The following is an 81,383-nucleotide window of genomic DNA, read 5'->3' as shown; positions in this document are numbered from 1 at the left end:
GGCACCGTGGCCAACACCCTCGCCCACAGCACCATGGGCGAGGTGGTGGTGGGCAACTACGACCTGGCCGGCCAGCCCGGCTCGGGCAACGGCTTCATCTACAATGTGAGGACGGGGGCCTTCCAGGTGCTGGACCTGGGTCCCCTGGCCACCCTGTACGGCATCTGGCAGAACGGCGGCCCCGGCTCCACCGCCTACACCCTGGCCGGCGGCTTCAAGGACGGTGACGGCATCAACGCCGGCCTGCTGGCGGACTACGACGCCGCCACGGGCGCCGTCACCCGCGTCACGGCGCTGAGCTATGACAACAAGCCCGGCATCGTCACCCATTTCGAGGGCATCACCGGCGTCCCCGGCGGCTACGCCCTGGCGGCCACCACCGATGCCGGTGCCGCCTTCGTCCATATCGACCGCCTGGCCGACGGCGGCTTCGGCCCGGCGCGCTGGCTGGCGGCCACCAACCCGGCCGCCGTCGGCCTGTGCACCGCCAATTCCATCCTGGACAACAACCTGGTGGGCATCTACCACCCCGCCGCCGCCGGGGTGCAGAGCTACGTCGCCACGCTGAACCGGTAACACCAGCGCCCGGTTACCCGTGTAATTGACAGCCCCGCCGGCCCATGCAACCCTGGCTACCGCTGATTGAGCGCGGTTTCACCGGGCCGGCGGCATTTCACAAGAACGCATGCGCAAAGCAGAGCGAAAACGGGCGGTTAGTTAAATAAAATCAATGGGATGGACCGGTATCCGGCCTTGGCCCCCGCCTGCGCGCGTGGGATCATCCGGGTGCGGCCCGCCACCCCATGTGGAACAGGGAACCGGCGCCATGACGCCGGGGCAAGACAAACGGGGGAGACTCGCCGCTTCACGCAGGGATACGGAGGCGGAACGGGCATGATTTCTTCGGGTATGAACAGGCGTGACCTGCTGACCCTGGTCGGCACCATGGCGGGCAGTGCCGCCATGTATCAGGCGGCCACCAGTCTGGGCCTGGCGGCGGAGACGACCTACAAGGGCCCCATCAAGCTGGACGGCGACCCCAAGGGCGCCTCCATCCTCATCCTGGGCGCCGGCGTCGCGGGCCTGGTCGCGGCCATTGAGCTGCGCAAGGCCGGCTACAAGGTGCAGGTGCTGGAATATCGGGAAAAGGCCGGCGGGCGCAGCTGGTCGCTGCGCGGCGGCGACAGCTATACCGAACTGGGCGGGTTCAAGCAGACGGTGGGCTTCGACAAGGGGCTGTACATCAACCCCGGCCCCTGGCGCATCCCCTACCATCACCGCGCCGTGCTGGACTATTGCCACCGCTACGGCGTGGCGCTGGAGCCGTTCAACCAAGTCAACTACAACGCCTATCTGCACTCCACCAAATCCTACGGCGGCAAGCCGCAGCGCTTCCGCGAGATCCAGGCCGACTATCACGGCCATGTGGCGGAACTGCTGGCCAAGCTGACCGGCCAGAAGGCCCTGGGCGACACCGTCACCAAGGAAGACCAGGAAAAGCTGCTGGAGTCGCTGCGCGCCTGGGGCGGGCTGGACAAGAACTACGCCTATACCGCCAGCACGGAGGCCAGCAACGTCCGGGGGTATGAGAAGGCGCCCGGCGGCGGCATCGACGGCGCCCCCGTCCCCTCCACCCCCGCCCAGCTCAGCGACGTTTTGCAGGGCGGCCTGTGGCGCTTCCTGGGCATGGGCCTGCGCGATGAGTTCCAGTCCACCATCTTCCAGCCGGTGGGCGGCATGGACCAGTTCCCCACCGCGCTCGCCCGCGAGGTGAAGGACCTGATCCGCTTCGACACCAAGGTGACGGAGATCCACCAGGACGACCACGGCGTCACCGTCACCTATACCGACACCGTCAAGGGCGGCGCCCCGCAGACCGCCAAGGCTGACTGGTGCCTGTGCACCATCCCGCTGTCGGTGCTGAGCCAGATCAAGCTGAACGTGGGCCCGAAGATGGCCAACGCCATCAGCGCCGTGCCCTATGAGGCAGCGGCCAAGGTGGGCTTGCAGTTCAAGCGCCGCTTCTGGGAACAGGATGAGGCGATCTACGGCGGCGTCAGCTTCACCGACATGCCCATCGCCATGATCGGCTATCCCAACACCGGCTACGGCGCACCGGGCAAGGGCGTGCTGCTGGGCACCTACGTCTTCGGCGCCTATGCGTTCGAGTTCACGGCCATGACACCGGAGGAGCGGGTGAAGACCGCCCTGGCCTATGGCGCCCGGATCCATCCCCAATATGGACATGAGTTCGACAACGGCGCCTCGGTCGGCTGGCACCGCGTGCCCTGGACCCTGGGCTGCCACGCCGCCTGGACGGAGGAGAGCCGCGCCGCCCACTACCAGGACCTGTGCGCGGTGGACGGGCGCATCGCGCTCGCCGGCGAGCACGCCAGCTATATCACCGGCTGGCAGGAGGGGGCGGTGCTGTCCTCACTGGATGCCATCACCCGGCTGCACAAGCGCGTGGTCGCGGCCTGATCCGGCCGCCTCCCTTCCCTGATTCTGCGCCCCGATTCCGTGAGAGACGCCATGAGCCCATCGAAGAGTTTCGCGTTGAAGGCCACCGCCTTCGCCGGCGCACTGACCGCCCTGTACGTAACCGTCGGCGCCCTGCCCCACACCGCCCGCGCCCAGTCGTCGGACGCGGCCTCCGCCGCCTTCGCCGACCCCCACCATTTCGGCCAGAAGGATGGCGCCGCCCTGTACCAGGCCATCTGCCAAGGCTGCCACATGCCGGACGCCAAGGGCGCCACCGGTGCCGGCACCTATCCCGCCTTGGCCGGCAACCCCAACCTGGAGGCGGCGGGATATCCCGTGATGATGGTGCTGCACGGCCAGAAGGCCATGCCGCCCATCGGCGAGTTCCTGAGCGATGACCAGGTGGCCGCCGTGGTCAACTACGTCCGCACCCACTTCGGCAACCACTACACCGACGCGGTCACGGTCGAGGACGTGAAGGCGGCGCGTTAAGGCCTGACGAGCACACTCCCCAGAGGTCGCTGGGGAGCGCGTAGCGACAAGGACGCGACTGCGTCCGCCGGAGCCTTTCGGGGAGCGGCAGCGGACTGAAAGGCGAGGATAGCCCAGCCGACGGATGTCGGCGCCCGGCGCCTGAGGGAACGCCTAAACCCCCAGCCTCCGGTCCAGCTCGGCCAGGCAGGCGTCGTGGTCGGGGTGGAAGTCGTGGGCGATCCACCAGCCTTCCACCTCGGCCATCAGGCGCCCTACCTCCGGCCCCGCCGGCACGCCGCGTTGCAGGATGTCCTGACCGCGCAAAGGGAAGGGTATCTCATGCCAGGCCGACGCCTCGGCCAGGGGTTCCAGCAATTCGAAGGCCGGCGTGCCCATGGAGGCCGCGGCCAGCATCAGCACCGCCCGGTAGATCTCCGGCCCCAGGCGGTACAGCGCCACGCGGCGCGACTTCTGTGCCAGGCCGGAATGCACGTCCACCGAGGGCGAGGCGATGGCCAAGAGGCGGTCGCGCTGGAAGTTGGACAGGCGCAGCCGTTCCGTCACCACCCGCACCGCCTCGATGGCCAGGGGCCCCGCCGGCAGCAGGGCCGCCAGGCGGGCCATGGGCTCCGCCTCCCCCACCATCCATTCCAGGCGGTCCAGGGCGGCCAGGCGGTCCACGCTCACCGCCTGGGGCAGGACATGGTCCACGATGCCCCGGTCCACCATGATGCGCCACACATCGGCCGCCCGGTCGGTGGCCAGCAGCTTCAGCACCTCATCCCGTACCCGTTCGCCCGACAGGCCACCGACCAGCGGCGCCAGGCGGACACAGGCGTCCAGCGCCGAAGCGTCCGGATCGCCCCGGCCCAGGCGCGCGTAGAAGCGGAAGAAGCGCAGCAGGCGCAGCACGTCCTCGCGGATGCGGCTTTCGGCATCGCCGATGAACCGCACCCGACCGGCCATCAAATCCGGCACGCCGTTGAAGGGATCGTACAGGTCGCCATCCACCGTCAGCGACAGGGCGTTGAAGGTGAAGTCGCGGCGGGCGGCATCGGCCAGCCAATCGTCGGTGAAGGCCACCCGCGCGCTGCGCCCGAAGGTCTCCACGTCCTGGCGCAGGGTGGTGATCTCGAACGTCTCGCCCTCGATGACGGCGGTGACGGTGCCGTGCTTCAGCCCGGTGGGGATGACACGGATGTCGTCGGCCTTCAGCCGGCGCATCACCTCTTCCGGCGGCAGGGGGGTGGCGATATCGATATCGGCCGCCGGCACCTCCAGCACCGCGTCGCGCACGCAGCCGCCGACGAACCGCGCCTCCTGCCCCGTCCGCATCAGGGCTTGCAGGACGCGGCGGGCGGCGACGGAGGCCAGGGCCCCCGTGGGCACCAAGGTACGAACGGCGCTCATGGCGTTTCCGAACTGAAAGGGGCCTGAATTGAATGGTGCCCTGGCCTTGTAACAAGTCGGCCGACCGGGGGCAACGGCCGCCCGTCGCGCGACATATCGCCTCACCGAATGCCCCGCAAACCCAGGCAAACCGCCGACGATCACGGAAATGCATGGACGGTTAGCGTTATATCTATTTGAACATAACGAAAAACGCCGCAAAGACTGGAGGATACTAAAAAAACGAAGGGTTCCTCCAATGAAATCAATGGTATATCGCTATACTGCTATATTGAAACCAGGGCGTGCGCGCGCCGCCGTTTCCGCCCTGGCGCTGACCGCCGCCTCGCTGGCACCGGCCGCCGCCTGGGCGCAGGCCCAGCAGGCCGACGCGTCCAAGCCGGTGGACCAGGTGCTGATCACCGCCAACGCCAACGCGGTCGCCCCAGCCTACGCCCCCACCGACCCCGACCTGGGGCCCCTGGGCCGCCGGTCGCTGCTGGACACGCCCCTGTCGGTCACCACCGTGCCGGCCGAGCTGATCACCAACCTGATGGCGCGCACGGTCAACGACACCCTGCGCTATCTGCCCTCGGTCGAGATCCGTGACCAGCAAGGCATGGAAGTGTCGCGGCCGCAGTCGCGCGGCTTCCAGGGCGGCATCGTGCAGGACACCCGCCTGGACGGCCTGAACGTCATCGGCACCACCGCCATCGCGGCGGAGAACCTGGCCGGCATCCAGGTGCTGAACGGCCTGGCGGGCGCGCTCTATGGCCCACAGCCGCCGGCCGGCGTGTTCGACTATCAGCTGAAGCGCCCGACCGACACGCCCATGGCGCGCCTGACCACCAGCTTTGAATCCGACGGCATCTTCACCCAGGCCGGCGACTTCAGCGGCCAGGTCGGCCCCGTGGGCTATCGCCTGAACCTGGTGCACGGTGCCGGCGAGGGCTACGTCGCCGGCAGCCATAATGAGCGCAACCTGGTCAGCGGCGATTTCGACATCCATGTCGATGAGGCGACGGTGCTGGAGGTCGACCTCAGCCACTACCGCACCGACGCCACCGGCCTGCCGGGCAGCATCGTCTATTTCAGCGGCAAGAGCACCGTGCTGCCTTCCGCCCCCAACCCGACGCAGACCGGCCTGGGCCAGCCGGGTGCCGGTACCGACCTGATGACCAATACCGCCCTGGCCAAGCTGAAGCATGATTTCGGCGACGGCTGGACGTTCGAGGTCGGCGGCCTGTACCAGAACGCCCACCGCAACCTGTTCGGCATCACCGACACGATGACCAACGACGCAGGCGCCTACACCGTCACCAAGAATTTCACCGCCGTCCCCCACTTCAACATCACCAGCAATACGGCCTCATTGAACGGCCATGTCGATGTGGCGGGGTTCGAGAACGACGTCACCATCGCCACCAATGGCTTCGACAACGGCCAGTACAGCTACCGCAACTCCATCGCGGTCAACCTGGGCACCGGCAACCTGGCCAACCCCACCATCCTGCCGACCAAAGCCACGCCGGACAACGGCGGCCAGTACAAGTCGGGCGAGGTGCGGGAACAGAGCGTCATCTTCGGCGACACCCTGCACCTGACGCAGCAGTTCGCCGTCCAGGCCACGGTCAGCACCAGCTTCCTCAACTCGCAAAGCTGGTCGAAGACGGGGGCCGTCACCAGCAGCGATGATGAGAACGGCGTGGCCAGCCCCACCGTCAGCCTGATCTACAAGCCGCGCGAAGATCTGACGCTGTACGCGACATACGCCAACAGCATCGAACAGGGCGACACCGCCCCGGCCGGCACCGCCAACGCCAACGTCATCCTCAGCCCCTACCGCGACCAGTCGTACGAGGCCGGGGTGAAGTACGCCATCACGCCGAAGCTGATGGTGACGGCGGCGGGCTTCCGCATGACGCGGCCGTCCGCCCAGACCGATGCCACCACCAACGTCTTCGGCGTGGTCGGGACCCAGCGCAACTGGGGTGGCGAACTGTTCGTGCAGGGCGAGGTCACCCCCGACCTCAGCCTGTTCGGCGGCCTGACCTACATCGATGCCCGCCTGCTGAATTCCGGCGTGGCCGCGACGGATGACAAGCGCATCGTCGGCGTGCCGGAGTTCAAGGGCGACATGACGGCGGACTATCATCCGCAGTACCTCAACCGCTTCGGCCTGGGGGGCCTGGGCTTCACCGGCACGGTGCATTACGAAAGCGACCGCGCCGCCACCAACACCAACAACAGCTACGCCCCCAGCTACGCCACGGTGGATCTGGGCGTGCGTTACGCCTCGGCCCTATGGGGCAAGACGGGCATCGCGCGGCTGCAGGTCATCAACGTCGGCGACGTGCACTACTACTCGTCCATCGCCGACGGCAACATCGTCGGCAGCGCCGGCGCCAACACCGCCTACCTGGGTGCGCCCCGCACTCTGCTGGCCAGTTTGGAAATTGATTTGTAAGTAAATCACGTGCCGGGGGTTGGCGTTGGCCAATCCCCGGTCCTCTTCTCTATCTTTTTTCTAGGCCGCGACTGCGGCCGCCGGAGGTTTCCGGGAAGCGTCAGCGGACTGGAAACCGAGGATAAGGCAAGCGGCCGGATGGCCGCGCCCGCCGCTTGAGGGAACACTAAACCCCCAGCACATCACACAGGTTCACCAGCATGCCGGCGGTGGCGCCCCAGATGTAGCGCTCGGCATAGGGGAAGACCCAGAAGTGGCGCTGGGCGCCCTTGAACTCGCGGGACTGCCGCTGGCGGCTGGCGGGGTCCAGGATGAAAGACAGCGGCACCTCGAACACCTCCTGCACCTCGCGCGGGTCGGGTTGCAGGAAGAAGGGCGGGTTGACCAGCCCGACCACCGGCACGACACGGAAACCGGTGCGGGTGTAATAGGTGTCCAGGCGCCCCACCACCTCCACCTGGGTGGCGGACAAGCCCACCTCCTCCGTCGTCTCACGCAGGGCGGTGGCCACCGCGTCGGTGTCCTCAGGCTCCACCCTGCCGCCGGGGAAACTGATCTGACCGCCATGGGCCGCCAGATGGGCGGTGCGTTGGGTCAGCAGCACGGTGATGCCGTCCGGCCGATTGACCAGGGGAACCAGCACGGCGGCGTCACGCACCGCCGACGGCATCTCAAACCCCTGGTTGCCGTCCTGGTCGCCCCGGGCGGCGATGCCGGGCCCGGTGGGGCTGAACGCCGCCGCGGCGCGGTCGGCATGCCGGTCGGTGAACGCGCGGCGAATCGCCGCCGCGGTCGTCATGCCCCCTCCCCCACAAATTCCCCCAGAGGAAAGAACAGGCCATCGCTCCACACGCCGGGCACGCCGTCACCGGCATCCAGCGCCATCTCCGCCAACTCATAAAAGACGGAACGGTTGATGCGCGCCTCCAGCCCCAGGCCGATGGATCCCCGCACATGGACATAGGGGCTGGGCTCCCCCGTTTCGGGGTCGATGGACACCCGAATCGGATGCTCCGCCCCGGCGACCACCCACTGGTCCAGATTGGTGCGGAAGGACAGGCGCTGGCGGGGGCCGTCGCCCTCACGCCGCATTTCCACCGCCACGAACGGCGCGTCGTCCACCGTGATGCGGCCCCGCTCCGCCGGGGTGATCAGCCAGAAATCACCGGCATCATCGCGCCGCAGGACGGTGGAGAACAGCTTCACCAGGGGCAGGCGGCCGATGGGGCTGCCGTGATAGAACCACGTGCCGTCGCGGGCGATGCGGATGTCGTAGCCCTCATCCGGGCGCGAGTCCGCGCCGGGGGACCGCAGGGCACCCCCTAGCGCGCCCCCTAGCGCGTCCAAGTCAGCCGGCGCACCGGCGTTGTCGGAGGGGTCTCGGCCCTTTGTAGGACCCGCATCAGGCTTGCTTTCCTGCATGGCGCAATCAACCATCACCGCGAAAGGCCCACCCCCGGCACCCCATGCGCCGGACCTGGACCGGAAAATTTTCCGATTTCGGCCACAAAGCTAGCATAAAGGAGGCTGGCATAAAGGGCCGGAGCCGTCGTTTTCGGCATTGCTGGTGAACCATTGCACCTTTGGGAGACTTGGCGTTGAGCATCACCGACCTGCCCCGTGACCATGTCTACCCCGACGCAGGGCTGGCGCTGGACATCGAAAACACGGGCCTGAAGCTGGCCGCCGTCCGCGCCATGATCGGCCAGGCCATCTTCGGGCAGGAAGAGGCGATCGACCTCAGCCTGGTCACCCTGCTGGCCGGCGGCCACCTGCTGCTGGTGGGCGTGCCCGGCCTGGCCAAGACCCGCCTGGTGGAAACGCTGGGCATCGTCCTGGGCCTGGACGAACGCCGGGTGCAGTGCACGCCCGACCTGATGCCGGCCGACATCCTGGGCTCCGAAGTGTTGGAGGAGGGGGAGCAGGGGCGCCGCGCCTTCCGCTTCATCCCCGGCCCGGTGTTCGCCCAGCTGCTGATGGCGGACGAGATCAACCGCGCCAGCCCGCGCACCCAGTCGGCGCTGCTGCAGGCCATGCAGGAAGGCCGCGTGTCGGTGGCCGGCCATTACCATCCCCTGCCCCGCCCCTTCCACGTGCTGGCGACCCAGAACCCGCTGGAGCAGGAGGGGACCTATCCCCTGCCCGAGGCGCAGCTGGACCGTTTCCTGCTGCAGGTGGACGTGACATATCCGGAGCGCGACGCCGAACGGCAGATGATGATCGCCACCACCGGCGCCACCGCCGCCACCGTCCGCCCCGTGCTGACGGCGGTGGAATTGCAGGCGGCCCAGGAACTGGTGCGCCGCGTGCCGGTGGGCGACAGCGTGGTGGACGGCATCCTGGACCTGGTGCGCCGGGGCCGGCCGGAAATGACCGACGTGGCCGATGTGCGCCGCCACGTGGCCTGGGGCCCCGGCCCCCGTGCCGCCCAGGCGCTGATGCTGGCCAGCCGGGCGCGGGCGCTGATGGACGGGCGCTACACCCCGTCGCTGGATGACGTGGTGGCCCTGGCCAAGCCGGTGCTGCGCCACCGCATGGCGCTGAACTTCAGCGCGCGCGCCGAAGGCATCACCCTGGATACCGTCATCGACGGCCTGTGCGCGCCGCTGGCCTGATGTCCCCGTCCGACGCCCGCCCCCATCCCCCATCGGCGCAAAGGCAGGCGGCCTCCCGCCTGCGCGACCGCGCCGATGTCCTGGCCCAGCGCCTGCCGCCCCTGCTGGTGGCGGCGGAGCGGGTGGCATCCACCGTGGCGCCCGGCCTGCACGGCCGCCGGCGCGTGGGCACGGGCGAGGCCTTCTGGCAGTTCCGCCGCTATCAGCAGGGCGACGACACCGACCAGATCGACTGGCGCCAGTCGGCCAAGGGCGACCACGTCTTCGTCCGCGAGAATGAGTGGGAGGCGGCGCAGAGCGTCTGGCTGTGGCGCGACGCGACGCCGGCCATGGACTGGCGTTCCGGTCCGGAATTGCCGCTGAAGCGGGAACGCGCCGACCTGCTGGCCCTGGCGCTGGCCTGCCTTCTAGTACGGGGCGGCGAACGGGTCGGTTTGGTGGGCGGCCCCCGGCCGCAGCCCGGCCGCACGGCGCTGGAGCCGCTGGCCATGGCGCTGTCGCGGGCTGATGCCGCCCCCCTGGCGGTGCCGCCGGCCCTGCCCCTGACCCGCCACGCCCGGCTGGTGGTGATGGGCGATTTGCTGGCGCCGCTGGACCGGATCCAGGCCGCCGTCGCCTTCCATGCCGGTGCGGGCTTGCGCGGCCACCTGCTGCAGATCCTGGACCCGGCGGAAGAGACCCTGCCCTATGAAGGCCGGGTGGAGTTCCGCGCCGTGGCCGGCGACGACCGCCTGCTGGTGCCCCGGGTGGACAGCCTGCGCGACAGCTATCGCGAGCGGCTGGCCGCCCACCGCGCCGGCCTGGCGCAGATCGCCCGCGCCAATGGCTGGACCTTCGGTCTGCACCATACCGACCAGCCGCCCCAGGCCGCCCTGCTGGGCCTATGGGGCGCCCTGGGCCAGGAAAGCGTCCGCGCAGCCGCCGCCCATGCCGGTGTCGCCCATTCCATGGAAGGGGGCGCCTGATGGCCTTCGCCAGCCCGTGGGTGCTGTGGGCCCTGGTCCTGCTGCCGGGCCTGTGGTGGCTGCTGCGCCTGACGCCGCCCGCCCCCAAGCGCATCACCTTCCCCGCCCTGCGCCTGCTGCTGGGCCTGACCGCGAAGGAGGAGACGCCCGCACGCACGCCCTGGTGGCTGCTGGTGCTGCGCCTGGTCCTGTCGGCCCTGCTGATCGTGGGCTTGGCGCGGCCGCTGCTGCATCCCGACGCCGCCGTCGCCGTGGGGGGCGGCCCCATGTTGCTGGTGGTTGATACCGGCTGGGCCGCCGGTCGCGACTGGCCGGACCGCCAGCAGGCCTTGGACCGGCTGGTGACCCAGGCCGAGCGGCAGGACCGCCCCGTCATGCTGCTGGCCACCGCTACCGGCGCATCGGGCGAAGCGCCACAGATACAGGGCCCCCTGAACGCCACCGCCGCGCGCCACCTGGTGCAGGCCCTGGCGCCGCAGCCCTGGCCGACCGACCGGACCGCCGCCCTGGCGGCCCTGGACACGGCGCAGAAGACCGGCCCCCTGGCCGGCATCACCGCCGAAACCTATTGGATCGCCGACGGCCTGAACGACAGCGCCGTGGGCCCGCTGGGCGACCGCCTGCGGGCGCTGGGCCGCGTCACGGTGCTGAGCGCCGGATCGGACCACGGCCCCCTGCTGCTGCGCGCGCCCAACAGCGATGGTGGCACCCTGAACGTGCCGGTGGAGCGGGCGGACGGCGCCCAGGCCCAGCCGGTGGCGGTGGAGGCGATGGGGGAGGACGGCCGGTCCCTGGGCCGGGTCGACGGCACCTTCGCCGCCGGCCAGCGCCAGCTGACCCTGCCCCTGACCCTGCCGGGCGAACTGCGCAACGCCGCCGTCCGCCTGCATATCGAGGATCGCGCGGGCGTGGGTGCGGCCCTGCTGCTGGACGACCGCTGGCGCCGCCGGCCGGTGGGCCTGGCCACGGCGGGACCCGCCGGCGACAACCAGCCGCTGCTGTCCAGCCTCTATTACCTGGACCGCGCCTTGGCGCCCTATGCCGAGGTGCGGCGCGGCACGGTCCAGGCCCTGCTATCCGGCGGCGTCGCCGTGCTGGTCCTGCCCGACAGCGGCCCCTTGAGCGATGCCGACACCGCCGCCTTGTCCCGTTGGATCGACCAGGGTGGCGTCTTGGTGCGTTTCGGCGGCACCCGGCTGGCGCATGAGGATGCGGGTGCTGGGACCGCACCGGGGGCGGAACCGCTGCTGCCGGTGCAACTGCGCGGCGGCGACCGCTCGCTGGGCGGCGCCCTGTCCTGGACCACGCCCGCCCATCTGGCGCCCTTTGATGACAAGAGCCCCTTCGCCGGGCTGGACGCACCGGCCGACGTGACCGTCAGCCGCCAGGTGCTGGCCGAGCCCGGCCCCGACCTGGGCGACAAGGTCTGGGCCCGGCTGGAGGACGGCACGCCGCTGGTGACGGGTGAGCGACGGGGCAAGGGCTGGCTGGCCCTGGTGCACACCAGCGCCGACCCGGCCTGGTCCAACCTGGCGCTCTCGGGCCTGTACGTCGACATGCTGCGCCGGCTGGTGGGCCTCAGCGACGGCCTGCCGGGCGGCATCGGCGGCACGGCCGGCGGCGCCCTGCCGCCCCTGTCGCTGCTGGACGGCCAGGGCCGCCTGGGCGCGCCCTCGGCCCTGGCGCAACCGCTGGAGCCGCAACAGAAGGCGGATGGTGAAGAGACCCTGGTGGGGCCGCTGCATCCGCCGGGATATTACGGCGTGGGCGACCGGCGCCGCGCCCTGAACCTGGCCGGCAGTGTGTCGCCCCTGGCCCCGATGGAGGCGCTGGCCGGTGTCAGCTACCAGGGCTTCGCTGGCGCCAGCGAGACCGATCTGCGCCCCTGGTTCCTGGGCCTGGCGGCATGCCTGTGGGTGGCCGACCTGTTCCTGTCGCTGATGGTGCGCGGGCTGTTCTCGATGCGCTTGGCCTCGCGACGCGGTGCCGTGGCCGGCCTGGCGCTGGCGGCCCTGCTGGCGGCCGGTCCCAAGGCCCATGCCGCCACCCCGGATGATGAGATCGTGAAGGCCACCACCGGCAACTGGCTGGCCTATGTCCAGACCGGCGACCGCGCCGCCGACGCCACCACCAAAGCGGGGTTGCTGGGTTTGGGGGAGCAGTTGAACCGCCGTACGGCGGTGGACGTGGCCGGCGCCATGGGCGTGGACGTGGAGAAGGACGATTTGGCCCTGTTCCCCCTGCTGTACTGGGTGGTGACGCCGGCGCAGGGCAAGCTGTCGGACGCGGCGGTGGCCAAGGTGAACCAGTACCTGCACAACGGTGGCATGATCCTGTTCGATACCCGCGACCAGGGGGCGGCCGATCCCACCGTGCAGGGCCAGTTGCGCGAACTGACCCACGGGCTGGACATCCCGCCGCTGGCGCCGGTGACCGCCGACCACGTGCTGGGCCGCACCTTCTTCCTGCTGCAGGACTTCCCCGGCCGCCAGGCGGGCGGCCAGCTGTGGGCGGAGGCGGCGGAGGGCCACGTCAACGACGGCGTGTCGCCGGTGCTGGTGGGCGGCAACGACTGGGCCGGGGCCTGGGCCACGGACGGCCAGGGCCGGCCGTTGAACGCCGTGGTGCCGGGTGGCGAGCGCCAGCGTGAGATGGCCTATCGCTTCGGCATCAACCTGGTGATGTACGCCCTGACCGGCAACTACAAGGCCGACCAGGTGCATGTGCCCGCGATCCTGGAGCGGCTGGGGCAATGATGGATGTGTTCTCCGGCCTGAGCGTCAGTTTTGAGCCGCTGCTGCCCACCTGGCTGCTGGTCCTGCTGCTGGTGCTGTCGCTGGCGGGGCTGGGGCTCATGGCCCTGCGGCGGGCGCGCGGCCTGACCTGGCGGGCCGTGACCCTGGCGGCACTGGCCCTGCTGCTGCTGGACCCCGCGCTGATCCGCGAGGACCGGCGGCCGCTGAAGGACGTGGCGGTGGTGGTGGTCGACACCTCCGCCAGCCAGAACGTGGGCCAGCGCAAGGCGCGCACCGACGCCGCCCTGGCGTCCCTGAAGGACAAGCTGGGCCGCGTGCCCGACCTGGACCTGCGGGTGGTGGAGACCGGCACCTCCACCGCCGGCGGCAAGGGGGAGGAGACGCGGGCCATCGACGCCCTGACCCAGGCCGTGGCCGACGTGCCCCGCCGCCGCCTGGCCGGCGCCATCCTGCTGACCGACGGCCAGGTGCACGACGTGCCGGAAAAGCCGGAAAGCCTGGCCGACCTGGGCCCCGTCCACACCCTGCTGACCGGTGAGCATGGCGAGGGCGACCGCCGCCTGGTGCTGGTGCGCGGCCCCAGCTATGGCATCGTCGGCAAGACCGTGACCGCCACCGTGCGGGTGGAGGATCTGCCTGCCGCCAAGGCATCCGCCGCCGGCGCCCTGCTGACCATCCGCCAGGATGGCGAGCCCGACCGCCAGGTGCCGGTGCCGGTGGGCGAGGACGTGCCCCTGACCATCACCGTGGACCATGGCGGACCCAACCTGCTGGAACTGTCGGTGGATGCCGGGCCTGCCGAACTGTCCATGGCCAACAACCGCACCGCCTTCATCGTCAACGGCGTGCGCGACCGCCTGCGCGTGCTGCTGGTGTCAGGCGAGCCGCACGCGGGTGAGCGCACCTGGCGCGACCTGCTGAAGGCCGATCCCGCCGTGGATCTGGTGCACTTCACCATCCTGCGCTCGCAGGAGAAGTCCGACAGCACGCCCATTCGTGAGCTGTCGCTGATCCAGTTCCCCATCCGTGAACTGTTCGAAGTGAAGTTGCACGACTTCGACCTCGTCATCTTCGACCGCTATCGCCAGCGCAACATCCTGCCCATGGGGTATCTCGCCAACATCGCCGACTATGTGCGCAACGGCGGCGCCTTCCTGGAGGCCAGCGGCCCCGCTTACGCCACGCCCTTGTCGCTCTACCGCACGCCGCTGGGCGAGATCCTGCCGGGGGAACCCACGGGCCAGGTGATGGAACAGCCCTTCGTCCCCACCCTGACCGACGCCGGCCGACGCCACCCGGTGACCGCCGGCCTGGACGGCGACGTCGATGGCGGCAAGGCCGGTGGCAAGGCGCCCTGGGGCCGCTGGTTCCGGCAGATCGACATCACGCCGCGCCAGGGCACGGTGGTGATGACCGGCGCCAACGACCGGCCGCTGGTGGTGCTGGACCGCGTGGGCAAAGGCCGCGTCGCCCAGATCGCTTCCGACCACATGTGGCTGTGGTCGCGCGGGTTCGAGGGCGGCGGCCCGGCGGCGGAACTGCTGCGCCGCCTGGCCCATTGGCTGATGAAGGAACCGGCGCTGGAGGAACAGGATCTGAAGGCGCACGTGGACGGCGACCGCCTGGTGGTGGAACGCCGGTCGCTGCAGCCCGATTCCGATCCGGTGGAGGTGCGGTCGCCCAGCGACGCCGTCACCACCCTGCCCCTGGCCGACAGCCCGGACGGGGTGGCGCGCGGCAGCCTGCCCGCGACCGAGCCCGGCCTGTGGCGGGTGAAGGACGGCGAGCGCACCGCCCTGGCCGTGGTGGGCGCCCTGAACCCGCCGGAACTGGCCGACATGCGCACCACCCCCGACCGCCTGGCCCCCCTGGCCAAGGCCACGGGCGGCGGCGTGTTCTGGCTGGTGGATGGGGGTGGGGCCGGCCTGCCCGACCTGCGCCGGGTCAACCCCGGGCAGAGCGCCGCCGGCAGCGGCTGGCTGGGCCTGCGCGCCAACGGCGACTACACCGTCACCGGCGTCGCCCGTGTGCCCCTGGTGCCGGCCTGGCTGGGCCTGCTGGTGCTGGCCACGCTGCTGGTACTGGCCTGGCGGCGTGAGGGGCGGTAAGCTGGGAACGGTTTATCAGCGCGATAACTGACATTTATCAGCGTGATATCGACGTTTTAAATGACATTGGGCCCCGTAGCGACCACGATGGGGGGCCATGTACCAGCCCACTTTCACCATTACGCCGGCCATCACCAAGGCGCTCATGACCATCGAGGCGGCCCGCCAAAGCATCTTGGCGTTGCCCATCGATGTGGACATGCTGGCATCCCTGCGCGAAACGGCCCGACTGATCGCCACCCACTATTCCACCCAGATCGAAGGCAACCGCCTGACCCAGGCTGAGGTGGAACAGGTGCTGTCCGGTGCCCACATCCCGGGGCGGGAGCGCGACCAGACGGAAGTCCGCAATTATTATCGCGCACTGGAGGAGGTTGAGCGTCTGTCCGGCCAGACCCGGCACGTGGAAGAAAGCGATATCCAACGCCTTCATGGGCTGGTGCTGCACGGCAAAATAAAGCCCGCCCCTTACCGGGATGGGCAGAATGTCATCCGCGCAGCGGGATCGGGCCTGATCATCTACATGCCGCCCGAAGCGGCGAACGTCCCCGACCTGATGGCTGATCTGATCGACTGGATCAGCGCCCAGACGGATCGCGACGAACTGCCGGCACCGCTGATCGCCGCGGTGGCGCATTACCAGTTCGCGACCGTCCATCCCTATTACGATGGCAACGGCCGCACCGCGCGGCTGCTGGCGACATTGCTTTTGCACAAGGCTGGCTACGGCCTCAAGGGCATCTATAGCCTGGACGAATATTACGCCCGAAACCTGCAGGGTTATTACCAGGCCCTGACCGTCGGCCCCTCACATAACTACTATATGGGCCGTGCCGATTCCGACATTACCGGTTTCATCGCCTATTTTTGCGCCGGCATGGCAGAAGCGTTTACGGCTGTGAAGGCCCAAGCCGACAAGGCGGCGTCACGGGGTGCCATTGACCAGAGCGGCATTCTGCGCCGCCTTGATCCACGGCAGCGGCGCCTTTGGGAACTGCTGCGCCGACAGGGGACAGCCACCAGCGGCGACATCGCGACCCACCTGGGCCTCAGTCCCCGCACCGTGGTGTCCTTGTGCCGGCAATGGGTGGATGACGGTTTCCTGGAGGTGCATGACCCGTCGCGGAAAAACCGCGCCTATAGGCTGGCGGGCGGTTTCGACAGAGATTGAGAATTGGGCAGTGACCGTCAGCCGCCGCGCTGCCAGACCTTGGTCACCAGGAAGTTCTGGGCCAGGAACTGGTAGGTCTTCTTCAGGCGCCCCTCCAGTTCGGGGCCGCGCTCCGCGGCATCGCCTTCCCAGGCGGTGATCAGATCGTCCCACAGCATGAGGCGGGTGTGCAGTTCGTCGCGCATGCGGCGGATGAAGGCGATCTGGCTTTCATAGGATTTCAGCACGGCCATGATCTCGCCCGTCTGGGCGTCCAGCTGGCTGAACATGTCCTCGAAATCCAGGATGGGCTGCTTCACCAGGGCCATCATGCGCGACAGGTCGGCCTGGATTTGCCGGTCGGTCTTGTAGATGCGGCCGGCCTGGGCCAGGCCGGTGATGATGCGCTGCACCTGGGCATAGCGGTCGCGCAGCGCCTCGATATAGGACAGCTCGCGCGCCACGGTGTCGACCTTGTCGACGATCTCCTGCTTGCGCTCTTCCGGGATGCCGAAGCGCTTGGCCAGTTCGGTGAAGGCCTGCTGCGCCCGCTGCTTGGTCTGTGGATCCTCCACCAGCTGCTCCAGCTGGGCGCGGTCGGTGACCAGCGTTTCCTTGCCGGTGATCCAGGACACCAGTTGCACGGTGATGCGGCCGCGCGCAATCGCCAGGTGGTGGTCTTCCACCCGCCATGAGGCGGTGCCGTCCAGCAGTTCGCGGGGGATGCTATCGCCCGGGCGGATGATCTTGACGAACTTCAGGCTGCGCTCGACCACGCCCAGCAGTCCGGCGTCCGGACTGTCCTCCGCGATGCCGAACGCCTCACGCAGGGTACGGAAGGGGATCTTGCCCCACATGTCGCCCAGTTCGACGTTGTAGACGGCCTCATTGCTGTCGCGGGCGAAGGAGAAGTGGGCGCCCGCGACCGAGAACACCTTGTTCTCAAACATGAAATGCGTGCTGCGGCTGGCCTCGCCCTGGGCGGCGGGCTTGCTGTTGGTCGTGGCGGCCGCGGGGGCAGTGGCCGCAAGGCCGGCATCGCCCGTACGCCCACCGCCGTCATCGTCGGCAGTCTGCACCGCTTGTTCCCGTCCCAACATAGTCTCCGGCAACCCCGCCCTGGATGTCATCCATAGCGGCCGTGGAATGATCGCTCATTCCCGACCATCGGCCGCCGGATGACCCCTGGCAGAAAGTGACACAGAATTGTCGGTCCGGCGATAACCTACTTTTAATGGGGGATTACTTACCCCCAGGTTAAACCGCCGCGGCCGAAGCCCTGTCCATTGGGATGGGGAATAGTTGTGAGAACGGCTTATGGCCAATCCCTTTGATCGGAACCGATCAAGGGGCCTCAGTCGTCGTTCATGACCTGCGCGGTCTTCAGGGCGTCGCGGACCAGCACGCTCTTGCGCAGGATGTTGTCGATCACCCGGCCCTGGACCAGGCTGATGCCCATCTTCTCCGCCCAGATCAGGCCCGCCACCGTGCCACAGCGCGCCAGGATGAAGCGGCAGTTTTCCTGCTGGCGGATCTTTTCCCGCAGGGCGTCTTCCTCCCCCTCGCTCATGCTTTCCATGTCGGGGGACCAGATGATCTTGGCGTAGTCGCAGGCCATGTATTCCAGGTCCATGTGCGTGACCCAGAAATCGTTCATGCCGTCGATGCAGAGTTTATAGCCGCGGGTGGCGGCGAAATCGACGACCTCCTTGTACATCGAGACGTTCTCGATCAGGTCGGTCTTGTTGATCTCCAGCACCACGTTGCCGCGCAGTTCCGCGGTCAGCCGTTCATCGAACTTCACGAAGCTGGCCGACAGGACGGTGGCCAGGTTCAGGTTCAGGCCCAGCCGCTTGCCGCGCAGGAAATCCACGCCGTAATTCAGCGCGCGCAGCACCGACAGGTCCAGCTGCGAGGTGAAATAGCTGAACAGCCAGCGGTTGGCCGTGATGTCGTAGTCGGGGGACAGCCGCTCTTCCAACGCCTTGATGGCGATGTACAGCTCAAAATACTCGAACTCATTCTCGGTGGCGTTCTGGATGTTCACCACCGGCTGGTTCAGCATGAAGGGCGACAGGTCGAACATCTGCACGGCGCGTTCGATTTTGCCCAGTTCCTCCAGCGTGATCGGGGGTTTGGTCTTCTGTTCCGCGACCTCTCCGCCCTCGCCCTTCTGCAGGCCTTCGATGAAGCGGATGACGTTCACGAAGTTGAGTGACAACTCCATGATCGAATAGAGACTGTCTTCGCGGTACGGGTTCGGCCGCGTCATCACCGTGCGCGACAGCAGCAGCTTCTCGATCTTGGAACAGACATCGCTGATCAGGGAGAACTTGATGCCCTTGTATAGGACGATGACATCGTCGTTGGACAGGTTGAAGGCCTGTAGATAAGACGAGTTGTCCGCCGTCTCCTGCATCGCCCGCTTGATGGACAGCAGGTCAAGGTTGCTCTTGTCCTTCAGCAAGGACAGATGAAGATGAATGAGACGCAGGCCCTGGAGTTCGCGCTTGGCGGACTGCAACAGGGTCAACAGTTTCTGATCGTCGTGTTCAGGCTTTTCCGGCACCGCAGCCGGACGTTCGCCGGGCTTCACCCGGACCCAATCCCGCTTAGGCGCGTTCTGGCGATTCATTTCATCTCCGCAACCGGGAATCGGTTCTTAAACCCCGGCCAACAAGCGCAACATCACGTATTTCCACCCGGGACAAGGCCACGATAGACCAAGTCCCCTCCCGGAACGCCAACGGCGGCGCCCGCGCCGGCAACGCCAACCGGCCGCACCTTAACCGCCATCAGGATACCATGTCCGGCGAGCCGGCCAATTCAATATCCCGTCATCCCTCGGGAGGGGTTTTACCGTCGGCAAAACCTATCCTTGCGGCAATAATACTTTGGATGAAGCCGGGGCGATATCTAAAATTTGACAAATCCTGACATTTTGATCGCCAGGATGCCCCGATGGACTGCAAAAGCTGCATGAAAAGGCTGGGAAACCGGGGCCGGCATGCGCAGGTCGCCCTGCCCCTGGCCGGACTCGGGACAGGACGGCGACTATTCAACTGGTTTACCCCATAATCGCGGACGCGCCTCAAGGCGCGAACATGGGGCAGGATTTGAAAGGAAAAGGTTGGCTGGGGCGGGAGGGATCGAACCTCCGCATGGCGGAATCAAAATCCGCTGCCTTACCGCTTGGCGACGCCCCAATACCGGTCTCCCCTCGGCGGGGAGGGCGGCACCATAATCAGAAAGCCCGGCCGACGCAACGGCCCAAATCGCCGACTCCGGATCGCCGGCCCCATCGCCAGACGATGGGGGCTTCCCCGATGACACGCCCATGGCACTATGGCGGCCCCTTCTTCGCCGCCGGGCCCTTGATGCCGCTGCCTCCCTCGCTACGCCTCGCCACCCTGGGCCTTGCCGTCCTGGTCCTGCTGGGCACGCCGGCCCTGGCCGCCGATGCCGGGCCGCCGGCGCCACCAGCCAACGCCGATGACTCCTTGCGCGCGCTGGACGCACGGGCGCGGGCGGGCGACACCCAGGCCCAGCTGGATCTGGCCGAAGCCTACGGCGACGTGCCGTTCGACCGCGCGGCCGACATGGCGCGCGCTGGCGCCTGGTACAAGGCCGCCGCCGCCGATGGCGACGCGGGCATCCGCCGGCGCGCCTGCTCGGCCTTGGCAGGGCTGGAGGCCGGCGGCATGGGGTGGCCGGAGAACGTGACGGCGGCCTTGCCCTGGTACCGTTGCGCCGCCGATCTCGGCGACGTCCAGGCGCAGTTCAACCTGGGCCTGCTGTATGACGAGGGGGTGGATGTCCCGGCCGACGCAGCCCAGGCCGCCGCGTGGTATCGCCGCGCCGCCGAGGGCGGCCTGGCCCTGGCGCAGGAGCGGCTGAGCGCCCTGCATGGGCGTGGCGCCGGCGGTCCGTCGCCGGACATGGCGGGCATCGCGCTGGCGGTGCAGACCCAGGATCCGGCCACGGCCAAGCCACCGCCCCAACCCGCGCCGGGCCAGCCGCGCACGCCGCCGCCGGCGGTGGACGCCGATGGCGTGCGCCTGATCCAGCAGCACCTGCGGAATTTGGGATATCTGAAAGGACCGGTGGATGGCCGGCCGGGCGCCCGCACCGCCAACGCCATCCTGGCCTATCAGGCGGCACACCCGACGCCCTGGGACGGGACGGTGCCGGACGGCTGGCCCAGCCGGGACCTGGCGGCCCGGCTGGCACGGGAACACTGACGGTACCCGGCCCCGGCTTATGCCGTGTGATTGGCCGGTGACCGCCGGCCCGGACCGGTCAGGTCCGTGAGCCCAAGCCAGCGGATGCTGGCGCCCGGCGCCTGAGGGGGGCTTTGATCGGTCAAGATCAAAGCCTACGGCATCAAGCCTCCACAACCTCGGCCGCCGGCACCTCCGGCAGCAGGGCGGTGGCCTTGACCCACCAGGTGGGGCGCACGCGGCTGATCAGCGCCGCCGCCGATGCCGCTGTTTCCACGTCGGCATACAGGCCAATGCAGGTGGCACCACTGCCCGACATGCGCGCCAGCAGGCAGCCAGGGGTGGCGTCCAGCGCCGCCAGCACGGCGCTGATGGCGGGCGACAGGCTTTCCGCGGCAGGCCCCAGATCATTGCCCCGGGCGCGCAGCAACTGCGCGAAATCGGCCACGTCGACCGGATCACGCTCCAGCCGGCCGGCGGCCGACCAGGCACCCGTGCGGGCGGCGAAGACGTCCTTGGTCGGCATGTGCACGCCGGGATTGACCAGCAGCAGGGCCGCCGGCGGCAATTCCGGGCCCGCCACCACCTGTTCCCCCGCCCCGCCGAAATAGGCGGTGCGGCCGAACAGGCAGACGGGCACGTCGGCCCCCAGGGTGGGCGCGATTTCCACCAGCCGGGCATCGTCCTGCGCCACGCCCCACAGGTGGGCCAGCGCCTTCAGCGTGGCGGCGGCGTCGGCCGACCCGCCACCGATACCGGATGCCACCGGCAGGTTCTTGGTCAGACGGATGGCGACGTGCGGGTCGCGGTCCAGCGCGTCGGCCAGGGCATGGGCGGCGCGGGACACCAGGTTGCGCCCGGTCCCTTCCGCCACCAGGGTGCTGCCGAAGGGGCCGTCGATGGTCAGGCTGTAGCCCGGCGCCTCGGTCACGGTGATCAGATCATGGGCGGTGGCGAACACCACCAGGCTGTCCAGTTCATGATAGCCGTCGGGCCGCTTGCCCAGGGCATGGAGGTACAGGTTCAGCTTGGCGGCGGCAGCGGCGCTTACCGTGGTCACGAGGGTCGTTCCTTGGGATTAAAAGCGGGTATTCCAGACACTCATATCATTGCGCGGCGGCCGGGTCGCGTTTCAGCTTTTCCTCCAGCGACGCCTTCAGGGTGTCATCCGGATTGTCGCGGGTGGCGCGCACCCACTGATAGTGCGCCTCCAGCCGGCGGCCGTTGGCCCAATAGGCGTCGCCCAGGTGGTCGTTGATGGAGGGGTCGCGGGACTTCAGTTCCACCGCGCGCTCCAGCAGGCTGACAGCGCCCGGAACGTCGCCGGAGCGGAACAGCGCCCAGCCCAGGCTGTCGATGATGGCGCCGTCGTTGGGGCGCAGCTTCACCGCCTGTTCCAGCAGCTGGCGGGCCTGGTCCAGCTTCACACCCCGTTCCGACCAGGCATAACCCAGGTAGTTCAGGATGCCCGGCTGGTTGGGCTGCAATTGCAGGGCGCGCAGCAGGTCGGACTCCGCCTCCGGCCAATGGCCCAGTTGATCCTGCACCGTGGCGCGGGCGTAATAGATGAACCAGTCGTTGGGGCTGGGCCGGCCGCCCAGGCGCTGGATGGCCTGGTCGTAGGCGGCCAGCGCCTCGGCCGGGCGATGGTCGTTGTGCAGCAGGTCGCCCAGGCGCACCAGGGCGTCGCCGCGCTCCGGCCGCTCCGACGCCATGGCCTTCAGGATGCCGGCAGCCTCCTGCGGGCGGCTCAGGCGGGCCAGCGCGTCGGCGGAGCGCAGGCGCGCCGCCCACAACAGGCCGGCATCCGCCTTCTCGCCCGTCGCCATGCCCAGCTCGGCCACCAGGGAATTGTATTCGGCCAGCGCCTCGGCATCGCGGTCCAGTTCCGTCAGCGTCTCACCCGCCAGCATGCGGGCCGGGGCCAGCGACGGGTTCAGGAACAGGGCCATGCGGTCGTACAGCAGTGCCACCTCCGCCACCTTTTCCTGGTTGATGGCGGCGGCCACGTCGAACAGGGCCTCCGCCAGACCTTCGGTGGGCGTGCCGATCACGCGGTTGGGATGGGCACGGGCCAGCACGGCGCGGGCGGCATCGCCCATGGGGCCCTTGGGGTCGGCCTGCAGGATGCCGGCCACGGCGGCCTCGGCCTGGTCCGGATGGCCGGTGCGCAGCTCGAAATTGGCACGCAGCATGGCGACGCGCAGCACCTGCCCGCCTTCCATGGCCTGGGCGTACCAGGTACGGGCGGCGTCCTCATGCCCCGCCAGATCCTCGATCAGGGCGGCGTGCAGCGCCGCCAGGGCGTGGAAGGACTGCTGGGCCAGCATGGGGTCCAGGGCGGCCCGGGCCGCGACCCAGTCACCCTTGCGCGCCTTGGTCCAACTGATCAGCAAGGGGCGCATGAAGGTCCCCAGCCCGTCCTTGGGCAATTCATCCACGGCCTTCAGCGCCGCCGCCTCATCTCCCCGGGCCACGGCGTCGGCCGCGATCAGGGTCAGGGCCACGGGATTGCCGTCCTTGGCCGCGATCAGGCGCTGGGCCAGCGGCAGGGCCGCCTTGGCCCGGCCCAGGCCGACATTGATCAGCACGGCGCGGCGCAGCAGGGTCAGGTCGTCGGGATCGGACTTGAGGCTGAGGGCCAGGAAATCGGCAGCCGCCGGCCAGTCGCCCGCCCCTTGCGCCACCTTGCCGGCGACGAAGGCGGACAGGGGATCGGGCCCGGAGGCACCGGCGGCGGCCTTTTCCGGCGCCTTGGCCGCAAAGACGGGGGTTCCGCTGGCCATCAAGGCCAAGCCGGCAATCAAAATCCGGGATGATGTCCGCCGCAAAAACCGCACGCTGAACCGCCGTTCCTTGAAATCCTTCCCACCCGCCGCCGGGCGGGTGACACGCGGGCCCAAGGCTAATCGGGAACAGCGGCCAGAACAACCATGGCGGCCATTTCCCGGCGGGGCAAAAGATCGCTCTCACCGCATGCCGGGGCCGCACGAAGAAAAGGCGCCCTGGGTCGGGGCGCCTTTTCCGGGAACTCACATATTCGGGTAATTGGGGCCCCCGCCGCCCTCCGGCACCGTCCAGGTGATGTTCTGGGTGGGGTCCTTGATGTCACAGGTTTTGCAGTGGACGCAGTTCTGCGCGTTGATGACGAAGCGCGGGTTGGTGCCGTCGTCCTCGCGCGTCACCTCGTACACCCCGGCGGGGCAATAGCGCTGCGCCGGTTCATCGTATGTCGGCAGGTTGAAGGCGATGGGGACCGTGGGGTCCTTCAGCTTCAGGTGCGCCGGCTGGTCTTCCTCATGATTGGTGTTGGAGATGAAGACCGAGGACAGGCGGTCGAAGCTGAGAACGCCGTCCGCCTTGGGATAGACGATCTTCCTGGCCTGGGCCGCCGGCACCAGCGTCTCATGGTCCGCCTTGCCGTGATGCTGGGTCCAGCCCACCAGGAAACCCAGCTTCAGGTCATGCAGCCACATGTGCAGGCCGCCCAGCGCCGTGCCCAGCCACAGGCCGTGCTTCAGGCTGGGCTTCACGTTGCGGACCTTGTGCAAATCCTCGAACACCCAGCTCTGGCGCCACTTGGATTCCAGGGCCGTCAGTTCGTCATGGCCCTCACTGCCCTCCACCAGGCGGTCGAACGCCGCCTCGGCCGCCAGCATGCCGGTCTTCATGGCGTTGTGGCTGCCCTTGATGCGCGGCAGGTTGACGAAGCCGGCGGCGCAGCCGATCAGCGCGCCGCCCGGGAAGGTCAGCTTCGGCACCGACTGCAAGCCGCCTTCATTGATGGCGCGGGCGCCATAGGACAGGCGCTTGCCGCCCTCCAGGTAAGGGCGGATCAGCGGGTGGTGCTTGAAGCGCTGGAATTCCTCGAACGGCGACAGGTAGGGGTTGGTGTAGTTCAGGTGGACGACGAAGCCGATGGCCACCTGGTTGTCCTCCAGGTGGTACATGAAGGAACCACCGCCCGTCTGGCTGTCCAGCGGCCAGCCCTGGCTGTGCAGGACCAGGCCCGGCTTATGCTTGGCGGGGTCGATCTGCCACAGTTCCTTGATGCCGATGCCATACTTCTGCGGGTCCACGCCGTCGCGCAGGTTGAAGCGGGCCATCAGCTCCTTCGACAGGTTGCCGCGCACGCCTTCCGCGAACAGGGTGTACTTGCCGTGCAGTTCCATGCCGGGGGTGTAGCGGTCCGTCGGCTCGCCATCCTTGCCGATGCCCATGTCGCCGGTGGCGATGCCCTTGACCGACCCGTCGTCGTGGTACAGCACCTCGGCCGCGGCGAAGCCGGGGTAGATCTCCACCCCCAGTTCCTCAGCCTGCTGCGCCAGCCAGCGGCAGACGTTGCCCAGGCTGACGATGTAGTTGCCGTGGTTGTTCATCAGCGGCGGCAGCAGCGCGCCCGGAATGCGCAGCGACCCCGCCTCGGTCAGGATATAGAAGCGGTCGTCCACCACCGGCGTGTTCAGCGGGGCGCCCTTTTCCTTCCAGTCGGGGATCAGTTCGTTCAGCGCGATGGGGTCGATGACGGCGCCCGACAGGATGTGGGCCCCGACCTCGGACCCCTTCTCGATGACGCAGACGCTGATTTCCTTGTCGGCAGCGGCGGCCAGCTGCTTCAGTCGTATCGCCGCGGACAGCCCCGAGGGGCCGGCGCCGACGATGACGACGTCATACTCCATCGACTCCCGTTCCATGGTATTCGCCTTCTTCTTCCCTAGTTTCCGGTGCGGAGTTCCGAAATGGGTCCCAACCCATATATTGGTGGGCGGTCCCCTAACAGCGGGCCTTGTTTCGGGGAAGCGTCATTTTCGCGCGCTCCCGCCATGCGATTGATGAAGAAACACAAGGGCGATGGTAGGGTCAAATCATGATTGACCGGCCCCAGGCCGTCGCGGATCTGGCCTGGCTGGTCGAGATCGGCGCCGATGAAGCGATCAACGACCAGCCGACCGACTGGACCCAAGTGGCCAGCCGCAGGACGCCTACTGCGCGTGCGCGGGGGCCCGCGGATGGTGCGCCGGGCCCGGTGCCGGACCGTGCGCCACCGCCTACCCCAAAAAATATCGCGGCGGATGTGCCGCCCGACGGCCCCCTGGGCGCCCCCTTGGGTGCGAACGAGGCGCGGGCCAGCGCCCGCAGCGCCGCCATGGCCGCCGCCACGCTGGACGACCTGAAGGCCGCCCTGCTGGCCTTCGACGGCTGTCCGTTGCGCCACACCGCGACCTCCACCGTCTTCGCCGACGGCAACCCGCACGCCCGCCTCATGCTGGTGGGCGAGGCGCCGGGCGAACAGGAGGACCGGCAGGGCAAGCCCTTCGTCGGGCCGGCCGGCGCCCTGCTGGACAAGATGCTGGCCGCCATCGGCCTGGACCGCCATGCCGAGGATGTGGAAAAGGCGGTCTACATCAGCAATGTCCTGCCCTGGCGCCCGCCCGGCAACCGCAACCCCACGGATAGCGAGATCGCGGCCTGCCTGCCCTTCATCCAGCGGCATGTGGAGATCGCGGATCCGGACATCGTGGTGTTCCTGGGGGGCATCGCGGCCAAGACCATGCTGGCCAAGACCGAAGGCATCACCCGCCTGCGCGGCCGCTGGTTCGAATACGGCAGCCCGGGCCTGACCCGGCCGCTGCCCGCATTGCCCGTGCTGCACCCCGCCTACCTGCTGCGCAACCCAGGGGCCAAGCGCGAGACCTGGCGCGACCTGCTGTCGCTGAGGCAGCGGTTGGCGGAGTTGCCGCCGCGCACGCGATAAGCGCTTGCCGCCAGGGACGCGCCGGCCCCATAAAACTGAGACCGGCGTTCCGGGGCATCTTGTGATCCACCCCAGGGGCGTTCTATATTTGTTCACTTCCGCCCGCCGCCTTCCGGCCGGCCCGCGACCGACGGACTGACCAGCCGACATGACTTCCCCCGCCGCCGACAGCACCGCCCCCGCCCTGGATCCTGCGCAGGATCCGGCGGCCGACCTGCTGGCCGTGGCCGGCAAGAAGCGTTTCGCCACCGTGCTGGCCGACCCGCCGTGGCGATTCGTCAACCGCACGGGCAAGATGGCGCCGGAGCATCATCGCCTGTCGCGCTATGGCACCATGTCGGTGGAGGAGATTTGCGCCCTGCCGGTGGAACAGACGCTGGCCGACACGGCGCACCTGTACCTGTGGGTGCCCAACGCCCTGCTGCCCGAGGGCTTGCAGGTGCTGCAGGCCTGGGGCTTCCAGTACAAGACCAACCTGGTATGGCACAAGCTGCGCAAGGACGGCGGGTCCGACGGGCGCGGCGTCGGCTTTTACTTCCGCAATGTCACCGAACTGATCCTGTTCGGCGTACGCGGCAAGAACGCCCGCACCCTGGACCCCGGCCGCACCCAGGTGAACTATCTGGGCACCCGCAAGAGGGAGCATTCGCGCAAACCCGATGAGCAGTATGAGCTGATCGAGGCGTGCAGCCCCGGCCCGTATCTTGAGATGTTCGCCCGCGGCGCCCGGCGCAACTGGACCGTCTGGGGCAACCAGGCGGATGAGGGTTATGAGCCGACCTGGGACACCTACGCCCACAATTCCGCCAGCCAGCGGCGCGTGGCGGCGGAATAGGCTCCGGGCCCACTCCCAATCATAAATAGCAAACCGCGTGTGATGCCTGCCATGCCTCGCGCCATGATTGCGCTGGCGCCGGCCCGGCTTGCCCCATCCTTTCGCCCCTGATATGCGACTGATTATCAGAATTAACATCCGCGTTAGAAGCGGTGCGAAGGGATGCGAATCATGGGGCAGTTGGGAAAATGGACATGGCTGGCCGGGGCCAGCCTGATCGCGCTGGCCGGTGCCGCCGGCGCGGCGGAGACGGACAAGTCGGCGGACGACGGCACCATCGTCGTCACCGGCCAGCGCATCATCGACATGACGGCGAACAAGACGGACACGCCGCTGCTGGTGACGCCGCAGGCCATCTCGGTCATCGAGCGTGACCAGATTCAGCTTCAGAACGTGCAGACGGTCACCCAGGCCCTGCGCTACATGCCCGGCGTGCAGACCGAGAAGGGCGGCGCCGACAACCGCATCGAGACCAACCAGTTCATCATCCGCGGCTTCAACGCCAACGAGTACCTGGATGGCCTGCGCCTGCAAGCCGGCACCTGGACAGCACCCCAGTTCGACCCCTACGCCCTGGACCGCATCGACGTGCTGAAGGGTCCGGCCTCGGTGCTGTACGGCCAGTCCTCACCCGGCGGCCTGGTGGCGCTGACCAGCCGCCGCCCCTCGACCACCGAGAGCGGCGAGGTGATGCTGCAGACCGGCAACTTCGGCCGCATCCAGGGGGCGGGCGACATCACCGGCCCGCTGACCAGCGACGGCACCCTGTCCTACCGCCTGACCGGCCTGGTGCGCGACACCGACACCCAGGTGGACCACACCGAATACAAGAAGTGGTTCATCGCCCCGGCGCTGACCTGGCAGCCGGACGCCGACACCACCCTGACCTTCCTGGGCAATTACCAGGATGAGCCGAACGCCGGCTTCTACAACCAGATCCCGGCGGCGGGCGTGTCCCTGTCCAACCCCTATGGCAAGATCCCGACCTCGTTCTATGGCGGGGAACCGGACTATGACCGCATGCAGCGGACGCAGACCTCCGCCGGTTATGCCTTCACCCATCGTTTCAGCGACGAATGGACGGTGCGCCAGAACCTGCGCTACATGCACGACTGGATGGACTATCGCGCCGTGACGTTCGAGGCCTTGCAGGCCGACGACAAGACCATGGTGCGCTCGCCCTACGCCACCGAGGAAAAGCTGAACACCTTCGCCGTCGATACCCAGATGCAGGGTGACTTCATGACGGGCGCGCTGAAACACACCCTGCTGTTCGGCGTCGACTACCAGGATTCCAGCTGGGACCACATCGCCGCCTACAGCTATGGCGCCGCCGCCACGCTGGACTGGACCAACCCGGTCTACGGCAAGGCCGTGCCCACCCCGGCCGTCATCCAGAACGGCCTGCAGCACCAGCACCAGACCGGCGCCTACGTCCAGGACCAGGTGTCCTACGGCGGGCTGAACATCGTGCTGGGCGGGCGCGAGGACTGGTACGACAGCGACGCGCTGAACCGGCTGAACAACCAGACCAGCACCCTGTTCGACCGCGTCTTCACCGGCCGCGCCGGCATCGTCTATCTGTTCGACAACGGCATCGCGCCCTACTTCAACTACTCCACCTCCTTCCAGCCCTCCACCGGCACCACCTTCAGCGGGACGCAGTTCAAGCCCACGGAAGGGGAGCAGTACGAGGCGGGCGTGAAGTACCAGCCGCTGAACTTCCCCGGTTTCGTCACCGCCTCGGTCTACAAGCTAACGCAGAGCAACGTCACCACCACCGACCCGGTGCATGTCGGCTTCAGCAGCCAGGCCGGCGAGTACGAGTCCAAGGGCGTGGAACTGGACGGCCACCTGACGCCCATCGACGGCCTGGACCTGATGGCCTCCTACGCCTATCTGGACCTGGAAATCACCCAGTACACCGGCACCTACCAGGGCAAGACCCCGCCAGGCACCGCCAAGCACACGGCGACCCTGTGGGCGGATTACGCCGTGCCCGAAGGCGTGCTGGGCGGCCTGACCGTGGGCGGCGGCGTGCGCTACATCGGCCCGTCCTTCGGCGACTACGCCAACAGCTATGAGATCAACAGCGTCACCCTGTTCGACGCGGTGGTGGGGTATGACTTCGCCCACCTGTCGTCCGGCCTGCACGGCTGGTCGGCGCAGGTGAACGCCAGCAACCTGTTCGACCGCACCTATGTCGCCAGCTGCGGTAACCTGGGCTGTTATTACGGCATCCGCCGGACGGTGATCGCCGACCTGCGCTACGCCTGGTAAGGGGCTGAAGATGACAGCGGCAGCGGTGGACGACGGCGCAAGCCGGGCCATGACGGCGGCGGCACTGCGCCGTTGGCGCTGGGTGCACAAATGGTCCAGCCTGGTGTGCACCCTGTTCCTGCTGCTGCTGTGCCTCAGCGGCCTGCCGCTGATCTTCTCGGCGGAACTGGACGACCTGCTGTCGCCCCTGGCCCGGCCAGCCTTCACGCCGGCCGACCGTGATCTGGGCCTGGATGCGTCCCTGGCCCAGGGCTTGGCCCTGCACCCAGGCACCGTGCCCATGTCCCTGACCTGGCCCGCCGGCCAGGACCATACCCTGTATCTGTGGAGCGCACCCCGGGCCCAGGCCCTGCCCGGGGAATTCCACATGACGGTCATCGACCTGCGCGACGGCAAGGTCGTGGCGGAGCCGCCCATCGGCCGACGCACCACCGACATCATCCACAACCTGCACGCCCAGCTGTTCGCCGGCCTGCCCGGCTCCCTCCTGCTGTGCGCCATGGGGGTGCTGTTCACGGCGGCCATCGTCTCGGGCGTGGTGCTGTACGCGCCCTTCATGCGCCGCATGGCCTTCGGCACGGTACGCACCGACGGTGCCCGCCGCACCTGGCGGCTGGACCTGCACAACCTGCTGGGCATCGTCGTGCTGGTGTGGACCCTGGTGGTGGGCGTCAGCGGTGTCGCCAACACCCTGGCCCAGCCGCTGTTCCGCCTGTGGCAGATCGACCAGCTGACCGCCATGATCATGCCCTGGCACGGCAAGCCCATCCCGGATCAGGTGGTCAGCGTCGGCGCCGCCGTGGCCGCCGCCCAACACGCCCTGCCCGACGCCCAGCCGGAAAGTGTGGCCTACCCCTATTCCCGCTTCGGCAGCCCGCACCACTACATCGTCTGGATGCGGGGCGACAGCCCCCTGACCGCGCGGCTGGAAACCCCGGTGCTGGTGGACGCCGCCACGGGCGCGGTGGCGGAGGTGCGCGCCCTGCCCTGGTATCTGCGCGCGCTTGAAGTCTCCCGCCCCCTGCACTTCGGCGATTACGGCGGCATGCCCCTGAAGCTGCTGTGGGCCGCCTTCGACCTCGCCACCATCGCCGTTCTGGTCACCGGCCTGATGCTGTGGGTGCGGCCGAAGCGGGGGTGAGGACATTCCTCTCCGTGGTATTTCTTACCACTTGGTAGTAAGATTTTCCCCTCAGTGAATGAGAGGTTGGCGATGGCCGAAATCCAGAAGGTAAGCGTCGCCCTGACAGGCGAGCAGGTGGCATCGTTGCGCGCAGCCGTCGATGCCGGCGAATACGCCACCACCAGCGAAATCGTGCGCGAAGCCATCCGCGATTGGCAGTTCAAACGCGAGATGCGGCAGGAAGACCTGAAACGCCTTCGCCAGATGTGGGACGACGGCAAGGCCAGCGGTCCGACCGAACCTTTCGACGTTGAGCGTATGATCGCCGCCGCGCGGGATCGGTTGAAGAAAACGGGACGATGATCCCGATCTACCGATCACCTGCCGCGGAACAGGAACTCCAGGACATCTGGCTGGCCATTGCCATCAACAACCCTACCGCCGCGACGCGTATGCTCCACACCATAGCAAACCGAATCAATCGATTGGCAACGCACCCGAGGCTGGGGCCGCGCCGCCCGGAGATCGCGCCCAGCGCCCGTGTCCTGGTCGAAGGGCCTTATCTGATCCTCTTCGAGATTTGGCCCGATACGGATGATGGCGTTGTGGAACGCGTTGATGTCATCCGCGTCGTTGATGGTCGCCGGAATTTGAGCACCGCGCTTTGATCCGAACTGTCGATTGGGCGCCGATCATTCATTGTGCCTCGCCCAGATGGCCCCGATTTCCTCATCCGTGGCGAACTCGCCCCGTTCCGCCTGGGCATGAGAAACTTCCAGGACAGCGACCTCGTCAATCACCAGATCGATGGGTAGCCGATCCACTCCAGCGAGTTGCAGGATGATTTGAGCCAACTCGTCCTGCTCGGCGTCGGGCAGAACGCGAACCGCGTTGATGGCCTGATCAAGTAGACACGTCATTGCGCCCCCTCACCCCAGTGCCCCGGCCAGGTCGGCGATCAGATCGTCCACATCCTCCACCCCCACCGACAGGCGCACCAGACCGTCGTCGATGCCGCTGGCGGCGCGGATTTCCGCCGGGATGCTGGCGTGGGTCATGATGGCCGGATGCTCGATCAGGCTTTCCACCCCGCCCAGGCTTTCCGCCAGGGAGAACAATTCCGTCCGTTCCAGCAGGCGCTTGGCGGCAGTCAGGCCGCCCTTCAGGCTGACCGACAGCATGCCGCCATAGCCCCGCATCTGGCGCCGCGCCAGGTCGTGCTGCGGATGGCTGGCCAGGCCCGGGTAGCGCACCGACGCCACCGCCGGGTGGCGCTCCAGCCATTCGGCGATGGCCAGCGCGTTGGAACAGTGGCGTTCCATGCGCAGGGCCAGCGTCTTCACCCCGCGCAGCGCCAGGAAGGCGTCGAACGGCCCGGCGATGGCCCCGACGGCGTTCTGCAGGAAACCCAGGCGGTCCGCCACCTCACCCGCGTCGCGCACCACGGCCACGCCGCCCACCATGTCGCAATGCCCGCCCAGATACTTGGTGGCGGAATGAACGACGACGTCGAAGCCCAGTTCCAGCGGCCGCTGGGCATAGGGGGTGGCGAAGGTGTTGTCGCAGACGGCGATCAGGTTGTAGCGGCGGGCGAAGGCGGCCACCGCTTCCAGATCCACCAGCTTCAGCAGCGGGTTGGTCGGCGTCTCCACCCACAGCATGCGCGTCTCGGGCCGCAAGGCCGCCTCCAGCTTCGCCGGGTCGGTCATATCGACGAAACTGGCGTTCAGGCCCATGGTGCGTTTGCGCACCCGCTCGAACAGGCGATAGCTGCCGCCGTACAGGTCGTCCATGGCGATGACATGGCTGCCGGCGTCCAGCAGTTCCAGCACCGTGGCCTCCGCCGCCAGGCCGGAGGCGAAGGCATAGCCCCGCACGCCGCTTTCCAGGTCCGCCACGCAGCGCTCATACGCCATGCGGGTGGGGTTCTGGCTGCGGCTATACTCGTACCCCTTATGGACGCCCGGGCTTTCCTGCACGTAGGTGGATGTCGCGTAGATGGGCACGGTGATGGCGCCGGTGGCGGGGTCAGGCTCCTGCCCCGCATGGATGGCGCGGGTGGCGAAGGCCGGCTGGTTGGGGCGGGGGCGATGGGAATCGGCCAAGGCTTGGGATCCTTAATTCGGGGAAAGGCGGGCGGGCGGGAGGCTTCAGCCCAATTGCCGGCGCAGATGGTTCAGCAGGTCGACGCGGGTCAGCAATCCTAAGAAGGCGTCACCCTCCGTGACCAGGGCCACCATGTTGCGGCTGAAGATGCCGTCCAGCACCCCGATGGGGGCCGTCACCGGCACGGTTTCCAGGCGCGCGGTCATCGCCCCCTTCACGGGGCCGCGAAAGCGCACGGGGTCGGCCTCCACATGCAGCAGCAGGTCGGATTCGTCCAGCAGGCCGACCACGCGCCCGCCCTGCATCACCGGCAGTTGCGACACGTCGGATATCCGCATGCGCTTGTACGCCGTCAGCAGGGTGTCGTCCGGCGCCACCGTCACCACCTGGCCCTTGTCCACGCTGCGGGTGATCAGGTCGCGCAGGTCGCCGGTGCGCTCACGCGGCAGGAAACCCTGGTCGGCCATCCAGCCGTCATTGAACATCTTGGACAGGTACTTGTTGCCGGTGTCGCAGACCAGCGTCACCACCCGGCGCGGTTCCGTCTGCGCCCGGCAATAGCGCAGCGCCGCCGCCAGCAGGGTGCCGCTGGACGACCCGCCCAAAATCCCCTCGCGCCGCAGCAGCTCACGGGCCGCGTTCAGGCTCTCGGCATCGGGGATGGTGTAGGCGTCGGCCACATATTGCAGGTCGCAGTTGGGGGGCACGAAATCCTCCCCTATCCCCTCCACCACCCAGCTGCCGGGCTCATCATGCCGGCCGGTCTTTACCAGGTCGCGCAGGATGGAGCCCTGGGGGTCGGCCAGCACCAGACGCGTGCGCGGGCTGGCCTGGCGGAAATAGCGGCCCAGGCCGGTCAGGGTCCCGCCGGAGCCCACGCCCACCACCACCGCGTCCACCCGCCCGTCCATCTGGCGCAGCAGTTCCGGGCCGGTCCAGCGCTCGTGCGCCGCCGGGTTGTCGGGGTTGGCGAACTGGTTCATGTAGACGGCACCGGGGATTTCGGCGGCCAGCCGCTCGGCGACATCCTGGTAATAGTCGGGATGGCCCTTGCCCACGTCGCTGCGCGTCACGTGGATGTCGGCGCCCAATGCGCGCAAATGGTTGATCTTCTCCGCCGCCATCTTGTCGGGGATGACCAGCACCAGGCGATAGCCCTTGGCGGCGCACACCAGCGCCAGGCCCAGTCCGGTGTTGCCGGCCGTCGCCTCCACCACCGTGCCGCCGGGCTTCAGGCGACCGGATTTCTCCGCCCCCTCCACCATCGCCAGGCCGATGCGGTCCTTGATGGAGCCGCCGGGGTTCTGGTTTTCCAGCTTCAGGTACAGCTCACACGGGCCGGTGTCGATACGGGTGACCCGGACCAGCGGCGTGTTGCCGATCAGGGACAGGATGGCCGGGCCGGCGTCAGCGGCGACGTCAACGGGGGCGGTCGTCATAAGGGCAACCTCGGTCTGTTTCTTGAACAAAACAGTGACCGATGGCACCGGGACTGACAATTACCCGTCGGTATAGCAGTCTTTGGGTGTTGCGCCGGACGGAAAGACCTATGGCTTTTGCCGCAATGCGGCAATATTACAAGCTTGCGGCCAGCGGCTTTACTTGGAAATGTTCCGGCGAAATGGGCCGGTAATTCGCATCAATCAATCCCCGCTGGCGCAGCAGGTCCAGATTGGCGGCCAGGTTCTCGATGCAGGCGGAACGGTCCCAGCCTTCCAGCCAATTCTGTTCCAGGAAGGCCAGGATGGCGGGCTGGCCCAGCTCCACCTCCCACAGGATGCCGATGAGGGAGGATAGGGCCTCCTCCTCGATCTGGGTTTCCTGGTCGGCGCGGATGGCGGCGTTGGCCTCGGCGATCCGTCCCGTCTCCGGCCCGGCGCCCAGGCCGAAGTCCAACAGGTTGCGCCGTTCCGGCGGGGCCACCAGCCAGTGGCCGATCTCATGGATCAGCACATAGGATTCGCTGCGCGTGCGGATGTAACGGCCATCCCAGCTGTAGGCCGCCTGCGGCTCCTCATCCAGGGTCTCGATACCGAAACGGTGGGCGAGCGCGATGCCATCGGCCCGGTGCTGCGGGGTATCGACGCCCAGCGGCACCAGGTCCAGGGTGGCGGCGATGCGCTCGAACACCGCGACCACATGCGACGGCACGGCCGGCACCTCGGCGGCCATACGCCGGCGCAGGTCGAGCAGGATGGCCGGCAGGTCGGCCAATTCGATGGGCGTCAGGATCATCAGGCGCGCTCCAGCACCACGAAGCTGTGGGCGGGGGCGGGATCAACCTCGACCTCCAGCGCCGGCACATCGCGGCGCGACACCTCGCGCCAGTCGGCCCGGTCGAAGGTGGGGAAGAAGGCGTCACCCTCAGGCGTGGCGTGCACCTCCGTCAGGTAGAGGCGGTGCGCCGTCTTCAGCGCCGTGGCAAACAGCAGTTCACCACCGATCACCATGACCTCCGCCGCCCCGTCGGCCGCCGCGATCAGGCGCCCCTGCTCGATGGCGGCATCCAGGCTGTGGCAGACCACGCCGCCCTGGGCGCGGAAGTCCGGCTTGTGGGTGATGACGATGTTGGTGCGGCCCGGCAGCGGCTTGGCCCCGATGCTCTCCCACGTCCGCCGGCCCATGATGACTGGCTTCCCCAAGGTCATTTCCTTGAAATACTTCAGATCACCCTTCAGCCGCCACGGCAGCCGGTTCTCGATGCCGATGACATTGTTGGTGGAGACGGCGGCGATAAGGGCAAGCGGGATGGACGCGGGATCGGTCATGGGAACGCGGAACCTGGCAACGATGAGTGCGGGTGCCAGGGTTTTACGGCAAACGGCTGCGGCCGAGAATGAGGAAGATCAAGGGGCGGGGGTGCGCGGGTCTTCGGGACGCCGAAGTCAAAACACACACACGGCATCCGCCTCGATCCGACTCCGCCGCCGGGGATGGATGGCCTCGCGGGTCATGAGGTCGACCTTGGTTTCCAGGATGTCCTGCAAGCGTTCCTGTACTGCCGCCAAGCTGAACAGGGTGAAACCCTGCGGCCGGTCCAGGTCGAAGAAGACATCGACGTCGGACGCCTCCGTCGCTTCGTTCCGCGCCACCGAGCCGAACAGGAACAGCGCGCCGATACCGGCCCGGCGAAATTCCGGTTCGTGTGGCTTGAGCAGACGGATGGCCTGGTCGCGGTTCATGGGTGCGGCGGATAACGGGGTTGAAGGTCCCTTAGGGTAAGATGGGCCGGGCCGTCTGTCCACGCGCGCGCCTCATCCACCCGCCCGCAATTTCTCCAGCCGCCGCTCCGCGTTCCGGTTCTTCGGGTCCAGCGCCAGCGAGCGTTCGTACGCAGCGATGGCGCCCGGCTTGTCGCCGGTGGCGGCCAGCGCTTCGCCCAGGCTGTCCTGGGCGTTGCCGCTGTCGGGGAAGCGGTCGGCGGCCAGCTTCAGGATGGCGAGCGCGTCACGCGACTGGCCGTTGCTGAGCAGGCGATAGCCCCAGTCGTTCAGTTCCGCCTCCGCCGGGCGAAAGTCGGGGTCGGCCTGGGCCAGGCCCGCGGCGATGGTGGCCGCCTGGTCATAGCCCTGGCGCTGCACCGCCACCCGCAATGCGGCCATGCCGCCCAGCCGGGCGCCATAGAGGGCGGCCACCTGGTCGATCATGTCCTCCGGCACCGCGCCGGACAGGTTGGTCAGGATGACCACGCCCAGATCATCCTCGGGATAGAGGAAGAAGGCGGCGCGGCCGCCGCCGGTCATGCCCACGGCGCGGTGGCCGTGGCCACGGTCCAGCACCTCCCACCCCATGGCCCATTGGCCCGGATGGCCGTCGTTGAAGGCCATTGGCGTCCACAGGGTCTGCCGGCCGGCGGCATCCAGCAGGCGGCCGTCGGTGACGGCGATCATCCAGCGGGCCATGTCCTCCGCCGTGCTGTCCATACCGCTGGACGCCCGGTGCAGGGGCCGGAAAATCTCATAGACCGGGCGCAGCACGCGGGCGCCCTCATCACCCTTGGCATAGACGTAGCCGGCGGCCTTGCCGGGCGTCACCATCGTGCTGTCGCCAAAGCCGGTATGGGCCATGCCGGCCAGTTGGAACAGCGGCGGGGTCACCGGCGTGTCGGGCGGCAGGCCGGCCAGCTTGTCCAGCACCCGCTGCACCAGGGCGTAGTTGGTCTGGCAATAATCGAAGCGCTCCCCCGGTGGGAACTTCACCGGCTGCGCCCGCACCCAGGCCCAGACGGCATCCTGCGTCGTCTCCGCCGCGCGGGCGCCAGGGGCGGCGTTGATGTCGGGCAAGCCCGACATGTGCGACAGCAGCTGGCGGATGGGGATGGCGCGCCAGGCCTCCGGCAGATCGTCCAGATAACGACCCACGGGTGCCTCCAGGTCCAGCGCCCCGGCCATGGCCTGGCGCACGGCGGCGACGCCGGTGAAGGCCTTGGTGATGGAATTGACGGCCATGATGGTCTCGGCCGTCACCGGCACCGGCGTCTGCAAGTTGGCGACACCGTAGGCGCGCGCGAAGACGATGCGACCGTGCCACACCACCGCCGCCTGCAAACCGGGAATGTGGGACTGCTCCATCTGCGCCCGCAGGAAGGCGTCGGTGCCGGCCGCCGCCTTGTCCAACGCCACGCTGTCCAATATCGCTGTTGCCAGGGCCGCGTCGGCCACGGCCGCCACCTGGCCCGGCGCGCGGGCCTGCGGCGTCACGGCGCGGCCCGCCTCCTGCGCGCCCACCCCTGACGCCACCAGCAGGGCCGCGGCCCCCAGCATCCATCCCCGCCGCATGGAACTTCTCCCCCATTCACCGACCCTCAGCCGGCGCGGCGCTCAGGCTAACAGGGGTGGGATTGACGGCTGAGAGCCACTTGGCGAGAGAACCACCGTTAATGCCGGGCACAGGGCGGGACGGCCCAAGTCTCACGCTCGGTTGCCGGCGTCCACACCAGGTCCGGCAGCACGGTGAACGTGACCGGCTTTCCGGCTGGGGCGGGATAGAAAATCACCAGGGTTTCAAGCGTGCCGCTGTCGGAATGGAACTCGACAATGGCCTGTCCGGTATGGGATTCGACATGCAGGGGCGCCTTGCGCTCTTCCCGCTGAACACCGAAGCGCACCGTGGTCCCGTCATCCTCGATGGTGCGGACGTGGGCATGCGCCTGGTCCGATCCCCGCATGGTGATTGCGACGGCGATATGACCGTCAGGCAAGGACGCCGGCAGGGGATTGGAGCCCCCGCCATAAGTGTTCCACCACAGCGCCCGCCATTCTTCCTGCGTCCGGGCCACATGGTTCCCGACATGAAGTGGCGCCGGCGACGGCGGCATCAGGACAAGGCCACCCGCCGCCGTCGCCCGGAAGCAGGTGTAGTCAGCCTCCCGCATCAGCAGGCTTTCCTTGGGCGGGACATCGGCGAAGGCCGGCGTTGCCGCCAGCCCAGGACGAAACCAGCCGCCACCGTCAACCGGCGCATAGCCCCTCCCCGCCTCCACTTCGGGTTTGCTCAGACCGCCACGTCCGCCTTGATGTGCGCGTGGGGGTCGTAGCCGGTGATCTCGAAATCCTCGAATCGGTAGTCGAACAGGCTGGCGGGCCGGCGCTTGATCAGCAGCTGCGGGAACGGCCGGGGCTCACGCGTCAGCTGCTCCTCCGCCTGGGGGACGTGGTTGTTGTAAAGGTGGACGTCGCCGCCCTGCCACACCAGATCACCCACCCCCAGGTCGCACTGCTGGGCCAGCATGTGGATCAGCAGCGCGCCTTCGCACAGGTTCCAGGGGAGGCCCAGCAGGGTGTCGGCGCTGCGCTGGAAGATCAGGCCCGACAGCTTCCCGTCCGCCACGAAGAACTGATAGGTCATGTGGCAGGGGGGCAAGGCCATGGCCGGCAGGTCGGCCACGTTCCAGCCGGTGAACAGCAGGCGGCGGCTGGTGGGGTTGTTCCGGATGCCGTCCACCAGTTCCTGGATCTGGTCGATGACCCGGCCGTCCGCCCCCTGCCAGCGGCGCCACTGCTTGCCGTAGACGGGACCCAGATCGCCCCACTGGGCGGCAAAGGCGTCGTCGGCCATGACCCGGGCCTCGAACTCATCCTGGCTGATGGCCTCGCCCGTCACCTTGCGGTAGTTGGCCAGCGGCCAGTCGGTCCAGATGCGCACCTTGTTGGCCAGCAGCGGCCGGATGCTGGTGTCGCCCGATAGGAACCACAGCATCTCGTGGATGGCCTGGCGGTGGAAAATCTTCTTGGTGGTCAGCAGGGGGAAACCGGCCGACAGGTCGAAGCGCATCTGCTCCCCGAACAGGGCGCGGGTGCCCACGCCGGTGCGGTCGCCGCGCACGGCGCCCTGGTCGATCAGGCGGCGCAGCAGGGACAGGTACTGGTATTCCGGATGCGCCATGGCGGGGCCCTCACTCACACGAACGATCAACAGGCTGGCGGGTCGGCCAGCACCCACACACTACATAGTGTAGTGCGTGCCCGCCCGGAACCCAAAACTCGGGCGCGACGGGCGCCCCTGGGGACGGGCTGCTGAGGAAAGCCGCCATCGCATTGATTTTCCAATAGGGCGGCTGCCATGACGTGAAAGCCTTCCACTTTGGCCGCAGGCTCCCTATATTAGGGATGTCGGGTTCGCTCGACTATGGCGATAAACGCCTTGCGGAATAAGCGTTACGGACCCGGGGGCGGTACCCGGCGCCTCCACCATCATGGGGGCGAATCAGGATCGACGTGCGTGGTAAAGGCATGGTTTTCGCTCGGCATGGTTCCGCCGTTATCGGGCCGTTTTATAGGTGCCAACGATAATTCGGCGCCTGCTCTTCGCATGGCCGCCTAATACCCTCAACGGGGTGTTAGCGGATAGCTAAGAACGGGGTTCGGGGGGCACCCGGCAACAGAAGCCCCCCACTAGACGCGCCGCCTGCCTGAGGGCGACTCGTCTGAATGACTGAACACTGGAAGAATGATTGGCGGCCCGCCGCCCCGTCCCGTCGGCGCGGACAAGCGCCTGTGCTTGCAAATTACGTGGCGGGCGGGTCTATTGGTGCACGTTGCTACCCGCTACCGGAGCGTTTTGCCTGCCATGTCCACGGATCTCCTTCGCTACGACCGGATGGTCGAGGCCGCCCTGCGCCGCGTCGTGCGCGATGCGCTGAGGGAAGTGCAGGAGCATGGCCTGCCCGGCGAGCACCACTTCTTCATCAGCTTCCGCACCCAGTACACCGGCGTGCGCATGCCGGAATTCCTGCGGGCCAAGTACCCGGATGAAATCACCATCGTCCTGCAGTACCAGTTCTACGGCCTGGACGTGAATGACGAGCGGCTGGAAGTGACGTTGAGCTTCAACGGCAGCCACGAGCGGCTGGTGGTCCCCATGGCCGCCATCACCACCTTCGCCGACCCCTCGGTCAACTTCGCCCTGCAGTTCCAGCCCCCCGAAGAGGATGAGCTGGCCGAGACGGCGGAAGAGCTTACCGAGGAAGAAGCCGCGCCTGCGCCGGAAGGCGAGGATGACGACGCGCCCAAGCAGGGCGGCACCGTCGTGGCGCTGGACGCCTTCCGCAAGAAATAAGCGAAGGCGTTGGGGAGGCGATAACGGCCCATGCCCGTCTCCCCCGATTTCCTGGACTACATCCTGGATCTGCTGGCCCCGCTGGGACCGGTTGACTCGGTGCGCCTGTTCGGCGGCCGGGGCCTGCAACTGCACGGCCGCAACTTCGCCCTGATCACCGGCGACGACACCCTGTACCTGAAGGCGGACACCGTCAGCCTGCCCGCGTTCGAGGCAGCGGGCTGCCAGCGCTTCACGCCCTGGGCCGACAAGCCCCATCGCTCACTGGGCTACTACACCCCGCCCGACGGCGCACTGGACGAGCCCGACGTGCTGCTGCACTGGGCCCGCCTGGCCGTGGACGCGGCCTTGCGGGCACCGGCCAAGACACCGAAGAAGCGGCGCGCGCCGGCGAAGAAGAACCTGGCGGATATGCTGCTGGAATAGACGGCTGTCATTGGCGCCGATAGATCACGACGCTGTTACCCCGTATGGCGGCAATCCAGACGTCCCCGACCGCAGCGGCACCAGGGCGATCATCGACACCTGTATCTTCCGCATAGCGCGGCCCCCGCGCCGGATCAACAACCAGCATCCTGTTGGGGCTATCCCCGCCGGTGAGCAACTCTCCATTGCCCAACCACCGCACGAAATCGACCGCCCCAAATTGGACGTTCATTATCGGCCTGGCTGTTCCGTTCAACACATCATAAACGGCCAGTGGTGAAACGCCGTGGGCGTTCGGAGGAAGCCGCCCACCACCCACGGCGATCAAGCGGTCATCGGCATCCACTTCCAGAGCATGATAGTCCAACTCCGCTATTCGGGATCGCAGGACCGGCACGCTGTTCCTCTCCCCACCGACATCGGAAATAAAAAGGGCTCCGAAACCGGCGGTCACGGCGATGCGCTTGGAGTGGTGGAAGAAACGGACATCAGAAACGCCGGTCACGCCCGAATGCGTGTCCATAAACCGATTGATCGCCAAGACGGTCCAATCGGCGGTGCCGTAGACGACCACGTAGTCACTCATCATGCTTGAAGCGGCGAACATCGTTCCATCGGATGACAGGTCGCAGGCCGTCATCCGATCATTGCTTTTCGTCGGAAGGGCCTGGGGCCTTTCAATTTCCCTGATCAAATGCCCGTCACTGCCATCCCAAACGGCCGCGAAATAATGCGGCCCTTCCTTCGTCGCATAAGCGGAATTAGCAATAATGGCGTTGCCGTCGGTGAAGAATATGCAATGCGAAAGCGTACCATCGACACGCTCTATCCGGAACAGGATGCGCCAATCGCGCGTGTCGAGAACGTCAATATGGGAGTTATTCAGTACCGCTAGCCGCGATTGGTCCCGATTCCAGGCCAGTCCGGTGGGTTGGGAAAACGTCAACTGCCGCTCGACCTTGTAGTTCAGGAGGTCGTGGGGCGCGGGGGACGGCGGCGGCGACGGCAGATGTTGAGATAGAATTGCGAAAAAGGCCGTCAGTAGTGTGATCAGGGACGGCGACGACCGAATAGCGATCACTGCGGCGGCGACCATCGCAATCAAGCTGACAGTGACAACGACAACCAGACGCTTCAAATCGCCCTCTCATGCTGGATGGCTGGCAAGATCTAACACGCCCTCGGGCGATGAGCCACGCAGCGGCGGTGCCCCTCCCTCAAGCCCAAACAAAAAGGGCGGCCCCGTGAGGAACCGCCCCTTTCATTCAGTGCCTGAACCCTATCGGGATCAGGTGTCCAGGAAGCTGCGCAGCTTGCGCGAGCGGGACGGGTGCTTCAGCTTGCGCAGCGCCTTCGCCTCGATCTGGCGGATACGCTCGCGGGTCACGCTGAACTGCTGGCCCACCTCTTCCAGGGTGTGGTCGGTGTTCATGCCGATGCCGAAGCGCATGCGCAGCACACGCTCCTCACGCGGGGTCAGCGAGGCCAGGACGCGGGTCGTCGTCTCGCGCAGGTTCGCCTGGATGGCGGCGTCCAGCGGCAGGACGGCGTTCTTGTCCTCGATGAAGTCGCCCAGGTGGCTGTCTTCCTCGTCGCCGATCGGCGTCTCGAGGCTGATCGGCTCCTTGGCGATCTTCAGGACCTTGCGGACCTTCTCCAGCGGCATCATCAGCCGCTCGGCCAATTCCTCCGGCGTCGGCTCGCGTCCGATCTCGTGCAGCATCTGGCGCGAGGTGCGCACCAGCTTGTTGATCGTTTCGATCATGTGCACAGGGATACGGATGGTGCGGGCCTGGTCCGCGATGGACCGGGTGATGGCCTGACGGATCCACCAGGTCGCATAGGTCGAGAACTTGTAGCCGCGGCGGTATTCGAACTTATCAACCGCCTTCATCAGGCCGATGTTGCCTTCCTGGATAAGGTCCAGGAACTGCAGGCCGCGGTTGGTGTACTTCTTGGCGATGGAGATCACCAGGCGCAGGTTGGCCTCCACCATCTCCTTCTTCGCGCGGCTGGCTTCCTTCTCGCCCTTCTGCACGGTGGAGACGATGCGGCGGAACTCGCTGATCGGCAGGCGCACGCCCTCGGCGATCTCGTTGATGCCCTCGCGGACCTTCACGATCTCGCTGGCGCTGCGCTCCGCGAACTTGGCCCAGGCCTTGGAATTGCCCTTCACCCGGTCCAGCCAGTTGGGATCCAACTCCGCACCGTAATAGTGGTGCAGGAAGTCCTCGCGCTTGACCTTGCAGTCGGTGGCCAAGCGCAGCAGCTTGCCCTCGAAACCCATCAGGCGGCGGTTCATGCCGTACAGCTGTTCCACCAGCGCTTCGATGCGGCTGTTGTTCAGCCGGACGGAGTTCACCAGCTCGGTCAGCTCGGCCTTCAGCTTGTCGTACTTCTTGTCCTGGGCCTTGCCCAGGTCCTCGCCGCGCTGGATGGCCGCCAGCCGCAGCTCCTGCATCTTGTGCAGCTTGTCGTAGGTGTCCTCGATGGTCTGGAAGGTCTCGATGACCATCGGCTTCAGTTCGGCTTCCATGGCGGCCAGCGAAATGCCGGCCTCCTCCTCGCCGCCTTCAGCTTCACCGCCCTCGGCACCTTCCGGGCGCTCGGCACCCGGCTCGCCCTCCGGCGCGCCTTCGGCACCTTCCGCCGCCGCTTCCTCGCGGGGGGCCTCTTCAGCGCCCAGCACAGCCTCGGTCAGCTCACCGGATTCCGGGTCCACGCCATAGGTCGCGTCCAGATCGATGATGTCGCGCAGCAGCATGCGGCCTTCCTGCAAGGCCTCGTGCCACTGGATGATGGCGCGGATGGTCAGCGGCGATTCGCAGATCGCGCCGATCATCATCTCGCGGCCGGCCTCGATGCGCTTGGCGATGGCGATTTCGCCTTCGCGCGACAGCAACTCCACCGAGCCCATCTCGCGCAGATACATGCGCACGGGGTCGTCGGTGCGGCCGATATCGTCATCGTCCAGGTTGCCGGAGACGCGGCCTTCGCCGTCGCCGCCGCTTTCCCCGCCGGCCTCGGCGTCCTGCTCTTCCGATTCGATGACGTTGATGCCCATCTCATTGAGCATGGCCATCGTGTCCTCGATCTGCTCGGATGAGGACTGGTCGGGGGGCACGGCCGCGTTCAGTTCGTCAATGGTGACGAACCCCCGCTCCTTGCCGCGCTGGATCATCTTCTTGAAGGCCAGGCCCATGCCGTCCATCAGCGGGCCGTCAACCTGTTCCTCACGCGCCTCGGAAACGTCCGCACTCTGCGCTGCTTTCGTGGCCATTCGCTCAATGTCCCCGACTAACTGAAATGCAAACCAACTGGAATGCCGGTTCAATCCTGAAGCCAGCTTTCCTGGGCGCCGGCCCATACCCTTTACTCAAACGCGACAACACTTGAACGTCCGCACTTAGACGTCCGGGCGGGTCCTGTCCGGGCACACCGTTCCGGCATACCGGCATCGCACCCGCCCTTAAACCTGCATCGCAGGGGACACCCGATACCCAAAGAAAGCGCCGGATCCCACCAAAAACGGGGGCGAGGACGAAAAAAGGTGCCGTACCGGGTGAAAAAGTCCCCGGCCACGCCACCCATATCAGTCCCTATCCGTTCCGTGGGCCCGTCCGGTCAGACGAACCCGTGCTGCTTTTCTTCGTAATCGTATCGACGCTCCCCAGCGTTCAAATCCATCAACCTTGCCGGCACCCCGCCGCTGTGCGGGAAGCCATTGGGGCGGGGCGTCAGGCGCCCTCACCCTCCGGATCCAGGGCATGGCCCCGGCGTATCAACTCTTCCCGCTTAAGGGCCATCAACCGGGCCAGGGTCTCCTCGGTGGGATCCTCGGCCAGGCGCCGCTCCGCCTCGCGCAATTCGTTCTGGAACACCAGTTCCTGCGAATTGAGCCATACCTCCTGCCAACCCGCACGGGCGGATTCCAGCGTCGCTTCCGGACGGGCGTAGGCGGGAAGGTCCACCCCCAGCGTCTCGTCCAGCTCTTCAGCGAAGCCGCATGCTGACAAGTGGCGTCGCAAGTCGTCCGCGTCAAGTCCCGAATCGTGGAACAAGCGCTCAACCAGGGCCTGGCGCAGCCGTTCCTGGCCTTCACCGACGAAGTTGATGGTGGCCAGCGTCTCGCCCATGGTCTCGAACAGTGCCGGATGGTTCAGCACGATGGCCAGCAGCAGGCGCTCGCGCCAGCGCACGGACGTCGTTTCCACCCCGGTACGAAAGCGCTTGTCCCACTTGCGCGCCACGGGGAAGTCACCCGGCGCCGGCCGTCCCCGGGGCACGAAGGGCGTGCCGCCGGGCCGTCCGCTACCGCGCCGGCCCAGGCGGAAGAAGCGATCCTTGTAGTCGCGTTCATAGGCGCGGCGCACCCGGGCGTCGGGGATGCGTTGCAGGGCCGCGTCCAGCGCCGCCTCCAGCCCCGCCTGGGCGTCGGCCTGGGCCAAGTCGCGGCCCTCCGCCTCCATGTCCCACAGCACGTCGGACAGGGGCCGGGCACGGTCCAGGATGGCCTGCAAGGCCACCGCACCACCGCTGCGGATCAGGCTGTCGGGGTCTTCCTTCTCCGGCATGAAGGCGACACGGGCGGAATGGTCGGGCATCAGCAGCGGCAGGATGCGCTCCACCGCGCGAAACGCCGCCCGCCGGCCGGCGTTGTCGCCATCGAAGCACAGGATGGGAAAGCGCTGGCCCTCGGGCGCCAGTTTCCACAGCGCCTGGATCTGCGTTTCCGTCAGGGCGGTGCCCAGCGGCGCCACCGCGCCTTCGAACCCGGCCATGACGCAGGCGATGACGTCCATATAGCCTTCGGTGACGATCACCGGCTTGCCGTCCGCCGCCGCCTGGCGCGCCCGGCTCATGCCATAGAGGATGTCGCCCTTGTGGAAGAGCGGATTCTCGGCGGAGTTGATGTATTTCGGCCCCTCGCCCTCCAGGATGCGGCCACCGAAGGCCACCACCCGGCCGCGCCGGTCGGTAACGGGGAACAGCACCCGGTTGCGGAAGAAGGGGAACGGCGCCCGGCCGTCGTCGGGCCGCTTGAACAGCCCGGCCTCCACCATGTCGGCCTCGGTATAGCCGGCGGTGACCAGTTCGGCGCGCAAACCCGCCCCGTCGCTGGGGGCATAGCCCAGGCGGAAGCGGGCCATGGCCTCGTCTTCCAGCCCGCGGCCCTTCAGGTAGGCCAGGCCGTGACGGCCGACGGGGGCGCGCAGCTGGCCCTCGAACCACTTGGCCGCCCGCTCCACCAGATCGTACAGCGACTTCTCGCGCTCGAAGCGCTGGCGATCCTGCGGCGTGGCCTTAGGCACGGTCAGGCCGGCGTCGGGCGCCAGCAGTTCCACCGCCTCCATGAACGACAGATTGTCCTGCCGCATGACGAAGCCGATGACATCGCCGTGGGCGCCGCAGCCAAAGCAGTGGAAGAAGCCCTTCTGGTCGTTGACGTAGAAGCTGGGCGTCTTCTCGTTATGGAAGGGACAGGGCGCGCGGAACTCCCGCCCCGCCCGTTGCAGCCGCACGCGCCGCATCACCACGTCCGACAGCGTCAGCCGGTTGCGCAGTTCTTCCAGGAATTGGGGCGGCAGGGCCATGGGCGGTGGGCCGGATCCGTAGCAAGGGTTGGCGCGGCAAGAATCGGGGCCGGCGAAAAGCCCGGCCCCGGCACTCATGACATCAGCCGTTCAGCGCGGCCTTGACCAGCGGGCCGACGGTGGAGAAGTCCATCTGGCCGGTGTACTTGTCCTTCAGCACGGTCATGACCTTGCCCATGTCCTTCACGCTGGCGGCACCGGTGTCGGTCACGGCCTGGGCGACGGCGGCCTTGGTCTCTTCCTCGGTCAGTTGCTTGGGCAGGAAGGACATGATGACGGCGATCTCCGCCTCTTCCTGGGCGGCAAGCTCCTCCCGGCCACCCTGGCGGTAGAGGGTCACGGACTCGCGGCGCTGCTTCACCATGGTCTGCATCATGCTGCCGATGTCGGCGTCGGCGATGCCATCGGTGATGCCCTTGGGGCGCGCGTCGATGTCCCGCTTCTTCAGTTCGGCCATGATCATGCGGACGGCGGACAGCGTCTGCGTGTCCTTGGCCTTCATGGCGTCCTTCATGGCCTGGGTGATACCGCTCGCGCAGCATGGATCGGGTTCCTCAAGAGGCGTTATGGCAACCGGTATCCCACCCGTGCCCCCAGTGCCGGGACCCCCAAGTATGGTGGTCGCATGCGGGATGAAGGCCAATCGATGGGGAAGGACGAACCTTACCCCGCCACCCGACGCCGCGCCAGCGCCCAGATGACGGAGGGTCCCCCGCGCCTTCCGCATGGGGCCCATCGCTTGACCGCGGCGCCCGCCTTCTCTATGTGACAGAAGAATTTCCGACGATATTGGGCGGCCCTCGCGGCCTGCCCGCGCCAAGGGGGCGGCTCCCGCCCCTGCCTTGGCGCGCGCCCAGGATCGACCGGTAGAGACGTCAGGACGCCAGCCACGACGGGCGCCCTGCAAGAGCAGATGGAAGAAGCGATGACCGCAACCGCCCCGACCCGCCCCCCGCAGCCCGAAGGCGCCACCGGCGTCCTGGTCCTGGCGGACGGCACCATCCTCTGGGGCAAGGGCATCGGCGCCGCCGGCCAGTCGGTGGGCGAGGTCTGCTTCAACACCTCGATGACCGGCTACCAGGAAATCCTGACCGATCCGTCCTACGCCGGCCAGATCATCACCTTCACCTTCCCCCACATCGGCAACGTCGGCACCAATGACGAGGATGTGGAGACCATCACCCCGGCGGCCCGCGGCCTGATCCTGCGCGCCGACATCACCGAGCCGTCGAACTGGCGCGCCACCCGCGGCCTGGACGCCTGGCTGAAAAGCCACGGCCTGGTGGGCCTGGGCGGCCTGGACACCCGGGCGCTGACCCGCCGCATCCGCGACGGCGGCGCCCCCAACGGCGTCATCGCCCACGCGCCGGACGGCAAGTTCGACCTGGACGCCCTGGTGGCGCAGGCCAAGGCCTGGCCCGGCCTGGAAGGCATGGACCTGGCCAAGGACGTGACCTGCGGCCAGACCTTCACCTGGGATGAGGGCACCTGGACCATCGCCGGCGGCTACGGCCGCCAGACGGACCCCAAGCACCATGTCGTCGCCGTCGATTTCGGCGCCAAGCGCAACATCCTGCGCTGCCTGGCCAATGCCGGCTGCCGCGTGACGGTGGTGCCCGCCACCGCCACGGCGGAAGAGATCCTGGGCCACAAGCCGGACGGCGTCTTCCTGTCCAACGGCCCCGGCGACCCGGCCGCCACCGGCACCTACGCCGTGCCCATGATCCGGGACATCGTGGCCAGCGGCCTGCCGCTGTTCGGCATCTGCCTGGGCCACCAGCTGCTGGCCCTGGCGCTGGGCGGGCGCACCACCAAGATGGAAAAGGGCCACCGCGGCGCCAACCATCCGGTGAAGGACCTGGCCACCGGCCGGGTGGAGATCACCAGCCAGAACCACGGCTTCGTCGTGCTGCCGGAAAGCCTGCCTGAGGGGGTGGAGGTCACGCACGTCTCGCTGTTCGACGGCACGAACGAGGGCATCCGCGTGAAGGACAAGCCCGTGTTTTCCGTCCAGTACCACCCCGAGGCCAGCCCCGGCCCGGAGGACAGCCACTATCTGTTCGACCGCTTCGTCGAGGCCATCGCCGCCCGCTGACCGGCAACGGCGGTCGCAGATCTGAACGTTTTAGAGGCCCGGCGGCCGGAAAATCCGCCGGGCCTCTCCTTTTGGATAGGCATCAAACCCTGCCCCCTCTCGTAAAAACCACCATATTGCGATAGAATTCCGGTTCGCGTTGGCGCTGAGGGCAATAATGGGTGTGTTCGACTTCCTGAAGAAGGACGTGGTGGAGAAGGTGAAGGTGCCGGCATTGACCGCCAGCGTCGTCATCAATTCCAAGACCTATCCCATCGGCAACATGGCGGTGGACAGCTTCACCGCCACCGGCGCCGCCAGCCTGGGCAAGGGTACGGCCTTCAAGATGAAAGTGGCGTTCAAGGACAGCAAGGAGAACGTCGCCTTCGTCTGCGACGGCCAGGTGGCCACCGTCATGGGCAAGGACGCCAAGATCAGCTATGTCGGCCTGGATGAGGCGCGACGCCTGAAGGTGGCCGGCTTCCTGACGCGGTATCTACGCTCACGCTAATATTTTCGTTTGCCCTCAGACGCCGGGCGCGGCCATCCGGCCGCTTGGCTGATCCTCGATTTTCAGTCCGCTGACGCTCCCCAAAAATCTCCGGCGGCCCCGTCGGGGCCTACATTGGCGTCGGAACATCTTGCATCGCCGGTTAGAGCAAGATGCGATCAGGCATGATCGCATCTTGCTCGTAAGCTGTTCATGATAGAGCGGATTTACACGATCAGGTGATTCCACCTGATCGCGTTCCGCTCTAAGGCGATCTTCAGGGTTTCAGGCGCCGACTCGTCGCCATGGTCCATCCATGGTATTTCTCGGCGATGCGCATCCTGGTTTCACTCATGCTGGGTTGGTTCGCGGTCACGTTGACCGCCGGGGTGGCGCATGCCCAGTCGGACCCGCCGCGCACGCCCTCGCAATGGATGCTGCCGCCGGGACCGCCGCATGACGGCATCCCGCTGGAGCGCACCAACCCCGGCCATCTGGGCCCCGGCCCGGTGGAACCGCGCCCCCGGCCGGCCATCGCCCTGCCCCTGCCGCCGCCCTACACCCTGCCGCGCATCGTTTATGCCTTCGCCCAGCCCGCGACGCGGATGATGGTCTATTCCAAGGCGCTGTCCGCCGCCTGCCGCCGCGGGCGTTTCATCCAGCGCATCAACCTGCTGTATCGCGCCTTCGGGCCCAAGGAATCACCCCTGGGGGTGGCCTACGGCACCTGGGCCATCAACCTGGTGGACCCGGACCGGCAGCGCCAGATGGGCGAGGTCTATTTCTTCGACCGGCAGGACACCGGCCTCTGCGCCGTGTACACCGCCCAGCAGACGGCGCTGCTGCCCTGGTATTACGGCCCCGGCGGCGGCTACGGCCGCACACCCGCCGGCACGCCACCGGGCGCGGCCCCGGCGGCGGTGCCCAAAACCCCTTGAGAACATTCGCCAAAACGGCCCGCAAGCGCTGGCAAGCCCCTGGGGGTTGCGGTATGCGCACCCCCCCACCCCATATGCAGCGCTTCCCCCCAAGGCCGGCCCCCTTTATATAGGCTGCTCAGCCGAACAATCCCCCGCGCCATCATTCCAGGGCGGGGGATTGTTTTGTGTGGCCGGCGTCTGGAGCCCCCTTCGGGATGGGCCGGACGGTCCGGGCGGTAGAATTCAAAAAATGGCGGCTGACCCTCATGCCTAAACGCACAGACATCAAGTCCATCTGCATCATCGGCGCCGGCCCGATCATCATCGGCCAGGCTTGCGAATTCGATTATTCCGGTGTGCAGGCGTGCAAGGCGCTGAAGGAAGAGGGGTACCGGGTCATCCTGGTCAACTCCAACCCCGCCACCATCATGACCGACCCCGGCCTGGCCGACGCCACGTATGTGGAGCCCATCACCCCGGCCGTCGTCGCCAAGATCCTGGAAAAGGAGCGCCCCGACGCCCTGCTGCCCACCATGGGCGGCCAGACGGCGCTGAACACGGCGCTGAAGCTGTTCCATGACGGCACGCTGGACCGGCTGGGGATCAAGTTGATCGGCGCCAAGGCCGACGTGATCGAAAAGGCGGAAGACCGCCTGCTGTTCCGCGACGCCATGGACAAGATCGGGCTGCAAAGCCCCAAGTCGCGCATGGTGAAGTCCGAGGCCGAGGCGGCCGACGCGCTGGCCTTCGTGGGCCTGCCCGCCATCATCCGCCCCAGCTTCACCCTGGCCGGCACCGGCGGCGGCATCGCCTACAACAAGGCGGAATACAACGACATCGTGCGCGGCGGCCTGCGCGCCAGCCCGGTGGGCGAAGTCCTGGTCGAGGAATCGGTCCTGGGCTGGAAGGAGTATGAGATGGAGGTTGTGCGCGACTGCCGCGACAACTGCATCATCATCTGCGCCATCGAGAACATCGACCCCATGGGCATCCACACCGGTGACAGCGTCACCGTGGCGCCGGCACTGACGCTGACCGACAAGGAATACCAGCTGATGCGCAACGCCTCGATCGCGGTGCTGCGCGAGATCGGGGTGGACACCGGCGGGTCCAACGTCCAGTTCGCCGTGAACCCCGAGGACGGCCGCGTCGTCGTCATCGAGATGAACCCCCGCGTCAGCCGCTCGTCCGCCCTGGCGTCCAAGGCCACCGGCTTCCCCATCGCCAAGATCGCGGCCAAGCTGGCCGTTGGCTATACGCTGGATGAGCTGGACAACGACATCACCGGCAGCACGCCCGCCAGCTTCGAACCGACGATCGACTACGTCGTCACCAAGATGCCGCGCTTCGCGTTCGAGAAGTTCCCCGGCGCCGACCCGCTGCTGACCACGTCGATGAAGTCGGTGGGCGAGGCCATGTCCATCGGCCGGAGCTTCGCCGAATCGGTGCAGAAGGCCCTGCGCTCCATGGAAACCGGCCTGACCGGCTTCGATGAGATCGACCTGACCGACGGCAGCGGCGTGGCCGATCCGCTGAAGATCCGTGCCGCCCTGTCCAAGCCGACGCACGACCGCATCCTGGTCATCGCCCAGGCCTTCCGCCACGGCCTGACGGTGGAGGAAATCCACGCCGCCTGCCGCGTCGATCCGTGGTTCCTGCGCCAGATCGAAGAGGTCATCCAGACCGAGGCGGCGGTCCGCAAGGGCGGCCTGAGTGCCCTGGCGGCCCGGGATTTCGCCCGGCTGAAGTCCCAGGGCTTCTCCGACGCGCGCCTGGCCACCCTGACCGGCAGCACCGAGGCCGCCGTGGCCACCGCCCGCCGCGGTTTCAACGTGCGCCCGGTGTTCAAGCGCATCGACACCTGTGCCGCCGAATTCGCCAGCAAGACGCCCTACATGTACTCCACGTACGAGGGTGACGGCAGCGTGCCCGGCGATTGCGAATCCGAGCCGACGGACAAGAGGAAGGTCGTCATCCTGGGCGGCGGTCCCAACCGCATCGGCCAGGGCATCGAGTTCGACTATTGCTGCGTCCATGCCGTCTACGCCCTGCGCGAGGCCGGCATCGAGACCATCATGGTCAACTGCAACCCCGAGACCGTGTCCACCGACTACGACACCGCCGACCGGCTGTATTTCGAGCCGCTGACCGGTGAGGACGTGATCGAGCTGGTGCGGACCGAACAGTCCAACGGCACCGTGCTGGGCGTCATCGTCCAGCTGGGCGGCCAGACGCCGCTGAAGCTGGCGCGCGACCTGGAAGAGGCCGGCATCCCCATCCTGGGCACCAGCCCCGACGCCATCGACCTGGCCGAGGACCGCGAACGCTTCCAGCAGCTGCTGCACAAGCTGGGCCTGCGCCAGCCCAACAACGGCCTGGCGCGCTCGCTGGAAGAGGCGGAGAAGGCGGCCGACGAGATCGGCTTCCCCGTCGTCATCCGCCCGTCCTACGTGCTGGGCGGCCGCGCCATGGAGATCGTGCACGACAAGGCCGGCCTGAAGCGCTACATGGCGCAGGCGGTCAAGGTGTCGGGCAAGAATCCGGTGCTGATCGACAGCTACCTGCAGGACGCCATCGAGGTGGACGTGGACGCCGTCTGCGACGGGACCCAGGTCTACGTCGCCGGCATCATGGAGCACATCGAGGAAGCCGGCATCCATTCCGGCGACAGCGCCTGCGCCCTGCCCCCCTACACCCTGCCCAAGCCGGTGGTGGACGAACTGTCGCGCCAGGCCGAGGCGCTGGCCCACGGCCTGAACGTCGTCGGCCTGATGAACATCCAGTTCGCCATCAAGGCGAATCCGGACGGCAACGGCCCGGCCGGCCAGGACATCTACATCCTGGAAGTGAACCCGCGCGCCTCGCGCACCGTGCCTTTCGTGGCCAAGGCCACCGGCACCGCCATCGCCAAGATCGCCGCCCGCGTCATGGCCGGCGAAAAATTGAGCGATTTCAAGCTGGGCGGCGCCTTCCCGCCGCACACGGCGGTGAAGGAAGCGGTGTTCCCCTTCAACCGCTTCCCCGGCGTCGACATCCTGCTGGGGCCGGAAATGCGCTCCACCGGTGAGGTCATGGGCCTGGACAAGCAGTTCGCCCTGGCCTTCGCCAAGGCGCAGCTGGGCGCCGGCGTCACCCTGCCCACCACCGGTACGGTGTTCATTTCGGTTCGGGAACGAGACAAGCCCCACCTGGTTCCGGTGGCCCGTCGCCTGGTCGATCTGGGCTTCAAGATCATCGCCACGTCCGGCACGGCCAAGACGCTGTCGGCGGCCGGCATCCCGGTCTCGCCGGTGAACAAGGTGCTGGAGGGCCAGCCGCACATCGTCGATGCCATGATCGATGGCGCCGTGCAGCTGGTGTTCAACACCACGGAAGGCGCCCAGGCGGTGTCCGACAGCTTCAGCTTGCGCCGCACCGCACTCGTCAATAACATTCCCTACTACACGACGGTCGCGGGTGCCCGCGCCGCCGTGGACGCCATCTCCGCGCTGCGTACCGGCAGCCTTGAGGTGGCACCGCTTCAGTCTTATCTGAGCGGGACTTATTAACCTGCGGGTGATCGACCGACCTGGGGATGACGGCCGACCGGCCGCCACCCCGGGGGAAGGTTACCCTCGGGACGGTTTCTCGTTGTCGCGATGCGGCCCCCAGGGCACGCCCCAAGGACAGCCCTTGGGTTCTGAGTAACGGAATATCGAAGGCTATGGAAAAGATCCCGATGACGGCTGCGGGCTACAACCGCCTGCAAGAAGAACTGAAGCATTTGAAGGTCGTCGAGCGGCCGGCCGTGATCAAGGCCATCGCCGAAGCGCGCGAACACGGCGACCTGTCCGAAAACGCCGAATACCATGCCGCGCGGGAGCGTCAGAGCTTCATCGAAGGCCGGGTCATGGAGCTGGAGGACAAGGTCAGCCGCGCCGAGGTCATCGACGTGGCCAAGCTGACCGGCAACACCGTGAAGTTCGGTGCCACCATCCGCCTGGCCGATGAGGACACGGATGAGGAATCGACCTATCAGATCGTCGGCGCGGACGAAAGCGACATCAAGAACGGCTTCCTGTCGATCACCAGCCCGCTGGCCCGCGCGCTGATCGGCAAGCATGTCGGCGACAATGTCGAAGTGACCACGCCGGGTGGCTCCAAGAGCTATGAGATCGTGGAGATCGCCTTCCGCTAAGGCGGAACGCCCGCACGGCACAAAAGAAAGGCCCCCGCTGGATGATCCGGCGGGGGCCTTTCTTTATGCGAACGCGAGCGCCTGGCGACTGAGGAGCGACATTTGATCATCCACGATCAAATGTCGCGCCCATCACTCCCCGTCTTCGTCATCCAGCGATTCCGGACCGACCTCAACGTCGATGGGAACGCCGGGCGTATACTTGGACTGGCGGATGGCCAGGGCCGACTTCACGTGGCTGACGTTGGGGGCCGCCGTCAGCTTGGTGGTCAGGAAACGCTGGTAGCTGTCCCAGTCGGCGGCCACGATCTTCAGTAGGAAGTCGGTTTCGCCGGCCAGCATGCTGCATTCCCGCACCTCGGGCCAGCTGTTGACCATGCCTTCGAACTTCTTCAGGTCGGCTTCCGCCTGGGAGGACAGGCCCACCTGCGCGAACACCGTGACGCCGAAGCCCAGGGCTTCCGGGTTGATGTCCGCGTGATAGCCCCGTATGAAACCCGCCTCCTCCAGCGCGCGCACGCGCCGCAGGCACGGGGGGGCGGAAATGCCGGCCCGCCGGGCGAGTTCCACGTTGGTCATTCGGCCGTCCGCCTGCAGGTCACGCAGGATACGCCGATCAATTCGGTCGAGTTTGACCCGCCGCATGATATTGTCTTTTGCTCCGGGGAGGGGTGGGGAGGAAAGGATATTACATAGATTGCCGTCCGCCCCCAGGCAAGCAAGATTGTTGCGCAAGAAACGATCCCTCATCCCCGTGACGACGACATCAGCCCATCCATGACCGCCGCCACCCCCGACCGCACCGCCGCCGCCGCGACGGACGTACCGCCCGCAACCCCGCCCACCTGCTGGGTTTTGACCGACGGCAAGCCGGGGATGGAGAACCAGTGCCTGGGCCTGGCGGAGGCCGTGGGCGCGACACCGGTGGTCAAACGCGTCCATTTGAAAGCGCCCTGGCGGCAGCTGACGCCCTACCTGCCGCTCAGCCTCACGCGGGCCCTGACCCCCGACTCCGACACCCTGGCCCCGCCCTGGCCGGACCTGCTGATCACCTCGGGCCGGCAGGGCGTGGGGGCGGCGCTGGCCATCCGGCGCCGGAGCAGCGGCCGCACCTTCTGCGTCCACATCCAGAACCCGGGGGTGCCCTTCGGCCTGTTCGACCTGGTGGTCATGCCGGCCCATGACCGCAAGGACGGGCCCAATGTCATGGAAAGCCTGGGCGCCCTGCACCGTGTGACGGCGGCGCGCCTGCGGGATGAGGCCGCACGCTTCGCCCCCGCCCTGGACCACCTGCCCCACCCGCGCGTGGCGGTGCTGATCGGTGGGTCCAACGGCGTCTACCAGTTGACGCCCGCCATCACCGAGCAGCTGGCCGACCGCCTGGCGGCCCTGGCCGCCAACGGCGTCGGCCTGATGGTGACCCCGTCCCGCCGCACCGGTGCGGAGAACGAGGCCGTGCTGCGCCGGCGCCTGGGCGGCGCCAACGCCGTCGTCTGGGACGGCACCGGCCCCAATCCCTATTTCGGCTATCTGGGCCTGGCGGACGCCGTGCTGTGCACCGGCGACAGCGTGTCCATGGTGTCGGAGGCCGCCAGCACCGGCAAACCCGTCTACGTCATCGCCCTGGAGGGCGGGTCGGCCAAGTTCGACCGCTTCCACGAACTGATGGTGGAACGGGGCGTCACCCGGCCCTTCACCGGCACGCTGGACGATTGGGCGCCCACGCCGCTGGACGACACCCCGCGCGTGGCGGCGGAAGTGCGCCGGCGCATGGCCGCCCGCCGGCCGGCACGGCCCTGAGCCGCGACGACATACGGCCGCTTCGCCTGTGTAATTTTGCCTGTGTTATAGTGACGCCGACCCTTCGAACGATTTGATCGCCGCGCCCGAATTCCCATGTTTAGGCGTGCGCGGATATTGACCCCGATGCGCCGCCGCCCCACCTGGGGTGAGGTATTTGCGAGTCAATATCATCAAGAATGATTCTAAAGTAATGCCATCCATCGGGGGCTGACCCCGGATGCCAGCCTAGAAGAAGCAGGACCATGATCGGCACCTCCGCCACGTCGAACACCTCCCCCACGGCCGCCCCCGGCGCCTTGGCGACGGACCCGGGCCGCAACATCGACCTGGCCGCCTTCCGCGCCATGCCGCTGTCGCACGATCCCTTCACCCATCTCATCATCCCCGGCTTCGTGCGGGCGGAGGCGCGCGCCGCCATCCACCGTGACTTCCCAGAGATCGAACTGCCGGGCAGCTTCCCCTCGCGGGAACTGAGTTACGGCCCGGCCTTCCAGTCCCTGCTGGAGGAAATCCAGGGCCCGGCCATGACGGCGGCGTTCGAGGAGAAGTTCGGCATCGACCTGACCGACCACCCCACCATGGTGACGGTGCGCGGCCGGGCCAAGGCGCAGGACGGGCAGATCCACGTCGACAGCAAGACCAAGATCATCACCGTGCTGATCTACATGAACCCGGCGTGGGAAAGTGCGGAGGGCCGCCTGCGCCTGCTGCGCGGCCCTGACAGCCTGGACGATGCCGTGGCCGAGGTCCCGCCCGAGGAGGGCACCCTGCTGGCCTTCCTGAACGGCCCCACCGCCTGGCACGGGCACACCAGTTTCGTCGGCCAGCGCCGCGCCATCCAATTGAACTGGGTCCGCGATGACGGTGTGGTGAAGCGGGAACAGTTCCGCCACGCCCTGTCGGCCAAGATGAAGCGGCTGAACCCCTTCCGCTGAGTTTGCCGAACGGCCGGCCATCTGTCCTTTTGGCGGGCCTACCCTTATAACCCACCGATGCGCCGCCGGCCCCGCTGCCGGCGGTCCCCATTCCTGGACCGGTTCATGCCCCTTAAGATCGAGACCTTCAGCAGCGTCACCGGCGGCAGCAGCTATTTCAAGGCCATCGGCCATCCGCTGGCGGCGGAGCCGGCGCGGATGCTGCTGGCCGATCTGCGCGCCGCCGGCCGGGTCGCCATCTACGATCCGCTGAACATGCTGGAGCCGTTCGACGAGATCCATCACCTGACCGATGTGACCGTGGCCGGCATCTATGTCCAGAACGTGGACAAGATCGGCCAGCCCCTGCTGGGCCGCCCCGCCCAGCCGGTGACGGAACTGGCCGACGCCAGCGTGGACGCCGTGTTCGTGGCGGCCTTCGATGCCGACCGGCTGGTGGAGCACATCCGCCACCTGATCCCAGCCGGCGTGCCCGTGTTCTCGCTGGACCCGCTGAAGCTGCCGCCGGACCTGCTGACCGATCCGCGCACCTATCTGGCGCCGCTGAACTTCGCCACCAACTACGCCTTTTTCCGCGACGCGGACGGCCACCATACCCGGGTGGTGACGGCCAACTACTGGTCCAGCTATGGCGCGGACGAGCCCTATCTGTGGCTCTGCCTGTTCGACGGCGCCGGCCAGGTGCTGGCGCGCTGGACCCAGGACCTGCCCGGTGCCGACGGCACCGTGGTCATCGACAGCGCCCAGGTGCGCAAGCGTTTCGACTTGGCCGAGTTCACCGGCCAGCTGTTCATCCACGTGGTGAACGCCGCCGGCCACGACGTGGTGAAGTACGCGCTGGACACCTATGGCGACGGGGCCGACACCCTGTCCTGCACCCACGACGCCAACGCCTGGCCGTCCGATTTCTATGCTGGCCTGCCGGCGCCCCGCGATGACGAACAGGTCATCCTGTGGGTGCAGAACAGCCACCCCTGCCCCATCCCGGTGGGCGCCGTCGCCCTGAACCTGATGGGACATGACGTGGCGGTGCCGATGAACCGGGAGGTCGCCCCCTACGCCACCTTCCCGCTGGACGTGGCCAGCCTGCTGCCCGAGGCCCGCTGGCCGCAGCAGGTGGAGATCCGCGCCGGCAAGCATTTCGTCCGCCCGCGGTACGAGGTCATCCGCCGCACGGCCACCGGTGGCGTGCGCCGCCGCATCGCCCACCCCAACGTGGAACGGGGCGATCTGAAGCCCGATCCCAAGCTGGCGGCCCTGACCAACCTGATGGGCAAGGGTTTCATCCTGCCGGCGCCCATCTTCCCGGCCAACCGCTTCCGCACCATCGCCCTGCCCACGCCCATGGCGACGACGCAGGCGCACCTGCCGCTGACCGCCATCGTCTATGACGCCGATGGGACGGAGGTGGCGCGCCGCGACCTGGGCAACCTGCCGCGCAACCACGAGATGGCGTTCGAGGCGGCGGATCTGCTGGGGGCCAAGGCCCTGCCCTCCGGCTACGGCCATCTGGAACTGATCTACGACTTCGCGTCCGGTACCGAGGCCGACGGCTGGCTGCACGCCCTGTTCCGGTATGAGGACGCGACCAGCGGCCACGCCGCCGAGACCAGCTTCGGCGCCCACATGTTCAACACCGTGCTGACCTACCGGAACGAGCCGCAGTCCTATTCCGGCCGCGCGCCCGGCCTGTCCACGCGGCTGTTCCTGCGCACCGGCATGGCGACCGACGTCGACACCCTGTGCCACCTCATCTATCCGGCCAGCACGCCGTGGAAGCGGCGCTCAGACACCGCCCTGGTGCTGACCACCAAGGACGGGCGCGAAATCGCCCGCCGCACGGTCAACATCGCCTGTTCCGGCAGCTTCCACTTCCGCGTCGGCCAGACCTTCACCAGTGCCGAGGTGAAAGAGGCCGGCCGCGACGCCTATGTCCTGATCCGCGACACCACCTGCCGCCTATTCGGCTATCACGGCCTGATCCGCGATGGCGCCCACGGGGCATTCGCGCTGGATCACATGTTTGGGTTTTGAGTTTTGTTTTGTTCCCTCAAGCGCCGGGCGCCGGCATCCGCCGGCTTGGCTTCCTCGCTTTCCAGTCTGCCTGCGGCTCCCCGGAAAGCTCCGGTGGCCGCGGTCGCGGCCTAGGAAGAATACAAAAGGGCCGACGGAGCGATCCGCCGGCCCTTTTCCTTTTTTAGGGCTTCGCGGCCGCGGCCGCCTGGTCCGCCTCCAGCGCGCGGATGACGGCACGGGTGTCGCGGCCAACCTGGCGCATGCGATCAGCGACCAGATTGGTCAGCTTCTGCTGCTCCGCCACCGGGGCCTGGCGGGCAACCTCCGACATGTCCGGATCCTTCAGTTCGGCGGGATCGGTGTCCGGATCGGTCACGTAATGGGCCGGGAAGGTGCGCTCCAGCTGGGCGTCCAGCGCATCGGCGGCGGCGGCCGACTGGGTGCTGATGATGCCGCGCGGCGAGTCGGGCAGCAAACGGGGCAGTGCCGCGTCGCCCGTGGTGTCGCGCAGCGCCGCCAACAGGGGATCGGCCATGTCGCCGTGCTGATAGGCGGTCGCCATGCGGCGGTACTGGTAATTCTCCACCACCGTATGGCGGTTGGTGACGCGGGTCAGGGCCGCCAGCTTGGGGCCATGGACGCCCGCCATGTCCAGCACGCTGGTCCACAGCATGCCGGCCACGCCGACGCCGGGCAGGACGCGGGCGTGATAGGGTTGGGCCATGTCCTGGACGTAATGGACGGCCCAGCCGGCGAAGCGCCAGCCCCAGTAGGGATGCCCCTGGGCGAAGGCGAAGCGCGCCAGGGTCATGTACAGGTGGATGCGCGCCTCAGGGTAGGTGTGCTGCAGGAAAGGGGCGGCGCGGTAGATGATGCCGGCCTCGTGATAAAAACCCATATGGAAGGGCGCCTGGCTGCCGTAATCCAGGCGCGGGTTGCCGAAGGGCTGCGGCCCAAAGGCGTAGGGGGCGCTCTGCGCCGTGCCATTGTCCTGCCACAGGCCGATGTCCAGGCCGAAGTCCGGCTCGTTGGAGGCGGTGGCGACCACGTCGGCCACGGGCACGGTGGCCCCCTCCTCCACCCGCTCCAGGCTGGCCTCATCCAGGTCACCCAGGCTCTTGAGCACGCTCAAGTCGGTGAGGGGCATGACCTTGTCCGCCGGCACGACCACACCGGGCTGGCGCTGGAGGTACAGCCCCAGCGGCATGTCCTCATTGGCGCGGATGGCGTGCAGGAAGGCCCGGCGCAAAGCCGTGGCGTCGTCCGATGGGGACGCCTGGAAGGCCAGCGTGTCCGGCCGGGGGGCATAGAACGGGACGTTGGCCCGGGCCCACAGCTCTTCGTCATTCAGGACCTTGGCCAGCGGAGCGGCCTCTTTGGCCAGGAAGCCGGCCAGCGGCTCCACCGGCACGGTGCGGCCGCCCAAGTCCGGCAACACCGCCACCGCTTGCCAGGTGCACAGCGGGTGGTTGCTCCAGGCCCAGGCGGCCGGCTGGGCGGCGAAATAGAAGGCCGCCGTCAGGGCCAGGCCAAGGACACGGGTCTTGCGGAATGGGGGGCGTCGCATCTGTCTTCCTTGAAGGGGCGTTAACCGCCGTAAACGGCGGGGAGCATACCCGGCTTCAAAGTCATTTCCGCGACAAGCGCGCCTATTTACCAGCGTCGACTGGCGGCGCGGGCGCCACTGAATATGTGGGCACGGGCATGGCCAGCAGGGCGATGCCAACCGCGAGCCCCAGCACCGCCCAGACATAACGCTTCTGCCGCAGGTCCAGCAGGGCCCGCACCAGGCAATAGACGCCCGCAAGCACCGCGATGATCACGAAAGCCATGGGTCGTCCCTTACTGCGCGCTGGCGCTGCGGCTGGGCAGGCTGCCCACGGCGTCCAGCACCTGGGCCTCCGTCAGGATCTGCGGCCAGACCTCGGGCTCGGCCTGGCCAGGGCGGTAGAACAGGTAGAGCGGCACGCCGTCGCGGCCGTGGGCCTGCAGCACGCGGGTGATCACCGGGTCCTGCTTGGTCCAGTCGCCCTTCAGCAGGGCCACGTCGTGCGCCTTGAAGGCGGCATGCACCGTGTCGCTGGACAAGGCCACGCGCTCATTCACCAGGCAGGTGATGCACCAGGCGGCGGTGAAGTCCACCAGCACCGGCCGGCCATCGGCCCGCAGCTTGTCCAGCGCGTCGGGGGAGAAGGGCTGGAAACCGCCGGCATCCGCCACCTTGGGCGCCCCATCGGTGGCAGGTGCTGCCGTGCCGGTGTGGGCGGCCACCGCCCCCACGGCCAGCGCCAGGGCCATGATGGCGCCCACGGCACCGCCGCGCCGGCCCCAACCTTCCGCATAATGGGTGACGCCGTACAGCCAGGCGGCGAAACCCACCAGCACCACGCCGATCAGGATGTCGGCCATGCCGGCCGCCCCCACCTGCACCGCGAACACCCAGACCAGCCAGGCGGCGGACCCGTACAGCGGGAAGGCCAGCACCTGCTTCAGCCGTTCCATCCACGCCCCCGGCCGGGGCAAATGCCGCAGCAGCCAGGGGGAGAAGGCCAGCGCCAGGAAAGGCAAGGCCATGCCGAAGCCCAGCGACAGGAACACTGCCAGCGCCACGAACCACGGCTGCACCAGGGCGTAGCCCACCGCCGCACCCATGAAGGGCGCGGTGCAGGGGGTGGCCACCACCGTGGCCAGCACGCCGGTGAAGAAGGACGGCAGGTAGCCCTCACCCTGGGTCAGTTCCTGGCCGGCCCCCATGAAGCGGTCGCCGACGGTGAAGACACCGGACATGCTGAGCGCCAGCAGCAGCATGACGTAGGCCAGCACGGCCACGACCACGGGCGATTGCAGTTGGAAGCCCCAGCCGATCTCCTGCCCACCGGCGCGGAGCACCATCAGCACGCCGGCCACGGCGGCGAAGCAGGCCAGCACGCCCACGGCGTAGGCCAAGCCATGCAGGCGGGCATGGGCGCCCTGGTGGCGCACCAGGGCCATAGCCTTCATCGACAGCACGGGGAAGACGCAGGGCATCAGGTTCAGCACCATACCGCCCAGGCAGGCGAACAGCATGGCCTGCCATAGCGGCAGGGCGGCCTCGCCGCCTGCGGGGGCGGGGGCACCGGATGAGGCGGGTGCCGCCCCACCGGCGGGGATATGGATGGCCAGTGCCTGGGTGGTGGGCTGGCCATTGACCAACTCCGTCACCACCAGGATGCCGTTGACCGGGCCGGGCTTGGCGCGGCCGGTGGGCTTCAGGGCCAGCACCAGGCCGTCCTTGGTGAATGACAAGGCCTGGGGGGCGCCAGCCTCCACCAGGTCGGGATCCTCGGCGAAGAAATAGGCGTCCTTGACCTGGGCGGCCGTCAGGCCGGGGGCGGCCAGGCGCAGGGTCACGGCGGCCTGGGCGGTCTCCACACTGACGGGATAGGGGCTGTCCACGGGCAAGGCGGCGCGCGCCTCCGCAAACAGCGGCGCCACATCGGCATCGTTGGCGACGGCGGCGGCCACGGGCACGTCCAGCGTCAGCGTGGCATCCTCCGGCACGCAGACGTCGGCGCAGATCAGCCAATTGGCGGCGGCGGTCAGGCTGACATTGGTGCCGGGCTTGGCGTCAGCCGGCACGTCCAGCCTGGCCAGCACGTGGGTCGCCTTGTCATAACCGTAGTTGACCAGGGGGCCGGTGGTGAAGCGATGGGGGGCCGGGAAGTTCAGGGGCCCCGCCGTCCACCCGGCCGGCAAGGTCCAGTTGACCTCCGTCGGCAGGCCCGAGTCGCCGGGATTGACCCAATAGGTGTGCCAACCGTCCTGCAGCGTCTGGTCCAGCATGACCCACAGCGGCCGGCCCGGCACGGCCGGCCCCTCGGCCACCAGGCGGCTGACGGTATGTTCGGTGTGCACCGGCTCGGCACTTGCGACAGTCCCCCCGCCGAAAGCGCATGCCAGGGCGAATGCCGCCAGGGCGCCCTTGCGCGCCCATGCCTTAACCGCGTTCATCTAACCGCCGCCATCTTAAGGAAACCGATTTCCCTCACATGTAGTGCATGGCGGGCGCCGTCGCCATGGGGGATTGGCCGCACCCCTGGTTTGCGGGGCGAACCAATGTGCGGACCGCCATCGCGGATCCATCTGTGACGTCGGACGTTGAGCCCGGGCCCGCTTGCCGCTATCGTCCCCACCCTGGATGCATTTTGACGCCCACCCCACCATATCTAGAGGGCGGCGATGGTTCGGCCCCCAATCCAGTGGGGCCCCGTCCCCGCCAGGAACAGTTCCCATGACCACCCATCGCACCAAGGTCCTGATCATCGGCGGCGGTCCCGCCGGCTACACCGCCGGCATCTACGCCGCCCGCGCCAACCTCCAGCCCATCCTGGTGCAGGGCATGCAGCCGGGCGGGCAGTTGATGATCACCACGGAGGTGGAGAACTACCCGGGCTTCGCCCAGGCGGTGCAGGGCCCCGACCTGATGGAGCAGATGCGCCAGCAGGCGGAGCATGTGGGCACCACCCTGGTCTACGACGTCATCACCTCGGTCGATTTCAGCCAGCGCCCCTTCGTGTGCAAGGCCGACAGCGGTGATGAGTTCGTGGCCGACACGGTGGTCATCGCCACCGGCGCCCAGGCGCGCTGGCTGGGTGTGCCCGGTGAGCAGGAGTACCAGGGCGCCGGCGTCTCGGCCTGCGCCACCTGCGACGGCTTCTTCTTCCGGGGCAAGGAAGTGGCGGTGATCGGCGGCGGCAACACCGCGCTGGAGGAGGCGCTGTACCTGACCCACCACGCGTCCAAGGTCACGCTGGTCCACCGCCGCGACAGCTTCCGCGGTGAGAAGATCCTGCACGACCGCGTCTTCGCCAACCCGAAGATCGAGGTGCTGTGGAACCACAAGGTGGACCAGGTACTGGGCAAGGGCGGGGCACCGGACGGCGGCTTCGACTTCAACAACCCCAAGCAGGCCACCGGCCTGGCGCTGACCCACACCGGTACCGGCGAGACGCGTGAGCTGCCGCTGGACGGCGTGTTCGTCGCCATCGGCCATGACCCGGCGACGGCCCTGTTCAAGGGCCACGTGGATCTGGACGAGGAAGGCTATGTCATCACCGCCCCGGACAGCACCCGCACCAGCGTGCCCGGCGTGTTCGCCGCCGGTGACGTGAAGGACAAGGTGTTCCGCCAGGCCGTCACCGCCGCCGGCATGGGCTGCATGGCAGCACTGGAGGCCGAACGCTTCTTGGGCGGTCACTGAAAAAAAATGTAGCGGGCGCCGCAAACGGCCCCGAAATTGCGTTGCGGCCCCTGGATGGACCCAAAGTCCATTCCGGGGCCGCAACCCTTTGGACTTGCTCAAGTCCGGATCTGTCGATTTCAGCTTCGGAGCGTTGCCAAAACGGCACGCTGTGGCGGTAAAACGCCATATCATCCTATGGCCTAACCGTGTGGACACCCACAATCGGTAGCGTCTTGGACAAGCTGGGTATATATTCTTTGCATGGCGGCCCGCTTGAGGCCGTCATTTCCAGACGGTCCCACACCGGGATCGCAACGTCTTTGACGCATAAGGACCGGGAATGGATTGGGACAAGCTTCGCGTTTTCCACGCGGTGGCGGAGGCCGGCAGCTTCACGCATGCCGGTGAAACCCTGAACCTTAGCCAATCAGCCGTCAGCCGGCAGATCAGCGCTTTGGAGGAAAGCCTCCATGTGCCGCTGTTCCATCGCCACGCCCGCGGCCTCATCCTCACCGAGCAGGGCGAGTTGCTGTACCGCACCGCCCGTGAGGTGTTCGCCAAGCTGTCGATGACAGAGGCGATGCTTTCGGAAAGCAAGGAGCATCCGAAGGGCCCGCTGAAGGTGACGACCACCGTCGCCTTCGGGTCCACGTGGCTGACCCCGCGCATCCGGGAATTCCTGTCGATCTACCCGGACGTGCAGTTGACGCTGCTGCTGGACGATAACGAGCTGGACCTGTCCATGCGCGAGGCGGACATCGCCATCCGCATGGTGCCGCCGCGCCAGCCCGACCTGATCCAGCGCCACCTGATGACGGTGCGCACCCACCTGTACGGCCACCGCACGTACCTGGAAAAGCGCGGCACCCCGGAAACGGTGGAGGATCTGCAGAAGCACGATCTGATCGCCTATCCGTCGGACGCCAAGGCGCCGGTGCCCAACATCAACTGGCTGCTGGCCCTGGGCGACCCGCCCGGCGGCGAGCGCGACACCATCTTCCGTGTCAACAGCCTGTACGCCCTGTACAAGGCGGTGGAGAGCGGCCTGGGTATCGCGGCCATCCCCGACTACATCATCTCCGAAAGCAACCCCGACCTGGTCCGCATCCTGCCGGACGTGACGGGCCCGCGCATCGACGCCTATTTCGTCTATGCCGAGGAACTGCGTCACTCCAAGCGCATCGCGGTCTTCCGTGACTTTCTCGTTAAGAAGGTCGCAGAAACCTTCCCCGCAACGCATGCGCCCAGCGCATAGCTGAGACGGGTGATTGTGCCTTTAAACGGGGCATCAAAAGATTAAATATTAGGCCATCAGATGTTGCGTTGCAGCATCTGATGTTTCCCCCCGGATGCCCGTCCGGGGGTGGGCCTTCGGGCCCAACGTCTCCCAGACGTGAAGCCTCCCTGTTCAACTCGCCGGTAAGTCTTCGACTTACCGGCAGTTTTTTTAACTAGTCCCTTTTATTTAGCCCTTTTGGCTAGGCCTGGGAAAAACGCGGAAACCGCGCCCCGGGCGTTTCTGGTTTATTTGCCTGACACATACCAACCGTTTCGCATTCCACGCCGGGATGGGAACGGACCATTGCCGTTTTGCGTCCATCCCGGGCCTAAGCGCAGGCTCCCGCATGCCTGGACGCCGTCTCAGAAGAACTGTGCGGATGGAGAGACGTCCATGACTGGTCCTGTTGCTCGCGACACCAACATAGTCACCCGCTTTCCCTTGCAAATCGCGGATGCCAATCTGCGTTTACTGCATGACTATTGGGATATCGTGCGCCGTGACCGCGCCTTTCCCAACAGCGCCGAGATTGAAATCGTCGACCTGCCCGTCGCCCCCGGCGGCCTGATGCTGGTCGATGTGGCGCCTAATTTTATGGCATTCACGGTTCATTGGGTGGGCACCGACTATGTGCTGTGGCTGCGCCGCGACGCCACCGGCCGCCAGCTGGAAGACCTGCCCCCCTCCCCCAACGCCGTCCCGTTCGCGGAACTGCTGCGCCGGTGCGCCGACAGCGGCCTGCCCCAGACCCGCGCCCTGCCCGCCGCCACCGAGCTGGGCCTCCCCTCCGCCGACATCCTGGCGCTGCCCCTGGGCGGCGCTGACGGCAAGGTGAACCGCCTGCTGGTCGGCAGCGCCTTCAACCTGCCCCGCCGCCGCAGCCTGCACATCGTGGGTTAAGGTTTTACGCGCGCCCTTAAGCGTCGGCCGGCGGCAGCCACCGCCTCATCAGCTCCCGAAAAACGCCCGCAGCCGCGACACCGCCGCGTCCAGGATGGCGTCCTGCTTGGAAAAGCAGAAGCGGATGAGATGGGTGGGCGCGTCCTGCTCATAAAAGGCGCTGACCGGGATGGCGGCGACGCCGGCCTCCACCGTCAGGCGCCGGCAGAAGGCGGCGTCATCCTCGCCCACGCGGCGGCCGGGTGCGTCCGTGATATCCGCCACCACGAAATACGTCCCTTCCGACGGCAGCACGGGCAGGCCGACCGAGACCAGGCCCGCCGACAGCCGGTCACGCTTGGCCGCCAGCCCCGCCGCCAGCAGGCCGAAATAGGAATCGTCCTTGGCCAGGCCGTACGCCACGGCCGCCTGCAAATTGGGCGGGGTGGCGAAGGTCAGGTACTGGTGGGCCTTGGCCACCGGCTGCAACAGGGCGGGGGCGGCCGTGACGTAGCCCACCTTCCAGCCCGTCAGGGAAAAGGTCTTGCCGGCCGACCCGATGCGCAAGCTGCGGTCGCGCATGCCGGGCATGGCCATCAGCGGCACGTGCCGGCGGCCATCGAACACCAGGTGCTCATAGACCTCATCGCAAACGGCGTAGCAGTCGTGCTCCACCACCAACCGGGCCAGCAGCGCCAGCTCATCCGCCGACCACACCTTGGCCGCCGGATTCAGGGGGTTGTTCAGCACCACCAGCTTGGTGCGCGGCCCGAAGGCCGCCGCCAGCTCATCGGGATCGAAGGTCCAGCCGGGCGGCCGCAGGGGCACGAAGCGGGGGATGCCGCCGGCGCGGCGGATGATGGGGACGTAGCTGTCGTACAGCGGCTGGAACAGCACGACCTCATCGCCCGGCTCGATCAGGCCGAACAGGCAGGCGCCCAGCGCCTCGGTGGCGCCGGAGGTGACCATCACCTCCCGCTCCCAATCCACCGACAGGCCATAGAACCGCGCGGCGTGGGCCGCCACGGCCTGGCGCAGCGCCGGCAGGCCCATCATGGGCGGATACTGGTTGTTGCCCTCCAGCAGCGCCCGGGCGGCCACCTGCAGCACATCCTCCGCCCCCCGGTCGTCGGGAAAGCCCTGGCCCAGGTTGATGGCGTCGTGCGTGCCCGCCAGCCGCGACATGGCCTCGAAGATGGTGGTCCCGTACCCCGACAGGATGGCGTTACCTGATCGCACCTGGCATTCCCTCCGCTTGGGCGGGCCGTCACAGCCCTTATTCGCGTGATGCGCCAAGGCGGGACGGAGGTCAATCGAGTAAGGGTGAAGTCCAAATGGAAAAGGCCGCCAGCTAAACAGCGGGCGGCCTTCAAAGATGGTTTGGGGAGAAACTCAGGCCTGGCCGACCGGCGCCTGGAAGGCCAGGCCGGCGATGGCCAGGGCCGAGGGGGCGGTGCCCATGACATCGTTGGCGGCCACGTCGTTGGCGGCGATCACGGCGGCCGGCACCGGCAGGGCCGGGACAGCGACGTGGACGCGGGAACGGTGACGGTGGCGCCAGGCGTCGAAGCGGCCGAACAGCGGGCGGACCAGGCGCGGGGCGTGGTCGCGGGCGCGGACATAATGCCGACGGGCGGAGACGGAGTTGCGCAGCACCAGCAAGCCGCCCATCACCACCAGGGGCGTGGACACCGGCCCGGGAATGGGCAGCGACAGGACGCCCAGGCCCATGACCATGCCAGCCCGAGGCCTGCAACGCCGGACGGCGCAGGCGGGCGATTTCAACCCTGGGCAAGCACGTGGTGGTCATCATTTGGGGGCGGTGTCCCGGCGGAAGGAGCGGCCCGGATCGGCCGCCGTCGTTATTGATGACGGGACATTTGGCCGAAATTGCGATGGAAGCTAGACCCCCCTGGGGCAATGCGGATTTGTGTGCGCTGCAACCCGTGCATCGCCGACAGGATTAAGCCGTCACAATCCTTGACCCGCCCAAAAGAAAAGGGCGGAAACCCTGGAGTTTCCGCCCCTTCCCCAACCATTCGCCGGGGTGCCGGTCCAGGCCCCCGACCTATCCTTATGCCGCGGGCGGCAACCAGCGCAGGACTGGCTTGCGCGCCGCAGCGGTCTCATCCAGGCGTCGGCGCGGGGTGTAGCGGGGGGCGGCCAGGAAGTGGGCGGCATCGCCCGCCTTGGCCTTGCCCGCCAGGTGCCGCATCGCGCCGACGAACTGGTCGATGGTGGCCTTGGACTCGGTCTCCGTCGGCTCGATCAGGAAGGCGCCGTGCACGACCAGGGGGAAGTACATGGTCATGGGATGGAAGCCCTCATCGATCATCGCCTTGGCGAAGTCGAGGGTGGTGACGCCGGTGTCCTTCAGGAAGCGGTCGTCAAACAGGGCCTCATGCATGCAGTAGCCGTCGAACGGCACAGTCATCAGGTCCTGCAGCCGCGCCTTGATATAGTTGGCGTTCAGCACGGCATCGCTGGAGGCCTGGCGCAGGCCGTCGGCGCCGTGGCTGAGGATGTAGGCCAGCGCGCGGACGAACATGCCCATCTGACCGTGGAAGGCCTTCAGGCGGCCGAACGGCTGGTTGCCGCCCTCGACCTCGCCCTCATGCTCCACCAGGCGGAAGCCATCGGTCCCGTGCACCACATAGGGCAGCGGGGCGTAGGGGGCCAGCGCGTCCGACAGGACCACCGGGCCGGAACCCGGGCCGCCACCGCCGTGCGGGGTGGAGAAGGTCTTGTGCAGGTTGATGTGCATGGCGTCCACGCCCAGGTCCGCCGGGCGCACCCGGCCGACGATGGCGTTGTAGTTGGCGCCGTCGCAGTAGAAATAGCCGCCGGCGGCATGCACTGCGTCGGCGATCTCCTTCACCTGCGGCTCGAACAGGCCGCAGGTGTTGGGGTTGGTCAGCATGATGCAGGCGACGTCGGGGCCCAGCTTGGCCTTCACCGCCGCCACGCTCACGCGGCCGTTGGCCTCCGCCGGGATGGCATCGACGGTGAAGCCGCAGAAGGCCGCCGTGGCCGGGTTGGTGCCGTGCGCCGACTCCGGCACCAGCACGCGGGTGCGGCTGCTCTCACCCCGGGCCTGCAAGGCGGCGCGGATGGCCATCAGGCCGCACAGCTCACCATGCGCGCCGGCGGCCGGCGACATGGCCACCGCCGGCATGCCGGTCAGGGTCTTCAGCCAATGGGCCAGCTGGTCGATCAGCTCCAGCGCACCCTGCACCGTGGATTGCGGCTGCAAGGGGTGGATGTCGCTGAAGCCGGGCAGGCGGGCCAGCTTCTCGTTCAGGCGCGGGTTGTGCTTCATGGTGCACGAGCCCAGCGGGTACATGGTGCTGTCGATGCCGAAGTTCTTCTGGCTAAGGCGCGTGTAGTGGCGCACCACCGTCGGCTCCGACAGGCCGGGCAGGCCGATGGCGTCGCGGGCCTTCAGGCCGCCCAGGCGGCTGGTGACGGCCGGGGCCGCCTCCAGGTCCACGCCGGTGACGCCGGGGTTGTCCAGTTCGAAGATCAGCGCCTCTTCATGCACCAGCGCGCGGTTACCGGTGTAAGTGCCGACATCGGTGGCCGCCGCGGATTCCGCGTCCGGCGTGGTCTTGCGTCCTTGGGTATTCATCACTTCGTTCCTCCCAGGGCCTGGACCAGGGCGTCCATGTCGTCTTCGGTCGTGGTCTCGGTCACCGCCACCAGCAGCAGGCCGGCGAGGTCCGCCTGGGCCGGGTGGAGGCGGGAAACGGGCACACCGGCCAGGATGGGCTCGGCTGCCAGCGTGTCCACCACGGCCGCGGCATCACCCGTCACCTGGATGGTGAACTCATTGAAGAAGCCCTGGTTCACCACGGTGACACCGGCCGCCGCCAGCTTATCCGCCAATTGCACCGCCTTGGCGTGGTTCAGTTGGGCCAGGCCGGTGAAACCCACCTCGCCCAGCAGCGACAGGTGCATGGTGAAGGCCAGCGCGCACAGGCCGGAGTTGGTGCAGATGTTGGACGTGGCCTTCTCACGCCGAATGTGCTGCTCACGCGTCGACAGCGTCAGCACGAAGCCGCGCTTGCCGTCGGCGTCCACCGTCTCGCCGCACAGGCGGCCGGGCATCTGGCGCACGAACTTGTCGCGGGTGGCGAACAGGCCGAGGTAGGGCCCGCCGAAGTTCAGGCCGTTGCCGATGCTCTGGCCCTCGGCCACCACGATGTCGGCCCCCATGGAACCGGGCGAGGGCATCAGGCCCAGGCTCACCACCTCGGTCACCGCCACGATCAGCAGGGCGCCCTTGGCGTGGCAGGCCTCGGCCAGCGCAGTCAGGTCGGCGACGTGGCCGAACAGGGTGGGGTTCTGCACGACGACGCAGGACGTCTTGTCGTCGATGGCCGCCACCAGATCCTCGATCCCCTTGGGATCGGCCGGCAGGGTCACCAGGTCCACGCCCAGCACGCCGGTGGTGGTGGCCGTGACCTCACGGTAGTGGGGGTGCAAGCCGCCCGACAGCACGGCGCGATTGCGGCGCGTGACGCGGTTGGCCATCAGCACCGCCTCGGCACAGGCCGTGGCGCCGTCGTACATGGAGGCGTTGGCCACATCCATGCCGGTGATCAGCGCCACCTGGGTCTGGAACTCGAACAGGTATTGCAGGGTGCCCTGCGTCACCTCGGGCTGGTAGGGCGTGTAGCTGGTGAGGAACTCACCGCGCGTCAGCAACTGGTCCACCGCCGCCGGGACGTGGTGGCGGTAGGCGCCCGCTCCTAAGAAGCTGGGGCAGCTGCCGGCGGCGACATTGCGGGCGGCCAGGCGGCCCAGCGCGCGCTCCACCTGCAACTCGCCCTGGTGCGGCGCCAGGCCGGCGATGGGCTGCGTCAGGTGGGCGGCAACCGGCACGTCGCCAAACAGCGCGTCCACCGACGGCGCGCCGATGGCGGCCAGCATCGCCTGCCGGTCAGCCTCGGTCAGGGGCAGGTAACGCATCAGTGCTGACCTTCCACGAAGGTGTCGTAGGCTGCCTGGTCCATCAGGCCGTCCAGCGCCGTGGCGTCCTTCAGGGTCATCTTGAAGAACCAGCCGGCGCCCTGCGGGTCGCTGTTGACCAGCGAGGGGTCGTCCACCACCGCCTGGTTGCCTTCCACGACGGTGCCATCGACCGGGGCGTAGACCTCGCTGGCGGCCTTCACCGACTCGACGACGGCGGCGTCCTTGCCCTTGGTCAGGGCGCGGCCGGCCTCGGGCACCTCGACGAACACCACGTCGCCCAGCTGGCCCTGGGCGAAGGTGGTGATGCCGACGGTGGCCACATCGCCGTCCAGGCTGATCCACTCATGGTCTTCGGTAAAACGGATGGTCATGGCATTGATCCTTGAATAAGGCGTTTATCGATGCGGACTCTGGATCGTTCCGGGTCCGGAATTGGTTCAGCCGCGGTAGTAGCGCTGCGGCACGAAAGGCAGGCTGGCGACCTTGGCCGGCAGCGGCTTGCCGCGCACGACCAGCGACAGGGACGTGCCCACGGCGGCGTTGGCGGCGGTGACGTATCCCATGGCGACGGGGGCGTTGGCGCTGGGCCCGAAGCCGCCGGAGGTGACCTCGCCCACCGTCTGGCCGGCGGCGTCCTGGATTTCGGTATGCTCACGGGCGGGCGCACGGCCTTCCGGCTGGATGCCGACGCGGTAGCGGGTCGCACCCTCGGCCAGCTGGCGGCGCACGATGGCGTCGCCGGGGTAGCCCCCCTCCTCCCGCCGGCGCTTGGAGATGGCCCAGGTCAGGCCGGCCTCCACCGGGGTGGTGGTGGTGTCGATGTCGTGGCCGTAGAGGCAGAGGCCGGCCTCCAGCCGCAGGCTATCGCGGGCACCCAGGCCGATGGCGGCCACCTCGGGCTCCGCCAGCAGCAGGCGGGCCACGTCCTCGGTACGGTCGGCATTGATGCCGATCTCATACCCGTCCTCACCGGTGTAGCCGGAGCGGGCGATGGTGACGGGGATGCCCTTCAGGTCAGCGCTGACCATGGACATGAAGGGCATGGTGGCGACATCGGGGATGAAGCGGGCCAGCACGGTGGCGGCCACGGGGCCCTGCAGGGCCAGCAGGCCCCGGTCATCGCCCAGATATTCGATCTCGACGCCCGGCAGGCCCGCCGTCAGGTGGGCAATGTCCGGCACCTTGCAGGCGGCGTTCACCACCAGGAACAGATGGTCGCCCCGGTTGGCGATCATCAAATCGTCCAGGATGCCGCCCTGGTCGTTGGTGAAGAAGCTATAGCGGATGCGGCCCTGCTTCAGGGCCCTCAACTCACCGGGCACCAGCTTTTCCAGGGCATCCACCACGCCGTCGCCGCGCAGGATGACCTGGCCCATGTGCGACACGTCGAACAGGCCGGCCTTCTCGCGGGTGTGCAGATGTTCCTTCAGCACGCCCAGCGGATACTGCACCGGCATGTCATAGCCGGCGAAGGGCACCATTTTAGCCCCCAGCTTACGGTGCAGGGCGTTCAGGGGCGTGGTGAGAATGGGCGAATCGGATGAGGACGACATGGGGCCGGGAGACTCCTGGCGGACGAGATACCCCCCACATGGACGGATTCCATGCAGGGCTCGCCCCCCTCTGTCCCGGACCCTGAGAGATTCACGGGGGAAACCCGCTTACTCCGTCGGTGGGCATTGGCCTGAAACACCCAGCCCCATCCCAAACAGGATGGCGCCGGAATCAAGGCCGTGCCGCTTTCCAGATGCGCTTCTTTCTCGCGGTCCTTTTGCCTGAGAGTTTCCGGGGGCGGTTGCTCCTTCGGCGCCGGCCACCAATCGGGGCCGGTCTCTCCCGCGAGATGTCATCAGCTTCGCACTTGCACCCTAATCCAGGGGACCCCGGAAAGTAAAGCTGGCCAAAAAGTAAAGGCGGGCCGCTGCCCCGCGACCCGCCCTCCCCTGACCCATCCACCCTGGCGCCCCTGCCGGATGGACGGGCCTTGACCCTGAATGACCTCGAGGTACCGTTACTTGCCCGCCGGCACCGGCGGCGCCGGCGGCCGGGTGTTCAGGCGGATGTTGGCCTCCATCTGCTCCGGGGTCAGCTGGAAGCCCACCAGCACCTCGTAATAGCGGCCGTCCACCTCGGGACTGAGCGGGATGAACTGCGTCAGGCGTTCCACCGAACCGCCGCTGCCGCTGCTGACATCCAGCGTGACGTTGTAGGTCTGCTTGGTCAGGATCTTGCGGTCGGCGTCGGTCACCGCGACGAAGTAGGTCAGCGGCAGCGGGCCGCCGGCGAAGGCCGGGCCGGTGCTGGCGCCCACGCGCAGGTCCTCGGTTATCGTAATGCCCTGCTCGCTATACTCGCAGCGGCCCTGGATGTTGGGCATCACCGCGGTGTAGGCCAACTGGCCGTTGGCGCCCGGCACGCCCACCGAAGAGGCGTCGCGGACGATGGCCACGGTCGGGCAGCCCGGCCGATAGCCCACGTTCTTGTTGGCGCAAGCCGCCAACGACAGCATGAGAGGCATCCCCAAAAGCAGGGCCAACCGGGAGCGGGTGCCTTTCCTGGTGGGCGAACCTATATTATCGTCCGTATGGATGTTCATTGAAGCGGGGCTCGTCTGGAGTTGGACGCCGGCCGGCGTCGGGGCCCCGCGACAATAGAGAAGCCGCCATACACGCACAAGTCATCGCCTGCGCCATCGTTTATGATGGTGGCGGGCCTCCCGTATCGGCGCTAGTGATCCCCTGACAAGCCGATTTATGATGCACCGCCTTAACGGTTCCCGCATGGAACCCTTCCGGAACGAGTAGACCTGACCGCCATGACCAAGCCCACGCTCAATATCCTCCTGGCCTCGCCGCGCGGTTTCTGCGCCGGCGTGGACCGCGCCATCCAGATCGTGGAGGTGGCGTTGCAGCGGTATGGCGCGCCCGTCTATGTCCGGCATGAGATCGTGCACAACCGCTACGTCGTGCAGGGCCTGGAAGCCAAGGGCGCCATCTTCGTGGAAGAACTGGACGAGGTGCCGGACGGCCGCCCTGTCGTCTTCTCCGCCCACGGCGTGCCCAAGTCGGTCCCGGCCGAGGCGGAGAACCGGCACCTGATGTATGTCGATGCCACCTGCCCCCTGGTGTCCAAGGTCCACCGTGAGGCGGAGCGTCATCACGCCGACGGTCGCCAGATCATCTTGATCGGCCATGCCGGCCATCCGGAGGTGGTGGGCACCATGGGCCAACTGCCGGCGGGTGCCGTGATCCTGGTGGAATCGGAAGAGGATGTGCGCACGGTCGAGGTGGGCGATCCCCTGAACCTGGCCTTCGTCACCCAGACCACCCTGTCGGTGGACGACACGGTGCAGATCGTGGCCGCCCTGAAGGCGCGTTTCCCCGCCATCGCCGGCCCGCGCAAGGAAGACATCTGCTACGCCACCACCAACCGCCAGACGGCGGTGAAGGCCATCGCCGAGAAGGCGGACGCCATCCTGGTGCTGGGGGCGCCCAACAGCTCCAACTCCATGCGCCTGGTGGAAGTGGCGGCCAAGCACGGCTGCACCAATTCCATGCTGGTGCAGCGCGCCACCCAGATCGACTGGTCCATGATGGACAACGTCAAGGTCCTGGGCATCACCGCCGGCGCCTCGGCCCCCGACATCCTGGTGCAGGAGGTCATCGAGGCCTGCCGCGAGCGCTACGACATCCAGATCGAGGAAGTGCAGACGGCGGTGGAGAACATCACCTTCAAGCTGCCCCGCGGCCTGGCGGCGGCGGAGTAAGGGCATGCCAAGCGCCAGCGGGCCATCGGCCCCTGGCACACGGCGCCGTCATGTAAGCGCTTGGCAACCAACCCGGACTATCTTCCATTCCGCCAGAGCCATTTCGCGAGGGGAAATGCCGCCTTCGTGGCCAATTTTCCCTCTGCGAGACCAAGAACCTATGATAGCTTTCAATCGGACGATTATCATAAGGTTGCGCCATGACAGCAGCTTTTGAACATTTCCTTTATCCGAACATACCGACAACGAACTGGCAGATGTTGCCGTCTGAGCGTATGGCGCTAACGGGATTGCTGGCCCGGTTGCGCCCCAAAGTGGCGCTTGAAATCGGAATTTTTTACGGCGGCAGCCTCAATCTGATTTCTCAGTTCGCGGAACAGGTTTGGGCGCTGGACATCGACCCCCAGGTCACTGAACGCTTTGCCAGGCCGGCCAATGTCGACATCCGCATCGGCGATTCCAACACGATGCTGGCATCCATGCTGGCGGAACTGGACGGCCAGGGCCTGACCCCCGATTTCGTCCTGCTGGACGCCGACCATTCCACCGAGGGCGTGTTGCGCGACCTTAAGGTGCTTTTGACCATCCGGCCGCGGGCACCGATGGTCATCCTGATGCATGACAGCGGCAATCCGGCCTGTCGCCAAGGCATGTCGTCCGCGCCGTGGGCGTCGAACCCCTATGTCCACGACCTGGATCTGGACTTCGTGCCCGGCCAGATGGTCGCGGGCGGCGCCCCTGGCAAGTATGAGGTATGGGGCGGCTTCGGGCTCGCCTACCTTCGTCCGGAACCACGGACGAACGACCTGACCATCCGGACGACCGGGCTGGCCACCATCCTCGAACTGCATCGCGCCACTGCCGCCTGACACCGGCGGGTCGGCCAGACCGACCTGCCGGCCCCACCCGAGGATGCCGGCCCCCGCCGCCTGCCCCAAGCCCGTCGCGCTGAAATGAGCGCGGGTCGCCAGGGTGGCGGTCGGGGGCCGGCCGGGACGGTTCCCCGCGAACCGTCCGATCAGGCACCGCTTACCAGCGGTAGCGATAGGACGTGCGGCTGACGTAGACATCCTCGCGGTCGGCGTACTGGCTGTCCAGCACCAGGGCCAGCGCGGCGTAGACCAGCAGGGTGGTCCCTGCGAAGAAGAACAGGCTGAGCACGGTCAGGACACGCACGAGGGTGACGGGCAGGCCGGCGTAGCGGGCCAGGCCGGCGCAGACGCCGAACAGGACGGCGCGACCCGGGTCCTTGGTCAGCTTGTTGCGGCGCATGGTGGCCGAAATACGATCAAAGCTCCTCATGATCCCCTCCACTGTTCAAAGGTGGACCGCAGGTCGAAGATGGGCGCGGTCCGTTGTTCCGAAAGCTCAAATCAGACTGGGTTGCGGCCGGCCACGCGGGCCTTCAGCGCTTCCAGTTCCGCCGTCACCTTGTCGTCGGCCAGGGCATCGATCTCGGCGGCCAGGCCGCGCGGCTGCCGGCCCAGTTCCAGGGCCTCGGCCTCGCTTTCCAGCATGTCGATGTCGCGCTGCAGGCTGCCGTAGTGGGACAGCGCCTCATCCAGGCGGGTGTCGTGGATCTGGCTGCGCAGGCGCAGGCGATTGGTGGCGCTGCGATGACGGGCCAGCAGGGTGCCCTGGCGGGTCCGCGCGTCGGCCAGCTTGGCCTCCAGCCGGCCGACATCGTCGGCGCCCTTGGCCAGCAGGTCGGTGATGGCCTGGATTTCGCGGCGGATGGGATCGGCGGCATCGGCCAGGCGGGCCTTGGCCACCAGGGCGCCCCGGGCCAGATCCTCGCGGCCCTTGGTCACCGCCAGCTCGGCCTTGCGGTCCCACTCCAGCAACTCGAACTCCACGTCACGGTAGCGGGCCTCCAGCTCCTTGCGCCGCGCCATGGACCGCACGGCTTCGGCGCGCACCTCGACCAGCGTGTCCTCCATCTCCTGGATGACCAGGCCGATCAGCCGTTCCGGATCCTCGGCACGATCCAGCATGGCGTTCAGGTTGGCATCGATGATGTCGCCGAGGCGGGAAAACAGTCCCATGGCAGGCGTCCTTAAAGGCGGTGGCGCGAAGGCGGTGTGAACAGGCGATGCTTAGAACAGGCTGACGATGGCGACGGCGAACAGTGCGGCGGCCAGCAGCACCGGCAGGTCGCGCAGGTTGGGCATCAGGCCCTTGGGCGAAAAGCCGGCCTGGGCGGCGTTGAAGCTGCGGCCGGTGCTCATGGTCATGTCGGTCATTTCAATCTCCGTCAGGAAAGTCGTTTGTCTCGGGGGCCGGTCGCCGGTGGCGGTGTCGGCCATGTCCCCTTAAAAGCAACCGCCGTGCCAGTTTCCGACGCCCGCACTAACGCATTGATTTTCCTTATTAAGATTTCTGATGCTCGTCGCGACGGGCAATTGCCATGGGCGTTTTAGCGATTAAGTGGCGAAACACACCACGCGACATCGGACGTACGACGGCGGTTCGAAAAAAGCGGGCATCGCCCAGCCGGCCAGCCATTGACCCGCGCCGGATTTCCCGCTACCTCGCAGGGCATGGCCGTCTATACCGAAGTCACCGATGAGGATTTGCACGCGTTCGTCGCCGATTACGCGATCGGCGCGGTGATCTCGTGCAAGGGCATCGCCGAAGGGGTGGAGAATTCCAACTACCTGCTGGTGACGACCCAGGGCCCCTATATCCTGACCCTGTATGAAAAGCGGGTGAACCCGGCGGACCTGCCCTTTTTCCTGGGCCTGATGCGCCACCTGGCGGCGGGCGGCATCGTCTGCCCCCAGCCGGTGCCGGGCCGCGATGGCGAGGCGCTGCGCACCCTGGCTGGCCGGCCGGCGGTCATCGTCACCTTCCTGACCGGCATGTGGCCGCGCCGCATCCTGCCGGAGCATTGCGCCGGCCTCGGCACCGCCCTGGCGCGCCTGCACCTGGCCGGTGCTGATTATGACGTGCCCCGCCCCAACACCCTGTCGCTGGACGGCTGGCGCACCCTGGTGGAGGCCACGCGCGACGGCGCCGACGGCGTGAAGCCGGGGCTGAAGGCCGTGCTGGCGGATGAGCTGGCGGCCTTGTCGGCGCTGTGGCCCGGCCGCGACGGCCGCCCCGCCCTGCCCCAGGGCATCATCCATGCCGACCTGTTCCCGGATAACGTCTTCTTCCGCGACGGCGCCCTGTCTGGCCTGATCGACTTCTATTTCGCCTGCACCGACATGCTGGCCTACGACCTGGCCATCTGCCTGAACGCCTGGTGCTTCGAGCCCGACGGCGCCTTCAACGTCACCAAGTCGCGCCTGCTGCTGACCAGCTACGCCCGGGTGCGGCCGCTGACGGAAGCGGAAGCGGCGGCCCTGCCCCTGCTGGCGCGCGGCAGCGCCCTGCGTTTCCTGCTGACACGGCTGTATGACTGGGTCAACACGCCGGCCGGCGCCATGGTGAAACGCAAGGACCCGCTGGAATATTTGCACAAGCTGCGCTTCCATCAGCAGGCCCGCAGCCTGGCCGACTACGGCCTGTCCCCATCCGACCTCTGTTCCACCCCCGCACAGGAAACCCATCCGTGAGCGACGTCGCCAAGCCCGCCAGTTCGCGCGTCGAGATCTTCACCGACGGTGCTTGCAGCGGCAACCCCGGCCCCGGCGGCTGGGGCGCCATCCTGCGCTGGAACGGCACGGAAAAGGAAATGAAGGGCGGGGAGCCCGACACCACCAACAACCGCATGGAATTGATGGCCGCCATCCGCGCGCTGGAAAACCTGAAGCGGCCGGTCAGGGTGGATCTGCACACCGACAGCCAGTACCTGCGCGACGGCATCACCAAATGGATCCACGGCTGGCGCGCCCGGGGCTGGCTGACCGCCGACAAGAAGCCGGTGAAGAACGTGGATCTGTGGCAGCGTCTGTCCGACCAGGCCGACCGGCACGAGGTGGTGTTCCACTGGGTGCGCGGCCACAACGGCCACCCCGAGAACGAACGCGCCGACCAGCTGGCCCGCGAGGGCCTCGCAGAGGCGCGGAAGTAGTTTCGTTCGCCCTCAAGCGCCGGGCGCCGCCATCCGGCGGCTTGGGCTATCCTCACTTTTCAGTCCGCTGACGCTCCCCGAAAAGTTCCGGCGGGCCCGGTCGGGCCCTACAGCGGCACGGGTTGCCCCATGCCGCTGCTGGTCCTCATGTAATCAGACCGCCACTTCTAGCGCCTTCACGCCGGGCAGTTCCTTGCCTTCCAGCCATTCCAGGAAGGCACCGCCGGCGGTGGAGATGTAGCTGAACGAGTCGGCCACGCCGGCATGCTCCAATGCCGCCACCGTGTCGCCGCCGCCGGCGACCGACAGCACCGTGCCGGCCTTGGTCAGGTCGGCCACGATCCTGGCCACCGCGTTGGTGGCGGCGTCGAACGGCTCGATCTCGAAGGCGCCCATTGGGCCGTTCCACACCACGGTCTTGGCGCCGGCCAGGGCCTCGCCATAGTAGGCGACGGTGGCGGGGCCGGCATCCAGGATCATCTCATCCGCCGCGATGTCGCCGGGGGCGGCGATGCGCGACGGGGCGTGGGCCTTGAACTGCTTGGCCACCGCCCCGTCCTTGGGCAGCAGGATCCGGCAGCCGCCGGCTTCGGCGCGGGCCATGATGGCGCGGGCCTGGTCGGCCATGTCCTTTTCCGCCAGCGAGGCGCCGACGTCCACGCCCTGGGCGAACAGGAAGGTGTTGGCCATGCCGCCGCCCAGCGCCAGGATGTCGACCTTGCCCACCAGGTTCAGCAGCAGGTCCAGCTTGGTGGAGATCTTCGCACCACCGACCACGGCGGCCACCGGGCGCTGCGGCTGGCCCAGCGCCTTGGCCAGGGCCACCAGTTCGGCCTGCATCAGGCGGCCGGCGGCGGCGGGCAGCAGGCGGGCCAGCGCCTCGGTCGAGGCGTGGGCACGGTGGGCGGCAGAGAAGGCGTCGTTGACGTAGAGGTCGCCCAGCTTGGCCAGTTCGGCGGCGAAGGCGGGGTCGTTCTTTTCCTCACCGGCGTGGAAGCGCAGGTTTTCCAGCACCAGCACCTGACCCTTTTCCAGGACGCGGATGGCGTCCTGCGCCGGCTTGCCGATGCAATCGCTGGCGAAGGCCACCGGTGCGCCCAGGGCCTTGGACAGGGCCGGCACCACCTGGCGCAGGGAGTTCTTCTCGTCCGGGCCGTTCTTGGGACGGCCGAAGTGCGACAGCACCACCACCTTGGCGCCCTTGGCCGCCAGTTCCTTCAGCGTGGGCACCAGGCGGTCCAGGCGGGTGGTGTCGGACACCTGCCCATCCTGCACCGGGACGTTGAGGTCGGCGCGGACCAGCACGGTGCGGCTGGATGCTGCGATGTCGTCTAGGGTCTTGAAGGTCATGGTGTTGGTTCCCGGCCCTTGGATTGCTTGGTGGAAGGCGAAAAGACCGGGCCCAAGGAAGCATAGGCGGGACGGTGTTGCAACCGGACAGCGCCCCCCGCTACACCCATGTGATGATCGATGCGGCCCAAGCGCCGCCGATGGGGGTAACGCTGTGATTTATTATGGTCTGTTCCTGCTGCTGCTGGTCCTGCTGACCTTGGCCCTGGTGCGCCGGGGCCTGCTGGAGGGCCGCGTGCTGGCGGCGGGCCTGCTGGTCCTGCCCGGCGTCACCGCCATGGAGGAATGGGCCGGCCACGATCTGGGTGCCGTGGGCCTGGCCGGTGGGCACCTGGGGCCCGTCACCGCCCTGCTGCTGCTGGGCGCCCTGGTGGAGGAGGCCGGGCGCTATCTGCTGCTGTCGCTCAGCCATCGCGACACCCGCGCGGCCATCAGCGCCGGATACGCGTGGGCGGCCTGGGAACTGGGTGTCGCGGTATGGGCGCTGGCGCGCGGCGTGCTGCCGTTGTGTGCGGCGGGCAATCCGCACTGCCTGGCCCTGGGCCTGCCGCCGCTGCTGGCGCTGGGCGCCGTGCTGATCGCCCGCTCCGTCCCCAGCCTGCTGCACGTGGCGCTGTCCTTCGGCCAACTGTGGGCCGTGCGCGCCAGCAATTCCGGCGCCCGCACCCTGTGGTTCCTGGGCACCGTGGCCGTCCACCTGGCCTTCAACATCCTGATCCTGCGCCATGGTCGGCTTTAGCCGTCCCTCATGCGCCGGGCGCCGACAGACGGAGCGAAGCGACAAGCCCGCGACCGCGGGCGCCGGAGATTTACGGGGAGCCGAAGGCGGACTGGAAATCGAGGATGAAGCCAGCGGGCGGATGCCCGCGCCCGCCGCTTGAGGGCATCTTCATGCAACCCGTCAAAAGTCTTTAACCTTTACCCATATTGTCGGCAGCCGGGGCGTCCTATAGCGTTGACGGGCTTGGGGTGGCCGCCGCCCCCGCGCCAGCCGGACACCCCGACCTCATGCCTGAATCCCCGTCGCTGCCCATCGCCCCCGCCGCCCCGCCAGCGGACGGGACGACCGTGCCCGAACAGCCGCATCCGCCGCAGGAGATCGAGCTGAAGCTGACGGCCTCGCCGGATGGCCTGGCCCGGCTGAAGGCGGCCCCGCTGCTGGCGGGCGCCCGCGCCGTCA

General features: G+C 67.7%; 71 protein-coding genes, 1 tRNA gene, 1 other RNA gene and 1 riboswitch (1 of these 74 running past the window's edge). Of the genes, 36 read left to right on the top strand and 37 right to left on the bottom strand.

Annotated features, from left to right (window positions below):
- From PW843_24225 to PW843_24215, 3 genes are all read left to right on the top strand, one after another.
- Positions 1–576: hypothetical protein (locus PW843_24225; protein MDE1149670.1), on the top strand; the 576-nt coding region annotated here is incomplete at its 5' end.
- Between the two features lie 333 nt (positions 577–909).
- Positions 910–2,481, top strand: coding sequence for an NAD(P)/FAD-dependent oxidoreductase (locus PW843_24220; protein MDE1149669.1), 1,572 nt, complete (start codon positions 910–912; stop codon positions 2,479–2,481).
- 51 nt (positions 2,482–2,532) lie between these two features.
- Positions 2,533–2,973 (top strand): cytochrome c, encoded by a 441-nt coding sequence (locus PW843_24215; GenBank protein MDE1149668.1) that lies wholly within the window; start codon positions 2,533–2,535, stop codon positions 2,971–2,973.
- A 153-nt stretch (positions 2,974–3,126) separates the two neighbouring features.
- On the opposite strand, the gene PW843_24210 is transcribed toward PW843_24215, so the two are convergent.
- Positions 3,127–4,365, bottom strand: a complete 1,239-nt coding sequence (locus PW843_24210) for a CCA tRNA nucleotidyltransferase (GenBank protein MDE1149667.1) — start codon at positions 4,363–4,365, stop codon at positions 3,127–3,129.
- A 238-nt stretch (positions 4,366–4,603) separates the two neighbouring features.
- Here PW843_24210 and PW843_24205 point away from each other — a divergent pair, with 238 nt between their 5' ends.
- Positions 4,604–6,811 carry a TonB-dependent receptor gene (locus tag PW843_24205; GenBank protein MDE1149666.1) on the top strand — a complete coding sequence of 736 codons (2,208 nt, stop codon included), beginning with the start codon at positions 4,604–4,606 and terminating at the stop codon, positions 6,809–6,811.
- 166 nt (positions 6,812–6,977) lie between these two features.
- On the opposite strand, the gene PW843_24200 is transcribed toward PW843_24205, so the two are convergent.
- A complete protein-coding gene (locus tag PW843_24200; GenBank protein ID MDE1149665.1) occupies positions 6,978–7,610 on the bottom strand; it encodes a CoA pyrophosphatase in 633 nt (210 codons plus the stop codon).
- Positions 7,607–8,125, bottom strand: a complete 519-nt coding sequence (locus PW843_24195) for a DUF1285 domain-containing protein (GenBank protein ID MDE1149664.1) — start codon at positions 8,123–8,125, stop codon at positions 7,607–7,609. Before PW843_24195 ends, PW843_24200 begins: the two co-directional genes overlap by 4 nt.
- Before the next feature lie 338 nt (positions 8,126–8,463).
- Here PW843_24195 and PW843_24190 point away from each other — a divergent pair, with 338 nt between their 5' ends.
- The 5 genes from PW843_24190 (at position 8,464) to PW843_24170 (ending at position 16,426) form a co-directional block, all read left to right on the top strand.
- A complete protein-coding gene (locus PW843_24190; protein ID MDE1149663.1) occupies positions 8,464–9,426 on the top strand; it encodes a MoxR family ATPase in 963 nt (320 codons plus the stop codon).
- The gene (locus tag PW843_24185; protein ID MDE1149662.1) at positions 9,426–10,391 is read left to right on the top strand and encodes a DUF58 domain-containing protein; all 966 of its coding nucleotides are present in this window, start codon (positions 9,426–9,428) and stop codon (positions 10,389–10,391) included. The genes PW843_24190 and PW843_24185 overlap by 1 nt, the downstream gene beginning before the upstream one ends.
- On the top strand, positions 10,391–13,147 hold the full coding sequence (locus PW843_24180; protein ID MDE1149661.1) for a DUF4159 domain-containing protein: 2,757 nt from the start codon (positions 10,391–10,393) through the stop codon (positions 13,145–13,147). The genes PW843_24185 and PW843_24180 overlap by 1 nt, the downstream gene beginning before the upstream one ends.
- On the top strand, positions 13,144–15,255 hold the full coding sequence (locus PW843_24175) for a hypothetical protein (GenBank protein ID MDE1149660.1): 2,112 nt from the start codon (positions 13,144–13,146) through the stop codon (positions 15,253–15,255). The genes PW843_24180 and PW843_24175 overlap by 4 nt, the downstream gene beginning before the upstream one ends.
- A gap of 97 nt (positions 15,256–15,352) precedes the next feature.
- Positions 15,353–16,426 (top strand): Fic family protein, encoded by a 1,074-nt coding sequence (locus PW843_24170; protein ID MDE1149659.1) that lies wholly within the window; start codon positions 15,353–15,355, stop codon positions 16,424–16,426.
- A 17-nt stretch (positions 16,427–16,443) separates the two neighbouring features.
- Here the strand turns inward: PW843_24170 and PW843_24165 are convergent, their stop codons facing one another.
- From PW843_24165 to PW843_24155, 3 genes are all read right to left on the bottom strand, one after another.
- Complete coding sequence (locus PW843_24165) at positions 16,444–17,484, bottom strand: hypothetical protein (GenBank protein ID MDE1149658.1); 1,041 nt, start codon at positions 17,482–17,484, stop codon at positions 16,444–16,446.
- A 275-nt stretch (positions 17,485–17,759) separates the two neighbouring features.
- A complete protein-coding gene (locus tag PW843_24160) occupies positions 17,760–19,040 on the bottom strand; it encodes a hypothetical protein (protein MDE1149657.1) in 1,281 nt (426 codons plus the stop codon).
- Positions 19,041–19,536: 496 nt separating this feature from the next.
- Positions 19,537–19,611 (bottom strand) — tRNA-Gln (locus PW843_24155).
- Between the two features lie 120 nt (positions 19,612–19,731).
- Between PW843_24155 and PW843_24150 the strand changes: the two genes are divergently transcribed.
- The gene (locus PW843_24150; GenBank protein ID MDE1149656.1) at positions 19,732–20,646 is read left to right on the top strand and encodes an SEL1-like repeat protein; all 915 of its coding nucleotides are present in this window, start codon (positions 19,732–19,734) and stop codon (positions 20,644–20,646) included.
- A 142-nt stretch (positions 20,647–20,788) separates the two neighbouring features.
- On the opposite strand, the gene PW843_24145 is transcribed toward PW843_24150, so the two are convergent.
- The 3 genes from PW843_24145 to PW843_24135 all read right to left on the bottom strand — a co-directional run bounded on the left by PW843_24145 (position 20,789) and on the right by PW843_24135 (position 25,319).
- Entirely contained in the window at positions 20,789–21,685 is an 897-nt protein-coding gene (locus PW843_24145; GenBank protein MDE1149655.1) for a 4-(cytidine 5'-diphospho)-2-C-methyl-D-erythritol kinase, read from the bottom strand.
- A 46-nt stretch (positions 21,686–21,731) separates the two neighbouring features.
- Positions 21,732–23,411 (bottom strand): tetratricopeptide repeat protein, encoded by a 1,680-nt coding sequence (locus PW843_24140; GenBank protein MDE1149654.1) that lies wholly within the window; start codon positions 23,409–23,411, stop codon positions 21,732–21,734.
- A 246-nt stretch (positions 23,412–23,657) separates the two neighbouring features.
- Complete coding sequence (locus tag PW843_24135; GenBank protein MDE1149653.1) at positions 23,658–25,319, bottom strand: electron transfer flavoprotein-ubiquinone oxidoreductase; 1,662 nt, start codon at positions 25,317–25,319, stop codon at positions 23,658–23,660.
- A gap of 173 nt (positions 25,320–25,492) precedes the next feature.
- Here PW843_24135 and PW843_24130 point away from each other — a divergent pair, with 173 nt between their 5' ends.
- The 6 genes from PW843_24130 (at position 25,493) to PW843_24105 (ending at position 31,286) form a co-directional block, all read left to right on the top strand.
- On the top strand, positions 25,493–26,380 hold the full coding sequence (locus PW843_24130) for a uracil-DNA glycosylase (protein ID MDE1149652.1): 888 nt from the start codon (positions 25,493–25,495) through the stop codon (positions 26,378–26,380).
- 148 nt (positions 26,381–26,528) lie between these two features.
- Positions 26,529–27,215, top strand: coding sequence for an MT-A70 family methyltransferase (locus PW843_24125; GenBank protein MDE1149651.1), 687 nt, complete (start codon positions 26,529–26,531; stop codon positions 27,213–27,215).
- 171 nt (positions 27,216–27,386) lie between these two features.
- A complete protein-coding gene (locus PW843_24120) occupies positions 27,387–29,495 on the top strand; it encodes a TonB-dependent siderophore receptor (protein MDE1149650.1) in 2,109 nt (702 codons plus the stop codon).
- Positions 29,496–29,505: 10 nt separating this feature from the next.
- Positions 29,506–30,636, top strand: coding sequence for a PepSY-associated TM helix domain-containing protein (locus PW843_24115; GenBank protein ID MDE1149649.1), 1,131 nt, complete (start codon positions 29,506–29,508; stop codon positions 30,634–30,636).
- 72 nt (positions 30,637–30,708) lie between these two features.
- The gene (locus PW843_24110) at positions 30,709–30,981 is read left to right on the top strand and encodes a type II toxin-antitoxin system ParD family antitoxin (protein MDE1149648.1); all 273 of its coding nucleotides are present in this window, start codon (positions 30,709–30,711) and stop codon (positions 30,979–30,981) included.
- Positions 30,978–31,286: a type II toxin-antitoxin system RelE/ParE family toxin gene (locus PW843_24105; protein ID MDE1149647.1), complete on the top strand. Its 309-nt coding sequence runs from the start codon at positions 30,978–30,980 to the stop codon at positions 31,284–31,286. The genes PW843_24110 and PW843_24105 overlap by 4 nt, the downstream gene beginning before the upstream one ends.
- A 24-nt stretch (positions 31,287–31,310) precedes the next feature.
- Here the strand turns inward: PW843_24105 and PW843_24100 are convergent, their stop codons facing one another.
- From PW843_24100 to thyA, 9 genes are all read right to left on the bottom strand, one after another.
- The gene (locus PW843_24100; protein MDE1149646.1) at positions 31,311–31,538 is read right to left on the bottom strand and encodes a hypothetical protein; all 228 of its coding nucleotides are present in this window, start codon (positions 31,536–31,538) and stop codon (positions 31,311–31,313) included.
- Positions 31,539–31,547: 9 nt separating this feature from the next.
- Complete coding sequence (locus PW843_24095; protein MDE1149645.1) at positions 31,548–32,723, bottom strand: cystathionine gamma-synthase; 1,176 nt, start codon at positions 32,721–32,723, stop codon at positions 31,548–31,550.
- Positions 32,724–32,768: 45 nt separating this feature from the next.
- Positions 32,769–34,163: a pyridoxal-phosphate dependent enzyme gene (locus PW843_24090; protein MDE1149644.1), complete on the bottom strand. Its 1,395-nt coding sequence runs from the start codon at positions 34,161–34,163 to the stop codon at positions 32,769–32,771.
- Positions 34,164–34,299: 136 nt separating this feature from the next.
- Positions 34,300–34,959: a hypothetical protein gene (locus tag PW843_24085; GenBank protein MDE1149643.1), complete on the bottom strand. Its 660-nt coding sequence runs from the start codon at positions 34,957–34,959 to the stop codon at positions 34,300–34,302.
- A complete protein-coding gene (locus PW843_24080) occupies positions 34,959–35,492 on the bottom strand; it encodes a dihydrofolate reductase (protein MDE1149642.1) in 534 nt (177 codons plus the stop codon). The genes PW843_24085 and PW843_24080 overlap by 1 nt, the downstream gene beginning before the upstream one ends.
- Positions 35,493–35,609: 117 nt before the next feature.
- Positions 35,610–35,906, bottom strand: coding sequence for a nucleotidyltransferase family protein (locus tag PW843_24075; GenBank protein MDE1149641.1), 297 nt, complete (start codon positions 35,904–35,906; stop codon positions 35,610–35,612).
- A gap of 72 nt (positions 35,907–35,978) precedes the next feature.
- Entirely contained in the window at positions 35,979–37,487 is a 1,509-nt protein-coding gene (locus PW843_24070; GenBank protein MDE1149640.1) for a serine hydrolase, read from the bottom strand.
- A 113-nt stretch (positions 37,488–37,600) separates the two neighbouring features.
- Entirely contained in the window at positions 37,601–38,206 is a 606-nt protein-coding gene (locus tag PW843_24065; GenBank protein ID MDE1149639.1) for a hypothetical protein, read from the bottom strand.
- Positions 38,207–38,217: 11 nt separating this feature from the next.
- Positions 38,218–39,108 (bottom strand): thymidylate synthase, encoded by an 891-nt coding sequence (thyA, locus tag PW843_24060; protein ID MDE1149638.1) that lies wholly within the window; start codon positions 39,106–39,108, stop codon positions 38,218–38,220.
- 187 nt (positions 39,109–39,295) lie between these two features.
- On the opposite strand from thyA, the gene ssrA reads away from it, so the two are divergent.
- The 3 genes from ssrA to PW843_24045 all read left to right on the top strand — a co-directional run bounded on the left by ssrA (position 39,296) and on the right by PW843_24045 (position 40,707).
- Positions 39,296–39,619, top strand: a transfer-messenger RNA (tmRNA) gene (gene ssrA / locus PW843_24055).
- Positions 39,620–39,792: 173 nt separating this feature from the next.
- Positions 39,793–40,281 (top strand): ClpXP protease specificity-enhancing factor SspB, encoded by a 489-nt coding sequence (locus tag PW843_24050; protein MDE1149637.1) that lies wholly within the window; start codon positions 39,793–39,795, stop codon positions 40,279–40,281.
- A gap of 30 nt (positions 40,282–40,311) precedes the next feature.
- Complete coding sequence (locus tag PW843_24045; GenBank protein ID MDE1149636.1) at positions 40,312–40,707, top strand: TfoX/Sxy family protein; 396 nt, start codon at positions 40,312–40,314, stop codon at positions 40,705–40,707.
- A 7-nt stretch (positions 40,708–40,714) separates the two neighbouring features.
- Here PW843_24045 and PW843_24040 read toward each other — a convergent pair whose 3' ends face one another.
- The 4 genes from PW843_24040 to PW843_24025 all read right to left on the bottom strand — a co-directional run bounded on the left by PW843_24040 (position 40,715) and on the right by PW843_24025 (position 46,815).
- The gene (locus PW843_24040) at positions 40,715–41,845 is read right to left on the bottom strand and encodes a hypothetical protein (protein MDE1149635.1); all 1,131 of its coding nucleotides are present in this window, start codon (positions 41,843–41,845) and stop codon (positions 40,715–40,717) included.
- A gap of 150 nt (positions 41,846–41,995) precedes the next feature.
- Positions 41,996–43,987: an RNA polymerase sigma factor RpoD gene (gene rpoD / locus PW843_24035; GenBank protein MDE1149634.1), complete on the bottom strand. Its 1,992-nt coding sequence runs from the start codon at positions 43,985–43,987 to the stop codon at positions 41,996–41,998.
- A 457-nt stretch (positions 43,988–44,444) separates the two neighbouring features.
- Complete coding sequence (dnaG, locus tag PW843_24030) at positions 44,445–46,301, bottom strand: DNA primase (GenBank protein MDE1149633.1); 1,857 nt, start codon at positions 46,299–46,301, stop codon at positions 44,445–44,447.
- Positions 46,302–46,383: 82 nt separating this feature from the next.
- Positions 46,384–46,815 carry a GatB/YqeY domain-containing protein gene (locus tag PW843_24025; protein MDE1149632.1) on the bottom strand — a complete coding sequence of 144 codons (432 nt, stop codon included), beginning with the start codon at positions 46,813–46,815 and terminating at the stop codon, positions 46,384–46,386.
- A gap of 399 nt (positions 46,816–47,214) precedes the next feature.
- Between PW843_24025 and carA the strand changes: the two genes are divergently transcribed.
- From carA to greA, 5 genes are all read left to right on the top strand, one after another.
- On the top strand, positions 47,215–48,396 hold the full coding sequence (gene carA / locus PW843_24020; GenBank protein ID MDE1149631.1) for a glutamine-hydrolyzing carbamoyl-phosphate synthase small subunit: 1,182 nt from the start codon (positions 47,215–47,217) through the stop codon (positions 48,394–48,396).
- 157 nt (positions 48,397–48,553) lie between these two features.
- Entirely contained in the window at positions 48,554–48,886 is a 333-nt protein-coding gene (locus PW843_24015; protein MDE1149630.1) for a hypothetical protein, read from the top strand.
- Between the two features lie 332 nt (positions 48,887–49,218).
- Positions 49,219–49,803, top strand: coding sequence for a hypothetical protein (locus PW843_24010; GenBank protein ID MDE1149629.1), 585 nt, complete (start codon positions 49,219–49,221; stop codon positions 49,801–49,803).
- A gap of 248 nt (positions 49,804–50,051) precedes the next feature.
- Positions 50,052–53,333, top strand: coding sequence for a carbamoyl-phosphate synthase large subunit (gene carB / locus PW843_24005; protein ID MDE1149628.1), 3,282 nt, complete (start codon positions 50,052–50,054; stop codon positions 53,331–53,333).
- 155 nt (positions 53,334–53,488) lie between these two features.
- Positions 53,489–53,962, top strand: a complete 474-nt coding sequence (gene greA, locus PW843_24000; GenBank protein ID MDE1149627.1) for a transcription elongation factor GreA — start codon at positions 53,489–53,491, stop codon at positions 53,960–53,962.
- A 132-nt stretch (positions 53,963–54,094) separates the two neighbouring features.
- On the opposite strand, the gene PW843_23995 is transcribed toward greA, so the two are convergent.
- Entirely contained in the window at positions 54,095–54,607 is a 513-nt protein-coding gene (locus PW843_23995) for an Lrp/AsnC family transcriptional regulator (GenBank protein ID MDE1149626.1), read from the bottom strand.
- 132 nt (positions 54,608–54,739) lie between these two features.
- On the opposite strand from PW843_23995, the gene PW843_23990 reads away from it, so the two are divergent.
- The 3 genes from PW843_23990 (at position 54,740) to PW843_23980 (ending at position 58,734) form a co-directional block, all read left to right on the top strand.
- Positions 54,740–55,762, top strand: a complete 1,023-nt coding sequence (locus PW843_23990; GenBank protein ID MDE1149625.1) for a mitochondrial fission ELM1 family protein — start codon at positions 54,740–54,742, stop codon at positions 55,760–55,762.
- A gap of 245 nt (positions 55,763–56,007) precedes the next feature.
- On the top strand, positions 56,008–56,700 hold the full coding sequence (locus PW843_23985; GenBank protein MDE1149624.1) for a 2OG-Fe(II) oxygenase: 693 nt from the start codon (positions 56,008–56,010) through the stop codon (positions 56,698–56,700).
- Between the two features lie 105 nt (positions 56,701–56,805).
- A complete protein-coding gene (locus PW843_23980; GenBank protein ID MDE1149623.1) occupies positions 56,806–58,734 on the top strand; it encodes a hypothetical protein in 1,929 nt (642 codons plus the stop codon).
- A gap of 163 nt (positions 58,735–58,897) precedes the next feature.
- Here the strand turns inward: PW843_23980 and PW843_23975 are convergent, their stop codons facing one another.
- From PW843_23975 to PW843_23965, 3 genes are all read right to left on the bottom strand, one after another.
- A complete protein-coding gene (locus PW843_23975) occupies positions 58,898–60,283 on the bottom strand; it encodes a hypothetical protein (GenBank protein MDE1149622.1) in 1,386 nt (461 codons plus the stop codon).
- An 82-nt stretch (positions 60,284–60,365) separates the two neighbouring features.
- Positions 60,366–60,548, bottom strand: a complete 183-nt coding sequence (locus tag PW843_23970; GenBank protein MDE1149621.1) for a hypothetical protein — start codon at positions 60,546–60,548, stop codon at positions 60,366–60,368.
- 10 nt (positions 60,549–60,558) lie between these two features.
- Complete coding sequence (locus PW843_23965) at positions 60,559–62,706, bottom strand: protein-disulfide reductase DsbD family protein (protein MDE1149620.1); 2,148 nt, start codon at positions 62,704–62,706, stop codon at positions 60,559–60,561.
- Positions 62,707–62,986: 280 nt separating this feature from the next.
- On the opposite strand from PW843_23965, the gene trxB reads away from it, so the two are divergent.
- From trxB to PW843_23950, 3 genes are all read left to right on the top strand, one after another.
- A complete protein-coding gene (gene trxB / locus PW843_23960; GenBank protein ID MDE1149619.1) occupies positions 62,987–63,955 on the top strand; it encodes a thioredoxin-disulfide reductase in 969 nt (322 codons plus the stop codon).
- Between the two features lie 322 nt (positions 63,956–64,277).
- Positions 64,278–65,192: a LysR family transcriptional regulator gene (locus tag PW843_23955; protein ID MDE1149618.1), complete on the top strand. Its 915-nt coding sequence runs from the start codon at positions 64,278–64,280 to the stop codon at positions 65,190–65,192.
- A 417-nt stretch (positions 65,193–65,609) separates the two neighbouring features.
- On the top strand, positions 65,610–66,116 hold the full coding sequence (locus PW843_23950) for a hypothetical protein (protein MDE1149617.1): 507 nt from the start codon (positions 65,610–65,612) through the stop codon (positions 66,114–66,116).
- A 48-nt stretch (positions 66,117–66,164) separates the two neighbouring features.
- Here the strand turns inward: PW843_23950 and PW843_23945 are convergent, their stop codons facing one another.
- The 7 genes from PW843_23945 to PW843_23915 all read right to left on the bottom strand — a co-directional run bounded on the left by PW843_23945 (position 66,165) and on the right by PW843_23915 (position 73,578).
- Positions 66,165–67,334 carry an aminotransferase gene (locus PW843_23945; protein MDE1149616.1) on the bottom strand — a complete coding sequence of 390 codons (1,170 nt, stop codon included), beginning with the start codon at positions 67,332–67,334 and terminating at the stop codon, positions 66,165–66,167.
- A gap of 153 nt (positions 67,335–67,487) precedes the next feature.
- Positions 67,488–67,832, bottom strand: a complete 345-nt coding sequence (locus PW843_23940) for a hypothetical protein (protein ID MDE1149615.1) — start codon at positions 67,830–67,832, stop codon at positions 67,488–67,490.
- Between the two features lie 337 nt (positions 67,833–68,169).
- Positions 68,170–69,723, bottom strand: coding sequence for an aminomethyl-transferring glycine dehydrogenase subunit GcvPB (gene gcvPB / locus PW843_23935; protein MDE1149614.1), 1,554 nt, complete (start codon positions 69,721–69,723; stop codon positions 68,170–68,172).
- Positions 69,723–71,066, bottom strand: a complete 1,344-nt coding sequence (gcvPA, locus tag PW843_23930; GenBank protein MDE1149613.1) for an aminomethyl-transferring glycine dehydrogenase subunit GcvPA — start codon at positions 71,064–71,066, stop codon at positions 69,723–69,725. The genes gcvPB and gcvPA overlap by 1 nt, the downstream gene beginning before the upstream one ends.
- Entirely contained in the window at positions 71,066–71,440 is a 375-nt protein-coding gene (gene gcvH, locus PW843_23925; protein ID MDE1149612.1) for a glycine cleavage system protein GcvH, read from the bottom strand. The genes gcvPA and gcvH overlap by 1 nt, the downstream gene beginning before the upstream one ends.
- 66 nt (positions 71,441–71,506) lie before the next feature.
- Positions 71,507–72,622: a glycine cleavage system aminomethyltransferase GcvT gene (gene gcvT, locus PW843_23920; GenBank protein MDE1149611.1), complete on the bottom strand. Its 1,116-nt coding sequence runs from the start codon at positions 72,620–72,622 to the stop codon at positions 71,507–71,509.
- A gap of 200 nt (positions 72,623–72,822) precedes the next feature.
- Positions 72,823–72,918, bottom strand: a riboswitch (glycine riboswitch).
- Positions 72,919–73,080: 162 nt separating this feature from the next.
- Entirely contained in the window at positions 73,081–73,578 is a 498-nt protein-coding gene (locus PW843_23915) for a hypothetical protein (protein MDE1149610.1), read from the bottom strand.
- Positions 73,579–73,884: 306 nt separating this feature from the next.
- On the opposite strand from PW843_23915, the gene ispH reads away from it, so the two are divergent.
- A complete protein-coding gene (gene ispH, locus PW843_23910) occupies positions 73,885–74,835 on the top strand; it encodes a 4-hydroxy-3-methylbut-2-enyl diphosphate reductase (GenBank protein MDE1149609.1) in 951 nt (316 codons plus the stop codon).
- 200 nt (positions 74,836–75,035) lie between these two features.
- Positions 75,036–75,704 carry a class I SAM-dependent methyltransferase gene (locus tag PW843_23905; GenBank protein ID MDE1149608.1) on the top strand — a complete coding sequence of 223 codons (669 nt, stop codon included), beginning with the start codon at positions 75,036–75,038 and terminating at the stop codon, positions 75,702–75,704.
- Between the two features lie 160 nt (positions 75,705–75,864).
- Here the strand turns inward: PW843_23905 and PW843_23900 are convergent, their stop codons facing one another.
- The 3 genes from PW843_23900 to PW843_23890 all read right to left on the bottom strand — a co-directional run bounded on the left by PW843_23900 (position 75,865) and on the right by PW843_23890 (position 77,141).
- A complete protein-coding gene (locus tag PW843_23900) occupies positions 75,865–76,137 on the bottom strand; it encodes a PspC domain-containing protein (GenBank protein MDE1149607.1) in 273 nt (90 codons plus the stop codon).
- A gap of 71 nt (positions 76,138–76,208) precedes the next feature.
- Complete coding sequence (locus PW843_23895) at positions 76,209–76,880, bottom strand: PspA/IM30 family protein (GenBank protein ID MDE1149606.1); 672 nt, start codon at positions 76,878–76,880, stop codon at positions 76,209–76,211.
- Between the two features lie 51 nt (positions 76,881–76,931).
- Complete coding sequence (locus PW843_23890; GenBank protein MDE1149605.1) at positions 76,932–77,141, bottom strand: hypothetical protein; 210 nt, start codon at positions 77,139–77,141, stop codon at positions 76,932–76,934.
- 234 nt (positions 77,142–77,375) lie between these two features.
- Between PW843_23890 and PW843_23885 the strand changes: the two genes are divergently transcribed.
- Positions 77,376–78,395, top strand: coding sequence for a homoserine kinase (locus PW843_23885; GenBank protein ID MDE1149604.1), 1,020 nt, complete (start codon positions 77,376–77,378; stop codon positions 78,393–78,395).
- Positions 78,392–78,853, top strand: a complete 462-nt coding sequence (rnhA, locus tag PW843_23880) for a ribonuclease HI (GenBank protein ID MDE1149603.1) — start codon at positions 78,392–78,394, stop codon at positions 78,851–78,853. The genes PW843_23885 and rnhA overlap by 4 nt, the downstream gene beginning before the upstream one ends.
- A gap of 153 nt (positions 78,854–79,006) precedes the next feature.
- Here rnhA and PW843_23875 read toward each other — a convergent pair whose 3' ends face one another.
- On the bottom strand, positions 79,007–80,203 hold the full coding sequence (locus tag PW843_23875) for a phosphoglycerate kinase (GenBank protein MDE1149602.1): 1,197 nt from the start codon (positions 80,201–80,203) through the stop codon (positions 79,007–79,009).
- A 154-nt stretch (positions 80,204–80,357) separates the two neighbouring features.
- Here PW843_23875 and PW843_23870 point away from each other — a divergent pair, with 154 nt between their 5' ends.
- Positions 80,358–80,942 carry a hypothetical protein gene (locus PW843_23870; protein MDE1149601.1) on the top strand — a complete coding sequence of 195 codons (585 nt, stop codon included), beginning with the start codon at positions 80,358–80,360 and terminating at the stop codon, positions 80,940–80,942.
- 269 nt (positions 80,943–81,211) lie between these two features.
- Positions 81,212–81,383: the 5' portion of a CHAD domain-containing protein gene (locus PW843_23865; protein ID MDE1149600.1), read on the top strand. Its footprint extends 1,490 nt past the window's final position; only the first 172 of its 1,662 coding nucleotides appear in the window; it begins with the start codon at positions 81,212–81,214; its stop codon lies off the right edge, out of view.

Source organism: Azospirillaceae bacterium (genome assembly GCA_028283825.1).
Taxonomy (GTDB): domain Bacteria; phylum Pseudomonadota; class Alphaproteobacteria; order Azospirillales; family Azospirillaceae; genus Nitrospirillum.
Note: the sequence above shows the minus strand (reverse complement) of the source record. Positions and strands in the feature narration are given on the sequence as shown.

Excerpts from the sequence above, each read along its gene's own strand:
- PW843_24220 (MDE1149669.1), top strand. The coding sequence starts at position 910 with ATGAACAGGCGTGACCTGCTGACCCTGGTCGGCACCATGGCGGGCAGT.
- PW843_24215 (MDE1149668.1), top strand. The coding sequence starts at position 2,533 with ATGAGCCCATCGAAGAGTTTCGCGTTGAAGGCCACCGCCTTCGCCGGC.
- PW843_24210 (MDE1149667.1), bottom strand. The coding sequence starts at position 4,365 with ATGAGCGCCGTTCGTACCTTGGTGCCCACGGGGGCCCTGGCCTCCGTC.
- PW843_24205 (MDE1149666.1), top strand. The coding sequence starts at position 4,604 with ATGAAATCAATGGTATATCGCTATACTGCTATATTGAAACCAGGGCGT.
- PW843_24200 (MDE1149665.1), bottom strand. The coding sequence starts at position 7,610 with ATGACGACCGCGGCGGCGATTCGCCGCGCGTTCACCGACCGGCATGCC.
- PW843_24185 (MDE1149662.1), top strand. The coding sequence starts at position 9,426 with ATGTCCCCGTCCGACGCCCGCCCCCATCCCCCATCGGCGCAAAGGCAG.
- PW843_24180 (MDE1149661.1), top strand. The coding sequence starts at position 10,391 with ATGGCCTTCGCCAGCCCGTGGGTGCTGTGGGCCCTGGTCCTGCTGCCG.
- PW843_24175 (MDE1149660.1), top strand. The coding sequence starts at position 13,144 with ATGATGGATGTGTTCTCCGGCCTGAGCGTCAGTTTTGAGCCGCTGCTG.
- PW843_24170 (MDE1149659.1), top strand. The coding sequence starts at position 15,353 with ATGTACCAGCCCACTTTCACCATTACGCCGGCCATCACCAAGGCGCTC.
- PW843_24160 (MDE1149657.1), bottom strand. The coding sequence starts at position 19,040 with ATGAATCGCCAGAACGCGCCTAAGCGGGATTGGGTCCGGGTGAAGCCC.
- PW843_24150 (MDE1149656.1), top strand. The coding sequence starts at position 19,732 with ATGACACGCCCATGGCACTATGGCGGCCCCTTCTTCGCCGCCGGGCCC.
- PW843_24140 (MDE1149654.1), bottom strand. The coding sequence starts at position 23,411 with ATGGCCAGCGGAACCCCCGTCTTTGCGGCCAAGGCGCCGGAAAAGGCC.
- PW843_24135 (MDE1149653.1), bottom strand. The coding sequence starts at position 25,319 with ATGGAACGGGAGTCGATGGAGTATGACGTCGTCATCGTCGGCGCCGGC.
- PW843_24130 (MDE1149652.1), top strand. The coding sequence starts at position 25,493 with ATGATTGACCGGCCCCAGGCCGTCGCGGATCTGGCCTGGCTGGTCGAG.
- PW843_24125 (MDE1149651.1), top strand. The coding sequence starts at position 26,529 with ATGACTTCCCCCGCCGCCGACAGCACCGCCCCCGCCCTGGATCCTGCG.
- PW843_24120 (MDE1149650.1), top strand. The coding sequence starts at position 27,387 with ATGGGGCAGTTGGGAAAATGGACATGGCTGGCCGGGGCCAGCCTGATC.
- PW843_24115 (MDE1149649.1), top strand. The coding sequence starts at position 29,506 with ATGACAGCGGCAGCGGTGGACGACGGCGCAAGCCGGGCCATGACGGCG.
- PW843_24110 (MDE1149648.1), top strand. The coding sequence starts at position 30,709 with ATGGCCGAAATCCAGAAGGTAAGCGTCGCCCTGACAGGCGAGCAGGTG.
- PW843_24105 (MDE1149647.1), top strand. The coding sequence starts at position 30,978 with ATGATCCCGATCTACCGATCACCTGCCGCGGAACAGGAACTCCAGGAC.
- PW843_24100 (MDE1149646.1), bottom strand. The coding sequence starts at position 31,538 with ATGACGTGTCTACTTGATCAGGCCATCAACGCGGTTCGCGTTCTGCCC.
- PW843_24090 (MDE1149644.1), bottom strand. The coding sequence starts at position 34,163 with ATGACGACCGCCCCCGTTGACGTCGCCGCTGACGCCGGCCCGGCCATC.
- PW843_24085 (MDE1149643.1), bottom strand. The coding sequence starts at position 34,959 with ATGATCCTGACGCCCATCGAATTGGCCGACCTGCCGGCCATCCTGCTC.
- PW843_24080 (MDE1149642.1), bottom strand. The coding sequence starts at position 35,492 with ATGACCGATCCCGCGTCCATCCCGCTTGCCCTTATCGCCGCCGTCTCC.
- PW843_24075 (MDE1149641.1), bottom strand. The coding sequence starts at position 35,906 with ATGAACCGCGACCAGGCCATCCGTCTGCTCAAGCCACACGAACCGGAA.
- PW843_24070 (MDE1149640.1), bottom strand. The coding sequence starts at position 37,487 with ATGCTGGGGGCCGCGGCCCTGCTGGTGGCGTCAGGGGTGGGCGCGCAG.
- thyA (MDE1149638.1), bottom strand. The coding sequence starts at position 39,108 with ATGGCGCATCCGGAATACCAGTACCTGTCCCTGCTGCGCCGCCTGATC.
- PW843_24050 (MDE1149637.1), top strand. The coding sequence starts at position 39,793 with ATGTCCACGGATCTCCTTCGCTACGACCGGATGGTCGAGGCCGCCCTG.
- PW843_24045 (MDE1149636.1), top strand. The coding sequence starts at position 40,312 with ATGCCCGTCTCCCCCGATTTCCTGGACTACATCCTGGATCTGCTGGCC.
- rpoD (MDE1149634.1), bottom strand. The coding sequence starts at position 43,987 with ATGGCCACGAAAGCAGCGCAGAGTGCGGACGTTTCCGAGGCGCGTGAG.
- dnaG (MDE1149633.1), bottom strand. The coding sequence starts at position 46,301 with ATGGCCCTGCCGCCCCAATTCCTGGAAGAACTGCGCAACCGGCTGACG.
- PW843_24025 (MDE1149632.1), bottom strand. The coding sequence starts at position 46,815 with ATGAAGGACGCCATGAAGGCCAAGGACACGCAGACGCTGTCCGCCGTC.
- carA (MDE1149631.1), top strand. The coding sequence starts at position 47,215 with ATGGAAGAAGCGATGACCGCAACCGCCCCGACCCGCCCCCCGCAGCCC.
- PW843_24015 (MDE1149630.1), top strand. The coding sequence starts at position 48,554 with ATGGGTGTGTTCGACTTCCTGAAGAAGGACGTGGTGGAGAAGGTGAAG.
- PW843_24010 (MDE1149629.1), top strand. The coding sequence starts at position 49,219 with ATGCTGGGTTGGTTCGCGGTCACGTTGACCGCCGGGGTGGCGCATGCC.
- carB (MDE1149628.1), top strand. The coding sequence starts at position 50,052 with ATGCCTAAACGCACAGACATCAAGTCCATCTGCATCATCGGCGCCGGC.
- greA (MDE1149627.1), top strand. The coding sequence starts at position 53,489 with ATGGAAAAGATCCCGATGACGGCTGCGGGCTACAACCGCCTGCAAGAA.
- PW843_23995 (MDE1149626.1), bottom strand. The coding sequence starts at position 54,607 with ATGCGGCGGGTCAAACTCGACCGAATTGATCGGCGTATCCTGCGTGAC.
- PW843_23990 (MDE1149625.1), top strand. The coding sequence starts at position 54,740 with ATGACCGCCGCCACCCCCGACCGCACCGCCGCCGCCGCGACGGACGTA.
- PW843_23985 (MDE1149624.1), top strand. The coding sequence starts at position 56,008 with ATGATCGGCACCTCCGCCACGTCGAACACCTCCCCCACGGCCGCCCCC.
- PW843_23980 (MDE1149623.1), top strand. The coding sequence starts at position 56,806 with ATGCCCCTTAAGATCGAGACCTTCAGCAGCGTCACCGGCGGCAGCAGC.
- PW843_23975 (MDE1149622.1), bottom strand. The coding sequence starts at position 60,283 with ATGCGACGCCCCCCATTCCGCAAGACCCGTGTCCTTGGCCTGGCCCTG.
- PW843_23970 (MDE1149621.1), bottom strand. The coding sequence starts at position 60,548 with ATGGCTTTCGTGATCATCGCGGTGCTTGCGGGCGTCTATTGCCTGGTG.
- PW843_23965 (MDE1149620.1), bottom strand. The coding sequence starts at position 62,706 with ATGAACGCGGTTAAGGCATGGGCGCGCAAGGGCGCCCTGGCGGCATTC.
- trxB (MDE1149619.1), top strand. The coding sequence starts at position 62,987 with ATGACCACCCATCGCACCAAGGTCCTGATCATCGGCGGCGGTCCCGCC.
- PW843_23955 (MDE1149618.1), top strand. The coding sequence starts at position 64,278 with ATGGATTGGGACAAGCTTCGCGTTTTCCACGCGGTGGCGGAGGCCGGC.
- PW843_23950 (MDE1149617.1), top strand. The coding sequence starts at position 65,610 with ATGACTGGTCCTGTTGCTCGCGACACCAACATAGTCACCCGCTTTCCC.
- PW843_23940 (MDE1149615.1), bottom strand. The coding sequence starts at position 67,832 with ATGGTCATGGGCCTGGGCGTCCTGTCGCTGCCCATTCCCGGGCCGGTG.
- gcvPB (MDE1149614.1), bottom strand. The coding sequence starts at position 69,723 with ATGAATACCCAAGGACGCAAGACCACGCCGGACGCGGAATCCGCGGCG.
- gcvPA (MDE1149613.1), bottom strand. The coding sequence starts at position 71,066 with ATGCGTTACCTGCCCCTGACCGAGGCTGACCGGCAGGCGATGCTGGCC.
- gcvH (MDE1149612.1), bottom strand. The coding sequence starts at position 71,440 with ATGACCATCCGTTTTACCGAAGACCATGAGTGGATCAGCCTGGACGGC.
- gcvT (MDE1149611.1), bottom strand. The coding sequence starts at position 72,622 with ATGTCGTCCTCATCCGATTCGCCCATTCTCACCACGCCCCTGAACGCC.
- PW843_23915 (MDE1149610.1), bottom strand. The coding sequence starts at position 73,578 with ATGCTGTCGTTGGCGGCTTGCGCCAACAAGAACGTGGGCTATCGGCCG.
- ispH (MDE1149609.1), top strand. The coding sequence starts at position 73,885 with ATGACCAAGCCCACGCTCAATATCCTCCTGGCCTCGCCGCGCGGTTTC.
- PW843_23905 (MDE1149608.1), top strand. The coding sequence starts at position 75,036 with ATGACAGCAGCTTTTGAACATTTCCTTTATCCGAACATACCGACAACG.
- PW843_23900 (MDE1149607.1), bottom strand. The coding sequence starts at position 76,137 with ATGAGGAGCTTTGATCGTATTTCGGCCACCATGCGCCGCAACAAGCTG.
- PW843_23895 (MDE1149606.1), bottom strand. The coding sequence starts at position 76,880 with ATGGGACTGTTTTCCCGCCTCGGCGACATCATCGATGCCAACCTGAAC.
- PW843_23890 (MDE1149605.1), bottom strand. The coding sequence starts at position 77,141 with ATGGCCGACACCGCCACCGGCGACCGGCCCCCGAGACAAACGACTTTC.
- PW843_23885 (MDE1149604.1), top strand. The coding sequence starts at position 77,376 with ATGGCCGTCTATACCGAAGTCACCGATGAGGATTTGCACGCGTTCGTC.
- PW843_23875 (MDE1149602.1), bottom strand. The coding sequence starts at position 80,203 with ATGACCTTCAAGACCCTAGACGACATCGCAGCATCCAGCCGCACCGTG.